Genomic DNA, 111,589 nt, shown 5'->3' with positions numbered 1-111,589 from the left:
CCACACCGGCGGCGGTGTGGGTGTGCAGCACGCAGTTCACGTCGTGACGCACTTCATGCACGGCGCTGTGGATGGTGTAGCCAGCCGGATTGATCTCGAACGGGCTGTCCATCTGCTTGGTGCCGGCCAGGTCGACCTTGATCAGGCTGGAAGCGGTGATTTCATGAAACATCAGGCCGTAAGGGTTGATCAGGAAGTCATCAGTGCCCGGCACCTTGGCGGAAATATGGGTGAAGATCAGATCATCCCAGCCATGCAGGGCGATCAGCCGATAACAGGCGGCCAGGTCGACACGGGCCTGCCATTCGGCGGCGCTGACTTGGGTTTTGACGCTGACAGTGGCGGCTGGAGCATTCATGCGGATCACCTCGCGGGTTGTGGGAGCCTGCAAGCAGGACGTGCAAGGAGTCTAGCGAGAGAATCTGCCGCAGCTAGTCGCCTTGGCAGCCAGCGGACTGACCCAGCGAGTCACACCAACTCGGGGTACTGGCCGGCGAGCAACGGCCAGTCGCGCAGCACCTGAGGCTCATCCGCCAGCAAGGCAAAGCCGGCAAACTCGAAGCCCGGCGCCAGGCTACAACCCACCAGGCTGAAATTGCCCTGGGACCGCGCGGCCTGCCAGGCCTGGGCGCGCACCAGCCGTTGCGGCAGCACCTGCGCCGCCACCGGGCCAAGCAGTTGCGGCTCGATAGCCGCCGGGCTGTCGGCAATCAGCAGTTCCAGCGGCGCACCTTCATAGAAATGCCAGAGCTCGTCGGCATCCACCCGGTGCCAGCGGCTAACCTGCCCGGCCGGTAACAGAAAGACGATCGCCGACGCCAGCAAGCGCCCACTCGGCAGGCACTCGCTCGACTCGTACAGGCGACGGTAATAGCCGCCCTCGGGGTGGGCCTGCAGTTGCAGCAGGTCGATCAGCTCGACGGCGCGCGGGTGCATCAGCCCTGCAGCGCCTGAATCAGCTCGGCCAGCCAAGGCTCGGCATCAGCTTCCGGGCTGGCGGTTTCGCTGGCATCCAGGCGCAGCATCGGCAGCACCTCGCGAATACCCAGCTCGGCGTACAACTCACGAACCATTTCACCGCCGCCGCAAAAGGTGTCGCCATAGCTGGAGTCACCCAGGGCCAGCACCGCACCCGGCAAACCATGCCAGGCCGGCAGATGATCGCGGATGGCGTAATACAGCGGCTGCAGGTTGTCGGGCAACTCACCCATGCCAGTGGTCGAGGTCACCACCAGAAACGCCTCGGGGGCAAAGGCCTGCACGTCGGCCAGCTGCGCCCGCGGCTGGTGCCAAGCCTCAAGACCTGCCGCCACCAACAATTGCTGGGCGTGGTGGGCCACTTCTTCGGCGGTGCCGTAGACCGACCCGGAAAGAATCGCAACTTTCATCAATGCTCCTGAAACATACGGAAATCCTCGGGTATTATGCCGCAAGTAGACAGCCCCTCCCGATGTTTTAGAATGCCTCCAACCTGCATTGCGGATACTTCCATGATCAACGCCAAACTGCTGCAAATGGTGATCAACGCCTCGAATGACGGCATCGTTGTGGCCGAGCAAGAAGGTGAGGACAACATCCTCATCTATGCCAACCCGGCATTCGAGCGCCTGACCGGCTACCAGGCGCAAGACATCCTCTATCAGGATTGCCGCTTCCTGCAGGCCGGCGACCGCCAGCAAGAGGGCCTCGATGCCATTCGCGACGCAGTGATCCACAACCGTCCGTGCAGGCAGATCATCCGCAACTACCGCAAGGACGGCAGCCTGTTCTGGAACGAGCTGTCGATCACCCCGGTCTTCAACGAAGCCGACCAGCTGACCTATTACATTGGCATCCAGAAAGATGCCACCGCCCAGGTCGAAGCGAACCAGCGCGTCAGTGAACTGGAACAGGAAGTCGCCAGCCTGCGTGCCGAGCTGGCCAGCCTGAAAGGCTGAACCTAAGGCCCGGTGATAGGTCTGATAGTTGCATATCACTCTTTAATGCAACGTGTGCCAGGCCCCTGCAATGTCGAAGAAACCCCTGCTCAGCCGTGATGAACTGGACTATATCCAGCAAATTCTTGGCTATTCACTAACCAGCAACATCCTCCCGGTGCAAACGTTTCGGGTAGATGGCGGCTCAGCGGCCAATGGCATCCTGGCCGGGCTTGGCCGCAATGCCGAACTGCACCTGGAAGCCCAGTTTGGCGACCAGTGCCTGCGCTTTCCCCTGCAACTGGTCGAAGACGACTTCCATGCGCTGCACCTGGAACTCGGCGCGCCAGGCATTTATCAGCAGGGTGAAGTACAACGTCCCTGGCGCCTGACCTTGGCGCAACCCATGCCCTTGCTGCACGCAAATGGCCAGGCCAGCGACCTGCGCATTCACGAAATATCGCCGGCCGGTGTGTTGGTTGAGTCCAGCGAAACGTCCGCACCAGCAGACTTCGACTTGTGGTTACCGTTGCCCGAACAGGAACCAATCGCCCTGCATGGCAGCCGAGTACGTCGCACCGCCAATCAGTTGACTGCCTTCCGCTTGGACATGCTGCCCAGCAAGCAAAGCGAACGCCTGCGCCACTTCATCTTCCAGCAGCACCGCCTGCAACATCCGCAACTGCAGCAACAGCGCGCGTGAAACAGGCAAAAAAAATCCGCTAGCCAAAGGTGTGGAAGCTAGCGGATTGCGCAGCAGTTAAGAGGGTTTATCAGGCCGCGAATTCATCGTCGCTGAAGGCCATCAGGCTGGCCTTGCCGGCCAACACTTCCGCCAGCAGACCATCGGTTTCAGTCAGCACACGGGCGACATAGAAGTCCGCCGATTTCAACTTGGCGCCATAGAAAGCGGTTTCGCTGCTACCCGCCGCCAGTTGTTCGGTAGCCACCTGAGCCATCCGCGACCAGAACCAGGCCAGGCTGGTCAGGGCGAACAGGCGCAGATACGGCGTGGCAGCTGCACCGGCTTGCTCGGCGTCCTTCATGCCTTCGCTGGCAATCCACAGCGTGGCTTTCTGCAGTTGCTGCAGCGCTTTACCCACAGCGGCCGCATGGGGCGCCTGGGGATTGGCCTGCAACCAGCCATTGAGCAGGGCGAAGTAACTGCGCACCGCACGGCCACCACCCAGGGCCAGCTTGCGCCCCACCAGATCCAGCCCTTGAATACCGTTGGTGCCTTCATAAATCCGCGTAATGCGCGCATCGCGCACCAGTTGCTCGATGCCCCAGTCCTGGGTGTAACCAGAGCCACCGAGCACCTGCAAACCATCGTTGGCGCAGTTGAAGCCTTCATCGGTCAGGAACGACTTGACCACCGGGGTGAGCAATTGCACCAAGTCATCGGCCTGCTCACGCACTTGAGCATCCGGGTGGCTGTGCGCCACATCTAGGTGCAGACCAGTGAAGTAGGCCAGCGCACGGCAGCCTTCGATCATCACTTTTTGGCGCAACAGGTTGCGCCGCACATCGGGGTGTACAAGGATCGAGTCGGCGGGTTTTTCCGGCGACTTCGGGCCCAGCAGGGAGCGGCTTTGCAGGCGCTCCTTAGCAAACCCCAGGCTGATCTGGTAAGCGCTCTCAGCAATCCCCAAGCCCTGCATACCGACCATCAGGCGCGCCGAGTTCATCATGGTGAACATGCACTTCAGGCCCTTGTTGGCCTCACCGATCAACCAGCCCTGGGCGCCTTCAAAGTTCATCACACAGGTGGCAGACCCCTTGATGCCCATCTTGTGTTCCAGCCCACCGCAGAACGCCGGGTTGCGGCTGCCATCGGCCAGGAATTTGGGCACCAGAAACAGGGAGATACCCTTCACGCTATCGGGCGCATCGGGCAGTTTGGCCAGCACCAGATGGAGGATGTTATCGACCATGTCGTGCTCGCCGCCGGTGATCCAGATCTTGGTACCGGTCACGGCATAGCTGCCGTCAGCCTGAGGCACGGCGCGGGTGCGAATCAGACCCAGGTCGGTGCCGCACTGGGGCTCGGTCAGGCACATGGTGCCGGTCCACTCGCCGCTGATCAGCTTCGCCAGGTACTGGTCCTGCAACTCGCGGCTGCCGTGCTCGGTCAATGCATTGATGGCGCCATGGGTGAGGCCCGGATACATGCCCAAGGACAGGTTGGCCGAGCAGATCATCTCCTCAACCAGCATGTTCAGCACATGGGGCAAGCCCTGACCGCCGAACTCGGGGCTGCAGGCCAACGCCGTCCAGCCGCCTTCGGCAAACTGCTTGTACGCCTGCTTGAAGCCCTGAGGCACGGTTACCGCCTTGGTCTGCGGGTCGTACTGACAGCCTTGCTGGTCGCCTGGGCCATTCAGCGGAGCGAGAACGTTTTCGGCCAGCTTGGCTGCTTCTTCCAGGATTGCGTCAGCCAGATCACTGCTGAACTCGCCCTGATCCGGCAAGCCTTGCAGCACGTTGGAGGCATCAAGCACCTCATCAAAGACAAAGCGCATGTCACGTAGGGGAGCACGGTATGCAGGCATGGGAAACTCCTGAAGCTGTACAGAAAATTTATTTGTACAGATTTTGTATAGGTAAAAAACCCTGTTGGCAAGTTTTTATTCCTGCCACGAACAGCACAACCTACCCACCAATGCCGTAAATCAAAGGCCAAACAAAACCCAGGCGTACGCCTGCCGGACTCGGCAAACGAGCAGACAGAAGAAAATGAGGTAAAAGCAGAAATGCAGGCGAGGCGCCAAACGGCGCCGCTGGACTCAGGTGTCCATGTGCCCATTGAGCAGTTGCAGCAGGCGCCGCGACAGGCTGCGAGCATCATTGCCCAGGCAGGCGATAGGCGAGCCGGCCAGTTGCTCGCTGGCCAGATCGGCGGCTTCGCCGGCCAAGGCCAGAGGACAGTCGACGGTGAGGGCCAGGCGCTCCAGTTGACGGGCGAAATCAGCGGCCGGCGGATGATTGGAGAACAGCACCAGCAACTGCGGCTGGATTTTTTCGCAGACCAGCGTCAGCTCCTCCAGCGGCTGGCCGAGCGGCAACACCGTAAGCGTCACCTCGGCATGACTCAGGACAACGCCAGCCACCAGTAACTCAAGCTCGTGGCACTGCCCCGGCAACGCAGCCAGCAGCACGCGCTCGCTGCTGCCCGAACGCGCCAACTGCAGGCGCTGCAAGGCACGACCACGCAGGAAGCTATCAAGGAACAACCATTCACTGGTCTGGCCAAACTCACGCTGACGCTGCAGCAATTGCTGCCACAGCGGCATCAGGATGTCTTGAAACACCACAGGCAATGAATAGCTAGAGAAGATCTGACCGAACACCTGCTCCAGGCGTCCCTCATCGAAGTTGCGCAGCGCCCCCTGAACCTGCTGCTGCCACTCGCCCCACTCACCCAGCAGCGCATCTGCCGGCGCCGGCTCAGCCACCGCACGCTGAGTCTCGCTGCGCTGGAGGATCTTGCTGACCTTGCTGACCGCCACTCCACGCTCAAGCCAGGACAGAATGCTGCGCACCGCATCGATGTTGGCCTGCGAATACAAGCGATGACCGCTGTCGGTACGGGTCGGCTGAATCAGCCCATAACGCCGTTCCCACGCCCGCAGCGTGACTGGATTGACCCCGGTCAGGCGTGACACTTCACGGATAGGGAACAGCTCTTCCTGAGTCAGGGCCGCTGTGGCAAGGGCTGAAGCAGCAGCAAGTTCGGTCATGGTGGACATCGCTCAGGGGTCGTGGCCGGCATTGTACAACTTGGGAGCAAGCGCATACATTGTACAAGACCTATACAAAAAGGACAGCGCCATCATGCAACCCCACTGGCCATTAACGCTTTACCACGATGGCGACTGCCCGTTGTGCGCTCGGGAGATTGCCTGGCTTAAACGCAACGCCGACCCCACCAGGCTGCAACTGACCGACATCAGTAGCGCCGACTTTGACCCTGCCGCCCTCGGCTGCAGCCTGACGCAGCTACAAAACCTGCTGCACGGACGCTTTGCCGACGGCCACTGGGTCACCGGACTGGATGCCACCTACTGGAGCTGGACTGCCGCCGGCCACTCCTGGCTGGCCAGGCCTGTGGGCTGGCGCTGGTTGCGCCCCACGCTGGACGGCATGTACCGGCTGTTCTGCCGGCTGCGTCCAGGCCTGACCTGGCTGCCCCACCCAGAAGGCGCCCGCCGCTGCCAGGACGGCGCATGCAAGGCCGATAAAAAGCAGACATAAGCTATACAAAAACAGATTGATCGTACAATAAAGCACCACCTTCAAAAGCAGCAAAAGCCTTACAAGCCCAGTATTTACGCCACAACTGGCGGCCTGACAGGCTTGCCCACACAGCATGCATGGTTGTACAAAATCAAGCTTTGGTATAGGTTTATCCGTAACCGGACATAAGACATCCGACCAATTCAAGTCGCACCACAGGACCACCATGGGCCAGTCATCCGCACCGATTCTGCTTACTGGAGCCAGCCAACGCATAGGCCTGCACTGTGCATTGCGCCTGCTCGATGATGGCCATCCGGTGATTGTCAGTTACCGCAGCGAGCGACCAGGCCTGGACCAACTGCGTGAGCGCGGTGCAGTTACATTGCATGCCGATTTCGCCAGCGAAGCCGGGATCATGGCGTTTATCGAGACTTTGCATGTGCACACCGACAGCCTGCGCGCCATCGTCCACAACGCCTCGCAATGGTTGAGCGAAACGCCGGGGCAGGAAGCGGCGGTGTTTCAGCAACTGTTCAACGTGCACATGCTCGCGCCCTACCTGATCAATCTGCACTGCGCAGAACGGCTACAGCGCTCGACGCCAGCCGACATCATTCATATCAGCGACGACGTGACCCGCAAGGGCAGCAGCCAACACCTGGCCTACAGCGCCAGCAAGGCCGGCCTGGATAACCTGACCCTGTCGTTTGCCGCCCGTTTCGCCCCGCACATCAAGGTCAATGGCATTGCCCCGGCCCTGGTGTTGTTCAACCCCGATGATCAACCGCAGTACCGCGCCAAAGCCCTGGCCAAATCGGCCCTGGGTATCGAGCCCGGCGCCGAGGTGATCTACCAGAGCCTGCGCTATCTGCTCGACAACCCATACGTAACCGGCACCACCCTGACCGTTAATGGCGGTCGACACCTCAAGTAAGGTGCGCGCCGAGGAGAACCTGATGAACCCACTACTGATGCCCAACCATTACCGCGAAATCCTCCTTGGCCTGGGCGAAAACCCTGAGCGCGAAGGCTTGCTGGACACGCCAAAACGCGCCGCCAAAGCCATGCAGTACCTCTGCCACGGCTATCAGCAAAACCTCGATGAAATCGTCAACGGCGCCCTGTTCGCCTCTGACAATGACGAGATGGTGATCGTCAAGAACATTGAGCTGTACTCGCTGTGCGAACACCACTTGCTGCCGTTTATCGGCAAGGCCCACGTGGCGTACATCCCGACCGGCAAGGTGCTGGGTTTATCCAAGGTGGCGCGCATCGTCGACATGTATGCACGGCGCCTACAGATCCAGGAAAACCTCACCCGGCAGATTGCCGAGGCCATTCAGCAGGTCACCGATGCCGCCGGCGTGGCCGTGGTCATCGAGGCTCAGCACATGTGCATGATGATGCGCGGGGTAGAGAAGCAGAACTCGTCGATGAACACTTCGGTGATGCTCGGCGCCTTCCGCGAATCCTGTAATACTCGGATGGAATTTCTGCAACTGATCGGACGGAGCAACTGAACATGCCAAGACTGGAGCCAGGCATGGCGCGTATCCGGGTCAAAGACCTGAGCGTACGCACCTTTATCGGCATCAAGGAGGACGAGATCCTCAACAAGCAGGACGTGCTGATCAACCTGACCATTCTCTACCCGGCCAACGATGCAGTGGAGGGCAATGATATCGACCATGCCCTTAACTACCGCACCATCACCAAAGCCATCATCCAGCACGTCGAGGGCAATCGCTTTGCCCTGCTGGAGCGCTTGACTCAAGAGTTGCTGGACTTGGTCATGGCCCACCCGGCAGTGCGCTACGCCGAAGTGGAAGTCGACAAGCCCCACGCCCTGCGCTTTGCTCAATCGGTGTCCATCACCCTCGCCGGCCACCGCTAACAGGCCGATTGCCGGCGGCGCGCGAGACTTCTATCATCCGCGCCTGCCGACCACTGCCAATCAAGAGCCCCGCCATGACCGAGCAAGAACGCCTGGAACTCGACGCCGCCGCCTTTCGCCAACTGGTGCAACATCTGCGTTCGCGCCCGGATGTGCAGAATATCGAATTGATGAACCTGGCCGGTTTCTGCCGCAACTGCCTGTCCAAATGGTTCAAGGCCGCGGCTGACGATCTCAGCATCGACGTGTCTGTTGAACAGGCTCGCGAAGAGATTTACGGCATGCCCTACAGCGAGTGGAAGAACAAATACCAGAAGGAAGCCAGCGCCGAGCAGCAGGCCACCTTTGCCAAGGTGCACAAGCCATGAGCGCCCTGAGCACCTTCCGCCAGCAACTGCGCAGCGGCCAGCACCTGTTCAGCCAGACCCTGGCGTTTATCGCCGAGCACTACCAATACAGCCCGAGCAGCTTCACGAACGGCAGCGTCGAAAATGCCGCCGGACAGAATGAAGGCTCCTGCAAAACCCTCAGCCTGGCCCTGCTGGAAGGCTTCAGCGTTGAAGAGGCCTTGCTGGCCTTCGGCGAACATTACCGCGACGTGCTGGCCACCCCGGACGGCAGCGATCACGGCAATATCCGCGCCCTGCAGACCCAAGGTCTGGCCGGCGTACGCTTCAGCCAAGCCGCGTTGCAGCGCAACGCCTGAATCTGGCATCCATGGCCAATAACTGCGCAACTGTCGGCAAAGGCTGACAGACGCGCCTTTGGAAACTCCCTATCCTGAGCCCTGAAACGCCCTGGTTATCGCCTGGCAAAGAGCTCACCGCGCAGGACAAGGAGTCGCACGGATGCAACACAACCTGGTTTGGAAACCCTGGCACACCCCCGGCGTCGAAAGCCTGCGCCTGGATCGCGACAACAATGGCATCAATGCCAGCAGTCACCTGATCCAGAACCTCAAAGGCCATAGCATCGCCGCCACCTACGTACTCACCTGCGATCCACGCTGGCGCTTCCGCCGCCTGTGGCTGAAGGTCGATAACCACGGTCCGCAAAGCCTCACCTTGCAGCGCGACATCCGCGGCCGCTGGTTCCTTGACGGCCAACTACGCCCTGACCTGGGTGAATGCCAGCACGTGATGTTCTCCTCCTCGCCCTTCACCCACACCCCTGCCCTGCAACGCTGTGCGCTGGAAATCGGGCAAAGCGAGCAACTGCAGGTGGCGCACATCGACCTGCTGAGTTTGCGAGTCGAAGCCCGCAGCCAGCGCTACCAGTGCTTGCGTCAGTCCGCCAATCAGTCCACCTACCGCTGCGAAGCTGAAGGCAAGCCCAGCCACGAGTTGACTGTCGACCGCGACGCCCTGCTGATGAAGGCCAGCGAACAGTTCATCCGTCTGAGCGCTCACAATCTGTCGCTGAATACCTGGGTATAAGCCTGCAACACCTTATGCCGGCGGTGGCACAGTTGAGTCTTGCTATAATGGCCTGACCCACGCCCCCAACGAAGCCGACGGCATGACCTTACGCAAACGCTTGTTCTGGTTATTCGTACCGCTCCTGCTGCTGACCCTGCTCAGCGCCTTCTGGCTATCCGAACGCATCCTCCTAAGCCGCTTTGACCATCAGGACCGCGCCTTACTGCTCAATGACGCCGAGCGGCTTCGCAGCGCCCTGAACTATATGCTGAAAAACAATCTCGACCTGGTCAGCACCTATTCCAGCTGGGATGACAGCTACGAATTCATGCTGGGAAACCGGCCTGACTTTGCCCGCAGCAATCTCGATGAACAGTCCCTGGCACTGCTCAACTTCGACTTCATGGTGTTCCTAGACAACCAACAACAGGTGGTTACCGAGCAATGGCTGCCGCCGGACCTGAGTGAAATGCTCAGCAGCAACGAGCAGCGTCCAACCAACTACGACAGCCTGCGCCAAGCCGTCCTGAAACTGGGCCGCCGCCTGATCCAGCTAGACCAAGCCAGCCCCGGGGTATCAGGCCGCGGGCAACTGTTGCTGGTGCAAGGCACCCCTCTGCTCCTGGTGGTAAGCCCGATCAGTAATAACCAGAGCACCGCCCCCCCGGCTGGCAACATCGTGGCCGGACACTTTCTCGACCGCCAGCGTTTCAAGAGTTTGCAACAACTGGTAGACGGCGACCTACGGTTGGCCGATAGCCCACTCAATACCTCGCAATGGCTGCCACTGCCGATCCAGCCAGACAGTCTCAGCAGGCTGTCCATCAGCCCCCGCGACCTGCAGGAGAATCGCCAGCAAGTTGAGCTGCTTCTGGCCAACGACCTCAAGGAACCCTCCTTAACCCTGCACATCGACAAAGACCGCCGCCTCTTTCAGGAAGGCCGACAAGCCATCTGGTTTTTTCTGATGCAAGCCGTGGCCGTTGGCGCAGGGGCCACTGTGATGATTTACCTGTGCCTGGAGTTCTGGATCCTGCGCCGCTTGCAATATATCCACCGTGAAGTGGCCAAAGTAGGCCCGGAAAACCCACTACCGCGCCTGGAAGACAGCCGCAACGATGAGTTGGGGCAACTGGCCAATGCCCTCAATTTGATGTTCGAACGCTTTATGCAAAGCGAGTCCCGTGATCAGCTGATTCTCGACTCGATCAACGACGGCTTCTTCGAGCTGGACCTCCACGGCAAGATCACCACCCTCAACCGAGCCCTGGAGCAGATGCTCGGCTACAGCCGCGCCGAAATGCTTGGCCGCTCGTACAAAGAAGCCCTGGCCGAAGAGGACATCCCTCGCGCCCGCTCGCTGGTCGAGCGCGTGCTGCAAAACAGCTCAGACAACCAGTTTGCCGCGCCCTTCAAGCGTCGCGACGGCAGTGTTGGTCACTTCGAAACCCGCCTGACCCTGTTCCATGACCGCCAGGGTCAGATTGCCGGCTGCCGCGGCATCCTGCGCGACACCAGTGAGCAGATGGCCTACCAGAACAAACTGATCGACATGGCCTATCGCGACCCACTCACGGGCCTGGGCAACCGCAAAGCCTTCAGCGAAGAGTTGCAACGCAGCCTCGACCTGATGCTGCGTCAAGAGCGCTCTCTGGCACTGCTGTACATCGACCTCGACCGCTTCAAGCAGGTCAACGACCAATACGGCCACGACATTGGCGACGCCCTGCTGATCTCCATCGCCCAACGCCTGCAAAGCAGCTTGCGCCAACCCGACCACGTCTATCGCCTGGGCGGCGACGAGTTCACCGTGCTGCTCACTGACGCCGACCCCGAGTCCGCCATGAAACTCGCCGAGCGCTTGCTCAGAAGCCTGGGACAGCCCTTTATTGATGACCGCCTGGTGATTGATTTTGTTACGCCAAGTATCGGCATCGCCCTGTTCCCGCAGCATGCCAAACAAGCCGAAAGCCTGATCAAGGCCGCCGATATCGCCATGTATGAAGCCAAACAGCAACGCAATCGCGCCTGCCTGTACACCCCGCCCGAGCTTTCCACTCCGACGTAAAGCCGTTAAGGTCGCCCGCATCACAACCTCGGAAAGCCTCCCATGTCCGTTCCCGCACTCTCTGGCTCGCAGTACCTCAGCGCTGGGCTGAAGCTGGTACTTAGCCCCGGCCTGCGCCTCTTCGTGCTACTGCCCCTGACCATCAACCTGATCCTCTTCGTCGCCTTGATCGGTTTCGCTGTGCGCCAGTTCAGCGGCTGGCTCGACAGCCTCATGGGCAGCCTGCCAGGCTGGCTGAGCTTTCTCGACTTCCTGCTCTGGCCGCTGTTCGTCGTGCTGCTCCTGCTGATGGTGTTCTTCACCTTCACCCTGCTGGCCAACATCATTGCCGCGCCCTTCAACGGCTTTCTCGCGGAAAAGGTCGAGGTGGTGGTACGCGGTGAGGACACCTTCCCGCCGTTCAGCTGGAACGAGCTATTGGCCATGGTGCCGCGCACCCTCAAGCGTGAACTGCGCAAGCTCAGCTACTTCCTACCGCGCGCCATCGGCCTGTTGATCCTCTCGCTGATTCCCGGCCTGAACCTGATCGCCACACCGCTGTGGCTGCTGTTCGGCGTATGGATGATGGCCGTGCAATATATCGACTACCCCTGCGACAACAACAAGGTCAGCTGGGACGACATGCTCGCCTGGCTACGGGCCAAGCGCTGGCAGAGCCTGGGGTTTGGCGGCATCACCTATGTGGCGCTGCTGATTCCCTTCGTCAACATCCTGATGATGCCCGCCGCCGTGGCCGGTGCCACACTGTTCTGGGTGCGTGAAGACGGCGCCTCAAGCCTGGTGAAAACCTAGCGAGCAGCGTCTCTGGCAAACACCGTCACGGTTTCGCCACGCCAGTGTCACAGTTGCTACATGGTGACAGTCGAGACTGTCACCATGAACACAGCCCCCCTATTAATCGCCCTGATCAGCGAAACTGTCCTTCCCGTCGTCAACGACCTGCCCCAGAGCCTGGCCCACCTGTGCGCCGGCCTGAATGCCCGCGGTCACCACTTGCAACTGGTACGCCCACGCCAGGCAGACGATCAAGGTCGCCACAGTGATGAGCGCCTGCTGCTAACCCGCGGCTGGCCGCTGCCCGGCTTACCAGGCTGGCAATGGGGCGTGTCCATGCAGGCCAAATTGTTGCGCCACTGGCAACGCCGGCGCCCTGACGTGCTGTACATCGCCAGCCCCGGCCCACTCGGTCTTGCGGCCTTGCGCGTGGGCACACGGCTGAACATTCCCGTTGTCAGCAGCCTGACCAGCCCCACGGACAGCTTCCCCCCCAGTCACTTGCTGGCGCCCTTCAACCGCCTGCTTCAGCACTACTTGCGCTGGTTTCACAACCGCGCCCAGCTCACGCTAGTGCCCACCAGTAACCAGCTGCATGCGTTGCAACGTAACGGCTTTGCCCACTTGCAATTGCTAACCGACGGCGTCGACAGCCTGCTGTTCCACCCGCGTCAACGCAGGCAGGCATTACGCAGTGACTGGGGCCTGGGCGAGGCCGATGTTGCCGTGCTCTGTCGCGCACCGAACAACGACCAGCAGCTCAAACTGCTGCAGCGCAGCTGGCAGGCACTCAACACTCGTTACCCACGGCGCCGCATGCGCCTGGTCGTCCTCAACGCCAACGCCGCCATGGCCGCACAGCTGCCCGACGCCTACTTGAGTGAGGCCGCCCACGGGGTAAACCTGGCCAGCCATTACGCCTCAGGGGATGTGTTTTTGCTGGTCGATGATGACGACCGCTTACTGCTGGAAACCCTGGCGTCCGGCCTGGGCGTGGTCGCCTTTGACCAGGGCGCCGCCGCCCAACACCTGCGTCATGGCCATAACGGTGTTTTGGCCATGAGCGAAGACCCTGACAGTTTCAGCGCGGCGGCGGTGTGGCTGCTGGAAGAACCCGAAACCCTGCGCAGAATCCGCCTCAATGCCCGCCAGCACGCCAGCCGGCAAAGCTGGGCGAGCATCAGTCAACGCCTCGAAACCCACCTGTGCAATGCCTGCCAACGCCAACCATAAACCCGCTTAGGCAAATGCCTTGGGCGCAGCCGCGTAGGCCAGGCTGAGGGCTCCGCGACCTATGTTGATCGCCCCGGTAGCACTCAGCATTGCCAGGTGCAAAGCCACCCCGCGCGCCTGACACACCTGCTCCAATTCGGCAAAGCCAGGCAAGTCTCGCACTACCGACAAGTCGCCGGCATAACTCAGGCACAGGTGTGGCGCCAACAATTCAGCGGCCTCCACCCGCCCGACAGCATGCGCAAACAACTTTTGCGCCGCCTTGTCGAAACTCGGTGCCAGCGCCACCGGTTTATCGTCGCCGCTTTGGATGCTGAGCACCGGTTTCACATCGAGCAACGAACCCAAGCCCAACGCCGCACCTCGCACTTTATCGAGCAAGCCGCTGCGATCGCCCTTCTGAAACCCCCGCTGGCGCAGATGAGCAAGGTCGTCAGCGACAATAAAGGTGCACGTCTGCAGGGCCAATTGTTCCAGGCGCACACGCACGGCATTCGGGTGCGCACCGTCGGCAATCAGACGCATGCCCTCGGCCGCCAGCACTGCCACGCCGGCGAAGACACTTTTGCTGTCGATCACCCGCATGGCGAACGGCCCACTCAAGCCAGCCTCGGCGCGGCGCGCCCGGTAATGCTGCAACAGGCCAAAGGAGGCCTGGGTAGCATGCTCGAAGATCTGGCTGCGCTGGCTGGCCACCGTCAGGCACAGCAGATAGTCGAACTCATTCACCAGCTCATCCAGCAACCATTGCTGCAGCTCTGCCACCGGCAACGACTCGCTGTGATCAAGGGCACCTACACTCGACAATTGCTGCTGATAGAACACCTGAGTGGCCTGCGCCTCGCGCTGATCAATCAGCCGCTGCTCCCCCACTCGCAGCACGATGGGCAACACCCGCACACCGTGCGCGCGCAGCCACTCCTCAGGTAAATCGCAGGTTGCATCGACTACCAGACCTACACGCATAACCCGCTCCCCGGCCGCTGTGACGGCGCTTTTTGTGATGCGCAGCACTGTGCCTGCTGCACTGGGGCACGTCAGCCCAACCGATTACGGGTTTATCCAGGCAATAAAAAGCCCGCCAAATGGCGGGCTCCTGTACAGCGCAGCCACTTACTGCTGCGGCTGGCCCGGCAAAGGTCGCAAGTTGACCTCGACGCGGCGGTTCTGCGCGCGGCCATCGGCGGTGGCATTGCTGGCAATCGGCTGATCCGGGCCGGCGCCACGGGTCGACAGACGTGTGCCATCCACACCCTGGGCGGTCAGATACGTAGCCACGCTCTGCGCCCGGCGCTGCGACAGGTCCATGTTGTACTGGCGACTGCCGGTGCTGTCGGTAAAGCCGACGATTTCAATGCTGTTCTGATTGAACTGCTTGAACGAACTGGCGAGGTTGTTCAGCGGCGCATAGAAGTTGCTGACAATTTCAGACGAGTCAGTGGCGAACGTGATGTTGCCCGGCATGATCAGTTTGATCTGGTCGCCCTGGCGCTGCACTTCCACACCCGTGCCTTGCATGCTCTGGCGTAGCTCGGCTTCCTGCTTGTCCGCGTAATAGCCATAGCCGGCGCCACTGGCACCACCGATGGCTGCGCCAATCAACGCCCCCTTGCCGCGATTGTCATGACTGATCAAGGCGCCAGCCGCCGCACCTGCCAACGCCCCAAGGCCACCGTATTTGGCGGTCTTGTTACTGCTCGGCGGCTGATTGTCATAGGGATTCTGCGACGCGCAACCCGCCAGCAAAACGGCGGTGCTGGCAGCAATCAACAGGCGACTGGGCTTAAACATCAATGCAACTCCTCAACGTAGGGGTCAGCCATCATCGGCCGTGCGAATTAGAGCACAAGCGCCCGGGAAAATTCCGCGTTCAGGCACGCACATACGGATTGCTGCGCATCTCGTCGCCTAGGCGGGTATCCGGGCCGTGGCCAGTGACCACCGTGGCGTCTTCATCCAGGGTGTACAGGCGCTGTTTGATCGAGCGCTCAATGGTCGAGTAATCGCCGCCCCACAAATCGGTACGACCAATACCGCCACGGAACAAGGTATCGCCGGCGATCAGCAACTTGGCCTCGGGAAACCAGAAGCTCATTGAACCTGGCGTATGCCCCGGCGTGTGCAACGCCACGCCACAGCCGCAATCCAGCGCCTGATCATCGCTCAGCCACTGATCCGGCGCCGGCACCGGCGTGTAGGGCACGCCGAACATACCGCACTGCATCTCCAGGTTGTCCCAGAGGAACTGATCATCCTTATGCAGGTGCAGGGTCGCCCCCGTGCGCTCCTTCATCTGCCCGGAGGCGAGGAAGTGATCCAGGTGAGCATGGGTGTGAATGATGCTCACCACCTTGAGGCCATGGGCATCCAGGCGCGCCATGATCAACTCGGGGTTACCACCTGGATCGACCACGATGGCCTTCTTGGTAACAGGGTCGCCAATGATGGTGCAGTTGCACTGCAAAGGTCCAACGGGGAAGGTTTCGCGGATTAGAGCGGGTTTGGCGGCGTCCATGGGGGTTCCTGCAAGGTAAGTGACACGGATCGGGCGCACCAAGCGGAGTCCGATCACGCCTTCGACAAGCCGCTTGGGCCTGCACACAGGCGACTAACCTTAAAGCGTGAGGCCAGCGCCCGCACTTTTCAACCACAAGCGCCCGTCCGGCGGCGCTCACTGCCCCGACCGCCTGAGCGATGGCAAAGCCTAGCAATACAATACCTGTACAATCTATTTGCGACTGTACAACAATATGCCTATCATCTACCCAAGGCCGCAATGCAGATTCCTGCGTTCGACATCCTGCTTAGAGGTGTGCCATGACTGCTACCAAACCAGCAACCGAGACCCTCAAACTGGGCATCAGCGCCTGTCTGTTGGGCAACGAAGTGCGCTACAACGGCGGTCACAAGCAGTCGAACCTGTGCAGTCGGGTACTTAGCGAACACTTTGAGTTCATTCCGGTGTGCCCGGAGGTGGCCATCGGCCTGGGTACGCCGCGCGAACCGATTCGCCTGATTGGCGACCCGGCAGCTCCCCGTGCGGTCGGTACCATTCACCGCGAGATTGACGTAACCGACGCGCTGGCCGCCTACGGCGAACGCATGGCTGGCGAATTGCAGGGCATCTGCGGCTACATCTTTATGCAGCAATCGCCGTCTTGCGGGATGGAACGGGTCAAGCTTTACCAGGCCAACGGTGCGCCTACCCCAGGCGGCAGCCACGGGATTTTTGCTAAGGCATTTTGTGCCCGCCACCCGGACTTGCCGGTAGAGGAAGACGGCCGCCTCAACGACCCAGTACTGCGTGAGAACTTCCTTACCCGCGTGTATGCCTACGCGCGCTGGCAGGAGCTGCTGCGCAGCGGCCTGACCCGGCAGAGCCTGCTCGACTTCCACTCGCGCTATAAATACCAGCTGCTGGCCACCAACCCGCTTCAGTACAAAGCCCTCGGCCAACTGCTGGGCAACCTTAGCCAGTACGACCTCGGTGAGCTGGCGCCGCGCTACTTCAGCGCACTGATGGCGGCCTTGAAGAAGTGCGCCACCCGCGGCACCCACAGCAATGTCCTGCAGCACATTAGCGGCTACCTTAAACAGGCCCTGAGCCGCGAAGACAAAGCCGAGATGAACCAACTAATCAGCCAGTACCGCAACGGTATCGTGCCGCTGGTGGTGCCGTTGACCTTGCTCAAGCACCACTTCCGCCGTCATCCAGACCACTACATCGAGCGCCAGGTTTACCTGCAACCACACCCGGAAGTGCTGAGCCTGCGTAACGCCATATGAACCATTACACCCTGACCCTGGAGCCTGCATGCGCCAACTGATGTGGTTTCGCACCGACCTGCGCGTGCACGACAACAGCGCCCTCGCCGCCGCCATGGCGGCGGGCCCGACGGTGGCGCTGTTTCTGCTCAGCCCCGGCGAATGGCAAGCCCACAATGATGCGCCAGCTAAGGTGGATTTCTGGCTGCGCAACCTGGCGCATCTGCAACAGCAACTACAGCAACTAAATGTGCCACTGCTGATCGCCAAAGCCGATACCTGGAGCGAAGCCCCCCAGGTGCTGGCACATCTCTGCCAGGCACATGACATTGCCGCAGTGCAGGTCAACGACGAATACGGCGTGCATGAAAGCCGCCGCGACGAAGCCTGCGCCAGCCTGCTGGCGCAACAGGGTGTGGCGTTCAAGGGTCACCTGGACCAGCTGTTTTTCCAGCCCGGCAGCCTGCTGACTCAGTCGGGCACCTACTTCCAGGTGTACAGCCAGTTTCGCAAGGTCTGTTACCGCCGCCTGCAAATCGCCCTGCCGCGCTGCCTGCCACTGCCGGCGGCGCAAGCACCGCTGCCCATTGTCAGCGACGAACTACCGACCCAGGTCGACGGCTTTCCCACGCCCAGTGCCAGCCTGCAACACTACTGGCCCGCAGGAGAAGCCGAGGCGCAACGGCGGCTGCAGGCCTTCGCCGCCGAGCAGATGGAGTGGTACGACCAGCGCCGCGACTTCCCGGCGGTGCCCGGTACCAGCCAGTTGTCGAGTTACCTCGCCGCTGGGGTGATTTCACCGCGCCAATGCCTGCATGCCGCGCTTGAGATCAACCGCGGCGAATTCGACAGTGGCAATCCGGGCGTGGTCTGCTGGATCAACGAACTGCTATGGCGCGAGTTCTACAAACATATTCTGGTGGGCTACCCACGCGTATCGATGGGTCGCGCTTTCCGCCTTGAAACCGATGCGGTGGCTTGGCGCCATGCACCGGCCGATCTCGCTGCCTGGCAAGAGGGCCGCACTGGCCTGCCGATCATTGATGCGGCGATGCGCCAACTGGTCGCCACCGGCTGGATGCACAACCGCCTGCGCATGGTGGTGGCGATGTTCCTAACCAAGAACCTGCTGATCGACTGGCGCGAAGGTGAACGCTTCTTTATGCAGCACCTAGTGGATGGCGACCTGGCCGCCAACAACGGCGGCTGGCAGTGGAGCTCCTCCACCGGCACTGATTCGGCACCGTACTTCCGCATCTTCAACCCGCTGAGCCAATCGGCCAAATTCGACACAGACGGACGTTTTATCCGTCACTGGCTGCCTGAGCTGGTAGGCCTGAACAAAAAAGACATCCACAACCCGCACACCACGGCGCACTTGGGTGGCGGTTTGTTCGGCGGCATTGATTACCCACGGCCAATTGTCGACCTCGGCAAGAGCCGCACCCGTGCCCTAGCCGCCTTCAAGTGCCTGCCGCACCTGAGCACACTCGAGGCTGATGGCCCATGAGCGCCTTCCTGCATGACTTCGCCCAGGCCTTCGCCGGGCTGAACAAGAACAACCTTGAGCGCCTGGAGCAGCTCTACAGCCGCGATGCGCTGTTCTGCGATCCACTGCATGAAGTGCGCGGGCTGGCCAACCTGCAGCGCTACTTTGCCCAGATGTACGCCAATGTCAGCGAGCTGCGCTTCGACTTCTACGGCTTTGATCAAGTCAGCGAAGGTGAAGGTTACCTGCGCTGGACCATGAGCTACCGCCATCCACGCCTGGCCGCCGGCCAACTGATCCGCGTCGAAGGCTGCTCGCACCTGCTGTGGAGCGACGGCAAAGTGCATCGCCACCGCGACTACTTCGACGCGGGCGCCCTGCTGTATGAACACCTGCCGGTGCTGGGCTCACTGATTCGTTGGCTAAAACGGCGGCTGGCATGAACGGCCCATCGCGGCGCATCTGGCTGACCGGCGCCAGCAGCGGCATCGGCGCGGCCCTGGCCGAACAGCTGCTGCAAGCCGGACATCGCCTGGCCGTTAGCGCCCGCACTGTGGAGCCGCTGCAGGCCTTGGCCGCGCGCTACCCGGAGCAGGTGCTGGTGGTGCCCGGCGACTTGGGCGACAGCCAGCAGGTGCGCGCCATCGGCCAGCGCATCGCTCTGCACTGGGGCGCCCTGGACACGCTGATCCTCAATGCCGGCACCTGCGAGTACGTCGAGGTGGTCGACTTTCAGGCCGCCATGGTCGAGCGCGTGCTGCGCGCCAACCTGCTGTCCGCCAGTTACTGCATCGAAGTCGCCCTGCCGCTGTTACGCGCCGGTCATCAGCCGCACCTGGTCGGCATTGGCAGCTCGGTCACCTATCTGCCGCTGCCGCGGGCCGAAGCTTATGGCGCCTCGAAAGCCGGTCTGCGCTATCTGCTCGAAGCCCTGCGCATCGACCTGACCGCCGAGGGCATCGACGTCACCCTGGTCAGTCCGGGCTTTGTCGACACGCCGCTGACGCAGAAAAACGACTTCCCCATGCCGCTGCGCTGGTCGGCCGACAAGGCCGCGCGGAACATCGCTGCACGCCTGCACAAACGACCTTACGAAATCGCCTTCCCCGGTCCTTTTATCGCCATCTTGTGGTTGCTTGCCCACCTGCCCAAACGCCTGCAAGTGGCGATTGGTACACGCATGGCGCGCCCAAACGCCAAGGACTCAGTATGAAAATCGCCATCATCGGCAGTGGCATCAGCGGCCTCACCACGGCCTACCTGCTTAACCGCCAGCACGACATCAGCGTGTTCGAGGCCAGTGATTGGGTCGGCGGCCACACCCACACGGTGGACGTGCAGGTGGACGGCCGCCACTACGCCATCGACACCGGTTTTATCGTATTCAACGACTGGACCTACCCGAACTTCATCGAACTGCTCAACCAGCTCGGCGTCACCTACCAGCCCACCGAAATGAGCTTCTCGGTATGTGACCCGGCCAGTGGCGTGGAATACAACGGCAACACCCTCAACAGCCTCTTCGCCCAACGCCGCAACCTACTCTCGCCACCGTTCTGGGGCATGCTGCGCGACATCCTGCGCTTCAATCGCGAGGCCGTGGATGACTTACAGCAGCAGCGCATCGCCAGCGACCTGAGCCTGGGCAGCTACCTGCAGCAGCGCGGTTATGGCGAGCGTTTTATCCAGCACTACATCGTGCCGATGGGCGCGGCGATCTGGTCGATGTCGCTGGCCGACATGCTGAATTTCCCCCTGCAGTTCTTCCTGCGTTTCTTCAAGAACCACGGCCTGCTGTCCGTCACCGACCGTCCGCAGTGGCAGGTGATCAAGGGTGGCTCCAGCAGTTACGTGACACCGCTAAGCGCCTCGTTTGCCGAACGCATCCGCCTGCAATGCCCGGTACAGCGGGTCGAGCGTGACGCCACTGGTGTCACCCTTTACAGCGCCGCGGGCAGCGAACGTTTCGACAAGGTGGTGTTCGCCTGCCACAGCGACCAGGCGCTGCAACTGCTGGCCGAACCGAGCGCAACCGAACAGCAAATACTCGGCACCCTGCCCTATGCCGACAACGACGTGGTGCTGCACACCGACACTCGCCTGTTGCCCAAACGGCCCCTGGCCTGGGCCAGCTGGAACTACCGCCTGGGCGGGCCGACCAGCCAACCAGCGGCGCTGACCTACAACATGAACATCCTCCAGGGGCTGCAGAGCGACACCACCTTCTGCGTCAGCCTCAACCAAACCGCGGCGATTGATCCGAGCAAAATTCTCGCCCGCTACACCTACGCCCATCCGCAATACAGCCTGGCCGGGGTTGCTGCACAGGCGCGCTGGGAAGAACTGCTCGGTGCCAATCACAGTTACTTCTGCGGTGCTTACTGGGCCAACGGTTTTCACGAAGACGGCGTGGTCAGCGGCCTGCGCGTGGCCCGTGCGTTTGGCGAGGCGCTGGCATGAACAGCGCCTTGTACAGCGGCTGGGTCGGCCATCGGCGCTTTGCGCCGCGGGCCCACGACTTCCGCTACCGCATGGGCTTGCTCTACCTCGACCTGGACGAACAGGACGCCGTACTCGGCCTGTCGCCCCTGGCCGGACGCAGCCGCTGGGCGCCTTTCGGTTTCCGCGAAAGCGACTACTTGCCAGCGTTCACTGGCGCTGGCATGCGCCTGATTGATGCCGTGCGCCAGCAAGTCGCAGCAGCCCTCGGCCAGCCCCCCAGCGGCGCCGTACGCCTGCTGACCCAACCACGCAGTTGGGGCCTGGCATTCAATCCGGCGAGCTTCTTTTATTGCTTTGATGCCGACGAGCGCCTCGTGGCCATTCTCTGCGAAGTCAGCAACACGCCCTGGCACGAGCGTTACCACTATGTGCTGCCGGCCAGCGGTACAGGACAACAACACGTCGCCGTGGCCAAGGCCTTTCATGTCTCACCATTCCTGCCCCGCGACCTTGAATACCACATGAGCTTCAGCCAACCCGGCGAACGCCTGGGTGTACACATGGCCGACTGGCAGGGCGCGGAAAAGCTGTTCGACGCCAGCCTTAGCCTGCAGCGCCAGCCACTCAACCGCAGCAGCCTGCACCGGCACCTGCTGAGTTTTCCCTGGATGACCGGCAAGACCGTGCTGGCCATCTATTGGCAGGCCCTGCGCCTGTTGCTGAAACGCATACCCATTTACTCCCACCTACCAGCCGAAGGCGCCTGGCGCGTCGCCCACCCGACAGAGAAGGATGTCGCAGATGAAAAGCTCTAGCCTCAGTGCAGCCAAAACCTGGGTCCGCAGCGGCAACGGCATCGGTGCCAGCCTGCTGCGCCGCGCCGTGCTGCGCCAGCTCGGGCGGTTGCGCCATGGCCAACTGGTGGTCCGCGACGGTGATGAACGCCTGGTGTTTGGCCAGGCCGGCGCTCTGCTGCACGCCGAGATCGACGTACTGGATAGCGCCTTCTGGAGCCTGGTGGCCGGCAACGGTTCGATAGGCGCCGGCGAAGCCTATATCCACGGCTACTGGCAGACCCCGGACCTGACTGCGGTGATTCGCCTGTTCGTCAGCAACCTTGAGGTGCTGGACGCCATGGAGCGTGGGCTGGCACAACTCGGTCGGCCGCTGATCCAGGGGCTGCACTGGCTCAATCGCAACACCCGGCAAGGCTCGCGCAAGAACATTGCCGCCCACTACGACCTCGGCAACCAGATGTTCGAGCACCTACTCGACCCAACCATGATGTACTCCGCCGCCCAGTTCCTGCGCGCCGAGGACAGCCTGGAGCAAGCGCAGCTGAACAAGCTCGAACGCATCTGCCAGAAGCTCGACCTGCAACCTGGTGATCACCTGCTGGAAATCGGCACCGGCTGGGGCAGCATGGCCATCTACGCCGCCAGCCACTATGGCTGCCGCGTGACCACCGCGACCCTGTCGCAGGAACAGTTTGCCTACACGCAAAAGCGCATCGAGGCCCAGGGCCTGCAAGAGCGCATCACGCTGCTGCTGGAGGACTACCGCGACCTCGACGGTCAGTACGACAAGCTGGTGTCGATCGAGATGATCGAGGCGGTGGGCCACCGTTTCCTGCCCACCTACTTCAAGCACTGCGCCAAGCTGCTCAAGCCCCACGGGCTGATGCTGCTGCAGGCCATCACCATCCGCGACCAGCGTTACGAGCAGGCAAAAAACAGTGTCGATTTTATCCAGCGCTACATCTTCCCCGGCGGCGCCCTGCCGTCGGTGAGCAAGATGCTGGAAATCGTCAGCCGCGACACCGACATGACCCTGCACCACATGGAAGACTTCGGCCAGCACTACGCCCGCACCCTGCGCCACTGGCACGACAACCTCAGCGCCGCGCGACACAAGCTCGAAGACTTGGGCTACGACGAATACTTCTACCGGCTGTGGGAGTTCTACCTGTGCTACTGCGAAGGCGGCTTTATCGAGCGCAGCATCGGCACCGCGCAACTGCTGCTAACCAAACCCGCGGCCCATGGCACACCGCTGCTCGGCCGCTTCGATGCCTAAAGGGCGGGCCGCGACGTTACTGGCGAATGCCGCGCTGTTTCAGCTCGGCTGGTTCGCCTGCGTATTCAGCCCAGAGCACCCCTGGTTATTGCTGGTGCCCTTGCTGGTGCTCGGCCTACACATCGGCTGGCTGAGCAGCTGGGCCGCCGAAGGCAAGCTGCTGCTCGGCAGTCTGCTGATCGGCGTCACCCTCGACAGCGCTCTGCTGCACCTCGGTGTGTTCGACTTCGGCCAACCGCGCCTGTTGGTGCCGCTGTGGCTGGCCTTGCTCTGGCCCTTGTTGGCCAGCACCCTGTGCCACTCCCTGGCCTGGACCGCCCAACCCTGGTGGCGCGCCAGCCTACTGGGGGCGACCAGCGCACCGCTGTCCTACTACGCCGGCGCACAACTGGCCGGCGTCGCCCTGCCCTACGGCACCGCCACAACGCTGCTAACACTGGCGCTGATCTGGGCTGCTGTATTGCCCCTGTTGCATCGGCTGGCGCACAGCAACCACCTGCGCCCCTGACTCGACCGACTTTAAGCACTGCTGTATATATCGGCACAAAGGCCGGCTGCCCAGACGCAGCGCGGCCATCCGCACAGCAAGCACAATCAGGAGTTACGGGCGCCATGAAGGTTGCAGTCACCGGAGCCAATGGCTTTATCGGCCGCCATGTCCTGGCCGAACTGGCCAAGTACCCTGTTGAGGTGCTAGCGATCAGCCGCAGCATCGACACCGAGAGGGAGCTGCCGGCAAACGCCACCGCCGTGCAACTCGATATGCAGGATGTATCCCCGGCGACCTTCGCCCAACTCGGCGCACCCGATGCACTGATTCACCTGGCCTGGGGCGGTTTGCCCAACTACAAGTCACTGACTCATTTCGAGCGGGAACTGCCGCTGCAGTACCACTTCCTGCAAACCCTGATTCGCTCTGGTCTCAGCAGCCTGGTGGCAACCGGCACCTGCTTTGAATACGGCATGCAATCGGGCCCCTTGAGCGAGCAGCTACCCGCAGCGCCAAACAATCCCTATGGCTTCGCCAAGGACAGCCTGCGCCAACAACTTGAGTACCTGCGCAACATCCAACCCTTTGCGCTGACCTGGGCGCGTCTGTTCTACATGTATGGCCCCGGCCAGGCCGCCAACTCGCTTTTCCCGCAACTGCAACAGGCAGTGCAACGCGGCGACCCGGTGTTCAACATGTCCGGCGGCGAACAGCTGCGTGACTACCTGCCGGTGACCCAAGTGGCCAGGCACCTGGTGGCCATAGCCCTGGCCAAAAAAGATCTCGGCGTGGTCAACGTCTGTTCGGGAAAAGCCATTTCCGTGCGCCAGCAAGTGGAAAACTGGTTGGCCGAGAATGCATGGTCCATCGCTCTTAACCTCGGCTACTATCCCTACCCAGACTACGAACCGCTGGCCTTTTGGGGCACCTGCAGCAAACTGCAAAACTATCTGGAGTGACGATGAGCCATCTGCGCGAACTTTACCGAGCCGAACAATTGCCGGTGTTCCAGAACCGTATGTTTGCCACTGCAGAAGAAGCCCGCACCTGCACCAAGGGCGACATTTTCCTGGTTCAGGACATGCGTACCGGGCTGATTTTCAACCAGGCCTTCGAGCCTGAGCTGATGCAGTACGACGAGCACTACCAGAACGAGCAGGCGGTCAGTTCAATTTTCAGAGCCCACCTGCAAAACGTGGCGCAAATCATCGAACAGCATTTCGCGGCCCACAGCCTGATTGAGGTTGGCTGCGGTAAAGGCTATTTCCTCGAACACCTGCAAGCGCAGGGCTTTGACATCTCCGGCCTCGATCCGACGTACGAAGGCGACAACCCGAATATCATCCGCCAGTACTTCACCCCCGAATTGGGGCTGCATGCCGAAGGCCTGATCCTTCGCCACGTTCTGGAACATGTACAAGACCCACTGGCCTTTATTGAGCATCTGCGCCAATCCAATGGTGGTAGCGGCAAGATCTATATCGAGGTGCCCTGTTTCGACTGGATCTGCGAACAGCGTGCATGGTTCGATATTTTCTACGAGCACGTGAACTACTTTCGCCTGAGCGACTTCCTACGCATCTTCGGCCACGTCTATGAGTCTGGGCACACCTTTTCCGGCCAATATTTGTATGTGGTGGCCGACTTGGCCAGCCTTCGGCACCCAAACTTCGACCCTGACGATGCGTTCGATTTCCCCGCCGACTTTCTCGCCAGCGTCGACCACTACCGCCAGCAACTGAGCACCCAACGCTCGGCACAACGCCGCTCAGCGATCTGGGGTGGCGCGTCCAAAGGGGTGATATTTGCTCTATTTATGCAACGCGCGGGGGCGGCCATTGAGTTTGTCATCGACATAAACCCAGCCAAGCAAGGCAAGTACCTGGCCGCGACCGGCCTTCAGGTGCGGGCACCCGAAGAGGTGCTCCGCGAGCTAGAGCCCGGAGCCGATATATTTGTCATGAACAGTAACTATCTGGCCGAAATCCAGAGCATGACGGCTAACGCCTGCACCCTGCTGACGGTCGATCATCAGGCCAGCTAATTCGAGGCAGCAGCAGACGGCCTGCCGAACCAATTGCTCGGCGGCCGTACCCCCAAGCGCAGCACCTGACTTACACTGCGCCCATGAGCAAAGATCAGTTAATTCCCGTTACCCCTGTCGAGACGCAAGCGGCGGTTACCTGCGCCAACTGCGCAGCCTGTTGCTGCCAGTTGGAGGTGATTCTGCTGAGTGATACCGGCGTGCCCAAGCGCTACATCGACATCGATGACTGGGGCGGCGAAGTGATGCTGCGTCTCGACGACGGCTGGTGTGTGGCCTTGGATCGCGACAGCATGCTTTGCACCATCTACGAGAACCGCCCGTGGGTCTGCCGCGAGTTCGAGATGGCCTCTCCCGAGTGCATCGAAGAGCGTCAGGGGCTGGCGACCATCTATCGCTGAGGAGCCTGCATGGCCGCTGCGAATCCACCCGGCTTCAGCCTGCAGCGTCTGATCTATGCACTGGCGTTACTGGTCATGCTCTGACTCGGCTGGACCCTCAGCCAGCCCGCACCGTCACCGCCGTTACGCGGCAGCGACGGCAGCGTGCACATGGATGGCTACCGCATCACACCCCTGCAACCGTTCAGCATTGAAGCCCGCGTGCTGGGCCGCGAGGATTATCACTTCGACGCAGTCGCCGCCGTGTCACCCACCGACCTTGCGCTCGGTTGGGGGCCCATGGCCGACCCACAGGTGTTGGCCAGCATCAGCATCCGCCAGAGCAACCGCTGGTATCACTGGCAAGTGGAGAGTTTTCCCATCCCGCGTCGGGAGATCGAAATCCACAGCGCCAATATGCATATGATCCCGGCCAATGCCGCCCGTGGCGGATGCACTGAGCGACATCCGCACGGGCCAGCGTATCCGCCTGAGCGGGCAACTGGTCAGGGTGGATGGCGAGAATGGCTTTACCTGGAGCAGCTCCCTGAGCCGCGAAGACACCGGCAACGGCGCCTGCGAATTGATCTGGATTGAGCAGCTCAGCCACCTGGACTGAGCGCACGACCAAGAACCTTTTGTAGCCCGGATAAAATCCGGGAAGCTTGTTGCCCTACACGTACGCCCCCGGATTTCATCCGGGCTACTTCTGATCTGGATCGAGCAGCTAAGCCGCCTCGACTGAGACTGCTCCTCACATAATCTCAGACATAAAAAAGCCGGACACAGGGTCCGGCTCGGGGCCTGCCGCTGACGCATCAGAACGTCATGGCGTAATGCAGGCTGTAGTTTTCCACGCCATCGTTATTGCTGCTCAGGCCGGCGTTTGAGTAATGCAGGGCACGCACGCCGATTTCCTGACCGTTGAAGCGCACACCAAAGCCCAGGCGATCTTCAAACTGGAAGGACGAGCCGAGGTTGTTGTCTTCCAGCTCGGTATCGGAAAAAAACGCCACGCCGATGCCCGCCTCAACATACGGTTTGAGCGTCTCGCCGGCGAACTCATAAACGAACACCGGCGCCAAGGACAGACTGTTGTTGCTCGCCGTCTTATCGCCCTGCCAGTAGGTGTAGGCCGTATCCCAATAACCGGTGAAACGGCCCGTGGCACTCTCAGTGAAGTTGCGCTGGAAATCGCACTGCAGGCCCAAACGATAGGCCAGGGTGGACTCGCCAGTAGAGCCGACGGCAAAAGCCACTTCAGCGGCCTGCGCGGCCGTCATCGAGACCAAAGACAACGCGGCGGCGGCACAAAGGGAAGAAAGTGAACGCATGGACATATCCTTATTTATTCGCTGAACAACTGCTGAGCAACACTGTAATCACTATAGAAAACATTCTCCGGGTGCAAAGTACGGCCGACTAAATTCAGCCGGGCAACGCCTGCACCTCGGCGGCCGCGCCCCAGAGCACCGGCAACACCTGCTGCAAGGCCTGCGGCTGGGCGCTGGACCAGAACTGCGCGGGCTGCGCGGGGCCGCTGGCGAGCAACTCGCGCTCGACCAGCACCCGACGCAACTGGCGCGCGACCGCCGCGCCGGTGTCGATCAGGCTGACGTTGGCCGGCAGCAGTTCGCGCAGTAACGGCTTGATAAAGGGGTAATGGGTACATCCAAGTATCAGCGTGTCGCAGCCTTCGGCCAGCAACGGCTGAACCCAGCCCCAGAGCAATTCACGGGTCGCGGTGGCCGTCAGCGCACCCGCCTCGATCTGCTCGACCAGGCCCGGACACGGCTGGGTAATCACCCGCACGTCGCTGGCGAAACGGTCGAGCAAGGCTGCGAACTTGGCGCTTTTCAGGGTGCCGGTGGTGGCCAGCACGCCGACCACCCCGGTCTGGGTCGCCGCAGCGGCCGGTTTGACTGCCGGCTCCATGCCGATGATCGGCAACTGCGGATAGGTGCTGCGCAACTCGCTGATGGCCGCCGCGGTGGCGGTGTTGCAGGCCAGCACCAGCGCCTTGGCGCCCTGACCCAGGAGAAACTCGGCGATGGTCAGGCTGCGCGCGCAGATAAACTCGGCGCTCTTGTCGCCATAGGGCACGTGACCGCTGTCGGCGACATACAACAGGGACTCATGGGGCAACAGGGCGCGAATTTCACCGAGCACCGACAGGCCGCCGACACCGGAGTCGAACACACCGACCGGAGCGTTACTCACCGCGAGCCACGCCACAGACGCTACAGGCTGGGTCGCGCTTGACCCGCAGCTCACGGAAGTGACAACCCAGGCCGTCGATCAGCAACAGCCTGCCCACCAGCGACTGGCCAAAACCAGCCAGCAACTTGAGCGCCTCCAGCGCCTGCAAACTGCCCACCAGGCCCACCAGCGGCCCCAGCACACCGGCCTCACTACAGGTCAGCTCGGCTTCGCTGCCATGGCCGTACAGGCAGTGATAACAGGGACTGTCGGCCTGGCGCGGATCGAACACCGCCAACTGGCCTTCGAGGCGAATCGCCGCACCGCTGACCAGGGGTTTGCCGGCGGCCACACAGGCGGCGTTGACCGCCTCGCGGGTACCGAAGTTGTCCGAACAATCCAGCACCAGATCGACGAGCGCCACCGCCGCACCCAGCGAATCGGCATCCAGCCCGGCCGGGTACAGTTGCAGCTGGATGGCCGGGTTAATGGCGCGCAGACGACTGGCGGCCGACTCAACCTTGGGCTGACCGAGGCTGTCGGTGTCGTGGGCGATCTGCCGTTGCAGGTTGCTCAGATCGACCGTATCGAAGTCGGCCAGGTGCAATTCGCCCACTCCGGCCGCAGCCAGGTACAACGCCACCGGCGAGCCGAGGCCACCGAGGCCGATGATCAGCACCCGGCTGTTTTTCAGTTTCAGTTGGCCGTCGATATCCACCTGCGCCAGCAGAATCTGCCGGCTGTAGCGCAACAGTTCTTCATCGCTGAGATGCTGATTCATAGCGGCCACTGCCCCAAAGAAATACGTTGATGGCCGCCCAGATCACGACGGCTGTCCACGGCCACAAAGCCGCGCTGGGCAAGCAGCTCGCGCACGGCCGCGGCCTGGTCGAAACCGTGCTCCAGCAACAGCCAGCCTCCGGCCAGCAAATGTTCTGGCGCCTGCTCGATGATCAGGCGGATATCGTCCAGGCCATCGATGCCCGCCACCAGCGCGCTACTGGGTTCGAAACGCACATCGCCCTGGCTCAGATGCGGGTCGGCGGCGGCGATATAGGGCGGGTTGCTGACGATCAATTGAAAGCGCTGCCCGGCCAGCGCCGAAAACCAGCAACTCTCGGCGAAACGGGCGTTGGTCAATTGCAGACGCGCGCCATTGCCCTGCGCCAGCGCCACGGCCTCAGCCACCCGGTCAACGCCGGTCACTTGCCAGGCCGGTCGCTCGCAGGCCAACGCCAGGGCAATGGCGCCGGTGCCAGTGCCGAGGTCGAGCACCTGCAGCGGCGTGGCCGGCAACAGGGCCAGGGCGGTTTCCACCAGCAATTCGGTGTCCGGGCGCGGGATCAGGGTATGCCTGGCCACGTCCAGGTCCAGGCTCCAAAAGCCCTGACGGCCGAGGATATAGGCCACCGGCTCGCCGGCCCGACGGCGCAGCAGCATCGCCTGATACTGCTGCCGTTGCGCCAGCGCAGGCTCATGCTCGGGCCAGGTGTGCAGGTAGCTGCGCGACTTACCCAGGGCCTGGGCGAGCAACAGCTCGGCATCCAGGCGCGGGGTGGGTGAATCGGGCAGCTCGACGTTGCTGAGCAAAGATTCGATGGTGACCATGGCATTCATTCCGTAGCCCGGATGCCATCCGGGACAGGCTTCAACGGTCGCGCCCGGATGGCATCCGGGCTACAAAAAACGCAAATCAGTCGCCCAGGGCCGCCAACTGGTCAGCCTGATACTCGGTCAGCAGCGGTTCGATGATCGCCTCGACGCCGCCAACCATCACTTCATTGAGTGAATACAGGGTCAGGTTGATACGGTGATCGGTCACCCGGCCCTGGGGGAAGTTGTAGGTGCGGATGCGTTCGGAGCGGTCACCGGAGCCGACCAGCAGCTTGCGCGTGTCGGAGATTTCCTTGTGCGCCGCCGCTTCCTGCTGGTCCTTCAACTTGGCCGCCAGCCAGGCCATAGCCCGTGCGCGGTTCTTGTGTTGGGAGCGCTCTTCCTGACACTCGACCACCGTGCCGGTGGGAATGTGGGTGATGCGGATCGCCGAGTCGGTGGTGTTGACGTGCTGACCACCGGCGCCCGAGGAGCGGTAGGTATCGACGCGCAAATCAGCCGGGTTGATGTCGATCTCGGCCTGTTCGTCCGGCTCGGGCAACACCGCCACGGTGCACGCCGAGGTGTGAATACGGCCCTGGGATTCGGTTTCCGGCACGCGCTGCACGCGGTGCGCGCCGGACTCGAACTTGAGCTTGCCGTAGACGTTGTCGCCCTCGACACGGGCGATGACCTCCTTGTAGCCGCCATGCTCGCCTTCGTTGGCCGACAGCACCTCGACCCGCCAGCCGCGCCGCTCGGCATAGCGCGAGTACATGCGAAACAGGTCGCCGGAAAAGATGGCCGCCTCGTCGCCGCCGGTGCCGGCGCGGATTTCCAGGAACACGTTGCGGCCGTCGCTGGGGTCCTTGGGCAACAGCATGCGTTGCAGGTTGGCTTCCAGTTCGACCAGTTGGGTCTTGGCCTCGGCGACTTCTTCCTCGGCCATTTCGCGCAGGTCCGGGTCGCTGTCCTTGAGCAGCGCCTGGGCGCCCTCCAGGTCATCCTGCACCTTGCGCAATTGGCGGAAGGCCGCGACCACCGGCTCGACTTCGGCATATTCCTTGGAATAGGCGCGGAACTGGGTCTGGTTACTGATCACTTCGGCATCGCCAAGCAAGGCGGTGAGTTCTTCGAAACGGTCCTGGAGCGCGTCCAGTTTATTCAGCAGTGACGCTTTCATTGCGAGTTCTTATCCGCGCCCTCGTTGAGGGCAAAAAGTTCCTGGGCCATGGCCAGCGCATCCAGGCGGCCGGCAGCGGACATTTTCTTCAGTTGCACGCTGGGCGCATGCAGCAATTTATTGGTCAACCCGCGCGCCAGTTGCAGCAGCACCTCGTCCGCCGCCGAGCCATTGGCCAGCAGGCGCTGGGCCTTGGCCAGCTCGTCGTCGCGCAGGCGCTCGGCCTGCTGGCGGTAGGACTTGAGTACGTCCACCGCGGCCAGCTCACGCAGGCGCAGCATGAATTCTTCGGCACCGACCAGCACCAGGTCTTCGGCCAGCTGCGCGGCGCCCTGGCGACTCTTGAGGTTTTCTTCGATGACTTCATGCAGGTCATCGACGCTGTACAGGTAGATGTCGTCCAGTTCGCCGACTTCCGGCTCGATATCCCGCGGCACAGCGATGTCGACCATAAAGATCGGCTTGTGCTTACGCAGTTTCAGTGCCCGCTCCACCGCGCCCTTGCCGAGAATCGGCAGTTGGCTGGCGGTGGAACTGATAACGATGTCGCTGTTGACCAGCTCGTTGGGGATTTCCGAGAGCAGCACCGCATGGGCACCGAACTGTTCAGCCAGTTGGCTGGCGCGCTCCAAGGTACGGTTGGCGACCACGATGCGTTTGACGCCCTGATCGTGCAGATGGCGCGCCACCAGGCTGATGGTCTCGCCGGCGCCGATCAACAGCGCCTGACTGCGGTGCAGGTCACTGAAAATCTGCTTGGCCAGGCTGACGGCGGCAAAGGCCACAGACACCGGATTTTCGCCAATGGCCGTATCAGTGCGCACCTGTTTGGCCGTGCTGAAGGTGGCCTGAAACAGGCGCCCCAGCAGCGGACCAATGGTGCCCGCCTCACGCGCCACGGCGTAGGCCGACTTCAACTGACCGAAGATCTGCGGCTCGCCGAGTACCATGGAATCGAGGCCGGAGGCCACGCGCATCATGTGCCGCACGGCGCTGTCATCCTGATGCACATAGGCACAGGCGCGCAGCTCGTCGAGACTCAGTTGGTGATAGTCGGCCAGCCAGCGCAACACCTGCTCGACCTCGAGCGCCTCCTGCTCGATATACAGCTCGCTGCGGTTGCAGGTTGAGAGAATCGCCGCTTCACGGCTACTGGTCAGCGCGCACAGCTGTTGCAGTGCCTCAACCAATTGTTCCGGGGTAAAAGCCACGCGCTCGCGCACGGCCACCGACGCGGTTTTATGATTGATACCAAGAGCAAGAAAGGCCATGCAAAGTCGCTGACAGTGTCGGAAAACGGCCGATTGTCCTACTTCACCCGAGCGAGAACAACCACTGCGCTGTTTTGTCAGCCGCCAGAGCACACCCGACGATAGACAGAGCCAGGCCCCATGGGCTTGCCGAAAGGCTTGTGGCATGATGCCGGAACCGCAAGCAAGTCGTATTTCCCGCCCATGAATAGATCTTTTGCATTGCTGGCCGCTCTGACATTACTGGGCGGCTGCCAAACCTTGGACTCCACCTCGCCAGCGCCGACGCCTGCGGTTGTCGACGTGCCGGCCGCGCCGAGCAAGCCCAAGGTGTACCGCTCGTTTAGCGAAGACAGCCTGTTCGCCCTGCTCAGTGCCGAGCTGGCCGGCCAGCGCAACCGCTACGACCTGGCCCTGAGCAACTATGTAGAGCAAGCGAACACCACCCAGGATGCCGGCGTTGCCGAGCGTGCCTTTCGTATTGCCGAATACCTGGGCGCCGAACAGGCAGCACTGGAGACGGCGCAAATCTGGGCCAAGAACGCCCCGGACAACCTTGATGCCCAGCGCGCCACGGCCATTCAGCTGGCCCGCGCAGGTCAATACGAACGCGCCATGCAAATCATGGAAACAGTCCTGCAAGCCCAGGGCGACACGCACTTCGACTTCCTCGCTCTGTCTGCGGCAGAAACCGACCCCGACACCCGCAACGGCCTGCTGCACAGCTTTGACCGCCTGCTGCTGAAACACCCGGAAAACGGCCAACTGCTGTTTGGCAAAGCGCTGTTACTGCAACAGGACGGTAAACCCGAAGCGGCCCTGCAACTGCTGGAAGCACACAGCGCCAGCAGCCAGGAGGTCACGCCACTGCTGCTGCGCGTGCGCCTGCTGCAAACCCTGCAGCGGGCGGACGAAGCCGTACCCCTGCTGGAGGACGGCATTCGCCTGCATCCCGACGAGAAACGCCTGCGCCTGACTTACGCCCGCCTGCTGGTCGATCAGGAGCGCATGGACGACGCCCGCGCCGAGTTCGCCAGCCTGGTGCAACAATTCCCCGAGGACGACGACCTGCGCCTTTCCCTCGCCCTCGTCTGCATGGAAAACCAGGACTGGCTGGCCGCGTCGGCCTATTTCGAAGAACTGATCGGCCGCAATGCCCACGTGGACGCCGCCCACTTCAACCTTGGGCGCGCCTATGAAGAACGCAACGAACCCGACAACGCCCTGAATGAGTACGCTCAGGTCGGCCCCGGCACCGACTATCTCCCCGCCCAGATGCGCCAGACCGAACTCCTGCTCAGCGCCAAACGCGTCGAGCAAGCCAGCAATCGCCTGAGCAAAGCCCGCGACGAGCAGCCCGACTACGCCATCCAGCTGTACCTGATCGAAACCGAGGCGCTGGCCAAGCATCAGCACATCGACCGGGCCTGGGGCATCGTCGAACAAGCGCTGCTGCAATACCCAGATGACCTCAACCTGCTCTACACCCGCGCCATGCTGGCGGAAAAACGCGACGACCTGAGCCAACTGGAAGCGGATCTGCGCAGCATCCTCGCCCGCGAACCAGAAAACGCCATGGCCCTTAACGCCCTCGGCTACACCCTGGCAGACCGCACCACGCGCTATGCCGAAGCCCGCGCCTTGATTGAACAGGCCTACCAGCTCAACCCCCAGGACCCGGCGGTGCTCGACAGTCTCGGCTGGGTGAACTTCCGCCAAGGCCAGCTGGATGTTGCCGAGGGCTTGCTGCGCCAAGCCCTGGAGAACTTCCCAGACGCCGAGGTGGCCGCCCACCTGGGTGAAGTGCTGTGGGCCAACGGCAAGCAACGCGAAGCGCGCAAGGTCTGGGCTGCGGCCCTGGCCAACGACCCTGAGAGCCCGATCCTGCGCAGCACCCTGTTACGCCTGACCGGCGCCGAGACTCTTTAACATGCACCTACGCCACCTGATTGCCATTGGCTGCCTGGCGCTGCTCAGCGGCTGCGCCGGCCTGACATCCCACGAAACCCTCAGCGGCCAGGGCGACCCAGCCCAGTGGCAAGCCCACAAAGCCCAGGCCGGTCAGCTCAATGGCTGGCAAATCAGTGGCAAGGTGGGCATTCGCTCACCGCGCGAGTCCGGCAGCGCCACCCTGTTCTGGCTGCAGCGCCAAGACTATTTCGACATCCGCCTGGCCGGCCCCATGGGCCGAGGCGCTGCACGCCTGACCGGCCGCCCAGGCGCCGTCAGCCTCGACGCAGCCAATCAAGGGCAGTTTCAAGCTGAGTCCGCCGAAGCCTTGCTGCAACAACAACTGGGCTGGAGCCTGCCAGTCGCCCACCTGTTCTGGTGGATTCGCGGCTTACCAGCCGAAGACAGCAAGAGCCGCCTGACCCTCGACAGCGAAAGCCGCCTGGCCAAGCTGGAACAGGACGACTGGCAGGTTGAATACCTCAGCTACGTGCAACAAAACGGCTACTGGCTGCCCGAACGCATGAAGCTGCATGGCGCCAACCTCGACATCACCTTGGTGATCAAGGACTGGCAACCGCGCCAGCTGGGTCAGTGAGATGCCTGCCCGCCTGACCCTGCCAGCCCCGGCCAAGCTCAACCTGATGCTGCACATCCTCGGTCGCCGCGCCGATGGCTACCACGAACTGCAAACCCTGTTTCAGTTTCTCGAGCATGGCGATGAACTTAGCTTTGCCCTGCGCAGTGACGGTCAGATCTGTCTGCACGACGAACTGAGCGACGTCCCCCACGACAGCAACCTGATTGTTAAAGCCGCCCGTCAGCTGCAACACGCCAGTGGCTGCCCGTTGGGCGCCGACATCTGGCTGGACAAGCGCCTGCCCATGGGTGGCGGTCTCGGCGGCGGCAGCTCGGATGCCGCCACCACCCTGCTCGGCCTCAATCACCTCTGGCAACTGGACTGGGATGAAGATCGCCTGGCGGCACTAGGCCTGGGCCTGGGCGCCGACGTGCCGGTGTTCGTTCGCGGCCACGCTGCATTTGCCGAAGGTGTCGGGGAAAAACTCACCGCCGTTGAGCTTGAGGAGCCCTGGTTTCTCGTGGCAATTCCGCAAGTGCTTGTCAGCACAGCAGAAGTTTTCTCCGACCCCGAGTTGACACGGGATACGCCGGCCAATAAACTTCGCAGCCTTCTTGAGGGGGGCGGTCGTAATGACTGTCAGCCGGTGGTTCAGAAGCGTTATGCAGAAGTCGATAACGCTTTGATCTTGTTGAACAAATTTGTTCCTGCAAGATTGACCGGCACTGGAGCTTGTGTGTTTGGGAGCTTCCCAAACCAGGACGATGCTGATAAAGTCGCCCGCCAACTTCCAGCCACTTTGCCGTGCTTCGTAGCCCAGGGTCGCAACGTTTCGATGTTGCATCGCAAGCTAAGAGAACTGGCAGGGAAGTAGATGTGGTTCGAGAGTTAAACGGATAGGGGCGTCGCCAAGCGGTAAGGCAGCAGGTTTTGATCCTGCCATGCGTTGGTTCGAATCCAGCCGCCCCTGCCATCTCCGCCCTGGAGCGGATACCTAACCTCGTTCAATAACATCTAGTCACACCGGATACAGGGGCGTCGCCAAGCGGTAAGGCAGCAGGTTTTGATCCTGCCATGCGTTGGTTCGAATCCAGCCGCCCCTGCCATATTCTTTACTCATCCAGGTTACCCTCAGCCGACAGGTACTGCGCGTGTCCAAGATGATGGTCTTTACGGGGAACGCTAACCCCGATCTGGCTCGGCGTGTTGTACGTCAGCTGCATATCCCCCTCGGTGACGCCTCTGTAGGCAAGTTCTCCGATGGCGAGATCAGCGCCGAAATCAACGAAAACGTTCGTGGTAAGGACGTATTCCTGATTCAACCGACGTGCGCGCCAACCAACGATAACCTGATGGAACTGGTGGTAATGGCAGACGCCTTCCGCCGCTCCTCGGCATCCCGCATCACTGCGGTAATCCCCTACTTCGGTTACGCCCGCCAGGATCGCCGTCCGCGTTCTGCTCGGGTAGCCATCAGCGCCAAAGTGGTGGCTGACATGCTGACTGTTGTGGGCATCGACCGGGTTCTTACCGTCGATCTGCATGCCGACCAAATTCAGGGTTTCTTCGATATTCCGGTAGATAACATCTACGGCTCCCCGGTTCTGGTGGATGACATCGTCGATCAACGCTTCGAAAACCTGATGATTGTCTCCCCCGACATTGGCGGCGTAGTGCGCGCCCGTGCCGTGGCCAAGACCCTCGGTGTTGACCTGGCGATCATCGACAAGCGTCGCCCTAAGGCTAACCAGTCGGAAGTGATGCATATCATCGGCGACGTTGAAGGCCGTACCTGCGTACTGGTCGACGACATGGTCGATACCGCCGGCACCCTCGGCCACGCTGCCAAGGCCCTCAAGGACCACGGCGCTGCCAAGGTCATTGCCTACTGCACCCACCCGGTGCTGTCGGGTCGCGCGATTGAGAACATTGAAAAATCCGTGCTGGACGAGCTGGTGGTGACCAACACCATTCCACTGTCTGCCGCGGCACAAGCTTGTGGTCGTATCCGCCAACTGGATATCGCCCCGATAGTCGCTGAAGCGGTCCGCCGCATCAGCAATGAAGAATCGATCAGCGCCATGTTCCGCTAAGACCTCGCGTCTTCAGCCTGCACCGCCGAACGAAAAGCGCCCCGCCTAGTGCGGGGCTTTTTGCCCAACCGCCCGAGCGCCGGTCGCAAGCGCTACGGGCGTTGTTGTTATCTGGAGAAACACCATGACTGTTGAATTCACTCTGAATGCTGAAGCGCGTTCCGACCTGGGGAAAGGTGCGAGCCGCCGCCTGCGTCGTCTCGCCAGCCAAGTTCCTGCCGTAATCTACGGCGGCGACAAGGCCCCTGTTTCCATCAGCCTGCTGGCTAAAGAAGTCGCCAAGCTGCTGGAAAACGAAGCTGCCTACAGCCACGTTATCGCCCTGACTGTTGATGGCGCGGTAGAAACCGTTGTGATCAAAGCCCTGCAGCGCCACCCGGCCAAAGGCCACGTGCTGCACGCTGACTTCGTTCGCGTCGTAGCCGGCCAGAAGCTGACCGCTCACGTACCCCTGCACTTCCTCAACCAAGAAACTTCGGTTGGCGTGAAGCAGCAAGGCGGCGAAGTGTCCCACAGCGCTGTAGAAGTTGAAGTTTCCTGCCTGCCGAAAGACCTGCCGGAATTCATCAACGTCGACATGGCTAACGTAGAAGTCGGCCAGATTCTGCACATGTCTGACCTGGTTCTGCCAGCTGGCGTTGAACTGGTTGCACTGGCTCACGGCAAAGACCTGCCGATCGCCAACATCCACGCTTCGCGCGTAGCAAAAGACGCCGAGTAATTTACTCGTCGGCCTAAAGAAGGGCTCCCGTCGTGACTGCCGTCCAACTGATCGTCGGCCTAGCTAATCCAGGCACTGAATACGAACAGACGCGGCATAACGCGGGAGCCCTTTTTGTTGAGCGCCTGGCCAGCAGCCAGGGCGTCAACCTCAGCGCTGAGCGCAAATATTTCGGCCGTGTGGGCAAATTCAGCCACCAGGGCCACGATGTTCGTCTGCTGATCCCGACCACTTTTATGAATCGCAGCGGCCAGGCAGTTGCCGCGCTGGCGAACTTCTTCCGGATTGCCCCGGAAGCCATATTGGTGGCTCACGACGAACTCGACATGCTACCGGGCGTCGCCAAGCTCAAACAGGGCGGCGGGCACGGTGGGCATAACGGGCTGCGTGACATCATTGCGCAACTCGGCAATCAGAATAATTTCTACCGCCTGCGTTTGGGCATTGGCCACCCAGGGCACAGCAGCATGGTTTCCGGGTACGTTCTCGGCCGCGCTCCGCGCAGCGAACAGGACCTCCTGGACACCAGCATCGACTTTGCCCTTGGCGTACTGCCGGAGATTCTCGCCGGCGACTGGAGCAAGGCCATGCACAAACTGCACAGCCAGAAAGCCACCTCTTAATTCTTTCTACCGCCTTCCGCGAGGGACACATCATGGGATTCAACTGCGGCATCGTCGGCCTGCCCAACGTCGGCAAGTCCACCCTGTTCAACGCCCTCACCAAATCCGGGATCGCGGCCGAGAACTTCCCGTTCTGCACCATCGAACCCAACAGCGGCATCGTGCCCATGCCCGACCCGCGCCTGGATGCATTGGCTGAAATCGTCAAGCCGGAGCGCGTGCTGCCGACCACCATGGAGTTCGTCGATATCGCCGGCTTGGTAGAGGGCGCGTCGAAGGGCGAAGGCCTGGGCAACAAGTTCCTCGCCAACATCCGCGAAACCGACGCCATCGCCCATGTGGTGCGCTGCTTCAAGGATGACAACGTCATTCACGTTGCCAACAGTGTCGACCCTAAGCGCGACATCGAGATCATTGACCTCGAACTGATCTTCGCCGACCTCGACAGCTGCGAAAAACAACTGCAGAAAGTCACCCGCAACGCCAAAGGCGGCGACAAAGATGCCGTGGCCCAAAAGGCCCTGCTGGAACTGCTGATCCCGCATTTCAGCGAAGGCAAGCCGGCGCGCACCCTGCTCAAGACCCTGGGCGACGATGAGAAGCAACTGATTCGCGGCTTCCACCTGCTCACCAGCAAGCCGGTCATGTATATCGCCAACGTCGCCGAAGATGGTTTCGAGAACAACCCACTGCTCGACGTGGTGCAAGCCATCGCCGACGCTGAGGGCGCGCCAGTAGTGCCTGTCTGCAACAAGATCGAAGCCGAAATCGCCGAACTGGATGATGGCGAAGAGAAAGACATGTTCCTCGAAGCCTTAGGGCTAGAAGAACCCGGCCTCAACCGCGTGATTCGCGCCGGCTATGAATTGCTCAATCTGCAGACTTACTTCACCGCCGGGGTTAAAGAAGTTCGCGCCTGGACCATCAAGGTTGGTGCTACTGCCCCGCAGTCGGCCGCTGTGATCCACACCGACTTCGAAAAAGGCTTTATCCGTGCTGAAGTCATCGCCTACGACGACTTCATTCAATACAAGGGCGAAGCCGGCGCCAAAGAAGCAGGCAAATGGCGCCTGGAAGGCAAGGAATACATCGTTAAAGACGGCGACGTGATGCACTTCCGCTTCAACGTTTAAGTCATACGCGCGACAGGCAAAGCCCCTTTTCCAGGGGCTTTTCTCTTTATTGCATGTAACTGCAAGACGACAATTACCTGCTGGCGCCAATACACCAGCAGCGAATAACACTTACACCGGTATATTTATCTCCCAAACGCAAGCAAGACAGCCACATAACGTGAGCAATTGCGTAAACAGCGCTATTCTTTCTTGCAGGACGGACTTTACAATAACCACCGCAACAGACTTAACCCGCAGTGACCGTAGCAGCAAGGCAGCAAGCCTTGCGTTGTCATCTGCCTATCATCAGCAACGGAAAACCACGTGACGAAAGACGAACTGCGCGCAGAACTTGAGCGCCAGGCGCAACGTTACAAGGACGTATACGGCGGGGAAGTTGTTACCTACGCCGCTCAACCGGATCCCGAGCGTAAGCCTTGGCGTAAGAAGGCCAGCCTACTTGATCAGGCTTTTCAGCAAGAGCTGGAAAAAATTGAAAAAGCACGACTGTCTGAATAACTGATCAGGCCCGAGCTTTATCAGTTATATCGCCAGCAAATACTGATGCATGAAGACGCTGCAACAATGCTGCGAGCATGCGTGCGCCTGGCCAGATAGCGGCTGCGTTATATAAACGCAACCGGCAAACACCTTCGCCAATGACTAAAGCCCGCGCGGGCATGCAGAACACTGCACGCCCATAGCAATTATCCGCGAGCCCGCCAGAATTTAATCGCGGAAGTTGTTGAACTGCAGCGGCATACCAAAATCGCGTGCGCGCAGGGCAGCAATGGCTTCCTGCAGATCGTCACGCTTCTTGCCGGTAATACGCACCTGCTCGCCCTGGATGGCAGCCTGCACTTTTAACTTGGCCTCTTTGACATGGGCGACGATTTTCTTCGCCAGCTCCTTGTCGATACCTTCGCGCAACGTCGCTTCCTGCTTCATCACTTTGCCGGAAGCATAAGCGTCTTTGTACTCCAGGCACTGCACATCGATTTTACGTTTGACCAGTGACTGCTCGAGGATCGGCTTCATCTGTTCGAGAATGAAATCGGCATCACCGGTCATGTTCACGGTCAGGTCTTTGACTTCAAAACTGCCTTTGCCACGCAGGTCGAAACGACGTTCCAGTTCCTTGCTGGCGTTTTCGAGGGCATTGGTGACTTCGTGTTTGTCCAGCTCGGACACCACGTCGAACGAGGGCATGGGATTTCTCCAGATAAAAGGACCAGATAAAAGGCGCAAGCAACAGCACGGAAGGAAGGCGCCTTGGCAGCAAAAATGCGGCATTATTATAACCATTCAGCAACAGACCGCCTGGCTATGTACCGGCACTTATCGTCCTTCTTATGAGCCTGCCCAAATGCCCAACCCCCATCTCAGCATCCTGGTGGTGGACGACACCAAGTTTTCCAGCGCCATTATTGGCCGCGCCCTGACCTTAGCGGGCTACCTCGACGTGCGCTTCGCCAGCAGCGCCCTGGACGGCCTCAAGCTGCTCGAAGAACGACCTGCCAGCGTGCTGCTGGCCGACTGGATGATGCCAGAGATCGACGGACTGGAATTGACCAGCCGGGTGCGCCAGTTGGATGAGACAACCCACCACTACACTTACATCATGCTGCTCACAGGGCGCGAGGGTGAAAACGTCCTTGGCGAGGCATTCGAGCGCGGCGTCGATGACTTCATCAACAAGGCCGCCATGCACGAACAACTGGTGCCACGGGTGTACGCCGCCGACCGCCTGTGCAACACGCTGCAGCGCCTGCTGCAGGAAAATCATCTGCTGACCCAGAACATCAACAGCCTGGAAGAGCGCAACCTGGTCGACCCGCTGACGGGCCTGGGCAATAGCCGTTACCTGCACCAGAAGATGCTCGACAGCCTGCGTCAGCTGGAGTCGCGCGGCGGCGCGCTGTGCTACCTGTTAATCGGTTTGGACGACGTGCAGCCACTCCGCGAGCAACATGGCGACGCGTTTTACAATGAACTGCTGCGCAGCGTCGCCCGCCGCCTGCAGCAGCACGTACGCCCACTGGATGTGCTGACCCGCCTGGATGACAGACACTTCGGCCTGCTGACCCTGCTCACCGACCTGCAGGAGTGCTCGCCCACCAGCTTCCGCCGCCTGCATGAAGGCCTCAACCTCAAGGCATTCAAAACCAGCGAAGGTTTTATCTCCCTCAAGGCCGGCATTAGTCTGGTCGGGCTCGATGCCCAATCGCTGCCGACCACTCCGCAAACGCTGCTGGAGCGCGCCAGCCTCCTGCTGCCCGACGCCTGCAGCAGCGGCCGCATCAACGCCGTGCGCTTGCCCAAGGTCCAATAAGGTCGTGACCTGGCATGTGCTCGGCGCCGGCAGCCTCGGCAGCCTGTGGGCCACACGTCTGGCCCGAGCGGGGCTACCGGTTCGCCTGATCCTGCGCAACCCAGCCCGCCTCGCCGCCTACCATCAGGCCGGCGGCCTGACCCTGGTGGAGGCGCAGCAGAGCAGCCTCTATCCACTGAGCGCAGAAAACCTCGACGCACGCGCGCCCATCCAGCGCCTGCTGGTGGCCTGCAAAGCCTATGACGCCGAAGAAGCCGTCGCCCGCCTGGCGCCGCGCCTGAACCCTGGTGCCGAGCTGATCCTGCTGCAAAACGGCCTGGGCAGCCAGGGAGCAGTGGCTGCACGCGTTCCTCGAGCACGCTGCATTCTCGCCTCCAGCACCGAAGGCGCCTATCGCAGCGATGACTTCAGCGTCACCTTCGCCGGCCAAGGCAGCACCTGGCTAGGCGATCCATTGCAGGCCAGCCCGCCACTGTGGCTGGAACAACTCATGGCTGCGGGCATTCCCCATCAGTGGACCGATGACATCAGCGCCAAACTGTGGCGCAAGCTGGCCCTCAACTGCGCGATCAACCCGCTGACCGTGCTGCACAACTGCCGCAACGGCGACCTTAGCCAACAGGCGGATGAAGTTTCTGCGCTCTGCACCGAGCTCAGTGCGTTACTGCGCAGCTGCGGCCAACCCAGCGCCACCATCGATCTGCACACTGAGGTGCAACGGGTGATTGAAGCCACCGCCGCCAACTACTCTTCCATGTACCAGGACGTAGCGGCCGGTCGGCGTACCGAGATTTCTTACCTGCTGGACTACGCCTGCAACGCGGCACAGCGCCAGCAGCAGCCCATACCTCACCTACTGGCTGTGCAACGGCGTCTGCGCGCTTACCTGAGTGCACGCGGTTTGCCCACCACCTAGCCAGCGCGCTACCCTGCCCAGCTAACACTTCCTGCCGACAGACTTGCCATGTCCCTGCGCCAGCGCCTCGAAAACCTCACGGTCAGCCAGAAACTGCTGGCCGCCCTGCTGGTACTGCTGGCCACCGTGCTACTGGTGGCCAACCTGGCATTCATCAGCGCGGCCTACTGGATCTCCCGAGAAAACACCGCACCCCAGGCCCTGCACAGCCTCGGCCGCTTGATCGCCACCCCGGCCCTGAGTCGCGAAGCCCTGACCTCCCCCGGCAAAGCCGCTGCCCTGCTGGACACGCTTGAGAGCTTCAGCACCGTCCGCGCGGCCGCCCTCTACGGCAGCGATGGCCAACGCCTGGCGCAATTACCCCGCGGTGAAAAACTGCAGCTACCAGAGCGCGCCGAACACCTGAATGAATGGCGTCACGACGACTTTCGCGCCTCGAAACTGATCGCCCTGCCGCAACCGGACCAAGCCCCCGGCCACTTGCTGCTGGTTGCCTCCAGTCAGCTGTCGGAGGGCTTCTACCAAGGCATTTTGACCGCCAGCGTGGTGATTCTGGGCTTCAGCCTTCTGCTGTGGATGGTGGTGGCACGCCAGATCAAGCGCCTGGTCACGCGGCCAATCCGCCGCCTGGAAGAACTGTCGCGCCAGGTAACCCGTGAAGAGAACTACGCCCTGCGCGCCCGTCGCGGCAACAACGATGAGCTCGGCAGCCTGGCCGAAGCCTTTAACACCATGCTCAGCCGCATGGAAGCCCGCGAACAGGAACTCAAGCGCGCCCGCGACGAGGCCCAGGTTGCCAGCGAGCAAGCCCGCCAGCTGACCAAGGAAACCCGCCACTCCAACCGCAAACTGGAGATGGAGGTACAGGTCCGCAACAAGATCGAGAAAAAGCTCACCGGCTTCCAGAACTACCTCAACAGCATCATCGACTCCATGCCCTCGGCCCTGATCGCCCTGGATGAGCAGCTCTATGTCACCCAGTGGAACCAGGAGGCCAGCCTGCTCTCCGGCACACGCCTGCATGAAGCCCTGAACCAACCCGTGTTTCTCGCCTTCCCGCCGCTCAAGCCGTTTCTCGGCCTGTTGCGCCGCACCGCCGAGCGCCATACGGTCGAGAAGATTGAACGGGTCACCTGGATCAAGGAAGAATCACCCCGCCATTACGCCCTGACGTTCTACCCCTTGGTGGGCGTCAGTGGCCGCGGCGTGGTGATCCGCATCGACGACATCAGCCAGCGCCTGGCCATGGAAGAGCTGATGGTGCAGTCGGAAAAAATGCTCTCGGTCGGCGGCCTCGCGGCCGGCATGGCCCACGAGATCAACAATCCCCTCGGCGCCATCCTGCATAACGTGCAGAACATCCGCCGGCGTCTGTCGCCGGAGCTGGCAAAAAACCTCGAGCAGGCCCAGACCGCTCAGGTGGAGTTGGCAGCCGTGCAGCATTATCTGGAGTTGCGCGAGATCCCGCAGTTGCTCGACGGCATTCAACAAGCCGGCACCCGCGCCGCCAAGATCGTCAGCCATATGCTCAGCTTCAGTCGCCTCAGCAGTCGCACCCTGATGCCCTGCGAGCTGACCGGCCTGATCGACCAGGCGGTGGAAATCGCCGGCAACGACTTCGACCTCACCGAAAGCTTCGACTTCAAAGGCCTGACTATCGTTCGCGAGTTCGACCCGCAGCTCGGCCCCGTGCCGGTTACCGCCAACGAACTGGAGCAGGTGCTGCTCAACTTGTTGAAGAATGCTGCCCAGGCCATCCACCTGCGCGACCGTGACGACGAGCCAGGGCGCATCACCCTGCGCACCCGCCTCAATCCGCCCTGGGCTGAAATTCAGGTCGAGGACAACGGCATCGGCATGCCAGAACAGGTGTGCAAGCGCATCTTCGAACCCTTCTTTACCACCAAGGAAATCGGCCAAGGCACCGGCCTGGGTCTATCGGTGGCTTACTTCATCATCACCAACAATCACAAAGGTCAGATGGAAGCGCAGTCCTCGCCTGGCGCAGGCACCTGCTTCACCCTGCGCTTGCCCCTGCAGCAGACCATTGCCGAACAAGGAACCTGAGTCATGGGCTACCGCCTTTCGAAGATCTACACCCGTACTGGCGACAACGGCGAAACCGGCCTGGCCGATGGCCGCCGGGTGACCAAGGACCACCCGCGGGTGGAGGCCATGGGCGAGGTCGACAGCCTCAACAGTCAGCTTGGTTTGCTGCTCGCCGACCTGACTGAGCAGGCCACCACCCACCCAGGCCTAGGTGAAGTGATTGACGCCCTCAGCCCCTGCCAGCACCGCCTGTTTGACCTTGGCGGCGAATTGGCGATGCCGGAATATCAAGCCCTCGACCAAGCCGAAATCGAGCGTTTGGAAGCGGCTATTGATCGCTGGAATGAGGAGCTGGGCCCGCTGCAAAATTTCATCTTGCCCGGCGGTTCGCGCCTGGTGGCCCAGGCCCATCTGTGCCGCAGCCTGGCGCGCAGCGCCGAACGCCGCTGCCAACATCTGAATGCCGTGGAGCCTTTGGGCGGCAGCAGTCTGGCCTACCTCAACCGCCTCTCTGACCTGCTGTTTGTGGCGGCGCGCCTGATTGGCCTGCGCACTCAGATCAAGGAGATACTCTGGCAAGCGGCGCCGAAACCCTAGGATGGGTTGAACCTAGCGATACCCATCAAATGCGCCGCAATGGATCGATGGGTATCGACGCTGCGCGCCTCAACCACTCCTACCTCGGCCAAAACGCGCGAATACCGGCCACGCCCTGGGCACCCAGTTGCCAAGCGCGCTCGGTATCGCCGACGCCCACGCCGCCAAGCAGATAGACCGGCAGGTTGAGCCCGTCGATCAACTGCGCCGCCGCGTCCCAACCCAACGGCACGGCCTCGGGATGGCTTTGGGTCGGCTGCACAGGCGACAGGGTGACAAAGTCCACCCCCATCTGCCGGGCCAGAGCCAGCTCTTCGGCGTTATGGCAGGAGGCCGCCAGCCAGCGATGCGCCGGAAACGGGCGGCCCTTGTCGGCATATTTACGCAGCTGCTCAGCTGTCAGATGCCAGCCGGCCGCAGGGAAATCCCCCAGCCACTCCAGCGGGCCTTTGAGCATCACTTGCGCCTTGCCAGCACACAGCCCCACCACGTCCACCGCCAGGTCGCGATACTCCGGGCTGTACATGTTCGGCGCGCGCAACTGGATCAGACGCACACCGTTGGCAACGGAGCTCTGAATGCCCTGCAGCAACTCCTTGCGCTCCAGTTCGTCCGGGGTGATCAGGTACTGCGCCGGCAGGCGTGCGGCGCGCACAATCGGCTGATTGGCCGCTGGGAAGTCGTAGTCCGGCAATTGCCGCGGGCTGACCCAGGCCAGCGGCTGGCCTTCGGCGCCGTGGGGCTCGCCGGTAAAACCGCTGACGTCCCAGACATCCAGCAACACCTGTTTGTCCGGGTAGCCGTGCTGCACCTTGATCAGCGGCCGCGCGGCGGTAACGGCAATGCCCAACTCCTCCTGCAGCTCGCGGTGCAGGGCCGTGGACACGCTTTCACCCGCCTCCACCTTGCCGCCGGGGAACTCCCACAATCCACCCTGATGCTGCTGATCGGCACGCTTGGCCAGCAGGATGTGGCCATCGGCACGACGAATCACTGCCGCCGCTACATGTACTCGCTTCACCACGAAGGCTCCTCAAGGGCCGCCTGCAACCATCGCTGGAAGGCCGGCCACTGGTAAATGGTTGCAACATAGTCTGCCGCCAGCGGCGGCAACTCCACGCGATAGCTGCGCAAACGCGCCGCCACCGGGGCAAAAAAGGCATCGGCGATGCTGGCATGGCCGAACAAAAAAGCGCCGTCGGCGCCGAAACGCGTGCGGCACTGGCTCCATAACGCGACGATCCGCTCAATATCGGCCAAAGCGTCGGCAGGTGTATCCGTAAGCGCCTGGTCATGGGCCAGGTCCATCGGCAGGTGGGTGCGCAAGGCGACAAAACCACTGTGCATCTCGGCACAGGCGCTGCGCGCCACAGCGCGGGCATATTCACCACGCGGCCACAGATGAGCTTCCGGATAGGTTTCGGCGAGGTACTCGGCAATCGCCAGGGAATCCCATACCGGACCTTCCTCGGTGATCAGCAGCGGCACCTTGCCCGTCGCTGAGTAGGCCAGAATTCGCGCGTGGGTATCGGCCTCACGCAGACGGATCAACACCTCGGCATAAGGCTCCTCGGTCAGTTCCAGCGCCAGTGCCGCACGCAGGGACCAGGAGGAATAACGCTTGTTACCGATAACGAGGGTCAGAGACATGCACAGGCTCCAGAGCTAACCAACAAGACCATGGGCTACGAAGCTAAAAGACGCAGCGCAAAAAAGCCAATTCCCGTTAAGCATGCAGGCATGCCTAACGGGAATGCGTGATTATCTCAGCCGGGCAAGGGTGAACTCAGGAGCGGTACTCGGCGTTGATCCGCACATACTCGTGGGACAGGTCGGTGGTCCAGATGGTTTCGCTGCAATCGCCACGCCCCAGCTCGATGCGGATAGTGATTTCCGCTTCGGCCATTACCGCCGCGCCTTGTTCCTCGGTATAGCTGGCGGCACGCCCGCCTTTGCTGGCGATGCACACCTCACCGAGGAACACATCAATCTTGCTCACATCCAGATCAGCCACACCGGCATAGCCGACTGCGGCCAGGATGCGCCCCCAGTTGGGGTCGGAGGCAAACAGCGCAGTCTTGATCAGCGGCGAGTGGGCCACGGCATAGCCGACATCCAGACACTCCTGATGCTTGCCGCCGCCGTTAACCTGCACGGTGACGAACTTGGTCGCGCCCTCGCCATCACGGACGATGGCCTGGGCCACATCCATGCACACCTCAAACACCGCCTGCTTGAGCTTGGCAAACAACTCGCCACGGCTCTCGGTGATTTCCGCCAAAGGCGCCTGGCCGGTAGCGATCAGCAGGCAGCAGTCGTTGGTTGAGGTATCGCCGTCGATGGTGATGCGGTTGAACGACTTGTTCGCTGCATCACGCACCAGGTCCTGCAGTACCTCGGCCGCCACCTTGGCGTCGGTGGCGATGTAGCCGAGCATGGTCGCCATGTTCGGCCGGATCATGCCGGCGCCCTTGCTGATGCCCGTCACGGTGATGGTCACACCCTCGTGCTCAAACTGGCGGCTGGCGCCCTTAGGCAAAGTATCGGTGGTCATGATGCCGATGGCGGCTTCAGCCCAGTGATTCTCGTGCAGGTCGTCGAGCGCGGCTTGCAGGGCGCCTTCGATTTTTTCCACAGGCAGTGGCTCACCGATCACCCCGGTGGAGAACGGCAGCACGGCCTCAGGGGCAACACCCGTCAATTGCGCGAGCGTGGCGCACGCACGCTTGGCATTGACCAGGCCCTCGGCGCCGGTGCCGGCGTTGGCATTGCCGGTATTGGTCAGCAGGTAACGCACAGCGCCCTGCAGACGCTCACGCGTAACAATCACCGGTGCCGCACAAAACGCATTGGTGGTGGTCACACCCGCCACGCGGGAGCCTTCGGCGCAGCGCATCACCACCACATCTTTGCGCCCTGGGCGCTTGATGCCAGCAGAGGCAATGCCCAGTTCAAAACCGGGAACCGGATGCAGGGTAGGCAGAGGACCAAGACCAACAGCCATGTAGTGAGCTCCTTATCGAAAAATTAACGGAAAAACGCCGCGAGCGGCTAAGCCGGTCGCGGCGCAGAACACAGCCTAGCCAGACTTAGCTGATTTGCCCGTGGCAGTGCTTGTATTTTTTACCCGAGCCGCACGGACAGGCTTCATTGCGGCCCACTTTCGGCTCATTGCGCACCGGCTCAGCGGCGCTAACCACGTCGCCCTCCTCGGCCTGCTCGGCTTCAGGGGCAACCATGCTCGGCGCCTCGGCGTGCTGGAACTGCATACGCTTGCCCAGCTCTTCGGCCTCGTGACGCAGACGCGCTTCTTCCTCGGCCGGGTCTTCACGACGCACTTGGACATGGGACAGGACGCGAATAGTGTCGCGCTTGATCGACGCCAACAGCTCTTGGAACAGGGTGAACGACTCGCGCTTGTATTCCTGCTTCGGGTTCTTCTGCGCATAACCGCGCAGGTGAATGCCGTGACGCAGATGGTCCATGGTCTGCAGATGGTCTTTCCACAGATCATCGAGCACACGCAGCAGAATCTGCTTCTCGAAGGTGCGCAGCGCTTCGGCACTGGCCTCTTCTTCTTTCTCGCGGTAGGCGGCCAGTAACTGCTCGGTGATTCTCACCCGTACGCCGTCTTCGTGCAGATTGTCGTCTTCGTCGAGCCATTGCTTGATCGGCAGACGCAGGCCGAAATCGCTGTACAGCGCCTGCTCCAGACCCGGCAGATCCCACTGCTCTGGCAGCGACTGCGGCGGGATGTGCTGATTGATGGTCAGCTCCAGCACTTCCTCGCGGAACTCGGCAATGGTTTCGCCAATGTTGTCCGCCGCCAGCAAGCTGTTACGCATGTGATAGATCACTTTGCGCTGCTCGTTGGCCACGTCGTCGAACTCCAGCAACTGCTTACGCATGTCGAAGTTGCGACCCTCAACCTTACGCTGGGCTTTTTCGATGGCGTTGGTGACCATGCGATGCTCGATGGCTTCACCGGCCTGCATGCCCAGGGCCTTCATGAAATTCTTCACCCGGTCAGAGGCAAAGATGCGCATCAGGCTGTCTTCCAGCGACAGGTAGAAACGGCTCGAACCCGGGTCGCCCTGACGACCGGCGCGACCGCGCAACTGGTTGTCGATACGGCGCGATTCGTGGCGCTCGGAAGCAATCACATGCAGGCCACCGGAGGCGATAACCTGCTGGTGACGCTTCTGCCAGTCGCTCTTGATTTGCGCGATCTGCTCAGGCGTCGGATTCTCCAGGGCCGCGACTTCAACTTCCCAGTTACCGCCCAGCAGGATGTCGGTACCACGACCGGCCATGTTGGTGGCGATGGTCAGCGCACCCGGACGACCAGCCTGGGCAATGATCTCGGCTTCTTTTTCGTGGAACTTGGCGTTGAGCACCTTGTGCTCGATACCGGCCTTGTTCAGCAGCTGCGAAACATACTCGGAGCTATCGATGGTGGCCGTACCGACCAGTACCGGACGGCCCTGCTCCAGCGACTCTTGAATATCGGTAATGATCGCCGCGTACTTCTCTTCCTGGGTCAGATAGACCAGGTCGTTGAAGTCTTTACGCGCCAACTCTTTGTTGGTCGGGATCACCACGACGGACAGGCCGTAGATCTGTTGGAACTCGAACGCTTCGGTGTCCGCTGTACCTGTCATGCCAGAGAGCTTTTTGTACAGGCGGAAGTAGTTCTGGAAGGTGGTCGAGGCCAGGGTTTGGCTCTCGGCCTGAATCGGCAGACCTTCTTTTGCTTCGATAGCTTGGTGCAAGCCTTCGGACAAGCGACGACCGGGCATGGTGCGGCCGGTGTGCTCATCGACCAGCAGAACCTGATCCTTCTGCACGATGTATTCGACGTTGCGATGGAACAGCTTGTGCGCGCGCAGGCCGGAGTATACGTGGGTCAGCAGACCCAGGTTATGCGCCGAATACAGGCTCTCGCCCTCGGCCAGCAAGCCGGCTTCGGTGAGCAACTCTTCGATGTATTGATGACCCTGCTCGTTCAGTTCAACCTGGCGAGTCTTCTCGTCGAGGGTGTAATGACCTTCCTGGGTAACGACACCTTCCTCTTCTTCAACATGCAGTTTCAGCTTTGGAATCAGCAGATTGATCTGGGTGTAGAGCTTGGAGCTGTCTTCGGCCTGACCGGAGATGATCAGCGGAGTACGCGCTTCGTCGATCAGGATGGAGTCAACTTCGTCGATCACGGCGAAGTTCATCTCGCGCTGGAATTTCTCTTCCAGGCTGAACGCCATGTTGTCGCGCAGGTAGTCGAAACCGAATTCGTTGTTGGTGCCGTAGGTGATGTCGGCGGCGTAAGCCAGACGCTTCTCCTGCGGGTCCATAAACGGGGTGACAACACCCACTGTCAGACCAAGGAATTCATACAGCGGACGCATCCAGTTGGCGTCACGACGGGCCAGGTAGTCGTTGACCGTGACCACGTGCACGCCCTTGCCTTCGAGAGCATTCAGGTACACGGCCAGAGTTGCCACCAGGGTTTTACCCTCACCGGTGCGCATCTCGGCAATACGGCCTTCGTGCAGGGTCATGCCGCCCACCAGCTGCACATCGAAGTGACGCATGCCCATCACCCGCTTGCCAGCCTCACGGGCGACGGCAAACGCTTCCGGCAGGAGCTGGTCGAGTGTCTCGCCCTTGGCCAGGCGCGCTTGGAACTCAGCGGTCTTGGCCCGCAATTGCTCATCGGACAGAGCAAGCATTTGCTCTTCAAAAGCGTTAACGGCCTGGACCGTTTTGAGCATGCGTTTAACTTCACGCTCGTTCTTGCTTCCGAAGAGTTTCTTTAACAAAGGCGCAAACATATCGACAGATTCTTCCACGCGTATGGATGAAGGGTGGCAATTAGAGTCACCCGCGCGGCCCTCATGGCCGCTTGCGAAGGCAGCATTCTACCCGGAAACGTCGGCGAGGAAAGCCGCGTTACTTACAGTCCATGACCCAGGTCAGACCCTAGCCCGCCCAGAGCCCTTACCAGGAGCACTCTGCTACCATGGCGCCTCACTCAACCGAGCTCTTGCCATGGCCTTTCGCCCCCTCTCAGCACGCGCGCCGTCGGCACTCCTGCGCGAAGCCAAACCGCTGAAAGCGCTGTTCAGTGCCGCCCAGCGCCTGGACCGCTTGCAGCATCTGCTGGAGAGCCAGTTGCAACCGGCCGCACGGGAACATTGCCACCTGGCCTCCTGGCGCGAAGGCTGCCTGCTATTAATAGTCACTGACGGCCACTGGGCGACACGCCTGCGCTACCAGCAACGTCGCCTACAACGGCAACTGCAGTTGATCGAGGAGTTCGCCGGTCTGCAGCGCATCCTGTTCAAGGTCCAGCCCGCCTACCATCCACAGCAGCCCGCCAATCAAAGCATGGTGCTTTCCAGCGCCGCCGCCGAAAGCATCCAGACCACGGCTGACGGTATCAGCGACCCCAAATTGCGCGCAGCCCTGGAGCGCTTGGCCAGCCACGTGAAAAAGCCCGACAGCGCCAGCTAATAACAGGTAAACAACGCGCATAAAAAAAGCCACCCGTAGATGGCTTTAATAAGGGAGGGTAAAACAGGTACTGCTTACACCGCCGCAACCGGGCGCATGTAGGAGATGGGCGCCGTACTGGCGTCATCAAAGGTCACGACTTCCCAAGCATCTGTCTGCGCAATCAGCGCGCGCAGCAGTTGATTGTTCAGCGCATGGCCGGACTTGAAGCCACGGAATTCGCCAATCAGGCTGTTGCCGAGCAAGTACAGATCGCCAATGGCATCGAGAATCTTGTGCTTCACGAATTCGTCCTCATAACGCAGGCCGTCTTCGTTCAGTACGCGAAACTCATCAACCACAATGGCGTTATCCACACTGCCGCCAAGCGCCAGGTTCTGCGTCCGCAGAAACTCGATATCGCGCATAAAGCCGAAAGTCCGCGCACGGCTGACTTCCTTGACGAACGAGGTGCTGGAGAAATCCACGCAGGCCGACTGGGTGCGGTTGTGGAACACTGGGTGATCGAAGTCGATTTCGAAGCTCACTTTGAAGCCATCGAACGGCAGGAAGGTGGCACGCTTGCCAGCCTCCTCGACGGTGACTTCACGCTTGATGCGAATGAACTTCTTCGGCGCGTCCTGTTCTTCCAGGCCTGCCGATTGAATCAGAAACACAAAGGGACCGGCGCTGCCGTCCATGATCGGTACTTCTGACGCGGAGAGCTCGACGTAGGCGTTATCGATGCCCAGGCCAGCCATGGCCGAAAGCAGGTGCTCTACCGTGTCCACCTTGACCTCACCATTGACCAGGGTCGTCGACATGGTGGTTTCGCCAACATTCTCGGCACGGGCGGCGATTTCCACCACCGGATCGAGATCGGTACGACGGAACACGATACCCGTGTCCACCGGAGCCGGTTTCAGGGTCAGGTATACCTTCTCCCCCGAGTGCAAACCGACGCCGGTGGCGCGGATGATGTTCTTCAAGGTGCGTTGTTTAATCATGGCTTTGGCCGTATGCGCGCAAGTTGCGAATTGTTTTCAATAAAGGTCGGCGATGATAGCAGAACCGACCTTTGCTGAACACCAATCACCCCAATGCTCCTGATACATTTCATCAATCAGCCTGGCGACGCAGGAAGGCTGGAATATCCAGGTAATCCAGATCGTCATGCGGGTTGAGCTTGGCCGCCGTAGCCGCGCTGGCGTGGGCCTGGTTGCGCATCACGGTCGGACGATCCAGGTCACGGTAGTTCACCGCTGCGGAGTCCTGACGAGCGGCCGGAGCCGACACCGAATTGTTCACCACCGAGTGCACGGTATTGTCGATAACCTTGACCGGCTTCTCGATTTTCGCGCCCAGACCGGTAGCAACCACGGTCACATGCAGCTCATCACGCATATCCGGATCGATCACTGCGCCGACCTTGACGGTGGCGTGCTCGGAAGCAAAGGCTTCGATGATCTCGCCCACCGCGGCGTACTCGCCCAGGGACAGATCCAGACCGGCAGTAATGTTGACCAGGATGCCACGCGCGCCCTGCAGATTGACGTCTTCCAGCAACGGATTGCGGATCGCCGCCTCGGTGGCTTCGCGAGCACGGTTCGGGCCGCTGGCACAGCCAGTCCCCATCATCGCCATGCCCATTTCGCTCATCACGGTCTTCACGTCGGCAAAGTCGACGTTCATCAGGCCTTCACGCAGCATGATGTCGGAGATACCGCGCACAGCGCCGGTCAGCACGTCGTCCGCCTTGGCGAACGCAGAGAGCAGGCTGGCGTCCTTACCGAGGATGGTCAGCAGCTTCTCGTTGGGAATGGTGATCAGCGAGTCAACGCACTCCGACAGCGCACGAATGCCCTCGTCGGCCACTTGCATACGCTTCTTGCCTTCGAACGGGAACGGACGGGTTACGACTGCAACCGTTAGGATGCCCATCTCTTTGGCGATCTGCGCAATGATCGGCGCCGCACCGGTACCGGTACCGCCGCCCATGCCCGTGGTGATGAACACCATGTCGGCGCCCTGTAGCACTTCAGTGATGCGCTCACGGTCTTCCATCGCCGCCTGGCGACCGATTTCCGGGTTGGTGCCAGCACCCAGGCCCTTGGTGATAGCGGTGCCTAGTTGCAGGATGGTGCGTGCACCGACCTTGCCCAGCGCTTGGGCATCGGTGTTGGCACAAATAAACTCAACACCTTCAATATTGTTTTTAACCATGTGATTGACGGCGTTACCACCACCGCCACCCACACCAATAACTTTGATAACGGCGCTTTGCGGGACGTTGTCTACGAGTTCGAACATTTTCCCCTCTCCTTTTTTACTTTCTAGTTGTATCGCCTACTGCAACCGCGGTGAAACTTTTAAAAATTACCCTGAATCCAGCGTTTTACTCGCTCAAGTACCGGTGTTTTGGCTTCATCGCTGAAACTGTTGCCGCCGGACATCGAAATACCGTCGGTCTGTTTCTGCAAGCCATACAACAACAAGCCAACACTGGTTGAGTAAATCGGGTTACGCACAACGTCGGCCAATCCTTTGACGCTGTGTGGCACCCCCAAACGCACCGGCATGTGAAAGATCTCTTCGGCTAATTCGACTGCGCCTTCCATCTTCGCAGTCCCGCCGGTAAGAACAATCCCTGCCGGAATCAAATCTTCATAACCACTACGGCGCAATTCCGCTTGAACCAAAGTAAAAAGTTCGTCGTAGCGTGGTTCTACCACTTCAGCCAAGGCTTGGCGGGACAGCTCCCGCGGCGGCCGATCACCCACACTGGGAACCTTGATGGTTTCCCCAGCACCGGCCAATTTAGCCAATGCACAAGCATACCGAATCTTTATCTCTTCGGCATACTGAGTTGGGGTCCTTAATGCCATGGCAATATCGTTAGTTACCTGGTCGCCGGCAATTGGAATGACCGCAGTGTGACGTATTGCACCTTCTGTGAATATCGCAATATCGCTAGTTCCACCGCCAATATCGACCAGGCACACACCTAATTCTTTCTCGTCGTCGGTTAATACCGAATACGCCGAAGCCAGTTGCTCCAAAATAATGTCGTCAACTTCCAGACCACAACGACGAACACACTTTTCAATATTCTGTGCCGCATTCACTGCACAGGTCACCACATGCACTTTGGCCTCAAGACGCACACCTGACATGCCCAGGGGTTCACGCACACCTTCCTGGTTGTCGATCACATAATCCTGAGCCAGGGTATGCAGCACGCGCTGATCCGCCGGAATGGCCACGGCCTGAGCCGCATCCAGCACACGCTCAAGGTCGGCGGGACTGACTTCGCGGTCACGAATCGCAACGATGCCGTGGGAGTTGAGGCTGCGGATATGGCTACCGGCCACACCAACAAAAGCCGAGTGAATACGGCAACCGGCCATCAACTGGGCCTCTTCGACGGCGCGCTGGATCGATTGCACGGTGGATTCGATATTCACCACCACGCCCTTCTTCAGGCCGCGCGACGGATGGGTACCAATGCCGACGATTTCCAGCTGGCCATCGCTGGTCACTTCACCAACCAGGGCCACTACTTTCGAAGTGCCGATATCCAGGCCAACGATCATCTTGCCGCTCTGCACGTTTGCCATGCTCCTTGCTCCTGATTTCACTGTACGGCGGCGGGGTTAGCCGCCGTGGCCGGTACCGGGGTGCGCCAGCCGACGGCCAGGCCGTTGGCGTAACGCAGGTCGATACGGGCGATATTGGCGATTTGCGGCTTCAGCGTTTTCTCGTAAATGGCGACAAAACGACGCATTTTTTCCAGCACATGATCACGGCCCAACAACAGCTCAATGCTCTGCCCGGTGCTGTTCACGCCGGTAGTCAGGAACCAACTGCCGCGCTCACGCAATTCCAGACTGGCCACCGAAAACCCCAGCGGACGCAGCAACTGACTGAGCATCTGGTACTGCTGCATCACCGCCGGCTGGGCGCGCTGCGGGCCGTACAGTTGCGGCAAATTCTCGTAATGGGCCAGCTCGCGCGGGGTGAATGCCTGGCCCTGATTGTTCAGCAAGGCCTCATTGCCCCAACGGGCGACGGGCAGTTGCTCATCCAGCTGAATCACCACCTGGTCCGGCCAGATGCGCCGCACTTCGGCATGGGCGATCCACGGCATTTGCTCAAGCTCATTGCGCATGGCCGTCAGGTCGACGGTGAAAAAGCTCGCTTCGATAAACGGTGCGATGCGCTGCTGCACGGCTTCCCGGCTGATATAGCTGAGCTCACCCTGAACGCTGACCTGGCTGATCGGCCGGTCGGCGTAAGGCAAGGCCCGTTCAGCCAAGGTGTAGGCACCCAAGCCCAGCGCCAGCAACAGCAGAGGCCAGAACAAACGCTTGAGGCCGCTGAAGTCCGCTTTCGGCCGGGCCGCCAGCGGCTCCTTGGCCACCATACGGCTGGCACCGCGCGCCACCGGCTTACGCGACGGTGTGCGCTCGGCGGTGATGGGCGAGTAACGCAGGGTGGCGCTCATGGGCTTAACCTCGCGCCTCAACACTGTCGGCCAGAATCGCCAGCACCAACTGCTGGAAATCCAGGCCGGCGGCGCGGGCAGCCATCGGCACCAGGCTGTGATCGGTCATGCCCGGCACGGTATTGACTTCCAGCAGCCAGAATTTGCCGGCGGCATCCTGCATCACATCCGCCCGCGCCCAACCCTGGGTGCCGACTGCTTCACAGGCACGCGCCGTCAGGTGTTTGAGCTCGTCTTCCTTGGCTGCATCGAGACCGCAAGGGATGCGGTACTGGGTGTCATTGGCCAGGTACTTGGCGTCGTAATCGTAAAAGCTGTGGCTGGTGCCCAGCGCAATAGGCGGCAGCACCTGACCACGCAGCATGGCGATGGTGAATTCGGGACCGCTGATCCACTGCTCCACCAATACCTGGCTGTCGTAACGGCTGGCGTCCTGCCAGGCAGCCACCAGCGCGGCCAGATCATCGACCTTGGCCATACCGATGCTCGAGCCTTCGTGGGCCGGTTTAACAATGAGTGGGAAGCCCAGTTCAGCGGCCGCTTCAGCACAATCCTCGGCGCTGCCCAGCACCGCATGGCGCGGGGTCGGCAAGCCCAGGCTTTGCCACACCTGCTTGGTGCGCAATTTGTCCATGGCCAGGGCCGAGGCCAGCACGCCGCTGCCGGTGTAGGGAATTTCCAGGCATTCGAGCAGGCCCTGCATGCTACCGTCTTCACCGCCACGGCCGTGCAACACAATAAAGGCGCGGTCGATTTTCTCGCGACTCAGGCGCTGCAACAGATCGGCGCCCACATCGATACCAAAGGCATCCACGCCAGCGGCCTGCAAGGCTTCCAGCACAGCGGCGCCGGACTTCAGCGACACCGGACGCTCAGCGCTCTTGCCACCGAACAACACGGCCACGCGGCCAAAGGCTTTAGGGTCGAGATTGGACTTCAACACGGCACTCATTTCGACTCACCTTGTTTGGACTCAGGCGCAGCAGCAAACAACGGGTGCTTGAGCAACTGCGGGGCCAGACCGCCGATATCGCCGGCGCCCTGACAGAGGAGGATGTCGCCAGCGCGCAGCAGCGGTTTGACCAGCGGCGCCAGCTCGATGCCGCGCTCGATGTAGATCGGGTCCAACTGGCCACGCTGACGAATACTGCGGCACAGATTACGGCTGTCAGCCCCTGGAATCGGCGCTTCGCCGGCCGGGTAGACCTCCATCAGCAGCAGCACGTTGGCGTCGCTCAGGACCTGAACGAAATCGTCATACAAATCGCTGGTGCGGCTGTAGCGGTGCGGTTGGTAAACCATTACCAGGCGGCGCTCCGGCCAGCCGGTACGTACAGCCTTGATCACAGCGGCGACTTCACGCGGGTGGTGACCGTAGTCGTCCACCAGCATCACGCTGCCATTTTCCACCGGCAGCTCGCCGTACACCTGAAAGCGCCGACCCACGCCCTGAAAGCCCGACAGCCCGGCCACGATGGCGGCATCGTCGACGCCCTCGTCGGTGGCAATGGCGATGGTCGCCAGGGAGTTCAGCACGTTGTGGTTGCCCGGCATTTTCACCGACACATCCAGCGGCTCACGGCCGGGACGCAGCACGGTGAAATACGTCTGCATACCGGCATGGCGAATATTGATCGCGCGCACGTCGGCGTCGTCACTAAGGCCATAAGTAATGGTCGGACGGGCAATCAGCGGCAGAATTTCGCGCACATGGGGGTCATCCACGCAGACCACGGCAAGGCCGTAGAACGGCAGGTTGTGCAGGAACTCGACGAAGGTCTTCTTCAACTTGTTGAAGTCGCCGCCGTAGGTGCTCATATGGTCGGCGTCGATATTGGTGACCACGGCCACCAGCGGCTGCAGGTGCAGGAAGCTGGCGTCACTTTCGTCGGCTTCAGCCACCAGGTACCGGCTGGCGCCCAGCTGGGCATTGGTGCCCGCGGCGTTCAAACGGCCGCCGATGACGAAGGTCGGATCAAGCCCGCCGGCAGCGAATACCGAGGCGATCAAACTGGTGGTGGTGGTTTTGCCGTGGGTGCCGGCCACCGCGATACCGTGGCGGTAGCGCATCAGTTCGGCGAGCATTTCGGCCCGTGGCACCACCGGAATACGCCGCTCGATGGCAGTCGCCACTTCCGGGTTGGAGGTATTCACTGCGCTGGACACCACCAGCACGTCGGCCGTGGCGGCGTTCTCGGCGCGGTGACCGATAAATATCTGCGCACCGAAGGAGGCCAGCCGATCGGTAACCGGCGAGGCTTTCAAGTCAGAACCAGACACCTGATAACCAAGGTTAAGCAACACCTCGGCAATCCCACACATGCCCACGCCGCCGATGCCGACGAAGTGGATGCGGCGGATACGGCGCATTTCCGGTTGCGGGAACGCTTTATGGCTCTCAACCACGGGCCACCTCCAGGCAAATGTCGACCACGTTGCAGGTGGCGTCCGGCTTGGCCAGACGACGAGCTGTCGCGGCCATGGTTTTCAGTCGATCGGTGTGCATCAGAACCTCTGTCAGGCGCGCGGCCAAGTCGGCGGCGCCAGTCGTTGCTTGCGGCAGGAGGAAGGCTGCGCCCTCGTCCGCCAGGTAATGGGCATTGCGGGTTTGGTGATCGTCGATGGCGTGCGGCAACGGCACCAACAGAGCCGGCAGGCCGGCGGCGGCCAACTCACTGACAGTCAGGGCACCGGCACGGCAGACCACCAGGTCGGCCCAGCCATAGGCGCGCGCCATGTCTTTGATAAAAGGTGCCACTTCGGCGCTTACGCCCTGGGCCTGATAGCGCTCGCCGGTCACCTCGGCATGCTGCTTGCCGGCCTGGTGAAACACCTGCGGACGCAGCTCGGCGGCCAGCAGACCAATAGCCTCGGGCAGCAACTTATTCAAGGGTTCGGCCCCCAGGCTGCCGCCCAGCACCAACAGGCGCGGCTGACGGTTGCGCAGGGATTGGCGCGGGGTTTCCAGAAACAGCTCTTCGCGCACCGGGTTGCCGGTGGTGCGGCGCTTGCTGCTGACACTGAAGGTGTCCGGGAAGGCCTCGCACACCCGGCTGGCGATGGGCGCCAGACTACGGTTGGCGGTGCCGGCCACAGCGTTTTGTTCATGAATGATCAGCGGCACACCCGCCAACCGCGCCGCCAGACCGCCGGGGCCGGTGACATAGCCACCCATGCCCAGCACGCAGACCGGCTGCAGCTCGCGAACAATCTTGCGTGCTTGCCACAATGCCTTGAGCAATTGGAACGGCGCCTTGAGCAGGGCCAACTTGCCCTTGCCGCGCAGGCCGCTGACGTTGATCAGGTGCAGCGGCAAACCGGCGGCCGGCACCAGCTCATTCTCGATGCCACGCGGCGTGCCAAGCCAGTGCACGACATAGCCGCGCGCTTTGAATTCGCGGGCACAGGCCAACGCCGGGAACACGTGACCGCCGGTACCGCCGGCCATGATCAGCACATTAGCGGCCATGGGTGAGCTCCTCATCGGCGAAATCCGACTCGTCGAATTCAACTTCGGCGCTACCCAGGTGCGTGCGCCGCTCCCACTCGATACGCAGGAGCAAACCGAGAGTGATGCAGCAGATCACCAGAGAGCTGCCGCCGTAGCTGAGGAACGGCAGGGTCAAGCCCTTGGTCGGCAGCAGGCCAACGTTCACACCGATATTGATCAGTATCTGGCCGATCCACATGATGGCCAGACCATAGGCTACATAGGCGGCGAAGAACTGCTTGGCCTTCTCCGCCCACAGGCCGATGTACAGGGCGCGCACGCTGACGAACACAAACAGTGCGACGGTCAGCAGGGAACCGAGCAGCCCCAGCTCTTCGGCCAGCACGCTGAACACGAAGTCGGTGTGCGCTTCCGGCAGGTAGAACTGCTTCTGGATGCTGTTGCCCAGGCCCACGCCCAGCCACTCGCCGCGACCGAAGGCGATCAGCGCCTGGCTCAGCTGGTAGCCGGCGCCGTACTGGTCGGCCCAGGGGTCGATAAAGTTGGTCAAGCGCTGCATGCGGTAGGACTGCCCGGTCATCACCACCACGCCAGCCGCCAGCACCGCGAGCACCAGCGGGATAAAGCGCAGCAGGTTGATGCCACCGAGGAACAACATGGCAATTGCCGCGCCCATCAGCACCACGGTGGCGCCGAAGTCCGGCTCGGCCAGCAGCAAGGCGGCGATCGGCGCCAGCACGGCCATGGGCTTGATAAAGCCCATCAGGTTCTCGCGCACATCGGTCTGCCGACGGACCAGGTAGCCGGCCAGGAAGATCACTGTAAACAGCTTGGCCAGCTCCGACGGCTGCACGTTGAAGATGCCGAAACCGATCCAGCGCGAGGCGCCGTTCACTTCGCGGCCGATGCCGGGGATCAGCACCAGAATCAACAAGACAAAGGCCGCCATCAGCAGGCGCCCGCCGTAGCGCTGCCACTGTGCCAGAGGCACCAGCAAGGTCAGCAGGCCAGCGCCCAGGCCGATGGCCAGATAAATCAGGTGACGGATCATGTGGTACAGCGGGTTGCCGGACTGCACCGCCGCCACTTCCGAGGACGCCGAGGTGATCATCACCAGGCCCAGGCCGAGCAGCCCCAAACAACCCGCCAACAGCGGGAAGTCGAGGTCGATGCCGCGTGCACTGCGCAGCGGCGATGGCGCGGCCAGCAACTGGGCGAGCATCAGAGCAGCCCCCCGACGGCAGCGGCGAACAGCTGACCGCGCTGTTCGAAGTTCTTGAACATATCCAGGCTGGCGCAGGCCGGCGACAGCAATACGGCGTCACCGGCCTGCGCCAGCTCAGCAGCGCGCTGCACAGCTTCATCCAAGGTCGCCACGCGAATCAGCGGCACGCCGCTATCGGCCAGGGTATTGGCCAGCAACTCAGCATCGCGACCGAGCAGCAGCACGGCGCGGCAGTGCGCCGCCACGGGTCCGCGCAGGGCGGAGAAATCCGCGCCCTTGCCGTCGCCACCGGCGATCAACAGCAACTTGCCGTCGATATCCGCACCCAGGCCTTCAATGGCCGCCAGCGCGGCGCCCACGTTGGTGGCCTTGGAGTCATCGTAATAGGTCACGCCACGCAGCTCACGCAGCCACTGGCAGCGATGCGCCAGGCCAGTGAACTCGCGCAGAGCAGCCAGCATCGGCGCCATCGGCAGTCCGGCGGCATGGCCCAAGGCCAGGGCCGCCAGGGCGTTGGCCTGGTTATGGGCGCCACGCATTTTCAGCTCGCGCACATTCAGCAGTTTGTCGAACTGGAAAGCCAGGTACTTCTCGCCGCCCTCCTCGATCAGGCCGAAGGCTTTGAAGTCCGGTTTGTTCAGGCCAAAGCTCCAGCATGGCTGACCTTCCGCCAACAGCGGCCGCGACAGGGCGTCCTGGCGATTGATCACCACTTGGCGAGCGCCACGGAAAATCCTGTGCTTGGCCAGGTGATAGGCCGGCATGCCGCTGTAGCGATCCATGTGGTCTTCGCTGACATTCAGGCAGGTGGCCACTTCGGCATTCAGCTGGTCAGTGCATTCCAGCTGGAAGCTGGACAGCTCCAACACATACAGCTCGACCTCATCGTTGAGCAGGTCCAGCGCCGGGGTACCGAGGTTGCCACCGACCGCCACGCGCTTGCCAGCCGCTGCCGCCATCTCGCCAACCAGGGTGGTGACCGTGCTTTTCGCATTGGAGCCCGTGATGGCGATGATTGGTGCCTTGGCGTTGCGGGCAAACAACTCGATATCGCCAGACATTTTCACGCCGCGCGCGGCCGCCTGCTGCAACGCTGGGGTGGCCAGGGCCAAACCAGGGCTGACCAGCAGCTCGTTGGCGCGGCAGAGAAACGCCACGTCCAGCTCGCCACAACGCACCTCCACCTGCGGAAACTCGGCACGCAAGGTGGCCAGTTCCGGTGGGTTGGCACGGCTGTCGGCCACGGCAAAGGGCAAGCCCTGGCGTGCGAGGAAACGCACCAGGGACATGCCGCTCTTGCCGAGGCCGACAACGATGCGGAAGTGGTCAGACGCGATCAGGCTCATACAATCCTCAGCGCAGTTTCAGGGTGGCAAGGCCGATCAGCACCAGAATCACGGTGATGATCCAGAAGCGCACAATCACGCGCGGCTCCGGCCAGCCTTTCAGTTCAAAGTGGTGATGGATCGGCGCCATGCGGAACACGCGCTTGCCGGTCAACTTGAAGGAGGCAACCTGAATCACCACCGACAGGGTCTCCATGACGAACACGCCGCCCATGATGAACAGGACGATTTCCTGGCGGACGATCACAGCGATGGTGCCCAGCGCGGCGCCCAGCGCCAGGGCGCCGACGTCACCCATAAAGACTTGTGCCGGGTAGGTGTTGAACCACAGGAAGCCCAGACCGGCTCCGACCAGAGCGGCGCAGAACACGATCAGCTCGCCCGCGCCCGGCACATAGGGAATCAACAGGTATTCGGCGAATTTCACGTTGCCCGACAGGTAGCAGAAGATGCCCAGCGCGCCGCCAACCATCACCGTCGGCATGATTGCCAAGCCGTCGAGACCGTCAGTCAGGTTCACTGCGTTGCTCGAACCAACAATTACCAAGTAGCTCAGCACCACGAAGCCAATACCCAGGCCGGCACCTAGGGGAATGCTGATGTCCTTGAACATCGGCACGATCAGGGTGGTTTCGACCGGGCTCTGGGCGCTGACAAACAAAAACACCGCAGCGCCCAAGCCGAATACCGACTGCCAGAAATACTTCCAGCGGCTCGGCAGGCCCTTGGAGTTTTTCTCGATCACTTTGCGGTAATCGTCGACCCAGCCGATGCCGCCGAACAGCAAGGTAACGACCAGCACCGTCCACACATAACGGTTGGACAGGTCAGCCCACAGCAGGGTGCTGATGGCGATGGCCGAGAGGATCAGGGCGCCGCCCATGGTCGGCGTACCCGACTTGGACAGGTGCGACTGCGGGCCATCGTTCCGTACCGACTGGCCGATCTGGCGCATCTGCAGGGTGCGAATCATCCACGGCCCCAGCCACAGCGACAGGGTCAGCGCAGTGAGCACGCCAAGAATGCCGCGCAGGGTCAGGTACTGAAAGACTGCAAAGCCTTTGTAGAACTGTTGCAGATACTCGGCGAGCAGCAGCAGCATTTAGTGGATCTCCCCATGGTCTTTGCCACACAGGGCCGCGACGACGTTTTCCATCGCGGCACTGCGTGAACCTTTAATCAAAATGCTGCTGCCAGCCGATTCGTGAAGAACGGCTGCGATCAGGCTGGCTTGGTCAGCGAAATGGTGTCCCTGCGGGCCAAAGGCCGCGACGGCATGCGCCATCAGCGGTCCCACGGCATAGAGCGTGTCGACCTTGCCGGCGGCATAGGCACCGACGTCGCGGTGGCCCTGCTCGGCCCACTCGCCCAACTCGCCCATATCTCCCAGCACCAGGACGGTGCGGCCGGAGAAGCCGGCGAGTATATCAACCGCGGCACACATCGAAATCGGATTGGCGTTGTAGGTGTCGTCGATCACCCGTGCACCGCTGGTCGCCAACTGAGCAACGGCGCGGCCTTTGACCGGCTGCAGGCTTTCCAGCCCAGCCTGGATCCCGACCAGCGGCACGTTCAGGGCATGGGCCGCAGCAGCGGCGGCCAGGGCATTGGCGACATTGTGCTCACCCAGCAGGTTGAGCTGGATACGCCCACTGCCGGCCGGTGATTGCAGGGTAAAGGCCACGCAGCCGCGCGCATCGCGGGCCAGCTCGCTGGTGTAGAAATCCGCCGCACTGTTGCGCAGTGCAAAGCTCAGCACGCTGCGGCTGCCGTTACGTTGCTGCCAGACGGCGAAGGCTTTGTCGTCAAGATTGAGGATCGCCGTACCGCTGGCCGGCAAGCCCTCAAGGATCTCGCCCTTGGCTTCGATGATCTTGTCCGGGCCACCGAACTCGCCAACGTGAGCGCTTCCGGCGTTGGTGATGATGGCTACCTGGGGCTGAGTCAGGCCAACGGTGTAGGCGATCTCGCCGACATGGTTGGCGCCCAACTCGATCACCGCAGCAACGTGTTGCGGCGCCAGCTCGAGCAGGGTCAGGGGCGCGCCGAGGTCGTTGTTCAGGTTGCCGCGGGTGGCCAGCACCGGGCCGCCGAGGCCGGCACGCAGGATGCTGGCGAGCATTTCTTTGACTGTGGTCTTGCCACTGGAACCGGTGACTGCGGCCAGCGGGCCTTGATAGGCCTGGCGGTTCAGCGCGCCAAGCTGGCCGAGGGCCGCCCGCGCATCCGCCACCAGCAACTGAGGCAGCTCGACCCCGCTGACTTCGCGCTCGACCAGCGCCGCCACAGCACCTTTGGCCGCGACGGCCGCCAAGTAGTCGTGGCCGTCGAAGTTCGGTCCGGTCAGGGCAATAAACAGCTGGCCCGGCTCGATCTTGCGGCTATCCGTGGAAACCGCCGTGAACGCGGCATCCGCGCCCACCAAGCGGGCATCCAACACAGCCAACAATTCACTCAAGCGCAGCGCTTTAAGCATGCTCGGCACTCCAGGCAGCCAAGGCCTGCTCGGCCTCACGCAGATCGGAGAACGGCTGACGCACGCCGTGAATTTCCTGGTAATCCTCGTGGCCTTTGCCGGCCAGCAGAATCACGTCCTGCGCCGTGGCGCTGGCGATCAACTGGGCAATAGCCTGGCCACGGCCGTGCTGCAGGCTGATCTTGCTCAGGTCGGCAAAACCACTGCGAATATCGGCAAAAATCTGCTCTGGGTCTTCGCTACGCGGGTTGTCGTCGGTGACCAGCACCTGGTCCGCCAGACGCTCGGCCGCCGCTGCCATCAATGCACGCTTGCCGCGGTCACGATCACCACCGCAGCCGAACAGACACAGCAGGCGACCCTGAACGTGTGGACGCAAGGCTTGCAACACCTGCTCCAAGGCATCCGGGGTATGGGCGTAATCGACCACCACCAGCGGCTGCTTGATCCCACCCAGACGCTGCATGCGCCCGGCCGGGCCTTGCAGTTTTGGCATCACCGCGAGGATTTCGTCCAGCGGGTAATCCAGTGCCAGCAGCGCACCGACCACCGCCAGCAGGTTGCTCAGGTTAAAGCGCCCCAGCAGGCTGCTGCACAGGCGGCCTTCGCCTTGCGGGGTGATGATATCGGCGCGCACGCCGCTGTCATCGAAGTCCGCCGAGCGGCAATACAGGTAGGCCGCGGCATCGTCCAGGCTGTAGCTGATCAGCCGCGAAGGTGCGCTGACGGCGGCCAGCTCACGGCCCAGGTCGTCATCCAGGTTAAGCACCCGGCAACGCAGTTCCGGCCAGCTGAACAGCGCGCTTTTCGCGGCGGCGTAGGCGGCCATGCTGCCGTGGTAATCGAGGTGATCACGGGACAGGTTGGTGAACACTGCCACGTCAAAATTCAACGCTGCCACCCGGCCCTGGTCCAGACCATGGGACGACACTTCCATCGCCACGGCTTTGGCGCCCGCGCTTTTCAATTCCGCCAGCAGTGCCTGCACACCGATGGGATCAGGGGTGGTGTGACGACCCTGCACCAGCTCGTTATGAAAGCCACTGCCGAGGGTGCCGACGATGCCACAACGCTCGCCCAGCAACTCCAATGCTTGAGCCAGCAACTGGCTGACGCTGGTCTTGCCATTGGTGCCGGTCACGCCAACCAGGCGCAAGGCGCGGCTCGGCTCGCCATAAAAACGCCCGGCAATCGCCGACAACTGCGCGGCCAAGCCGTGCATCGGCAGCAAGGCCGCCGCGCTGTCGTGCATCTGCGGTGCGCCGGCGGCTTCATAGGCCACGGCGGCGGCGCCGCGGGCGATGGCGTCGGCAATATGGTCGCGGCCATCCTGGGCGGTGCCCGGTACAGCCAGAAACAGATCACCCGGACGCACCTTGCGGCTGTCCAGGGTCAGTTCACGAATCAGGATCGAGCTGCCGGCTTCCGGCAACAATTGATTGAGCGGCATGGGCATCAGGTTCGCCCTCCTTTGCCTGGGGTCTGCGCCACAGCCTGCGGCGCCACGGGCGCCACGACTGGGGGCAGATTGTCGGGAGCAATGTTCATTAGACGCAGGGCACCGGCCATCACCTTGCCGAACACCGGCGCGGAAATCAGACCGCCGTAATAGGCGCCGGTGCTGGGTTCATCAATGACCACCACCATGGCGATACGCGGGTTGTTGACCGGGGCAAAACCGGCAAACAACGAGCGGTAAGCATTTTGCGTGTAGCCCTTGCTGCCCACGGTGGCCTTGCGCGCGGTACCGCTCTTGCCCGCCACGTGGTAGGCCGGCACCTTGGCGCGGAACACGCCACCGGGCGCCTCGACCACTTGCTGCAACATGCCTTGCACGGTAATAGCTACGTCTTCAGGGATGGCCTGAGCACCCGCGCCGCCGCGGCTGTCTGCACGGGTCATGGTCAGCGGCAGGCTGCGGCCGTCATTGGCCAGGGTGGCGTAGGCGTGGGCCAACTGGATGGCGGTCACCGACAGGCCGTAGCCGTAGGCCAGGGTCGCGGTCTCAGCCTTCGGCCAGATGCGGTGATTGGGCAGGTTGCCGACGCGCTCACCAGGGAAGCCCAGGCCGGTGTCCTGACCGAGGCCGACTTGCTGCATCAGGCTGTAGACCGACTCGGCGCCGATATCAAAGGCGATCTTGCTGACCCCGACGTTACTGGACTTGATCAGGATGCCGGTAAGGTCGAGCACGCCCTCATTCTTGGAGACGTCGCGAATGGTGTACTTGCCGATCTGCAGGGTGCCTGGATATACGTCGACCTTATCGGTCGGCTTCCAGCGCCCAGTTTGCAGGGCGGCACTGATGGTGAACGGCTTGACCGTCGAGCCCGGCTCAAACACGTCGATCATGGCGCGGTTACGCATCATCGCCGGTTGCAGGTTGCGCCTGTTATTGGGGTTGTAAGTGGGATGGTTGACCATGGCCAGCACTTCGCCGGTCTGCACGTCGAGCATCACCAGGCTGCCGGCCTTGGCGCCGAATTCGGTGAGGGCATTGCGCAGTTCGCGGTGCGCCAGGTATTGCAGACGCAGGTCGATCGACAACGCCAGGGCCTTACCGGCCTTGGCGTTCTGCGCTACCTGTACGTCCTTGATCAGCCGACCACGGCGATCCTTGAGCACCTGACGCTTGCCCGGCACACCGCCGAGCCAGTCATCAAACGCCAGTTCCACGCCCTCACGGCCGTGGTCGTCGATATCGGTAAAGCCAACCACGTGGGCAGTGACTTCGCCCGCCGGGTAGAAACGGCGAAACTCTTCGATGGCGTAGACACCCGGCACCTTGAGGTCGAGCACGGCCTGGCCCTGCTCCGGGGTCAGACCACGCACCAGGTACATAAACTCACGCTTGGCATTTTGTTCCAGGCGCTGGGCAAAGGTTTTCGACTCCTGCCCCAGGGCAGCGGCCAGCGCCGGCCACTGGCTGCGCCCGGCCTGCAATTCTTTGCCATTGGCCCACAACGTGGTGACCGGGGTGCTGACCGCCAGCGGCTCGCCATTACGGTCGGTAATCAGGCCGCGGTGCGCGGGAATCGGGATATGTCGCACGCTGCGGGCATCGCCCTGGCCCTGCAGGAAGTCGTGATCAATCACCTGCAAGTCGACAATGCGCCAGACAATCGCCCCCGCCATCAGCGCCAGCAACACCAGCACCAGACGGAAACGCCAGGGATAGAGCGCGCCTTCCAGTTTCATCATGGCGCCACCATCTGCACTTCGGCGGCATCCGGGATGCGCATCTGCAGGCGCTCGGTGGCCATGGTTTCGATGCGGTTGTGGGCAGTCCAAGTGCTTTGCTCAAGGATCAGACGCCCCCACTCGGCCTGCGCCTTGTCGCGCACGCTGAGTTCGGCATACAAGCTATTGAGCAACTGGCGGTTCCAGTGGGCGCTGTAAGACACGCCGATGGCCGACAATAAGACGGCCAGAAACAACAGCAGCAGCAACACGCTGCCGGCTGGCATGGGTTTGGCGTACAGGCGGCTCAACGCAACTTCTCGGCGACACGCAGCACGGCGCTGCGCGAACGAGGGTTGGCCTTGAGCTCGGCGTCGCCGGCGTATTGCGGCTTACCGATCAGCTTCAGGCGCGGCACAAACGGCGCCAGACGTACTGGCAAGTCGCGGGGCAAGTTATCCGCCTCGCCCTTCACATGTCGGCGCATGAACTGTTTGACGATGCGATCTTCCAGCGAGTGGAAGCTGATGACCGACAGACGACCGCCGATTTCCAGGGCGTCCATGGCCGCTTCCAGACCGCGTTCCAGATCACCCAGCTCGTTGTTGATCTGGATGCGCAAGCCCTGAAATGCACGGGTCGCCGGATTCTTGCCCTTTTCCCAGGCCGGGTTGGCCACGGTCAGCACCTGGGCCAGGTCAGCGGTACGGGTAAACGGCTGCTCGGCACGGCGCAGCACCACGGCGCGCGCCATGCGCTTGGCGAAGCGCTCTTCGCCATATTCTTTAAAGGCGCGGGCGATGTCTTCTTCGCTGGCGCTGGCGATCCACTCGGCCGCACTCACACCGCGACTCGGGTCCATGCGCATGTCCAGCGGACCGTCATGCATAAAGCTGAAACCGCGCTCCGGGTCATCCAGTTGCGGCGACGACACGCCCAGGTCCAGCAGCACGCCGCTGACCTTGCCGGCGAGGCCACGCACCTGCAACTCATCGCCCAATTCGGCAAAACTGCGCTGCACAATGACAAAGCGGCCGTCTTCGGCCGCCAGTGCTTGCCCTGTGGCTATCGCCAGTGGGTCTTTATCGAAGCCAAGCAGATGCCCATCGGCACCCAGCTGTTCAAGGATCAGCCGGCTATGGCCGCCGCGTCCGAAGGTGCCGTCCAGATAGCAGCCGTCAGCGCGCACGGCGAGAGCCTCAACGGCTTCATCGAGCAGTACGGTGATATGGCGAAAGCTATTGGTCATGGTCACAGGATCAAGTCACGCAATTCATCCGGCAGAGCGCCAGGTTGTTTAATGGCCGCCAGGTCTGCGTCAGCAACCGCATTCCAGGCGTCTTCGTCCCACAGCTGGAACTTGTTCAGTTGCCCTACCAACATGGCGCGCTTATCCAGCCCGGCGTACTCGCGCAGGCGTGGCGGCACGAGGAAACGGCCACTGCCGTCCAGCTCCAGATCGACAGCATTGCCAATCAGCAGACGTTGCAAGCGGCGGTTTTCTTCACGCAGGGAGGGCAGTTCACGCAATTTGGCTTCGATCAGCTCCCACTCGGGCAGCGGATACACACACAGGCAGGAGTCAACAGCATCAATGGTGACGATGAGCTGGCCAGCGCAACGCGAAATCAGCTCGTCACGATACCGACTCGGCATCGCGAGGCGCCCTTTGGCGTCGAGACTGATGGCGTTAGCTCCGCGAAACAAGGTTGCGCTCCCCCATTATTATTGGCTTTCCATGCCCAAAAAACCCACTTCATGCCACTTCTTACCACTCGGGCACACTATAGGAATGCACGCACCCCACCGTCAAGGCGCACGAACAGGGAAAAATCCTTATGGGACGGAGATTTAGCGCAAAAAAGCGGGGGTAAAACGGGGTATTGAACAGGCACTTTCAAGACAAAAACGAACCCATACAGAAGGCTGCCCTTCGAACTTAAAGTGCTTTATCAAGAGTAAGATTTTTTTGATCTTAGAAAGGAGGGTTTGCAGCAGTTGCGCGGGAGAAAAAAGGTGGAGAGTCGATCTGTAAGCCGGGTTCTGTCGAGGACAGTCATTCCTCTACGACGTACATCACTGCACGCCTTTAGCAACCTACCCGGTTCCAGCGCGGGCCACGCCAATGGAACCCTATTTGGTCTTGCTCCGAGTGGGGTTTGCCTAGCCACGAACTGTTACCAGTCGCGCGGTGCGCTCTTACCGCACCTTTTCACCCTTACCGGCGCTTGCGCGCTTAGGCGGTTATTTTCTGTGGCACTTTCCGTAGGCTCGCGCCTCCCAGGCGTTACCTGGCACTCTGCCCTATGGAGCCCGGACTTTCCTCCCCCCCGCACTGTAAACAGCACGAGGCAGCGACTGTCCAATCGACTCTCCACCGCCAAGGGTAACGGCAGGCGCCACTAAGAACAAGCTCAAGCGTCTTTCTGGCGCTCTAACGCAGCCTGGTACAGGAGATTCTTGCGCACTCCGGTGATCTCGGCAGCCAAGGCCGCCGCACGCTTGAGAGGCATCTCTTTGAGCAGCAAATCCAACACCCGCAGCGCCTCGACACTCAAAGCATCCTCGCCCTCCGGCGCCTGCCAGCCCGCCACCAGCACCACACATTCACCGCGTTGCTGATTGCTGTCAGCCGCCACCCAGGCCGCCAACTCGGCCAGCGGCAAGCCCTTGAGGGTTTCAAAGGTTTTGGTCAGCTCCCGCGCCAGCAAGGCCGGGCGCTCATCACCGAACACGGCCTGCATGTCTTCCAGGCATTCGAGAATGCGATGCGGCGCCTCGTAGAAGATCAGCGTGCGAGGTTCTTCCTTGACCGCCTCCAGCCGCGCACGCCGCCCAGCAGTCTTGGCCGGTAGAAAACCCTCGAAAATGAAGCGGTCCGACGGCAAGCCGGCAGCTGACAGCGCCGCGATCAAGGCACTCGGCCCCGGCACCGGCACCACCTTGATCCCGGCGGCGCGCGCATTGCGCACCAGGTGATAACCCGGATCGGAAATCAGCGGCGTGCCCGCATCGGAAATCAAGGCCACATCGCCACCCGCCTGCAAGCGGGCGATAAAGTGACTGCCTTGCTCGCGCTCGTTGTGTTCGTGGCAAGCCGCCAGCGGCGTATTAATGCCGAAATGCTGCATCAGCCGCGCCGAGTGGCGGGTATCTTCCGCGGCAATCAGCGCCACCTCACGCAGGATGCGCAGAGCCCTGGCACTGATGTCATCCAGATTACCGATCGGCGTGGCGACCACATAAAGCGTACCCATAGCCGGGCTCAGAACACTGGAAAGGGTCACCGCACACACCTCTGGAAACAGCTAAAACGCGCATTGTAGCCCGATTCGCGCCAGCAACATCGCGCCGCAGCCGGGGCTTGGGTACAATTCGCTCTCTTTAGTATCCAGTACCAGGAACGTTTAGATGATCGCCTGCTTGCGTACGCTTCCCCTGCTTGCCCTGACCGCCCTGCTGGCCGCCTGCACAAGCACCCCTACCGCTACCCTGGGTGAGCTGCCGCGCACGCCGCAAGCCAGCATCGAGGAACTGCTGCAACAGGCCAGCAGCAGCCAGCCGCAAGAGGCCGCAAGCCTGCGCCTAGCGGCCGCCGACCAGGCCTACACGTTGAATGACAACGGCCAAGCCGCACGCATTTTGGAGCAAATCCAGCTCGACTCCCTGCTACCCGCCCAACAGATCTTCGCCAGCACCCTGCAAGCGGAACTGGCCCTGGCTCGCAACAAGCCCAAGACCGCCCTCAAGGCCCTTAGCCATCCTAGCCTGGAGCGTCTCGCCGAGCTGCCGGTCGAGCAGCAAGTCCGTACCCAACTGGCCCGCGCCAACGCCCTGGCAGCTAGCGGCCAGACCCTGCCTGCAGCACGCGAGCGCGTATTCATCGCCCCCCTGCTCAGCGGCGCCACCGCCAACGCGAACCACCAGGCCATATGGGCCCTGCTCGCCAGCCTGCCAATCAGCCAACTGCAAGGTGGCGGTGACCCGGACATGGTGGGCTGGCTGGAACTCGCCCGCGCCGCAAAAAGCAACGGCACCCCAGAACAGCAGCAGGCTGCAATTGATGCCTGGCGCGAGAAAAATCCGCAGCATCCAGCCGCACAAACGCCACCCGAGCAACTAAACCAGCTCAAACAACTGGCCAATCAGCCCATCAGCAAAATCGCCTTGCTGCTGCCTCAGGATGGCCCGCTCGCGGCTGTAGCTCAGGCCCTGCGCGACGGTTTCATGGCCAACTACTACCAGGCTCAGCAAAGCGGCCAGAACGCACCGACGATCGAGCTTTATGACAGCAACAAAATCACGTCCCTGGATGACTTCTACCGCCAGGCACAGGCCGCAGGGGTGCAGTTAGTCGTTGGCCCACTGGAGAAACCATTGGTCAAACAGCTGAATGAGCGCAGCCAGCTGCCCATCACCACCCTGGCACTGAACTACAGCGAAGGCAGCAAGCCCGGCCCCGCCCAACTGTTCCAATTCGGCCTGGCAGCCGAGGACGAAGCCCGCTCAGTGGCCCGCCGCGCCTGGGACGACGGCATGCGCCGCGCCGTTGCGCTGGTGCCCCGCGGTGAATGGGGCGACCGCGTACTCGCAGCCTTCCGCCAAAGCTGGGAAGCCGACGGCGGCACCCTGATCGCCGCCGAGCACGTCGATCAACCCGTACAACTGGCCCAGCAAATTGCCGATCTGTTCCAGCTGCGCCAAAGCGAGGCCCGCGCCAAACGTCTGCGTAACACCCTGGGCACTGACGTTGCCGCGCTGCCGGCACGCCGCCAAGATGTGGATTTCATCTTCCTGGCTGCCACACCGCAGCAAGCCCAGCAGATCAAACCGACCTTGGCCTTCCAGTACGCAGGCGATGTACCGGTGTACTCCACCTCACACCTATTCTCTGGCAACAATGGCCAGCCCCAGCCTGCCGATCTCAACGGCATCCGCTTCTGCGAAACCCCATGGCTGCTGGACAGCAGCGATGCCCTGCACCAGCAGGTGGTTGCCCAATGGCCGCAAGCTGCTGGCAGCCTCGGCCGCCTGTACGCCATGGGCATGGACGCCTACACCCTGGCGCCGCGCCTCAGCCAGTTGAAAGCACTGCCAGACACCCGCGTCGACGGCCTTACCGGCCAACTGAGCATCAACCCAAGCCAGCGCGTGCAGCGCCAACTGCCCTGGGCCGAGTTCCGCGATGGACAAGTACAGCGCCTGCCCTGATGACCGACCGCCGCCATGCCAGCGGCCGGGCCGCCGAACAGAACGCGCGCAGCCACCTGGAACAGCAAGGTCTACGACTGCTGTTCCAGAACTGGAGCTGCCGCTGCGGCGAGCTTGATCTGGTCATGCTGGACGGCGATACAATAGTATTTGTTGAGGTTCGTTATCGACAACACGCCACTTGGGGTGGCGCCCTGGAAAGCGTGGACAGCCGCAAGCGGGCCAAGATTACCGCCGCGGCCCACTACTTCCTCCAGCAGCACTCACGCTGGGCCAGCTCACCTTGCCGCTTTGATGTAGTTGCCATGAGCACCATTGACTCGTCGGGCCACGGCCTGAACTGGATTCAGAACGCTTTCGACACCTGATCAGCCACCACTGAAGGTTTTCCCCGATGGACATGCAATCCCGTATTCGCCAGCTCTTCCAGGCCAGCATCGACACCAAACAGCACGCAATGGACGTGCTGGTGCCCTTCATCGAGCAAGCCAGCCAAGTAATGGTTCAGGCCCTACTGAGCGAAGGCAAGATTCTCTCCTGCGGCAACGGTGGTTCTGCAGGCGATGCACAGCACTTCTCATCCGAATTGCTCAACCGCTTCGAGCGCGAGCGCCCGAGCCTGCCCGCCCTAGCCCTGACCACGGACAGCTCGACCATCACCTCGATCGCCAACGATTACAGCTACAACGAAGTGTTCTCCAAGCAGATCCGCGCCCTTGGCCAGCCTGGCGACGTGTTATTGGCCATCTCCACCAGCGGCAACTCCGCCAACGTCATCCAGGCCATCCAGGCCGCCCATGACCGCGAGATGATCGTGGTCGCCCTTACCGGCCGTGATGGCGGCGGCATGGCCTCGCTGCTGCTGCCCGAAGACGTGGAAATCCGCGTGCCATCACAGGTCACCGCACGCGTTCAGGAAGTGCACCTGTTGTGCATCCACTGCCTGTGCGACCAGATCGACAACCAACTGTTCGGGAGTGAAGAATGACTCGCCACACCACCGCACTGCTGAGCCTCGCGCTCTGCCTTTTGGTCAGCGGCTGCAGCTCGGTACTGACTGCCACCCGCGAAAATCCCATCGAAGATGATCGTGGCACACGCACCATCGGCAGCACCCTGGACGACTCACTGATCGAAACCAAAGTAGCGGTCAACGTGGCCAAGGCTGATACCGGCCTGGACCGTGACTCCCACGTGGTTGTGGTTAGCTATAACGGCATCGTCTTGCTTGCCGGACAAACCCCCAACCCTGCGCTCAAGGCCAAGGCAGGGGCGGCCGCGCAAGCCACTCAGCGCGTCAAGAAGGTCCATAACGAGCTGCAGATCCTGGCACCTTCGTCGCTGCTGGCGCGCAACAACGACACCTGGCTGACCACCAAGATCAAGACCCAGATGCTTGCCGACGCCGCTGTGCCTGGTTCACGCATCAAGGTTGTCACCGAAAACGGCATCGTCTACATGCTCGGCCTGGTTACTCGCCGCGAAGCCAATGTCACCACCAGCCTGGTGCAGGGCGTGGATGGCGTGCAGAAGATCGTTAAGCTGTTCGAATACATCGACTGATAGGGCACCGCACCACAGACACAAAAAAGGCGATCCGAAGATCGCCTTTTTTGTGTCTACTTGACCACCTTCAAGCTGGGTCGACCACTGGGCCGTGGCGGCTCACTGGTCGGCGGACCTTGATCATCGTCGCCAGCATCGGCAGCGGCATCCGCGTCGTCATCCACGCTGGACGGCTCCAGATCAAACACCATGCCCTGGCCATTTTCCCGCGCGTACACGGCAAGCACCGCGGCAGCGGGGATAAACAAGCTTTGCGGCACACCACCAAAGCGCCCCTCGAAGCTCACCGCGTCGTTATCCATGTGCAGGTGACGTACCGCACTGGGTGACACGTTCAGCACCACCTGACCATCTTTGGCATAGCCTGGCGGCACACGGGCACCCGGATAATCCGCATCGACCAGCAAATGCGGGGTGCAATCGTTTTCCACAATCCACTCATACAACGCACGAATCAGATAAGGACGACTGGAGTTCATCACTCGCTCCTCTGTATCTCAGCGCATATCGCGCTCGGCTTCAGACAAGCTAGCCTGAAATGCCGGGCGGGCAAACTGACGATCCATATAATCCAGCAACGGCTTGGCCGGTTTTGGCAACTCGATACCCAACACTGGCAAACGCCAGAGAATAGGCAGCAGACAGCAATCCACCAAGCTCAGTTCATCACTGAGAAAGTAAGCCTTGTCGACAAACAACGGCGACACACCCGTCAGGCTCTCACGCAATTCCTTACGCGCCTGCACACGTGCTGGCTCCTTGCTGCGCGGATCCTGAATCAGATCCACGTGACGGCACCAGTCGCGCTGAATGCGGTGCATCAACAGGCGACTATTGGCCCGCGCCACCGGGTACACCGGCAACAGCGGCGGATGCGGATAGCGCTCGTCGAGGTATTCCATCACCACCGTCGACTCGTACAAAGCCAGATCGCGATCAACCAGTGTCGGAAGGCTGCCATACGGATTCACCTCCGTCAGCTTGGGCGGATAACGGCCCGGCTCAACATCAATGATCTCGGCGCTGACACCCTTCTCGGCGAGCACGATACGTACGCGGTGGGAATAGTGATCGGCGGGGTCAGAGTAACAGGCCAACCTATTGGCTACGGCCATGACGTCTCTCCTCGCGGGGAATAATTAACAGAAGCAGAAAAACAAGCGCGCCCATTTGGGCGCGCTTGTTCACAACGAGACAGCAGTTTATCAGTGAACGTCCTTCCAGTATTCGCGCTTGAGCAGATAAGCGAATACGAAGAAGAAGGCCAGGTACAACAGTACGTAAGTACCGATGCGCTGACTTTCCAGTTTCACCGGGTTGGCCGAGTAGGCCAGGAAGCTCACCAGGTTCTTGATCTTCTCGTCGAACTGCTCAGTGGTCAGCTTGCCGGTTTTTGGTACGACGGTCAGCTGATGGCAATCTTCGTGAGTGATCGGCGTGCCGGTCAGCGGATCGAATTGCTTCTTGCCACCGTCAACGACCTGCACCTGCTTGCAACCAATCACCTGGCGACCCTGCAGGTCAGCCAACACGTTTGGCATGCCGACAGCCGGGAACACCTTGTTGTTAACACCCCAAGGACGAGTCGGATCTTCATAGAAGGTCCGCAGGTAGGTGTACAGCCAGTCAGTACCGCGCACACGAGCCACCAGAGTCAGGTCAGGTGGCGCAGCGCCGAACCAGACCTTGGCATCTTGCGGCTGCATGCCGATCTTCATGTGCTCGCCAATCTTGGCGCCGGTGAACACCAAGTTATCCATCATCAACTTGGCTGGAATACCCAGGTCAGTCGCCACGCGCTCATAGCGCTGGAACTTGGTGCTGTGGCAACCCATGCAGTAGTTGGCGAAGGTCTTGGCGCCATCCTGCAACGCAGCCTTGTCCTTCAGATCGATAACAACATGATCGTTAGGATACTCAAGTGCCGCGTTTGCGAAGGCGAATGCCGGCAGTGCTGCGAGAATCAGTGCGAAAATTTGCTTTTTCATCAGCCAGTCACCCTTTCCGGAACCGGTTTGGTCTTCTCCATCCGGGTGTAAAACGGCATCAGGAGGAAGAAAGCGAAATACAGAATGGTGCAGGTACGCGACATGAAAGTACCGATATCCGAAGGCGCTTGAGCACCGTAGAAACCGAGGATCACGAAGGACACCGCAAACACCACCAGCCAGATCTTGCTCAACCAGCCTTTGTGGCGGATCGACTTGACCGGGCTACGATCCAGCCACGGCAGCACGAACAACACTGCAATAGCGGCACCCATGGCAGCCACACCCAAAAGCTTGTCCGGCACCGCACGCAGGATCGCGTAGAACGGAGTGAAGTACCAAACCGGAGCAATGTGCGCTGGAGTTTTGAAGGCGTTAGCCACTTCGAAGTTCGGCTTCTCGAGGAAATATCCGCCCATTTCCGGGAAGAAGAAAATCACCGCACAGAACACGAACAGGAAGACCACTACGCCAACAATATCTTTAACGGTGTAGTAAGGGTGGAACGGAATACCGTCCAGAGGAATGCCGTTGGCATCCTTCTTCTTCTTGATATCCACGCCTTCCGGGTTGTTCGAACCCACTTCGTGGAGAGCCAGAATGTGCAGCACCACCAGCCCCAGCAGCACGATTGGCAAGGCAATCACGTGCAAGGCAAAGAAGCGGTTCAGGGTAATACCCGAAATCAGGTAGTCACCACGAATCCACTGAGTCAGATCATCGCCGATCACCGGAATGGCACCGAACAGCGAGATGATCACCTGAGCCCCCCAGTACGACATCTGGCCCCACGGCAGCAGATAGCCCATGAAGGCCTCAGCCATCAGGCACAGGTAGATCAGCATACCGAACAGCCAGACCAGCTCACGCGGCTTCTGGTAAGAACCGTAGAGCAAGCCACGGAACATGTGCAGATACACCACCACGAAGAACGCCGAAGCGCCGGTGGAGTGCATGTAGCGGATGATCCAGCCGTAATCCACGTCACGCATGATGTATTCGACCGAGGCAAATGCCTCTTCGGCCGACGGGGTGTAGCTCATGGTCAGCCAGACACCGGTAAGGATCTGGTTAACCAGCACCAGCAGAGCCAGCGAGCCGAAGAAATAGAAGAAGTTGAAGTTCTTCGGGGCGTAGTACTTGGACAGATGCTCTTCCCACATTTTCGTGGCAGGAAAGCGGGCATCCACCCATTCCATGAATTTGCTCATCAGGCTTTCTCCTGGTCCACGCCGAGCACGATTACATCAGCCGACTCGTAAGAGTGCGGTGGCACCGGCAGGTTCAAGGGAGCAGGCTGCGACTTGTATACGCGACCCGCGAGGTCATAACGGGAGCCGTGGCAAGGGCAGAAATAGCCACCCAACCACTGCGCACCCAGATCGGCTGGCGCCACTTCCGGACGGAAGGATGGCGAGCAACCCAAGTGCGTGCACAGACCAACCAGAACCAGAATCTCAGGCTTGATCGAGCGCGCTTCCGGATTTACATACTCCGGCTGCACCGAGGCCTGCGAACTTGGGTCCGCCAGCTCTGCATTAAGTTTCGGCAGGGCCTGTAGCATTTCCTCTGTCCGATTCAGGATAAATACCGGCTGACCACGCCATTCAGCAACAATCTGCTGACCTGGCTCGATCTTGCTGATATTCACCTTCACCGGTGCACCTGCGGCCTTAGCCTTGGCACTCGGGAACCATGACCCCACGAACGGGACCGCAGCACCCACCGCTCCTGCAGCGCCTACCACCGAAGTGGCCGCTACCAGGAAGCGACGCCGGCCTGCATTCACGCCGTCATTGCTCATTCAGTCGTCTCCCATCAGCTTTGTGGCCTGTTGTTCAGGCCTCTACTAAGTAAATTTCGAGCCACGCAAAAAATTTGCCAGATGGTAAAGAAAAGCCCCATACATGACAAGGCAATAGCGGGATACAAAGTTGTCGAACACCTTACGCGCCGCGGCATACGGGCCTGCGGCAAGTTGCCGCAGCGCAAGTAAGCAGCCATAAAAAACGCCCAGTTCCGCAAGGAAACTGGGCGTCTTTTGGAGCGTAGCAGCGAATTAACGCTTCGAGTACTGCGGACGCTTACGCGCTTTACGCAGACCGACTTTCTTACGCTCAACTTCACGGGCGTCGCGAGTTACGAAGCCGGCCTTGCGCAGTGCAGGGCGCAGAGACTCATCGTAATCCATCAGCGCGCGGGTGATGCCGTGGCGGATTGCGCCAGCTTGACCGCTCACACCACCGCCAAGCACGGTGACGTAGATATCGAACTTCTCGACAGTCTCAGTCAGCTCAAGCGGCTGACGAACAACCATGCGAGCAGTTTCGCGACCGAAGAAGGTATCCAGGGTGCGGTTGTTGATGGAGATCTTGCCAGTACCCGGACGCAGGAAAACGCGTGCGGTTGCAGTCTTGCGACGGCCTGTGCCGTAATTTTGAGTCGCCGACATAATGAACTATTCCGTTAAATCTTCAGTTCTTGGGGCTGCTGAGCAGTGTGCGGGTGAACAGCGCCTGCATACACTTTCAGCTTACGGTACATGTCGCGACCCAGCGGGTTCTTCGGCAGCATGCCCTTAACCGCGGTCTCGATCACACGCTCAGGCGCCTTGGCGATCAACTTGTCGAAGCTGATCGATTTGATGCCACCCGGAAAACCGGAGTGAGAGTAGTACATCTTGTCAGTGGTCTTAGCGCCAGTAACACGAATCTGCTCAGCATTGATCACAACGATGTAGTCGCCGGTATCAACGTGCGGAGTGTACTCAGGCTTGTGCTTGCCGCGCAGACGGCTGGCAATTTCGGTGGCCAGACGACCCAGGGTCTGACCAGCAGCGTCGACGACGAACCAGTCGCGCTTTACTGTTTCCGGTTTAGCAGTAAAAGTTTTCATTCTTTATAGCCTCAGGGGCCGCCCTGATAAATAAGACGGCGGATCTTACTGAATAGTGCGTACTTTGACAAGTCAAAGGCAGCCGAAAACAGGCGCTATCGGGGGCTCGGGTCAGCGCGACCGTCATACGGCAAGATTCTTCGGCAAGCGGCGCATCACTTCCACTGCAGAAAGAGGTGCGCAATTATGCAGATTATCGAAAGAATTTCAACACGATTTTGCCGACAGGCACGGCCAGCACGGCAAAGACCTGCGCTAGCCTCACGAGCTTAATAGCAGCGCACCCCAAACAGAGACCCGTTTCGCCCGACACGAGCTGCACCGGGCGAATCAGCTGCAGTCACATCTCGGCCACTACAGCGAGCGGGCAATGATTTCCTTCATGATCTCGTTAGTACCGGCATAGATGCGCTGCACCCGCGCATCGGCCCAGGCACGGGCCACGGGGTACTCCCACATGTAACCGTAGCCACCATGCAGCTGCACGCACTCATCCAACACCTTGCACTGCAGGTCTGTGCCCCAGTACTTGAGCATCGCTGCGGTCGGCACATCGAGCTTGCCCTGCAAATGCAGCTCCAGGCATTTATCCAGAAATACCCGACCGATTTGTACCTCCGTAGCGATTTCCGCCAGCTTGAAGCGGGTGTTCTGGAAGTCCGCCACCGCCTTGCCGAATGCCTTGCGCTCACGGGTGTATTCCAGGGTCCACGCCAATGCCGCTTCAGCCGAAGCCAGAGCACCGATACCTACGGTCAAGCGCTCCTGAGGCAGCTCCTGCATCAGATAGGCGAAGCCCATACCGGCCTGCCCCAACAAGTTTTCCTTGGGCACGCGCACATCCTGGAAGAACAGCTCGGACGTATCCTGCGCCTTCATGCCGACCTTCTCCAGACGCTTGCCCTTGGCAAAGCCTGGCGTGCCCGCCTCCACTAGAAACAGACTGGTGCCCTTGGCGCCAGCTTTCGGATCGGTCTTGGCCACCACAATCACCAGATCAGCCAGATAGCCGTTGGTGATAAAGGTCTTGGAGCCGTTGATCACATACTCGTCACCGTCCAGCACGGCAGTGGTTTTCACCCCTTGCAGATCAGAGCCTGCGCCCGGCTCGGTCATGGCGATGGCGGTAACCATCTCGCCAGACACCAGTTTGGGCAGGTATTTGTGCTTCAGCGCTTCGGAGCCGTAATGCAGGATGTACGGCGCGACGATGTCGGAATGCAGGGAGAAACCAATACCGGTCAAGCCAAGGCGGCCGATTTCTTCAATCACCACCGTACTGTAGAGAAAATCCGCAGCCATACCGCCGTACTCTTCAGGAATGTGCGAGCACAGCATCCCCGCCTCACCAGCTTTATTCCAAAGCCGGCGATCGACATGGCCGTCCTTTTCCCATTGTGCGTGGAACGGCACGGCTTCCTGCTCAAGAAACTTGCGCACACTGTCCCGAAAGAGTTCGTGATCGGAGCTGAATATTGTTCTTGGAATCATGACGGCACCTAAAAAAACGCAACGGAAGACAAAATTTGCCAAGGCATGACTGTAGGACAGTCCGACCGACAACCACACTGGACACATCCGCCAAAAAATAAGACGATCCAGCCGTATATTGACCGTTTACCCCTAAATAATTAAAACAAGAACACTCCATGACCCCGCTAACCGCCACGCCCCTGAAGCGCGTCAGCATCCTGGCCACCGAAGGCGTCTTCGCCTCCACCCTGCTGCAGGCCAAGGATTTCTTCCACATGGCCAGCCTGCGCTATGGCAAACAACTCGGCCTGGGCCTAACCCCCTCGTTCGAAATTCATCTGGTCAGCCCAGACGGCCAGCCGGTACGCAGCTTCAGCGACGTGATCATTCCGGTTGATGGCCGCCTGGACAGCGCCGACGTGATCATCCTGCCCGCCTTCTGGGATGACTTCGACGCACTCTGCGCGCGTCACCCACATGTGCTGAGCTGGCTGCGCGAACGTCATGCGGCTGGTGCAGCGATATGCGGAGAGGCCACGGGCGTGTTCTGGATGGCCCAGTCCGGCCTACTGGACGGCAAGGAGGCCACGACCTACTGGCGCTTCTTCAATGAGTTTTCCGAACGTTTCCCCAAGGTGCTGCTGAACCAGGAAAAGCACCTATCGGACGCCGACAACCTGTATTGCGCCGGTGGCGTCACCTCGGCCTGCGACCTCTACATTTACCTGATCGAGCGCTTCTGCGGGGCCAGCGTGGCCCAGGGCGTGTCCCGCGATATCCTTTACGAAGTGCAGCGCAGTTATGCCCCTGGCCGCATTGGCTTCGGTGGGCAGAAACTGCACCAAGACGTGACCATCCTGCAGATTCAGCACTGGCTGGAAGAACATTTCGCCGACAAGTTTCGCTTCGAAGATGTAGCTCGCGCCCACGGCATGAGCATTCGCAACTTCATGCGCCGATTCCAGACCGCCACGGGCGACAAGCCCCTGCACTACCTACAGCGCCTGCGCATCGAAACCGCGAAGGGCCTGCTCTCGGCCACGCGCAAAAGCATCAAGACCATCAGCTACGAAGTTGGCTATGACGATGCCAGCTTCTTTGCCCGCCTGTTTCGCCAACACACCGAGCTGTCGCCCAATCAATATCGCCGGCAGTTCCAGCACAAAGGCGAGTAACCGCTCGCCATTCGTAGGATGGGTTCACCGGCCCAGTAGACGCCCTATGATCGGCCGAGCCCCGCGGGGCGCCCCCCCTACAACAAGAACAGGTCCAAGCCATGCGCCATGCCCTTTTTGCCCTGCTCAGCCTCTGCAGCCTCGGCGCTGTTGCGGATGACAACTGGAAACCCTTCCCCCACGACCAAAGCGCCTACGACTACTCTGGCGACAAGCTACGCCAGGCCTGGCCACAGCTGACCCGTGGTTTTGGCACAAACTACCCGTACCCAGATGCCGAATGGGTCGTCAACATGGCTACACAAAACCCCAAAGCCCTGGAAATGACGGTTGCCGCCGGCACCGGTTTCACCGGCAAGCCCGAGGAAGCCGAGATCTATGCGGCCAAGCTGCAGGATGTGTGGCGCAGCATGTTCCGTGGCGACTTTGCCAAAGCCAAGGCTGATGGTCTCAAGCTCGGTGTTGGTGGCCAGGTGCCAGCGATGTTTGCCCAGGTCATCTATGCCCTGTTTATGGCACCTGACCAAGCCAGCAAACACAAACTGCTGGAAGAAGTGATCAGCTACACCGACCAGGCCGGCGATCTGGTCAACGCCGACCCGATGGCCATGTTCGGTCGCGTCTACGCCAAGGCGCGCCTCGGTGAGGAGCTGCCGATTGCCGTGGTACTCAAGCGCGGCTACACCAGCCAAATCCCCAAAGAGCTCGACGCCCTGCTGGCCAAACAACCGCGCCAGCCGTTCGCCCTGGCACTGTACGGTGGCTACGAAGCCGGGGTGATCCGCAAGGTCGGCTCGCTGGTGGGTGGCATGACCTACGGCGTCAGCTCGGACAAGATGGAGCAGTACTTCGAGCGATCGTTCAAGCAAGCCAACAACCTGCCGATCGGCCACTACGAATACGCCAACGCCCTCACCTACGTGTACGGCGACGACGAGCACGACAAGGCCCTGAAGCACCTGAAACTGGCGACCCAGATCAAACCGATCAACGCCATGGAAGCCCTGGAAGTGGCCCACGCCAAGAAGCTGCTGGCCAGCTTCGAACAGAGCACCGCCCAGCGTTAAATCCGTGCCAAAACAAAAAAGGGGTTGCCAGTGGCAACCCCTTTTTATTTCTACCGCCGTTACGGCTTATGCGGTCGCGAGAGGAACTCGTGGGACTGCATTTCCAGCAAGCGACTGAGGGTGCGCTGGAATTCAAACTCCAGGCGGCCACCGGTGTAAAGGTCCTTCAACTCAACCTCAGCCGAGATGATCAGCTTGACGTTGCGGTCGTAAAACTCATCCACCAGGTTGATAAAGCGCCGCGCCATGTCGTCCTTGCTCACGCCCATTTGCTCGACGTTGGAAATCAGCACCGCGTGGAAGATCTTACCCAGCTCGATGTAGTCGTTCTGACTGCGCGGACCATCGCACAGCTCGCGGAACTCGAACCAGGCCACGTCGTCACCGACCTTGCGCGCCTGAATGGCCCGATTCTCGATCATCAGGTCTTCATCAAGCTCGACCTGGCAATGCTCCGGCAACAGACTGCTGAAGCTCTTGCTCAGGCTGTCTTCCGCTGCCGCATCCAGCGGCCAGTGATACAGCTCGGCCTGCTCCAGTGCGCGCAGGCGGTAATCGACGCCGCTGTCGACGTTGACCACTTCAGTGTGCAGCTTGACCAGGGCAATCGCCGGCAGGAAACGCGCACGCTGCAGGCCATCTTTATACAGGCCATCGGGAACGATGTTGGAGGTCGCCACCAGTGTCACGCCGTTCTTGAACAGCTCTTCCAGCAAGCCGGCCAGAATCATCGCATCGGTAATATCAGAGACGAAAAATTCGTCAAAACAGATCACCCGAGTTTCGGCGGCAAAACGCTTGGCCACCAACGGCAGCGGGTTTTTCTCACCTTTTAGGGTGCGCAACTCTTCGTGAACACGCTTCATAAAGCGGTGGAAGTGAGTGCGGGTCTTCTCTTTGAACGGCAGCGCATCAAAGAAGGTATCGACCAGGTAGGTCTTGCCGCGACCCACGCCGCCCCAGAAATACAGGCCTTTGACCGGGTCCTGGGTCTTCTTGCTGAACAGCGAACCCAGCAGGCCAGGCTTATGCTTGTGCGCCGCCACCAGATCGTCATACAGGCGTTGCAGATGGCGCACCGCAGTTTCCTGGGCGGCGTCATGGAAGAAGTCGGGCCGTTTCAGGTCCTCTTGGTATCGCGCTAGGGGAGTCATAGTCGGCAACTGGGCTGGGCAAGAAAAACGGGGCGCCACTGTAACGGCGCACCCACGGATTGGCAATTGACCACAGGTAGAGTGGCCCGCGGATTACTCCGCCGGCGCCAGGGCTTCGCGCAGGCGCTGGATGGCAGCCTGGCAGGCCGCCGCATCAGAAAATGCCGGGCTCTCGGCGATGCACTCAGCGTCCAGCCACAGAGCAAAGCCATCGCCCTGTTCACGCAGGTCTAGCTCATCGCCACTCTGCAGACGCTTGCTGACCTGACCGGCGGACTTGCCGTCGGCAAAGCACTTGGACAGCAGCAACTGCTCGCCAGCGGCATCCAGCAGGCGGAAACGGAAGCTGCCATCATCCTCACGGAAGCTGACAAAGCGCGCGCTTTTCGCCGCCTTCTTCTTACCTGCATCACCTGCCTGCACCTGGGTACGGAACGAGCGCAGGCCCACCGCCTCGCGCAACTCACCGAGGAACGGCGTAGCGACCTTGCGCGCCTTGGCAGCACCGGCCAAAAGAATATCCTCCAGCTCCGCCGGCTTCTCGATCAAGGCGTGATAACGCTCGCGCGCCTCACCCAGCTCGCTGTCCAGCAGCTGGAACAGACGCTGCTTGGCATCGCCCCAGCCCAGGCCGGCAACCAGCTCGGCACGGAACTCGGCTTGCTGGGCGGCGCTGGCAAAGGCCTGATAGAGGGTGAACAGGTGCGAATTGTCCGGATCCTTGGCCTCGCCGGGCAACTTGGAGTCGGTGACGATGCGGGCAATGGCGTCTTTCAGTTGTTTGGCGCTGCCGAACAACGGAATGGTGTTGTCGTAGCTCTTGCTCATCTTGCGCCCGTCGAGGCCCGGCAAGGTGGCCACGCCCTCTTCGATCACCGCTTCCGGCAAGGTGAACAGCTCCTTGCCCTGACCGAACAAGTGATTGAAGCGCTGGCCGATGTCGCGGGCCATTTCCACGTGCTGGATCTGATCGCGACCGACCGGCACCTTATGCGCGTTGAACATCAGAATGTCCGCGGCCATCAGCACCGGGTAGCTGAACAGGCCCATGGTCACGCCGGCGTCTGGGTCTTCACCCAGCTCGACATTCTTGTCCACCGAGGCCTTGTAGGCATGGGCACGGTTGAGCAGGCCCTTGCCAGCAACGCAGGTCAGCAGCCAGGTCAGCTCGGGAATTTCCGGAATATCGGACTGGCGATAGAAGGTCGCACGCTCGACATCCAGGCCACACGCCAGCCAGGTAGCGGCGATTTCCAAGCGCGAGCGCTGGATGCGCAGCGGGTCATCGCACTTGATCAGCGCATGGTAGTCAGCCAGGAAATAAAACGAATCGGCATCGGCGGCGCGGCTGGCGACAATCGCCGGGCGAATGGCGCCGGCGTAGTTGCCCAGGTGCGGAGTGCCAGTGGTGGTGATGCCGGTCAGAATACGAGTGGTCATGGTCTGTCGCTTATCGGTTGGGCCTGCGGCGGCTAGTGATCACGCCAGACGAGGTAACACCGCGTCTTTTAGATCGGTCAGCTTGCCGTGAAAAAAGTGCCCGCATTCTGCCACTTTCAGCAGCTCATGGGGGCGCGGCAATGCCTGTGACCAGGCAAACACCACGGCCGGGTCGATCACTTCATCCTGTTCCGGCTGGATCACCGTCAACACGGCGTGCTCAGGCAGCCGTTCCGGTGCCTGCAGGCGCTGCACAGCCGGGGCGACCATAAACAGCCGCTCGACCACCTGACCTTGCGCCTCCAGACGCCCAGCCAGGGCAGCGGCGACAAAGCCGCCGTAAGAAAAACCGAGCATGCTCAGCGGCAGTTGCGGCTTCTGGCCACGTAGCCACAGGGCGATTGCCTCAGCATCGTCGACCTCGCCACCAGCCATGTCGTGGCTACCGGCACTTTGGCCGACGCCGCGGTAGTTGAAGCGCAACGTGCTGTAGCCGGCGTCGCGCGCCGTGCGCTGCAAGGTGGAAACCACCTTGTTGAGCATGGTGCCACCCTGCACGGGATTGGGATGACAGAGCAGCGCCAGGCCACGAGCATTCGGCAGATCAAGGTACAGGGCTTCGAGGGGGCCACAGGGGCCCTCGAGCAAAAGCGGTATTTCACGGGTGGACAACGGGTAACTCCGTGACCCCAGGTAGGGTCGACTCGTCTAGCTGACAGCCTGCGCCATGCACACTAGGTGCATTAAGCATGCACACTAGCTGCATAACCTATGCACACACCGGCATTGCATTGCGCTATACAGCGCAGGTTCGAGCCGTTAACGTAAAGCAAAGCCGCTTATAGAGGAAGGATTCGTGGAACAGTCGCTCACCGCCTGGTTACTGCCAGCCCTCGCATTGCTGACCGGCATTGCCATCGGTTTTTTGATCGCCCGCCTGTTGCCCAACGCCGCCCCCGGCCGTACGCAGCGTCAGCTGGATGATCTTCAAGGTCGCTTCAACAGCTACCAAAGTGAAGTGGTCACCCACTTCAACACCACCGCCAGCCTGGTCAAGCGCCTGACCCAGAGTTACCAGGACGTGCAGGAGCACCTGTCCGAGGGCGCCGACCGCCTGGCATTGGACGAAATCACCCGGCAGCGCCTGCTTGCTGCCCTGCACAGTGACGACAACCACAACGGTCCGCGCGAGCGCCTGACCCCACCAGCCAACAATGAGATGCCCAAGGACTACGCGCCAAAACCCGCGGACGCCACCGGCACGCTGGATGAAAGCTTTGGCCTGAAGAGCAAGAAGTCCTGAAGCGCTGAACCGCAGCCATAAAAAAACCGCCTTCCGGCGGTTTTTTTTATCGGCGGGCGATTAGATCGCGCCGCGACTGCGCAGCAGCTCCAGCACGGCCTTGACGCCCTCTTCCACCGAGGTGGACTGGGTATCAACCACCAGATCGGCATCCAGCGGGATGTCGTAGGCGAAGGACTCACCAGGGATGTTGTCGCCACCTGCGGCGTACAGCCCCTGCGGATCGCGCTCACGGCACGCGAGCGGCGAAGCCTGCACATAAACGGTGAGCAAGCGCTCAGCACCAATGATGGCCTTGGCCTGTTCGCGACCTTCGGCATCCGGCGCAACAAAGGCTGCCAGCGTCAGCATGCCAGCTTCGTTGAACTGCTTGGCCACCTGCGCCGCACGGCGCCAGTTCTCACTGCGACCGGCACGGTCCTGGGGCAAGCCCTTGTTCAGGTCACGGCGCAGGTTCTGCCCATCCAACACGTAGACCGCACGGCCCATATCGAACAGCTTGCGCTCCACGGCGTAGGCCAGGGTGCTCTTGCCGGCGCCCGACAGGCCGCTGAACAACACGCTGGCCGATTGCTGGCCGAAGCGCGCAGCACGCTCCTCGGTGGACACATGGGCCAACTGGCCGTGGTGACCACTGCCCGCCTGACCGCCCACTGGCGCGGCGATGATCATGCCGGCGCCGACGGTACCGTTGGTCAAACGATCGATAACGATAAAGGCACCGGTGGTGCGGTTACTGGCGTAACCGTCGAGGGCAATCGGTGCATCCAGAGCGACTTTGACCTTACCGATCTCGTTCAACTGCAGGCTGCTGGCCGGGCCTTCTTCCAGGGTGTTCACGTCAACACGGTTGTGGATGCTGGCAATCGAGCCCGGCACATAACTGGTGGCGCGTTTGATGTCGTACTTCTTGCCCGGCAGCATCGGCTCTTCAGCCATCCACACCAGCATGGCGTCGAAACTGTCGGTCACCTGCGGCTGGTTGTCGGCATGCACCAACAGGTCGCCACGGGACACGTCGATTTCGTCTTCCAGGGTCAGGGTCACGGCCTGGCCTGGACCCGCCTGCTCCAACTCACCGTCGAAGGTGACGATCGACTTGATCTTGCTGCCCTTGCCCGACGGCAGGACTATGACTTCGTCACCCTTGCGCACGATGCCGCTGGCCAAGGTGCCGGCGAAACCGCGGAAGTTCAGGTTCGGACGGTTAACGTACTGCACCGGGAAACGCAGATCGGTGAAGTTGCGATCACCGGCCACTTCCACGGTTTCGAGAATTTCCATCAGCGACTGACCGCTGTACCACGGCGAACGCTCGGATTTGTTGACCACGTTGTCGCCCTTCAGCGCCGACATCGGCACGAAGTGCAGCGAGCTTGGCTTGAGCGCGATGCCCTCGGCAAATTCCAGGTAATCGGCCTTAATCTGCTCGAACACCGCCTCATCGAAGCCTTTGAGGTCCATCTTGTTGATGGCGACGACGATGTGTTTGATGCCCAGCAGGGAGGCGATAAAGCTGTGACGTTTGGTCTGGGTCTGCACACCGTAGCGGGCGTCGATCAGGATGATCGCCAGGTCGCAGGTGGAGGCTCCCGTGGCCATGTTGCGGGTGTACTGCTCATGGCCGGGGGTGTCGGCGATGATGAACTTGCGTTTGGCGGTGCTGAAATAGCGGTACGCCACGTCGATGGTGATGCCCTGCTCGCGCTCAGCCTGCAGACCATCCACCAGCAGCGCCAGGTCGATGTCTTCACCAGTGGTGCCGACCTTCTTCGAGTCTTTGGTGATGGCTTCCAGATGGTCTTCGTAGATCATCTTCGAGTCATGCAACAGGCGCCCAATCAGGGTGCTCTTGCCGTCGTCAACGTTGCCGCAGGTGAGGAAGCGCAGCAGCTCTTTGCGCTCATGTTGTGCCAGGTAGGCCTGGATGTCTTCGCTGATCAAATCGTCTTGGTGCGACATATAAAAACCCTACTTAGAAATAGCCCTGGCGTTTTTTGTCTTCCATCGAACCGGCACCGTCATGGTCGATCACGCGACCCTGACGCTCGGAGGTTCGAGCCAAGAGCATTTCCTGAATGATATCGGTGAGGCTGGTGGCCTCGGACTCCACCGCGCCGGTCAGCGGGTAGCAGCCGAGGGTACGGAAACGCACCTTCTTCTTGACGATACGGGCCTTGTCCTCATCGCTGAGGTGCTCAAGGATGCGCTCGTCGTCGATCATGATCAGGGTGCCGTTCTTCTCGATCACGTCGCGTTCGGCGGCGAAGTACAGCGGCACGATCGGGATGCCTTCCAGATAGATGTATTGCCAGATGTCCAACTCGGTCCAGTTCGACAGCGGGAACACGCGGATCGACTCGCCCTTGTTGACCTTGCCGTTGTACACATTCCACAGCTCAGGGCGCTGGTTCTTTGGGTCCCAGCGGTGCTTGCTGTCGCGGAACGAGTACACACGCTCCTTGGCGCGGGATTTCTCTTCGTCGCGGCGCGCGCCACCGAAGGCAGCATCAAAGCCGTACTTGTCCAGGGCCTGCTTCAAGCCCTCGGTTTTCATGATGTCGGTGTGCTTGGCGCTGCCGTGGGTGAACGGGTTAATGTTCTGCGCCACGCCATCGGGGTTGATGTGAGTAATCAACTCCAGGCCATATTCCTTGACCATTTTCTCGCGGAACGAATACATCTCCTGGAACTTCCAGCGAGTATCCACATGCATCACCGGGAACGGCAGCTTGCCGGGGAAGAACGCCTTGCGGGCCAGGTGCAGCATTACGGCGGAATCTTTACCGATGGAATAGAGCATCACCGGATTATCAAACTCGGCGGCGACCTCGCGGATGATGTGGATGCTTTCCGCCTCCAGCTGTTTCAGATGCGTCATTTTGTCGAGCATGGCTACTCACATTGGCAATAGGACGGCCGGCGGGCCGTGGACGAGGCGCGAACTTTAGCACAGCACCTGCTTCTAATCAGGCGCCTAGTTAGATCTAAAGGTTCTAGCCATATTCCCCTTAAACGGGGTTTGGGCAGTCGATAAACAGGTGTTCGAGGGCAAAGCGCCGGGCCAGATAATCGCCCAGGGCCTGCACCCCATAGCGCTCGGTGGCGTGATGGCCGGCGGCAATAAAGCTGATGCCGTTTTCCCGCGCGCTGTGCACGGTCTGCTCTGAGGCCTCGCCGGTCAGGTACAGATCGACACCGGCGGCAATCGCCTGGTCGATGTAGCCCTGACCACCACCGGTGCACCAACCAACCCGGTGAATCAGGCCGTCACCCTCAATCAGCAACGGCTCACGCCCCAGCACGTCATGGACCTTGCGGGCAAAGTCGCGGCCGCTCATGGGCTCGGCCAGCGCGCCGACCAAACCGACACTGCGCGGGTTATCGGCCTCCAGCGGGCCTTCAACAATGAGGTCGAGCTGGCGCGCCAGCTGTACGTTGTTGCCCACCTCGGGATGCACATCCAGGGGCAGGTGATAGGCCAGCAGGCTGATGTCGTGGCTCAGCAATGTCTTCAAACGGCGCTGCTTGATCCCGGTAATGCAAGGATTCTCGCCCTTCCAGAAGTAGCCGTGATGCACCAGCACCACATCGGCATCGGCTTCCACGGCCGCATCCAGCAGCGCCTGACTGGCAGTCACGCCGCTGACGATACGCCGCACCTGCGGCCGCCCCTCCACTTGCAGACCATTGGGGCAGTAATCGCTGATGCGCGCGGCATTCAGGTAACGCTCGGCTTCTTCCACCAGGGTGGTCAGGGCAATGGCCATGGCAAAGGTTCTCCAAAACTGTCGACAAAGCCGGCAAACAGGCTATTTGCCTAAGCACCGGGCTCTCTATAATGGCGCCACCTTAAGGGCCGCCTCCGGCCCTCGCAACCCTCAGGATTCATTCCATGCCCAAGGCCCTGCGATTTTTTGGCTGGCCGTTACTGGTCGGCGTGCTCGCCGCCCTGCTGATCATCCAGCGCTACCCCGAGTGGGTCGGCCTGCCGCGCCAGGACGTGCACCTGCAGCAAGCGCCGAGCTATGGCCTGCTGCAGCAAGGCCCGGTGTCCTATGCCGAGGCCGTGGGCAACGCCGCGCCGGCGGTGGCCAACCTGTACACCACCAAAGTGGTGAGCAAGCCGGCCTCGCCGCTGGCCAATGATCCGCAGTACCAGCACTTTTATGGCGACAACCTGCCCAAACAGCGGCGCATGGAGTCAAGCCTGGGTTCGGCGGTGATCATGAGCCCGGAAGGCTATCTGTTGACCAACAACCACGTGGTCAGCGGTGCCGACCAGATTATCGTGGCCCTCAAGGATGGCCGCGAAACCCTGGCCAAAGTCATCGGCAGCGACCCGGAAACCGACCTGGCGGTGCTCAAGATTGACCTCCCCGACCTGCCCGCCATCACCCTCGGCCACTCCAACAAGATCCAGATCGGCGACGTGGCGCTGGCCATCGGCAACCCCTTCGGTGTTGGCCAGACCGTGACCATGGGCATTATCAGCGCCACCGGGCGTAACCAGCTGGGCTTGAACACCTACGAGGATTTTATCCAGACCGACGCCGCGATTAACCCCGGCAACTCCGGTGGTGCCTTGGTGGATGCACTGGGCAATCTGATCGGCATCAATACCGCGATTTTCTCCAAATCCGGCGGCTCGCAAGGCATCGGCTTTGCCATTCCGAGCAAACTGGCCCTGGAAGTGATGAACGCCATCATCGAACACGGTCGGGTGATTCGTGGCTGGCTGGGTATCGAAGTGCAACCGCTGACCCCAGAGCTGGCCGAATCTTTCGGCCTGGAAGGCCGTCCCGGCATCGTGGTGGCGGCGATCTACCGCAACAGCCCAGCCGAGCGGGCCAACCTGCAGCCCGGCGATATCATCCTCAGCATCGATGGCCAGCCCGCCAGCGACGGGCGCAAGAGCATGAACCTGGTGGCCCAAGCCAAGCCCGGCGAAGAGGTGAGCATCGCCATCGTGCGCAATGGCCAGGCACTGGAGCTGCGCACCGAAATTGGCTTGCGCCCGCCGGTCAGCAGTAACGAGAACAAATAAGTCTCGGCACCATAAAAAACGGCGCCCGAGGGCGCCGTTTTTTATGGTGCCGTTACTCAGGCCAGGCACACAGCTAAGGCATCCAACAGCGCCTGATTCTGCTCCGGCGTGCCGATGCTGATGCGCAGGAACTGGGCGATACGCGCCTGTTTGAAGTGCCGCACGATCACCCCGTGCTCGCGCAGACCCGCCGCCAGCGCGGCAGCATCCTGCTGCGGATGACGAGCGAAGACGAAGTTGGCCGCCGACGGCAGCACCTCGAAGCCCTGCCCGGTCAAGGCTTGGACCAGCGCCTCACGGCTGTCGATCACCAACTGGCAGGTGTGGGCGAAGTAAGCCTGATCTTCGAATGCCGCTGCCGCACCGGCAATCGCCATGCGATCCAACGGGTAGGAGTTGAAGCTATTCTTGATCCGCTCCAGTGCCTCGATCAGATCCGGATGGCCCACTGCTAAGCCGACACGCAGCCCCGCCAGCGAGCGCGACTTCGACAACGTCTGGGTCACCAGCAGGTTCGGGTACTGATTGACCAGGCTAATGGCGCTGACGCCACCGAAGTCGATATAGGCCTCGTCAACCAGCACCACGGTATCCGGGTTGGCCTTGAGCAGGCGCTCGATGGCCTCTAGGGCCAGCAGACAACCAGTGGGGGCATTCGGGTTGGGGAACACGATGCCGCCGTTAGGCCGCGCGTAATCCTCAACGCGAATCTGCAGCTGCTCGTCCAGGGCCACCGCCTCGAACGGAATGCCATACAGACCGCAGTAGACCGGATAGAAGCTGTAGCTGATATCCGGAAACAACAACGGCTGGCCGTGTTGGAACAGGCCATGGAACGCATGGGCCAGCACTTCATCGGAACCATTGCCGACAAACACCTGGGCAGTCTCTACCCCGTAGTAATCGGCCACCGCCTGCTTGAGGCGATCGCTGTTGGGATCGGGATACAGGCGCAGGTCGTCATTCAATTCCGCCTGCATGGCTGCCAGCGCCTTGGGCGATGGGCCATAAGGATTTTCGTTGGTGTTGAGCTTGACCAGCTTGGCCAGCTTGGGCTGCTCACCGGGCACGTAGGGCACCAGATCCTTGACGAAGGGACTCCAGAATTTGCTCATGCTTATTTCCCCTCAGCGTCAGGCGCAATACGGTATTCGGCGCTGCGGGCGTGGGCAGTCAGCGACTCACCACGGGCGAGTACCGAGGCCACCTTGCCCAGCTCGGAGGCACCGGCAGCCGAGCAATAGATGATCGACGAACGCTTCTGGAAGTCATACACCCCCAGCGGCGAGGAGAAGCGCGCGGTGCCCGAGGTCGGCAACACGTGGTTCGGCCCGGCGCAGTAATCACCCAGGGCCTCGGCGGTATAACGGCCCATAAAGATCGCCCCGGCGTGACGGATCTGCGGCAAGTACTGCTCAGGGTTGGCGACCGACAACTCCAAGTGCTCGGGCGCAATGCGATTGGCCACCTCGATGGCCTGAGCCATGTCCGCCACCTGAATCAGCGCACCACGGGCAACGATCGAGGCATTGATAATCTCGGCACGCTCCATGGTCGGCAGCAGCTTGGCAATGCTGGCAGCGACTTGATCGAGAAAGGCCGCGTCCGGGCTGACCAGAATCGCCTGAGCGTCTTCGTCGTGCTCAGCTTGGGAGAAAAGGTCCATGGCGATCCAGTCCGGATCGGTCTGACCATCGCAAACCACCAGAATCTCCGACGGTCCGGCGATCATGTCGATGCCGACCTTACCGAACACGTGCCGTTTGGCGGTGGCCACGTAGATGTTGCCGGGGCCGACGATCTTGTCCACCGGCGGCACGCTCTCGGTGCCATAGGCCAATGCCGCCACGGCCTGGGCGCCACCAATGGTGAACACCCGATCGACACCCGCGATGCAGGCGGCGGCCAGGACCATTTCATTGATTTCGCCGCGGGGAGTCGGCACCACCATGACCACCTCGGCGACACCGGCGACCTTGGCGGGAATGGCGTTCATCAGCACCGAGGACGGATAGGTGGCCTTGCCGCCCGGCACATACAGGCCGGCGCGATCCAGTGGCGTGACCTGCTGGCCAAGCACCGTGCCGTCGGCCTCGGTGTAAGTCCAGGAGTTCTGCTTCTGCCGCTCGTGGTAGAGGCGCACGCGCTCGGCGGCTTTTTCCAGGGCTTCGCGCTGGGCCGCGGTAATGCGCGTCAGGGCCAGCTCCAGGCGCTCGCGCGGCAGGATCAGGTCGGCCATGCTGGCCACTTCCAAACCATCAAAGCGCTGGGTCAGTTCAACCAGCGCAGCATCGCCACGCTCGCGCACGGCACGAATGATCTCCAGCACCCGCTGGTTGACCGCGTCGTCGGACACGCTTTCCCAGCTCAGCAGATGGTCCAGATGCTGGGCGAAATCGGCATCGGCAGCGTTGAGTCGGCGAATAGCGATAGGAGCGGTCATAGCGGGCCTCATAAATTGGCAAATGCTCGGGCGTCGCTAAGCTACCAAGCCCACCGCATGGACGCCCGAGAAAATTGGCTATGACACGGATAGGCAAACGCGGCGAATTGCCGCGCCAGGGGTATTAGCGGGGGTGTCGGGACTCGACCGCGTCGCGCAAGGTGTCGATCAGCGCCTGGATGCGGGCGTGCTGCATCTTCATCGACGCCTTGTTGACGATCAGTCGCGAGCTGACGTGGGCAATCAACTCCTGGGCTTCCAGACCGTTGGCACGCAAGGTGTTGCCGGTATCGACCACGTCGATGATCTTGTCAGCCAGGCCAACCAGCGGTGCCAGCTCCATGGAGCCGTACAGCTTGATCACCTCGACCTGACGGCCTTGGGCCGCGTAGTACGCCTTGGCCACATTGACGAACTTGGTCGCCACGCGCAGCCGGCCTTTGGGCTCGGGCACGCCAACGGCACCGGCGGTCATCAGCTTGCACTTGGCAATCTGCAGATCCAGGGGCTCGTACAAACCCTGGCCGCCGTACTCCATCAACACGTCCTTGCCGGCCACGCCGAGATCGGCGGCGCCGTGCTCAACATAGGTCGGCACATCGGTGGCACGCACGATCAGCAGGCGCACATCCTCCAGGGTGGTGGGGATGATCAGCTTGCGACTTTTATCCGGGTTTTCGGTCGGCGCAATACCAGCCGCCGCCAGCAGCGGCAGGGTATCGTCGAGGATCCGACCTTTGGACAGGGCGATGGTCAGCATGAAACAGGAATCCTTTGGCGCGTGGTTCTGGTTAGCGCATGGCCGGCCCGCAGACCGGCTTTTCACTCAATGAGCTGTTAGCCCGGCACGCGGCGGATTTTGGCACCCAGCAACTGCAGCTTTTCCTCGATGCACTCGTAACCACGGTCGATGTGGTAGATTCGGTCGATCAGGGTATCGCCTTCGGCTACCAGGGCACTGATCACCAGGCTGGCCGAAGCCCGCAGGTCGGTGGCCATCACTGGGGCGCCTTTGAGCTTCTCGACACCAGTAACGATGGCGGTGTTGCCCTCGACCAGAATCTGCGCGCCCATACGGTTCATTTCATAGACGTGCATGAAACGGTTTTCGAATACCGTCTCGATCACTGCGCCAGTACCTTCGGCAATCGCATTCAGGGAGATGAACTGCGCCTGCATGTCGGTCGGGAACGCAGGATACGGTGCGGTACGCAGGTTCACAGCTTTCGGCCGCTTGCCATGCATGTTCAGCTCGATCCAGTTGCTGCCGGTGGTGACTTCAGCACCTGCTTCTTCCAGCTTGTGCAACACAGCTTCGAGGATGGTCGGATCAGTATCCTTGACCTTGACTCGGCCACCGGTAACGGCAGCGGCCACCAGGTAGGTGCCGGTTTCGATCCGGTCAGGCATCACGCTGTAAGTAGCCCCGTGCAGACGCTCAACGCCATCAATGGTGATGGTGTCGGTGCCAGCACCGGAGATCTTGCCACCCATGGCATTGATGAAGTTGGCCAGGTCGACCACCTCAGGTTCGCGAGCGGCGTTTTCCAGCACCGAACGGCCCTTGGCCAGCGCAGCGGCCATCATGATGTTTTCGGTACCTGTCACGCTGACGATATCGAAGAAGAAGTGCGCACCGCGCAAGCCACCTTCCGGCGCCTTGGCCTTGATATAGCCGCCTTCCACGTCGATCTTCGCGCCCATGGCTTCAAGACCACGGATGTGCAGGTCGACCGGACGCGAACCAATGGCGCAACCGCCAGGCAGTGCCACTTCAGCCTCACCGAAGCGCGCAACCAGAGGGCCGAGCACGAGGATCGAGGCGCGCATGGTTTTCACCAGCTCGTAGGGTGCGATCAGGGTCTTGATGCTGCGCGGGTCGATTTCGACGCTGAGCTTCTCGTCGATCACCGGCTCAATGCCCATGCGACCGAACAGCTCGATCATGGTGGTGATGTCGTGCAGGTGCGGCAGGTTGCACACGGTCACCGGGCCATCGGCCAGCAAGGTGGCAGCCAGAATCGGCAGGGCGGCGTTTTTCGCCCCGGAGATGCGGATTTCGCCATCAAGACGAATGCCGCCAGTAATAATCAATTTATCCATAGGAGTCTCATCGCCCGCAGGCTCAGGTGCGCTCCGCCCAAGCGGCGCGGCTGAAGAATTTCATGGTCACGGCGTGGATACTGCCATCGGCGATCCAGGCGTTCAGGTGGGCATAAACCTGTTGCTGACGCTTGACTGGGCTCAGACTGGCCAGGGCGTCGCTGATCAGATTCAACTGGAAGCTACAGCCTTCCCCTTCTACCTCTACCTGGGTATCCGGCAGTTTTGCCTCCAGGAGGCTTTTCACTTCTACGGCCTGCATGCTCAACCTCTATCGGCGCCCTACGCGCGCGGGGTCGGCCATCATACAAAAAAGCCCCCGGCCTGCGAACCCCGTTACGAGGGTCTGTTGCCGTTTCATCGCAAACCGCGTTGCTGCGAGAAATGGTCCCCGGTTAGGCGCAGGACGCAAGTAATGGTTATTCCCTTAGCAAGTCCTGCAACAACAGCGGTGGCCATTTCTCGCGCAACCCGAAGGGCCGGGCCTGTTTTTGCGCGAGGCGGCGTTACTCGTCGCTTATTTGGAACAACCAAATCGCGCTCCTCGCGCCTTACCTCGCGCAAAAACAGACTCCGGCGCGGCTGCGAATGAAACGGCAACAGACCCTAGGTTCACTGACCGGTGGGCCAGACAATTCTTGCTTATGCCTGCAGCGGCAACACCTCAGTCAACTCGCAGACCTGGGCGATTTCGCGCATATCCGCCGGCACCTGACAGACCACCAGGGATTTACCTGCAGCCTGCGCATCGCGCATAAACGCCAGCACCAGGGCCAAGCCGACGCTGCTGGATTTCTCCACCGCCGCGCAATTGAGGCTCAACGCTGCGGCTGGGTGCGTGGCGATCAGCTTGCCGCCCGCCTCGCGCAAGGCTGGGCCGCTGCGATAATCCAGCACACCGGCAAGCAGCAACTCACCAGAGGGCGCGAGGCTGATGCTGGCCGCACTCATGTGCCGCTGGCCTGTGCGGCTTCGCTTTGCTTGGCCTTGGCGACCACTTCAGCCCAGCCGTCGATGGTCTTGTCGAGATTGTTGCCATTGCGCTGCATGGCATCGGCGAACTGGTCACGGAACAGCTTGCCGACGTTGATGCCGTTGATAATCACGTTACGCAGCATCCACTGGCCATTGAGGCTGACCATGGTGTAGGAAACCGGGTAGATGGTGCCCTTGCTGTCCTTGACTTCCATGCCTACGCTGGCGCGTTCAGGGTCTTCCATGCGCGCCGGCAACACGCGAATTTCCTGGTTGTCGTACTCCAGCAAGGCATTGCCGTAGAACTGCATCAGGCTGCGCTTGAAGTTATCCTGAAAGCGCTGCAACTGCTCAGGCGACGCGCCACGTGAATACTTGACGGTCATGATGCTGCGGGAAATACCGTCGGCATCCACCACCGGGCCGATGATGCGATTGAGCGCATCATAAAAGGCGTTGGGGTTGCCCTGGTAAACCTGACGATTAGTCTTCAAATCGGCCAGCAGCTGCTCGGTGGTCTGTTGCACCACCTGATGCGCCGTCTGGGCACTGGCAAACAACGGCAGGGCAGCCAGCAACACCAGCAGGCCACGACAAAGGAACGAACGCATGTTGAGCACTCCCATTATTTGCTGTCCTTGTTCACGGTATTGAGCAGGAACTTGCCGATCAGGTCTTCCAGCACCAGCGCCGATTGGGTGTCGCGAATGGTGCCCTCATTTTTAAGCAGCGCCTCTTCCCCCCCTACACTGATGCCGATGTACTTCTCACCGAGCAGGCCGGCCGTAAGGATCGACGCGGTGGAGTCGGTAGGCAGGTTATCCACGCGCTTCTGCACTTCCATGGTCACCCGACCGGTATAGCTGTCGCGGTCGAGATCGATAGCAGTGACTTTACCGATAGTGACGCCGGCCATGGTGACCTTGGCGCGCACGGTCAGGCCGGCAATATTGTCGAAGTGCGCATACAGCTTGTAGGTGTCAGCACTGTCGGCTACCGACAAGCCGCTGACGCGCAGGGCCAGTAACAACAAAGCCAGCAATCCAGCCAGGAGAAACAGGCCAACACCGATTTCCAGGGTGCGGGTTTGCATCAGAAGTCTCCAAACATTAAGGCAGTCAAAATAAAGTCCAGGCCCAGTACCGCCAAAGAGGCGTAGACCACGGTTTTGGTTGTCGCACGACTGATGCCTTCCGAGGTCGGCTCACAGTCATAGCCTTGGAACACGGCAATCCAGGTGATCACAAAGGCAAAGACAATGCTCTTGATCACGCCGTTGAGCACGTCTTCATGGAAGTTCACGCTGTTCTGCATATTGCCCCAGAACGAGCCTTCATAAACGCCCAGCCAGTCAACCGCGACCATGGCGCCACCCCAGATACCAACCACGCTGAAGATCAGCGCCAGTAACGGCATGGAGATGAAGCCGGCCCACAGGCGCGGAGCAATGATGTACTTGAGCGGGTCTACACCGATCATTTCCAGACTGGACAACTGCTCGGTGGACTTCATGTTGCCAATTTCGGCGGTCAACGCCGAGCCCGCACGCCCAGCAAACAGCAAGCCGGTGACCACCGGACCCAGCTCACGCAGCAAGGTCAGGGCCACCATCTGCCCTACCGCCTGTTCGGAACCGTAATCCACCAGAATGTTGTAGCCCTGCAGCGCCAGCACCATGCCGATAAAAACCCCGGACACAATGATGATCGGCAGCGACAACACACCTACCGAATACAGTTGCTTAACCAGCAATTGAAAGCCACTGCCCAGGCCATTTCGGCCCAGCAACGCGTGTAGCAAAAATAGTGTGGAGCGGCCTAGGGCCTCGACCACCTCAATGCCGGCGCGCCCGAACAGACGAATCCGCTCAAGTGTTGGCAAACTGCGCATCAGCGCCCCCCCAAAAGATCGTCGCGGTAATTGGGTGCCGGATAATGAAACGGCACCGGGCCATCTGGCGTGCCCTGCATAAACTGACGAATACGCGGATTGTCCGAGTTCATCAACTCGTCCGGCGTGCCCTGACCGAGCACCTGACCATCACCCACCACATACAGGTAGTCGGCGATGCTGGCGGTTTCCGCCAGGTCATGGGAGACCACGATACTGGTGATCCCCAGGGCATCATTGAGTAGGCGGATCAGGCGCACCAGCACGCCCATGGCGATCGGGTCTTGACCGACAAACGGCTCGTCGTACATCAGAATCTGCGGATCCAGAGCAATAGCCCGCGCCAATGCCACACGGCGCTTCATGCCGCCGGACAGTTCATCCGGCGTCAGCTCGATGGCCCCGCGCAAGCCTACAGCCTGCAACTTCATCAGCACGATGTCGCGGATCATCTCTTCAGGCAGTTTGGTGTGCACGCGCAGCGGAAACGCCACGTTCTCGAACACATCCAGATCGGTAAACAGGGCGCCGCTCTGAAACAGCACACCCATCTGCTTGCGCATGTCGAACAGTTCAGCCCGCGACAGGGTCGGCAGGTTCTTGCCGTCGACCCATACTTCGCCTTGGGACGGTTTGAGTTGGGCGGCAATCAGGCGCAGCAGGGTCGTCTTGCCGCAACCGGAAGGCCCCATGATGCCGGTGACCTTGCCGCGCGGGATAAAGATATCGACGTTATTGAAAATCTTGCGTGCGCCACGCTGAAAGGTCACACCCTTCAGTTCGACCGCATTGGCATTCTCGGCACTCATCTGGACTCCTTATGCTGCCGTCATTACTGACGTCGTGCCCGCCTTGCAGGACACTCGCCCATCGTCGGGGCCAGCCTGCCTCCATAAACAAGCCGCGCACTATACCATCGACCCACAGACCACCCAAGGCACAAACCGCTGCCCAAGCCGGCATTTACCCCCTACGACAAACAAGGGTGAGCCCAAGCGCCTTTGCCGCTATAATCGCCGGCTTTTAATCGCCCGGTACTCCGACCCCATGAGCCAGTCCAGCGACTTGATCCAGTCCGCCCAACGCACCATTCGCCTCGAAATCGAAGCGGTGGAGGGTTTGCTTGCGCGCATTGACGCGAATTTTGTCCGCGCCTGCGAGCTGATCCTGGCGAGCAAAGGCCGGGTCGTGGTGGTCGGCATGGGCAAATCCGGGCATATCGGCAACAAGATCGCCGCCACCCTGGCCAGCACCGGCACCACTGCATTCTTTGTGCACCCGGCCGAAGCCAGCCACGGCGACATGGGCATGATCACCCGCGACGACGTGGTCCTGGCCCTGTCCAACTCAGGTTCCACGGCCGAGATCGTCACCCTGCTGCCACTGATCAAGCGCCTCGGCATTACCCTGATCAGCATGACCGGCAACCCTGAATCACCTTTGGCCAAAGCGGCCGAAGTCAACTTGGATGCACGCATCAGCCAGGAAGCCTGCCCCCTGAACCTGGCACCCACCTCCTCGACCACCGCCTCGCTGGTACTGGGCGACGCCCTGGCCATCGCCCTACTGGAAGCCCGCGGCTTTACCGCCGAAGACTTCGCGTTTTCCCATCCGGGTGGCGCCCTGGGCCGTCGCCTGCTGCTGAAAGTCGAGCACGTGATGCACAGCGGCGACAGTCTGCCACGTGTGCTTCGCGGTACCTCACTGCGCGATGCACTGCTGGAAATGACCCAGAAAGGCCTGGGCATGACCGTGGTCCTGCAGGCCGACGGCAACCTGGCCGGTGTGTTTACCGACGGCGATCTGCGGCGCACCCTGGATCGCGGCGTCGACGTGCTCAAGGCCAGCATTGATGATGTCATGACCGTCCACGGCAAAACCGCCCGACCAGACATGCTCGCCGCTGAAGCCCTGAAAATCATGGAAGATCACAAGATCAACTCGCTGGTAGTGGTCGACGACCAGGACCGCCCGGTAGGCGCCCTGAACATGCACGACCTGCTACGCGCCGGAGTGATGTAATGAACCAAGACCTGCAGCAACGTGCCAAGGCAATCAAACTAGCGATCTTTGACGTCGACGGCGTCCTCACCGACGGCCGCCTGTATTTTCTGACCGACGGCAGTGAGTTCAAAACCTTCAACACCCTCGACGGCCAAGGCATAAAGATGCTGATCAACTCCGGGGTGCGCACCGCCATCATCAGCGGCCGCAGCACACCCGTAGTGGAAAAGCGCGCCAACAACCTGGGTATCCAGCATCTGTATCAGGGCCGCGAAGATAAATTGGTGGTGCTGGACGAACTGCTCGGCGAACTCGGCCTGAACTACGCTCAAGTGGCTTATCTGGGCGACGACTTGCCTGACCTGCCCGTCATCCGCCGCGTCGGCCTGGGCATGGCCGTGGCCAATGCCGCCGGCTTTGTCCGCCAGCATGCCCATGGTGTGACCGAAGCCCGAGGTGGTGAAGGCGCCGCACGCGAATTCTGCGAACTGATCATGCGCGCCCAAGGTAGCCTCGACGCTGCCCTCGACGCCTACCTGTAGAGCTGACCATGCTGAGCAAACTGCGCCGCCCGCTGATCTTTACCCTCATTGCCGCCCTGTTGGCGGCGGTGGGCTACTGGAACATTCGCCCGGAAAGCTTCAACCGCAACCCGCCGAGCGCCAGCGACGCTAACGCGATCGACTTCTACGTCATCAACGCCAAAAGCACCCAGTTTCAGGCCGACGGCTCGCTCGACCATGTGATGACCAGCGACAAACTGGAGCACATCAAAGCCAGCGATCTCACCCTGCTGACTAATCCCGACTTATTGCTTTACCGCGGCAACGTACAACCCTGGCACGTGCAAAGCAGTCGCGGCGAAGTTGCCCCCGGCGGCAAAGAAGTTGAACTGATTGATAACGTGCGCGTGGCACGCACCGACGCCAAAGGCCGACCGACGATCCTGACCAGCAGCCGTCTGACCGTATTCCCGGACAAAGAATATGCGCAGACCCAGCAAGCCGTTAGAATCGAGGCCGCCAATGGAGTGACCACGGCACAAGGAATGAAAGCGTACTTGAATGACGGCAGGATGCTCCTGCTGTCCAACGTAAGAGGCCAACATGAGGTTCGTTAAAACCTTCTCCCTGCTGCTCAGCCTGAGCGCCGCCTTCACCAGCGCCGGCACCTGGGCCTTGCCCACTGATCGCGAGCAACCGATTCGCGTGCAGGCCGACAGTGCCGAACTCGACGATAAACAAGGCGTGGCCGTCTATCGCGGCGGCGTAGTGATTACTCAAGGCAGCCTGAAGATCACCGGCGACACCGTGACCATCACCCAAACCCCGCAAGGCGATATCGACGTGTTCACCGCCGTCGGCAAGCCCGCCTATTACGAACAAAAACCTGCCGTCGACAAGCAGTTGGTGCAAGCCTATGGCCTGACCATCCAGTACTACGCCAGCAATGAGCGTATCGTACTGATCGACCAGGCCAAGGTGATTCAGGAAGGCAACACCTTCGAAGGCGAGAAAATCGTCTATGACACCAAACGCCAGATCGTCAACGCCGGGCGCGCCAACGGCAGTGCCATCACCTCGCCGCGCCCACGCATCGACATGGTGATCCAGCCGAAGAGCAAACCCGCCGAACAGCAGGCGCAGTAATGGCCACTCTTAAAGCCCAACACCTGGCCAAAAGCTATAAAGGCCGCCAAGTCGTGCGCGACGTCAGCCTGTCCATCGAGAGCGGGCAGATCGTCGGCCTACTGGGCCCCAATGGCGCCGGCAAAACCACCTGTTTCTATATGATTGTCGGCCTCGTCGCCGCCGATCAGGGCCGCGTGCTGATCGACCAGCAAGATGTGACCTTCCTGCCCATGCATGGCCGCGCCCTAGCTGGCATCGGCTATCTGCCCCAGGAAGCCTCGATCTTTCGCAAGCTGACGGTGGCCGACAACATCATGGCCATCCTCGAAACGCGCAAAGACCTTGATCGCAGCGGCCGACGCCAGAGCCTGGAAAGCCTCCTGCAGGAATTCCACATCACCCATATCCGCGACAACCTGGGCATGAGCCTGTCCGGTGGCGAGCGACGCCGGGTTGAGATCGCGCGCGCCCTGGCCAGCGATCCCAAGTTTATTTTGCTGGATGAACCCTTTGCCGGTGTCGACCCGATTTCCGTCGGCGATATCAAGCAGATCATTCACCAGCTAAAGGCCAAAGGCATCGGTGTTTTGATCACCGATCACAACGTGCGTGAAACCCTGGACATCTGCGAAACCGCTTACATCGTTAACGACGGTCAGCTGATTGCCGAAGGCGATGCCGAAACCATCCTGGCCAACCAACTGGTGAAAGACGTCTACCTGGGCCATGAGTTCCGCCTGTAACGACCCGACCTTCAGCCATGGATCGGTTGCGCTAGACAGGGAAATCCTTCAAGGTCAGGCATATAATTTGCTTATTGCGGGCGCCTGATGCGCCCTCGTAGTCAATGCGCCTTTGCGCCGGCGAATAAGGTTCTTAGCCTGCCATGAAACCATCGCTAGTCCTCAAGATGGGCCAGCAGCTGACGATGACACCGCAGCTGCAACAGGCCATCCGCTTGCTCCAACTGTCTACCCTGGATCTGCAGCAAGAGATCCAGGAGGCCCTGGAGTCCAATCCGATGCTCGAACGCCAGGAAGAAGGTGAAGATTTCGACAACGCCGACCCCATGGCCGATAACGTCGAGCATGTACAAGCCGCCAGCGCACCCGAGCAGCCCGACCACCAGGAAACCGCACCGACAGTCGACAGCCTCGATGAAGGCGACTGGGGCGAGCGCATTCCCAACGAACTGCCCGTCGACACATCCTGGGAAGACATCTACCAAACCAGCGCCAGCAGCTTGCCAAGCAACAGCGACGATGATGAGTGGGACTTCACCACCCGCACCTCCGCCGGTGAGAGCCTGCAGGCACACCTGCTCTGGCAGCTGAATCTGGCGCCGATGTCCGATACCGATCGCCTGATTGCGGTCACCCTGATCGACTGCATCAACAACCAGGGCTACCTCGAAGAAAGCCTCGAAGAAGTGCTCGAAGCCTTCGACCCCGAACTGGATATCGAACTGGACGAAGTCGAGGCGGTGCTGCATCGCATCCAGCAATTCGAACCCGCCGGCGTCGGTGCCCGCGACCTGCGCGAATGCCTGCTCCTGCAACTGCGCCAACTGGATGCCGATACGCCCTGGCTTACCGAAGCCAAGCGCCTCACCGGCGACTACCTCGACCTGCTCGGCAGTCGCGACTACAGCCAGTTGATGCGCCGTTTGAAGCTCAAGGAAGACGACCTGCGCCAGGTCATCGAACTGATCCAGAGCCTCAACCCGCGTCCATGCTCGCAGATCTCGGCGAACGAACCGGAATATGTGGTCCCCGACGTGCTCGTGCGCAAGCACAACGAGCGCTGGCTGGTAGAACTCAACCAGGAGGCCGTGCCGCGCCTGCGGGTCAACCCGCAATACGCAGGCTTCGTCCGTCGCGCGGACTCCAGTACCGACAACACCTTTATGCGCAACCAATTGCAGGAAGCGCGCTGGTTCATCAAGAGCCTGCAAAGCCGCAACGAAACCCTGATGAAGGTTGCGACCCAGATCGTCGAGCACCAGCGCGGCTTTCTCGAGTATGGCGACGAGGCCATGAAACCTCTGGTTCTGCACGACATTGCTGAAGCCGTGGGTATGCACGAGTCGACTATTTCGCGGGTGACCACGCAGAAATTCATGCACACCCCACGCGGTATTTACGAGCTGAAATACTTCTTTTCCAGCCACGTCAGCACCTCGGAAGGCGGCGAATGCTCGTCCACCGCGATCCGCGCCATCATCAAAAAACTGGTGGCCGCGGAAAATCAGAAAAAGCCGTTGAGTGACAGCAAGATCGCTGGTTTACTGGAAGCACAAGGCATTCAAGTCGCCCGTCGAACCGTAGCCAAGTACCGTGAATCCCTCGGGATAGCGCCTTCCAGCGAACGTAAACGACTTATCTGAGACGACTTGAGCAACGCCACAGTGTTTCCGGTGACAGGCCTGCTAGCCTGTTACTTACACACGGCAACAAGGAGAATGCGGTATGCAAGTCAACATCAGTGGACACCAACTGGATGTGACCGACGCCCTGCGTGACTACATCGACGAAAAGTTCGCCCGATTGTCACGTCACTTCGACCGAATCACCAATGTTCAGGTGACCATGGCGGTCGAAAAACTCAAGCAGAAAATTGAAGCCACCCTGCACGTCGCTGGCGCCGAAGTCGTCGCCAACGCCGAGCACGAAGACATGTATGCAGCGATCGACCTGCTCGCTGACAAACTCGACCGTCAACTGATCAAGCACAAGGAAAAACAGCTAGAACGTCTGCAGGGCGCTACTGTCCGCTGACACTCCCCCCTTCCTATGATCCGACTTGAAAATATCCTGACCCCCGGCCGCTCCTTGGTGAGCGTGCCGGGCGGCAGCAAAAAACGCGTCCTTGAACAGATTGCCAGCCTGGTAGCCACCGAGCTGCCCGAACTGGATGAACAGGACATCTTCGAAAGCCTGATAGCCCGGGAAAAGCTCGGCTCGACCGGTTTTGGCAATGGTATTGCCATTCCGCACTGCCGCCTGCCTGGCTGTCATGCACCACTGAGTGCCGTGTTGCATCTGGACAGTGCTGTCGATTTTGACGCCATTGACGGTGCGCCGGTGGACCTGCTGTTTGTCTTGCTGGTTCCAGAGGCAGCAACTGATGAACACCTGGAGCTGCTGCGCCAGATCGCCAGCATGCTCGACCGTAGTGAGGTTCGTGAGCGCCTACGCCAGGCCCAGAGCAGTGAGGCTCTGTACCAGGTCGTAGTGGACGCGCAGAACGGTCACTGAACATGCGCCTGATCATCGTCAGCGGACGTTCCGGCTCGGGCAAGAGCACCGCCCTTGATGTTCTCGAGGACAACGGCTTTTACTGCATCGACAACCTGCCGGCTGGCCTGCTTCCCGAGCTGGCTGAGCGCGCCTTGCTGCACACCGAAGTGCTGCAACCGCAGGTGGCTGTGTCTATCGACGCGCGCAACCTGCCGACACACTTGCAGCGTTTTCCTGAACTGCTGGCCGAAGTCCGGGCCCGGCATATCCAGTGCGACGTGCTCTACCTGGATGCCGACGAAGAGACCCTGCTCAAGCGCTTCTCCGAGACGCGTCGGCGCCACCCACTGACCGACGAAAGCCGCTCGCTGGCCGAAGCCATCCGCGATGAGTCCCTGTTATTGGAGCCCATCAGCGACCTGGCCGACCTGAAGATCGACACCACCCACCTCAACCTTTATCAACTGCGCGACAGCCTCAAGCTACGCCTGTTGAACAAGCCAGAGCCGGGTACTGCCTTTCTGATCGAATCCTTCGGCTTCAAGCGCGGCATGCCTGTGGACGCCGACTTGGTGTTCGATGTGCGCTGCCTGCCCAACCCCTATTGGAAGCCCGAGCTGCGCGCCCATTCCGGGCTGGATCAGCCGGTAATCGACTACCTGGCGGCCCAGGCTGACGTGGATGAGATGTACACCGATATCCACGCATACCTGTACAAGTGGCTACCGCGCTTTGCCGCCAGCAACCGAGCCTATGTGACCATCGCCATCGGCTGTACCGGCGGCCATCACCGCTCGGTCTACCTGGCGGAGCGCCTGGGGAAGACCCTAAAGCCGCAACTGAAAAACCTTCAGGTTCGCCACCGCGACCTCAGCTAAAAGGAAGCAACGCGTCATGCCCGCCTGCGAAATCACTATCATCAACAAACTTGGCCTGCACGCCCGCGCTGCAGCAAAGTTCGTTGGCGTCGCCGGGCGCTTCCCCTGCCAGGTACGCCTGGGCCGCACGCCAGAAAGCCTGGTGGACGGTAAAAGCATCATGGCCGTGATGATGCTGGCTGCCGGTAAAGGCACGAGCATTCACCTGTCCACCAGCGGTGAACAGGAAGATGAAGCCCTCACCGCCGTGATCGAACTGATCAACAACTACTTCGACGAAGGCGAGTAAACCTTACTCGCCTTCGTCAGCCCGCCTTAACTGCCCGCCACCGTCATTTTCTCGATCAGCACCGAACCCGTACGGATGTTGCTGCGCAGTTCCAGATCACTGCCCACCGCAACTATCTGCTTGAACATATCGCGCAGGTTGCCGGCAATCGTGACCTCCTGGACCGGGAACTGGATTTCCCCGTTTTCCACCCAGTAGCCACCCGCACCGCGCGAATAGTCGCCAGTAACCATGTTCAAGCCCTGCCCCATCAACTCGGTCACCAGCAGGCCGCGGCCCATGCGTTTAAGCAGCGCTGCCTGGTCGTCCGTACCATGGCTGACAAACAGGTTGTGCACGCCGCCGGAGTTGGCCGTGCTCGGCAAGCCCAGCTTACGCCCGGCATAAGTGCCAAGGATGTAAGACTGCAGGATGCCGCCGTCGACAAACGCCTTGGCGTACGTAGCCAGGCCATCACCATCGAAAGTGGCGCTGCCCAGAGCCCTCGGGATATGCGGACGCTCATCCAGGCGCAACCAGTCGGGAAACAATTGCTGACCCAACGTGCCCTCCAGAAAGGAGGATTTGCGATACAGATTGCCGCCAGAAATCGCCGCGAGAAAGTGACTGAACAAGCCCGTGGCCACTTCTGCAGCAAACAGCACCGGCACCTCGCAGGTCGGCACAGGTCGCGCGCCAAGACGGCTGACCGCACGCAACGCCGCGCGCTGGCCAATACCCGCGGCGTCCGCCAGCAACTCGCCCTGGCGATTGACGTCGTACCAGTAGTCGCGCTGCATCAGGCCGTCAGCTTCGGCAATCATCACGCAGCTCAAACTATGCCGGGTGCTGGCGTAACCGCCGATAAAGCCATGACTATTGCCATACACCCGGCAGCCCTGATGGGTGTTGAGCGTGGTGCCATCGGCATTCTTGATCCGCTGATCGGCGGCAAACGCCGCCGCCTCGCAGCGCAGCGCCTGCTCAATCGCCTGTTCCGGCGTAATCGACCAGGGGTGATAAAGGTCCAACTCCGGCAACTCACGGGCCATCAGCGCCGCGTCAGCCAGGCCGGCACAGTCATCAGCGGAGGCATGCTGGGCAATCGCCAGGGCCGCGGCCACGGTTTCGCGAATAGCCGCCTCACCACTGGCCGAGGTGCTGGCCGAGCCTTTGCGCTGCCCCAGGTAGAGGGTAATGCCAAAGCCCTGATCGCGATTGAACTCCACCGTTTCCACTTCGCCCTGGCGCACCGTGGTCGACAGCCCCTGCTCCAGGGACACCGCCACCTCGCAGGCGCTAGCACCTTGGCGGGCGGCCTCGGCGATAATCTGCTCAACCTGCTGCTGCAGCTCCGGCAGGGCCTGCGGGCCAACGGTTGCCGATGCGTTCATATTTCTCTCCAGTTCATTCTTCACTACATTCAGCCAAGACCGCCGGCCTTTGTCTGGTTATCATGGCAGCGTTTCCCATTGGATCAGCCCCATGTCTGACTATCTCGACGACTTCTCCGAAGAGAAGAGTAAAACCCAGGTCAAGCGCGAACTGCATGCGCTGGTGGATCTAGGCGAACGCCTGACCACCCTCAAACCCGACCTGCTTAACCGCCTGCCCCTCACCGACGGCCTGCGCCGAGCACTGGCCGATGCACCCAAGCACACGGCCAATATCGCCCGTAAGCGGCACATCCTGTTCATCGGCAAGCTGATGCGTGATCAGGACATCGACGCCATCCTGACCCTGATCGACCAGTTGGACGCCTCCACGCGCCAGTACAACGAACGCTTTCACGGCCTGGAACGCTGGCGCGACCGCCTCCTGGGTGGCGATGACGCCGTACTGGACAGCTTCGTTGGCGATTACCCCGATGCGGACCGCCAGCACCTGCGCCAGTTGATTCGCCAGGCGCAGCATGAAGCCGCACAAAGCAAACCACCTGCCGCCAGCCGCAAAATCTTCAAGTACATCCGCGAACTGGATGAAGCCAAACGCGGCTTGCGTTAAGCCTCACAGCCATCGCGTTCTGGCCGGGTAGCGCTGTGCGTCACCTGGCCTACGAATTCACGCCCCTGTGCCGCCGACGGTGATCACATCGATCTTCAGGGTCGGCTGGCCGACGCCGACTGGAACCGACTGACCATCCTTACCGCACGTACCCACGCCGCTGTCCAAGGCCAGGTCGTTGCCGACCATCGACACCCGGCCCATGGCCTCAGGCCCGTTACCAATCAGAGTGGCGCCTTTCACCGGTGCGGTGATCTTGCCGTTCTCGATCAGGTAAGCCTCGCTGGTCGAGAACACAAACTTGCCGCTGGTGATATCCACCTGACCACCGCCCAGATTGGCGCAATAGATGCCTTTCTTCACGGAAGCGATGATTTCTTCGGGGTCGCTTTCCCCCGCCAGCATGTAGGTATTGGTCATGCGCGGCATCGGCAGGTGCGCGTATGACTCACGTCGGCCGTTGCCGGTGGCGGCCACGCCCATCAGGCGGGCATTCAGCTTGTCCTGCATATAGCCCTTGAGCACGCCATTTTCGATCAGCGTGGTGCACTGGGTCGGCGTGCCTTCGTCATCGACGCTAAGGGAGCCACGGCGCTCGAACAGGGTGCCGTCATCGACGATGGTGCACAGGCTGGAGGCCACTTTCTCGCCCATACGGCCGCTGTAGGCCGAACTGCCTTTGCGATTGAAGTCGCCTTCCAGGCCATGCCCGACTGCTTCGTGCAGCAGCACGCCGGACCAGCCAGCCCCCATCACCACGGGCATGCTGCCAGCCGGCGCGGGAATCGCTTCGAGATTGACCAGGGCCTGACGCAGCGCCTCGCGGGCATAGCCCATGGCCCGGTCTTCATTGAGAAAGTAGCGATAGTCGGTGCGGCCGCCGCCGCCATGGCCACCGCGCTCGCGGCGGCCGTTCTGCTCAACGATCACGCTGACGTTAAAACGCACCAGCGGTCGCACATCGGCGGCCAGGCTGCCATCGGTGGCCGCTACAAGAATACGTTCCCAGACACCGGCCAGGCTCACCGTAACCTGCTGAATACGCGGATCAAGGGCACGGGTGGCGACGTCCACACGCTTGAGCAGCTCAACTTTTTCCGCCCGGCTGAGCACATCCAGCGGGTTGTCCTGTGCGTACAAGGCACTGACCTGAGGGCTGGCAAACACCTGCACACGCCCTTCCTGGCCTGCTCGAGAAATCGAACGGGCTGCACGCGCTGCCTGGCTCAGTGCCTCAGCAGTGATGGCGTTGCTGTAGGCAAAACCGGTTTTCTCGCCGGACTGCGCGCGCACGCCCACGCCCTGATCGAGGTTGAAGCTGCCTTCCTTGACGATGCCGTCTTCCAGCACCCAGGTTTCCGACACCTGACCATGGAAGTACAAATCGGCGGCATCGATACCCGGCCCTGCCAGCTCGCCCAGCACCGCAGGCAAACGCTCGATCGTCAGGCCGCCAGGGCCCAGCAGGTGCTCACTTACCGATAACAAAAGGTTGCTCATACTAACTCCACAGAAAATCGACAATGGCTCTGCACCGGCATGCGCTGGCGAATGGCGGCTTGCTCTGTCGCATCACGACGGGCCAGCAACAACGCCTCGCCTTGCGCCTGCTCGGCCAGCAGCCGGCCCCAGGGATCGATGATCGCCGAATGGCCATAGGTTGCTCGCCCGCCTGGATGGATGCCACCCTGATTGGCGGCCAACAGGTAACACTGGGTTTCAATTGCCCGAGCAC

119 protein-coding genes, 2 tRNA genes and 1 other RNA gene (2 of these 122 cut by a window edge) are annotated in these 111,589 nt (G+C 61.0%); 58 read left to right on the top strand and 64 right to left on the bottom strand.

Annotation, left to right across the window (positions count from 1 at the left end):
* The 3 genes from AC56DI_RS18890 to AC56DI_RS18880 form a co-directional block, all read right to left on the bottom strand.
* Nucleotides 1-358, bottom strand: partial view of a class II aldolase/adducin family protein gene (locus AC56DI_RS18890; RefSeq protein WP_324521055.1) — the 5' portion only. Its footprint begins 419 nt before the window's first position; the window shows 358 of its 777 coding nt (coding positions 1-358); the start codon lies at nt 356-358; the stop codon falls past the left edge of the window.
* A 110-nt stretch (nt 359-468) separates the two neighbouring features.
* On the bottom strand, nt 469-936 hold the full coding sequence (locus AC56DI_RS18885) for a cupin domain-containing protein (RefSeq protein WP_496347497.1): 468 nt from the start codon (nt 934-936) through the stop codon (nt 469-471).
* Complete coding sequence (locus AC56DI_RS18880) at nt 936-1,388, bottom strand: flavodoxin (RefSeq protein ID WP_496347496.1); 453 nt, start codon at nt 1,386-1,388, stop codon at nt 936-938. The genes AC56DI_RS18885 and AC56DI_RS18880 overlap by 1 nt, the downstream gene beginning before the upstream one ends.
* A gap of 102 nt (nt 1,389-1,490) precedes the next feature.
* Here AC56DI_RS18880 and AC56DI_RS18875 point away from each other — a divergent pair, with 102 nt between their 5' ends.
* Nucleotides 1,491-1,937 carry a PAS domain-containing protein gene (locus AC56DI_RS18875; protein ID WP_496347495.1) on the top strand — a complete coding sequence of 149 codons (447 nt, stop codon included), beginning with the start codon at nt 1,491-1,493 and terminating at the stop codon, nt 1,935-1,937.
* A 70-nt stretch (nt 1,938-2,007) separates the two neighbouring features.
* Nucleotides 2,008-2,619: a hypothetical protein gene (locus tag AC56DI_RS18870; protein WP_496347494.1), complete on the top strand. Its 612-nt coding sequence runs from the start codon at nt 2,008-2,010 to the stop codon at nt 2,617-2,619.
* Between the two features lie 70 nt (nt 2,620-2,689).
* Here AC56DI_RS18870 and AC56DI_RS18865 read toward each other — a convergent pair whose 3' ends face one another.
* A complete protein-coding gene (locus AC56DI_RS18865) occupies nt 2,690-4,468 on the bottom strand; it encodes an acyl-CoA dehydrogenase C-terminal domain-containing protein (RefSeq protein ID WP_422587317.1) in 1,779 nt (592 codons plus the stop codon).
* A 234-nt stretch (nt 4,469-4,702) separates the two neighbouring features.
* Nucleotides 4,703-5,656 (bottom strand): MerR family transcriptional regulator, encoded by a 954-nt coding sequence (locus tag AC56DI_RS18860; protein ID WP_496347493.1) that lies wholly within the window; start codon nt 5,654-5,656, stop codon nt 4,703-4,705.
* Nucleotides 5,657-5,750: 94 nt separating this feature from the next.
* On the opposite strand from AC56DI_RS18860, the gene AC56DI_RS18855 reads away from it, so the two are divergent.
* From AC56DI_RS18855 to AC56DI_RS18810, 10 genes are all read left to right on the top strand, one after another.
* Entirely contained in the window at nt 5,751-6,170 is a 420-nt protein-coding gene (locus AC56DI_RS18855) for a thiol-disulfide oxidoreductase DCC family protein (protein ID WP_496347492.1), read from the top strand.
* 208 nt (nt 6,171-6,378) lie between these two features.
* Nucleotides 6,379-7,089, top strand: a complete 711-nt coding sequence (folM, locus tag AC56DI_RS18850; RefSeq protein WP_496347491.1) for a dihydromonapterin reductase — start codon at nt 6,379-6,381, stop codon at nt 7,087-7,089.
* Between the two features lie 22 nt (nt 7,090-7,111).
* Nucleotides 7,112-7,675, top strand: coding sequence for a GTP cyclohydrolase I FolE (gene folE, locus AC56DI_RS18845; RefSeq protein ID WP_496347490.1), 564 nt, complete (start codon nt 7,112-7,114; stop codon nt 7,673-7,675).
* A gap of 2 nt (nt 7,676-7,677) precedes the next feature.
* Nucleotides 7,678-8,049 (top strand): dihydroneopterin triphosphate 2'-epimerase, encoded by a 372-nt coding sequence (gene folX, locus AC56DI_RS18840; protein WP_496347489.1) that lies wholly within the window; start codon nt 7,678-7,680, stop codon nt 8,047-8,049.
* Nucleotides 8,050-8,123: 74 nt separating this feature from the next.
* Nucleotides 8,124-8,417: a DUF1244 domain-containing protein gene (locus tag AC56DI_RS18835; protein WP_496347488.1), complete on the top strand. Its 294-nt coding sequence runs from the start codon at nt 8,124-8,126 to the stop codon at nt 8,415-8,417.
* The gene (locus tag AC56DI_RS18830; protein ID WP_496347487.1) at nt 8,414-8,755 is read left to right on the top strand and encodes a HopJ type III effector protein; all 342 of its coding nucleotides are present in this window, start codon (nt 8,414-8,416) and stop codon (nt 8,753-8,755) included. Before AC56DI_RS18835 ends, AC56DI_RS18830 begins: the two co-directional genes overlap by 4 nt.
* Before the next feature lie 142 nt (nt 8,756-8,897).
* Nucleotides 8,898-9,485 carry a putative glycolipid-binding domain-containing protein gene (locus AC56DI_RS18825; RefSeq protein WP_496347486.1) on the top strand — a complete coding sequence of 196 codons (588 nt, stop codon included), beginning with the start codon at nt 8,898-8,900 and terminating at the stop codon, nt 9,483-9,485.
* An 82-nt stretch (nt 9,486-9,567) separates the two neighbouring features.
* Nucleotides 9,568-11,535, top strand: a complete 1,968-nt coding sequence (locus tag AC56DI_RS18820) for a sensor domain-containing diguanylate cyclase (RefSeq protein ID WP_496347485.1) — start codon at nt 9,568-9,570, stop codon at nt 11,533-11,535.
* A 42-nt stretch (nt 11,536-11,577) separates the two neighbouring features.
* A complete protein-coding gene (gene cysZ / locus AC56DI_RS18815) occupies nt 11,578-12,327 on the top strand; it encodes a sulfate transporter CysZ (RefSeq protein WP_496347484.1) in 750 nt (249 codons plus the stop codon).
* A gap of 60 nt (nt 12,328-12,387) precedes the next feature.
* Nucleotides 12,388-13,542, top strand: a complete 1,155-nt coding sequence (locus AC56DI_RS18810) for a glycosyltransferase (protein ID WP_496347483.1) — start codon at nt 12,388-12,390, stop codon at nt 13,540-13,542.
* Nucleotides 13,543-13,548: 6 nt separating this feature from the next.
* On the opposite strand, the gene AC56DI_RS18805 is transcribed toward AC56DI_RS18810, so the two are convergent.
* From AC56DI_RS18805 to AC56DI_RS18795, 3 genes are all read right to left on the bottom strand, one after another.
* On the bottom strand, nt 13,549-14,508 hold the full coding sequence (locus AC56DI_RS18805; protein ID WP_496347482.1) for a DegV family protein: 960 nt from the start codon (nt 14,506-14,508) through the stop codon (nt 13,549-13,551).
* A 147-nt stretch (nt 14,509-14,655) separates the two neighbouring features.
* Entirely contained in the window at nt 14,656-15,333 is a 678-nt protein-coding gene (locus AC56DI_RS18800) for a YiaD family glycine zipper/OmpA-like lipoprotein (RefSeq protein ID WP_496347481.1), read from the bottom strand.
* Nucleotides 15,334-15,412: 79 nt separating this feature from the next.
* Nucleotides 15,413-16,057, bottom strand: a complete 645-nt coding sequence (locus tag AC56DI_RS18795; protein WP_496347480.1) for an MBL fold metallo-hydrolase — start codon at nt 16,055-16,057, stop codon at nt 15,413-15,415.
* A 302-nt stretch (nt 16,058-16,359) separates the two neighbouring features.
* Here AC56DI_RS18795 and AC56DI_RS18790 point away from each other — a divergent pair, with 302 nt between their 5' ends.
* The 12 genes from AC56DI_RS18790 (at nt 16,360) to AC56DI_RS18735 (ending at nt 26,847) form a co-directional block, all read left to right on the top strand.
* A complete protein-coding gene (locus tag AC56DI_RS18790; RefSeq protein WP_496347479.1) occupies nt 16,360-17,328 on the top strand; it encodes a YbgA family protein in 969 nt (322 codons plus the stop codon).
* A gap of 28 nt (nt 17,329-17,356) precedes the next feature.
* Nucleotides 17,357-18,817: a deoxyribodipyrimidine photo-lyase gene (phrB, locus tag AC56DI_RS18785; protein WP_496347478.1), complete on the top strand. Its 1,461-nt coding sequence runs from the start codon at nt 17,357-17,359 to the stop codon at nt 18,815-18,817.
* A complete protein-coding gene (locus AC56DI_RS18780; RefSeq protein ID WP_496347477.1) occupies nt 18,814-19,239 on the top strand; it encodes a nuclear transport factor 2 family protein in 426 nt (141 codons plus the stop codon). Before phrB ends, AC56DI_RS18780 begins: the two co-directional genes overlap by 4 nt.
* On the top strand, nt 19,236-20,009 hold the full coding sequence (locus AC56DI_RS18775) for an SDR family NAD(P)-dependent oxidoreductase (RefSeq protein ID WP_496347476.1): 774 nt from the start codon (nt 19,236-19,238) through the stop codon (nt 20,007-20,009). Before AC56DI_RS18780 ends, AC56DI_RS18775 begins: the two co-directional genes overlap by 4 nt.
* Nucleotides 20,006-21,256, top strand: coding sequence for an NAD(P)/FAD-dependent oxidoreductase (locus AC56DI_RS18770; RefSeq protein WP_496347475.1), 1,251 nt, complete (start codon nt 20,006-20,008; stop codon nt 21,254-21,256). Before AC56DI_RS18775 ends, AC56DI_RS18770 begins: the two co-directional genes overlap by 4 nt.
* Nucleotides 21,253-22,053 carry a DUF1365 domain-containing protein gene (locus AC56DI_RS18765; RefSeq protein WP_496347474.1) on the top strand — a complete coding sequence of 267 codons (801 nt, stop codon included), beginning with the start codon at nt 21,253-21,255 and terminating at the stop codon, nt 22,051-22,053. The genes AC56DI_RS18770 and AC56DI_RS18765 overlap by 4 nt, the downstream gene beginning before the upstream one ends.
* Nucleotides 22,040-23,314 (top strand): class I SAM-dependent methyltransferase, encoded by a 1,275-nt coding sequence (locus tag AC56DI_RS18760; RefSeq protein ID WP_496347473.1) that lies wholly within the window; start codon nt 22,040-22,042, stop codon nt 23,312-23,314. Before AC56DI_RS18765 ends, AC56DI_RS18760 begins: the two co-directional genes overlap by 14 nt.
* Nucleotides 23,307-23,822, top strand: a complete 516-nt coding sequence (locus AC56DI_RS18755) for a DUF2878 domain-containing protein (RefSeq protein ID WP_496347472.1) — start codon at nt 23,307-23,309, stop codon at nt 23,820-23,822. Before AC56DI_RS18760 ends, AC56DI_RS18755 begins: the two co-directional genes overlap by 8 nt.
* A 104-nt stretch (nt 23,823-23,926) precedes the next feature.
* The gene (locus AC56DI_RS18750; protein WP_496347471.1) at nt 23,927-24,763 is read left to right on the top strand and encodes an NAD-dependent epimerase/dehydratase family protein; all 837 of its coding nucleotides are present in this window, start codon (nt 23,927-23,929) and stop codon (nt 24,761-24,763) included.
* A 2-nt stretch (nt 24,764-24,765) separates the two neighbouring features.
* Nucleotides 24,766-25,848, top strand: a complete 1,083-nt coding sequence (locus AC56DI_RS18745) for a class I SAM-dependent methyltransferase (RefSeq protein WP_496347470.1) — start codon at nt 24,766-24,768, stop codon at nt 25,846-25,848.
* A gap of 83 nt (nt 25,849-25,931) precedes the next feature.
* On the top strand, nt 25,932-26,249 hold the full coding sequence (locus AC56DI_RS18740) for a YkgJ family cysteine cluster protein (protein ID WP_496347469.1): 318 nt from the start codon (nt 25,932-25,934) through the stop codon (nt 26,247-26,249).
* Nucleotides 26,250-26,664: 415 nt separating this feature from the next.
* Nucleotides 26,665-26,847, top strand: coding sequence for a hypothetical protein (locus tag AC56DI_RS18735; protein ID WP_496347468.1), 183 nt, complete (start codon nt 26,665-26,667; stop codon nt 26,845-26,847).
* Between the two features lie 199 nt (nt 26,848-27,046).
* Here the strand turns inward: AC56DI_RS18735 and AC56DI_RS18730 are convergent, their stop codons facing one another.
* From AC56DI_RS18730 to hemA, 6 genes are all read right to left on the bottom strand, one after another.
* A complete protein-coding gene (locus AC56DI_RS18730) occupies nt 27,047-27,562 on the bottom strand; it encodes an acyloxyacyl hydrolase (protein ID WP_496347467.1) in 516 nt (171 codons plus the stop codon).
* Between the two features lie 94 nt (nt 27,563-27,656).
* On the bottom strand, nt 27,657-28,448 hold the full coding sequence (gene murI / locus AC56DI_RS18725; protein WP_496347466.1) for a glutamate racemase: 792 nt from the start codon (nt 28,446-28,448) through the stop codon (nt 27,657-27,659).
* Nucleotides 28,441-29,208 (bottom strand): molybdopterin-synthase adenylyltransferase MoeB, encoded by a 768-nt coding sequence (locus AC56DI_RS18720; protein WP_496347465.1) that lies wholly within the window; start codon nt 29,206-29,208, stop codon nt 28,441-28,443. The genes murI and AC56DI_RS18720 overlap by 8 nt, the downstream gene beginning before the upstream one ends.
* Nucleotides 29,205-30,035: a peptide chain release factor N(5)-glutamine methyltransferase gene (gene prmC, locus AC56DI_RS18715; RefSeq protein WP_496347464.1), complete on the bottom strand. Its 831-nt coding sequence runs from the start codon at nt 30,033-30,035 to the stop codon at nt 29,205-29,207. Before prmC ends, AC56DI_RS18720 begins: the two co-directional genes overlap by 4 nt.
* 85 nt (nt 30,036-30,120) lie before the next feature.
* Complete coding sequence (gene prfA / locus AC56DI_RS18710) at nt 30,121-31,203, bottom strand: peptide chain release factor 1 (RefSeq protein ID WP_496347463.1); 1,083 nt, start codon at nt 31,201-31,203, stop codon at nt 30,121-30,123.
* Complete coding sequence (gene hemA, locus AC56DI_RS18705; protein WP_496347462.1) at nt 31,200-32,474, bottom strand: glutamyl-tRNA reductase; 1,275 nt, start codon at nt 32,472-32,474, stop codon at nt 31,200-31,202. The genes prfA and hemA overlap by 4 nt, the downstream gene beginning before the upstream one ends.
* A 183-nt stretch (nt 32,475-32,657) precedes the next feature.
* Between hemA and AC56DI_RS18700 the strand changes: the two genes are divergently transcribed.
* The 10 genes from AC56DI_RS18700 (at nt 32,658) to AC56DI_RS18655 (ending at nt 40,054) form a co-directional block, all read left to right on the top strand.
* Nucleotides 32,658-34,382, top strand: coding sequence for a tetratricopeptide repeat protein (locus AC56DI_RS18700; protein WP_496347461.1), 1,725 nt, complete (start codon nt 32,658-32,660; stop codon nt 34,380-34,382).
* A gap of 1 nt (nt 34,383) precedes the next feature.
* Complete coding sequence (lolB, locus tag AC56DI_RS18695) at nt 34,384-35,001, top strand: lipoprotein insertase outer membrane protein LolB (protein WP_496347460.1); 618 nt, start codon at nt 34,384-34,386, stop codon at nt 34,999-35,001.
* A gap of 1 nt (nt 35,002) precedes the next feature.
* Nucleotides 35,003-35,857, top strand: coding sequence for a 4-(cytidine 5'-diphospho)-2-C-methyl-D-erythritol kinase (ispE, locus tag AC56DI_RS18690; protein WP_496347459.1), 855 nt, complete (start codon nt 35,003-35,005; stop codon nt 35,855-35,857).
* Nucleotides 35,858-35,881: 24 nt separating this feature from the next.
* A tRNA-Gln gene (locus AC56DI_RS18685) sits at nt 35,882-35,956 on the top strand.
* A gap of 58 nt (nt 35,957-36,014) precedes the next feature.
* Nucleotides 36,015-36,089 (top strand) — tRNA-Gln (locus AC56DI_RS18680).
* 45 nt (nt 36,090-36,134) lie between these two features.
* Nucleotides 36,135-37,076 (top strand): ribose-phosphate pyrophosphokinase, encoded by a 942-nt coding sequence (locus tag AC56DI_RS18675; RefSeq protein ID WP_324519526.1) that lies wholly within the window; start codon nt 36,135-36,137, stop codon nt 37,074-37,076.
* A gap of 124 nt (nt 37,077-37,200) precedes the next feature.
* The gene (locus tag AC56DI_RS18670; protein WP_324519525.1) at nt 37,201-37,797 is read left to right on the top strand and encodes a 50S ribosomal protein L25/general stress protein Ctc; all 597 of its coding nucleotides are present in this window, start codon (nt 37,201-37,203) and stop codon (nt 37,795-37,797) included.
* A 32-nt stretch (nt 37,798-37,829) separates the two neighbouring features.
* On the top strand, nt 37,830-38,420 hold the full coding sequence (gene pth / locus AC56DI_RS18665; RefSeq protein WP_496347458.1) for an aminoacyl-tRNA hydrolase: 591 nt from the start codon (nt 37,830-37,832) through the stop codon (nt 38,418-38,420).
* A gap of 32 nt (nt 38,421-38,452) precedes the next feature.
* The gene (gene ychF, locus AC56DI_RS18660) at nt 38,453-39,553 is read left to right on the top strand and encodes a redox-regulated ATPase YchF (RefSeq protein ID WP_324519523.1); all 1,101 of its coding nucleotides are present in this window, start codon (nt 38,453-38,455) and stop codon (nt 39,551-39,553) included.
* Nucleotides 39,554-39,859: 306 nt separating this feature from the next.
* Nucleotides 39,860-40,054 carry a hypothetical protein gene (locus AC56DI_RS18655; protein WP_496347457.1) on the top strand — a complete coding sequence of 65 codons (195 nt, stop codon included), beginning with the start codon at nt 39,860-39,862 and terminating at the stop codon, nt 40,052-40,054.
* Nucleotides 40,055-40,264: 210 nt separating this feature from the next.
* Here the strand turns inward: AC56DI_RS18655 and AC56DI_RS18650 are convergent, their stop codons facing one another.
* Entirely contained in the window at nt 40,265-40,744 is a 480-nt protein-coding gene (locus AC56DI_RS18650) for a YajQ family cyclic di-GMP-binding protein (protein WP_324519521.1), read from the bottom strand.
* 157 nt (nt 40,745-40,901) lie between these two features.
* On the opposite strand from AC56DI_RS18650, the gene AC56DI_RS18645 reads away from it, so the two are divergent.
* From AC56DI_RS18645 to AC56DI_RS18630, 4 genes are read left to right on the top strand one after another with little or no spacing between them, the layout of a single operon-like run.
* A complete protein-coding gene (locus AC56DI_RS18645) occupies nt 40,902-41,867 on the top strand; it encodes a response regulator (RefSeq protein WP_496347456.1) in 966 nt (321 codons plus the stop codon).
* A gap of 4 nt (nt 41,868-41,871) precedes the next feature.
* Complete coding sequence (locus AC56DI_RS18640) at nt 41,872-42,783, top strand: putative 2-dehydropantoate 2-reductase (protein ID WP_496347455.1); 912 nt, start codon at nt 41,872-41,874, stop codon at nt 42,781-42,783.
* Nucleotides 42,784-42,831: 48 nt separating this feature from the next.
* The gene (locus AC56DI_RS18635) at nt 42,832-44,850 is read left to right on the top strand and encodes a sensor histidine kinase (RefSeq protein WP_496347454.1); all 2,019 of its coding nucleotides are present in this window, start codon (nt 42,832-42,834) and stop codon (nt 44,848-44,850) included.
* Nucleotides 44,851-44,853: 3 nt separating this feature from the next.
* The gene (locus tag AC56DI_RS18630; RefSeq protein WP_496347453.1) at nt 44,854-45,429 is read left to right on the top strand and encodes a cob(I)yrinic acid a,c-diamide adenosyltransferase; all 576 of its coding nucleotides are present in this window, start codon (nt 44,854-44,856) and stop codon (nt 45,427-45,429) included.
* A gap of 79 nt (nt 45,430-45,508) precedes the next feature.
* On the opposite strand, the gene AC56DI_RS18625 is transcribed toward AC56DI_RS18630, so the two are convergent.
* From AC56DI_RS18625 to secA, 4 genes are all read right to left on the bottom strand, one after another.
* Nucleotides 45,509-46,450, bottom strand: a complete 942-nt coding sequence (locus AC56DI_RS18625) for a Nudix family hydrolase (RefSeq protein ID WP_496347452.1) — start codon at nt 46,448-46,450, stop codon at nt 45,509-45,511.
* A complete protein-coding gene (locus AC56DI_RS18620; protein WP_496347451.1) occupies nt 46,447-47,079 on the bottom strand; it encodes a glutathione S-transferase family protein in 633 nt (210 codons plus the stop codon). Before AC56DI_RS18620 ends, AC56DI_RS18625 begins: the two co-directional genes overlap by 4 nt.
* Before the next feature lie 136 nt (nt 47,080-47,215).
* Nucleotides 47,216-48,433 (bottom strand): bifunctional glutamate N-acetyltransferase/amino-acid acetyltransferase ArgJ, encoded by a 1,218-nt coding sequence (gene argJ / locus AC56DI_RS18615; RefSeq protein ID WP_496347450.1) that lies wholly within the window; start codon nt 48,431-48,433, stop codon nt 47,216-47,218.
* Between the two features lie 85 nt (nt 48,434-48,518).
* Nucleotides 48,519-51,257, bottom strand: coding sequence for a preprotein translocase subunit SecA (gene secA, locus AC56DI_RS18610; RefSeq protein ID WP_496347449.1), 2,739 nt, complete (start codon nt 51,255-51,257; stop codon nt 48,519-48,521).
* Nucleotides 51,258-51,474: 217 nt separating this feature from the next.
* On the opposite strand from secA, the gene AC56DI_RS18605 reads away from it, so the two are divergent.
* The gene (locus tag AC56DI_RS18605) at nt 51,475-51,939 is read left to right on the top strand and encodes a DciA family protein (RefSeq protein WP_324519512.1); all 465 of its coding nucleotides are present in this window, start codon (nt 51,475-51,477) and stop codon (nt 51,937-51,939) included.
* A gap of 74 nt (nt 51,940-52,013) precedes the next feature.
* Here AC56DI_RS18605 and lpxC read toward each other — a convergent pair whose 3' ends face one another.
* The 18 genes from lpxC to rsmI all read right to left on the bottom strand — a co-directional run bounded on the left by lpxC (nt 52,014) and on the right by rsmI (nt 71,357).
* Nucleotides 52,014-52,925 (bottom strand): UDP-3-O-acyl-N-acetylglucosamine deacetylase, encoded by a 912-nt coding sequence (gene lpxC / locus AC56DI_RS18600; protein ID WP_324519511.1) that lies wholly within the window; start codon nt 52,923-52,925, stop codon nt 52,014-52,016.
* A 112-nt stretch (nt 52,926-53,037) separates the two neighbouring features.
* Nucleotides 53,038-54,228 (bottom strand): cell division protein FtsZ, encoded by a 1,191-nt coding sequence (gene ftsZ, locus AC56DI_RS18595; protein ID WP_496347448.1) that lies wholly within the window; start codon nt 54,226-54,228, stop codon nt 53,038-53,040.
* A gap of 59 nt (nt 54,229-54,287) precedes the next feature.
* Complete coding sequence (gene ftsA, locus AC56DI_RS18590) at nt 54,288-55,535, bottom strand: cell division protein FtsA (protein ID WP_324519509.1); 1,248 nt, start codon at nt 55,533-55,535, stop codon at nt 54,288-54,290.
* Between the two features lie 17 nt (nt 55,536-55,552).
* On the bottom strand, nt 55,553-56,422 hold the full coding sequence (locus AC56DI_RS18585) for a cell division protein FtsQ/DivIB (protein WP_324519508.1): 870 nt from the start codon (nt 56,420-56,422) through the stop codon (nt 55,553-55,555).
* Between the two features lie 4 nt (nt 56,423-56,426).
* Nucleotides 56,427-57,374 (bottom strand): D-alanine--D-alanine ligase, encoded by a 948-nt coding sequence (locus AC56DI_RS18580; RefSeq protein WP_496347447.1) that lies wholly within the window; start codon nt 57,372-57,374, stop codon nt 56,427-56,429.
* On the bottom strand, nt 57,371-58,792 hold the full coding sequence (murC, locus tag AC56DI_RS18575; RefSeq protein WP_496347553.1) for a UDP-N-acetylmuramate--L-alanine ligase: 1,422 nt from the start codon (nt 58,790-58,792) through the stop codon (nt 57,371-57,373). Before murC ends, AC56DI_RS18580 begins: the two co-directional genes overlap by 4 nt.
* Before the next feature lie 28 nt (nt 58,793-58,820).
* Nucleotides 58,821-59,891, bottom strand: a complete 1,071-nt coding sequence (gene murG / locus AC56DI_RS18570; protein ID WP_496347446.1) for an undecaprenyldiphospho-muramoylpentapeptide beta-N-acetylglucosaminyltransferase — start codon at nt 59,889-59,891, stop codon at nt 58,821-58,823.
* Nucleotides 59,881-61,095, bottom strand: coding sequence for a putative lipid II flippase FtsW (gene ftsW, locus AC56DI_RS18565; RefSeq protein ID WP_422586992.1), 1,215 nt, complete (start codon nt 61,093-61,095; stop codon nt 59,881-59,883). Before ftsW ends, murG begins: the two co-directional genes overlap by 11 nt.
* On the bottom strand, nt 61,095-62,444 hold the full coding sequence (gene murD, locus AC56DI_RS18560; protein WP_496347445.1) for a UDP-N-acetylmuramoyl-L-alanine--D-glutamate ligase: 1,350 nt from the start codon (nt 62,442-62,444) through the stop codon (nt 61,095-61,097). The genes ftsW and murD overlap by 1 nt, the downstream gene beginning before the upstream one ends.
* A 7-nt stretch (nt 62,445-62,451) precedes the next feature.
* Nucleotides 62,452-63,546, bottom strand: coding sequence for a phospho-N-acetylmuramoyl-pentapeptide-transferase (gene mraY, locus AC56DI_RS18555; RefSeq protein ID WP_324519502.1), 1,095 nt, complete (start codon nt 63,544-63,546; stop codon nt 62,452-62,454).
* Nucleotides 63,547-64,920 carry a UDP-N-acetylmuramoyl-tripeptide--D-alanyl-D-alanine ligase gene (locus AC56DI_RS18550; protein WP_496347444.1) on the bottom strand — a complete coding sequence of 458 codons (1,374 nt, stop codon included), beginning with the start codon at nt 64,918-64,920 and terminating at the stop codon, nt 63,547-63,549.
* Nucleotides 64,913-66,376, bottom strand: a complete 1,464-nt coding sequence (locus tag AC56DI_RS18545) for a UDP-N-acetylmuramoyl-L-alanyl-D-glutamate--2,6-diaminopimelate ligase (RefSeq protein WP_496347443.1) — start codon at nt 66,374-66,376, stop codon at nt 64,913-64,915. Before AC56DI_RS18545 ends, AC56DI_RS18550 begins: the two co-directional genes overlap by 8 nt.
* Nucleotides 66,376-68,121, bottom strand: coding sequence for a peptidoglycan D,D-transpeptidase FtsI family protein (locus AC56DI_RS18540; RefSeq protein WP_496347442.1), 1,746 nt, complete (start codon nt 68,119-68,121; stop codon nt 66,376-66,378). The genes AC56DI_RS18545 and AC56DI_RS18540 overlap by 1 nt, the downstream gene beginning before the upstream one ends.
* Nucleotides 68,118-68,411 carry a cell division protein FtsL gene (gene ftsL, locus AC56DI_RS18535; RefSeq protein WP_496347441.1) on the bottom strand — a complete coding sequence of 98 codons (294 nt, stop codon included), beginning with the start codon at nt 68,409-68,411 and terminating at the stop codon, nt 68,118-68,120. The genes AC56DI_RS18540 and ftsL overlap by 4 nt, the downstream gene beginning before the upstream one ends.
* Nucleotides 68,408-69,349 carry a 16S rRNA (cytosine(1402)-N(4))-methyltransferase RsmH gene (gene rsmH, locus AC56DI_RS18530; RefSeq protein WP_496347440.1) on the bottom strand — a complete coding sequence of 314 codons (942 nt, stop codon included), beginning with the start codon at nt 69,347-69,349 and terminating at the stop codon, nt 68,408-68,410. The genes ftsL and rsmH overlap by 4 nt, the downstream gene beginning before the upstream one ends.
* A 2-nt stretch (nt 69,350-69,351) precedes the next feature.
* On the bottom strand, nt 69,352-69,807 hold the full coding sequence (gene mraZ / locus AC56DI_RS18525; protein WP_422586985.1) for a division/cell wall cluster transcriptional repressor MraZ: 456 nt from the start codon (nt 69,805-69,807) through the stop codon (nt 69,352-69,354).
* A 309-nt stretch (nt 69,808-70,116) separates the two neighbouring features.
* Nucleotides 70,117-70,474: RNase P RNA component class A (gene rnpB, locus AC56DI_RS18520), an RNA gene on the bottom strand.
* A gap of 40 nt (nt 70,475-70,514) precedes the next feature.
* Nucleotides 70,515-71,357, bottom strand: a complete 843-nt coding sequence (gene rsmI / locus AC56DI_RS18515; protein WP_496347552.1) for a 16S rRNA (cytidine(1402)-2'-O)-methyltransferase — start codon at nt 71,355-71,357, stop codon at nt 70,515-70,517.
* A 154-nt stretch (nt 71,358-71,511) separates the two neighbouring features.
* On the opposite strand from rsmI, the gene AC56DI_RS18510 reads away from it, so the two are divergent.
* The 4 genes from AC56DI_RS18510 to AC56DI_RS18495 are packed head-to-tail and all read left to right on the top strand — an operon-like array spanning nt 71,512 to nt 74,874.
* Nucleotides 71,512-73,311 carry a penicillin-binding protein activator gene (locus AC56DI_RS18510; protein WP_496347439.1) on the top strand — a complete coding sequence of 600 codons (1,800 nt, stop codon included), beginning with the start codon at nt 71,512-71,514 and terminating at the stop codon, nt 73,309-73,311.
* The gene (locus AC56DI_RS18505) at nt 73,311-73,679 is read left to right on the top strand and encodes a YraN family protein (protein WP_496347438.1); all 369 of its coding nucleotides are present in this window, start codon (nt 73,311-73,313) and stop codon (nt 73,677-73,679) included. The genes AC56DI_RS18510 and AC56DI_RS18505 overlap by 1 nt, the downstream gene beginning before the upstream one ends.
* Before the next feature lie 26 nt (nt 73,680-73,705).
* Nucleotides 73,706-74,299, top strand: a complete 594-nt coding sequence (locus AC56DI_RS18500) for a phosphoheptose isomerase (protein WP_422587442.1) — start codon at nt 73,706-73,708, stop codon at nt 74,297-74,299.
* On the top strand, nt 74,296-74,874 hold the full coding sequence (locus tag AC56DI_RS18495; RefSeq protein ID WP_496347437.1) for a BON domain-containing protein: 579 nt from the start codon (nt 74,296-74,298) through the stop codon (nt 74,872-74,874). Before AC56DI_RS18500 ends, AC56DI_RS18495 begins: the two co-directional genes overlap by 4 nt.
* A 56-nt stretch (nt 74,875-74,930) precedes the next feature.
* On the opposite strand, the gene AC56DI_RS18490 is transcribed toward AC56DI_RS18495, so the two are convergent.
* The 8 genes from AC56DI_RS18490 to AC56DI_RS18455 form a co-directional block, all read right to left on the bottom strand.
* Nucleotides 74,931-75,356 carry a ClpXP protease specificity-enhancing factor gene (locus tag AC56DI_RS18490; protein WP_496347436.1) on the bottom strand — a complete coding sequence of 142 codons (426 nt, stop codon included), beginning with the start codon at nt 75,354-75,356 and terminating at the stop codon, nt 74,931-74,933.
* An 18-nt stretch (nt 75,357-75,374) separates the two neighbouring features.
* Nucleotides 75,375-75,992, bottom strand: coding sequence for a glutathione S-transferase N-terminal domain-containing protein (locus AC56DI_RS18485; protein ID WP_324519488.1), 618 nt, complete (start codon nt 75,990-75,992; stop codon nt 75,375-75,377).
* Nucleotides 75,993-76,082: 90 nt separating this feature from the next.
* On the bottom strand, nt 76,083-76,865 hold the full coding sequence (locus tag AC56DI_RS18480; RefSeq protein ID WP_496347435.1) for a cytochrome c1: 783 nt from the start codon (nt 76,863-76,865) through the stop codon (nt 76,083-76,085).
* Nucleotides 76,865-78,076, bottom strand: a complete 1,212-nt coding sequence (locus tag AC56DI_RS18475; RefSeq protein WP_496347434.1) for a cytochrome b — start codon at nt 78,074-78,076, stop codon at nt 76,865-76,867. The genes AC56DI_RS18480 and AC56DI_RS18475 overlap by 1 nt, the downstream gene beginning before the upstream one ends.
* A complete protein-coding gene (petA, locus tag AC56DI_RS18470; protein WP_324519484.1) occupies nt 78,076-78,669 on the bottom strand; it encodes a ubiquinol-cytochrome c reductase iron-sulfur subunit in 594 nt (197 codons plus the stop codon). The genes AC56DI_RS18475 and petA overlap by 1 nt, the downstream gene beginning before the upstream one ends.
* Before the next feature lie 255 nt (nt 78,670-78,924).
* Complete coding sequence (gene rpsI / locus AC56DI_RS18465) at nt 78,925-79,317, bottom strand: 30S ribosomal protein S9 (protein ID WP_324519483.1); 393 nt, start codon at nt 79,315-79,317, stop codon at nt 78,925-78,927.
* Nucleotides 79,318-79,331: 14 nt separating this feature from the next.
* Complete coding sequence (gene rplM, locus AC56DI_RS18460; protein WP_496347433.1) at nt 79,332-79,760, bottom strand: 50S ribosomal protein L13; 429 nt, start codon at nt 79,758-79,760, stop codon at nt 79,332-79,334.
* Between the two features lie 354 nt (nt 79,761-80,114).
* Nucleotides 80,115-81,251 carry an acyl-CoA dehydrogenase family protein gene (locus AC56DI_RS18455; RefSeq protein WP_496347432.1) on the bottom strand — a complete coding sequence of 379 codons (1,137 nt, stop codon included), beginning with the start codon at nt 81,249-81,251 and terminating at the stop codon, nt 80,115-80,117.
* Nucleotides 81,252-81,508: 257 nt separating this feature from the next.
* Between AC56DI_RS18455 and AC56DI_RS18450 the strand changes: the two genes are divergently transcribed.
* Nucleotides 81,509-82,408 (top strand): GlxA family transcriptional regulator, encoded by a 900-nt coding sequence (locus AC56DI_RS18450; protein ID WP_496347551.1) that lies wholly within the window; start codon nt 81,509-81,511, stop codon nt 82,406-82,408.
* Between the two features lie 101 nt (nt 82,409-82,509).
* Nucleotides 82,510-83,475, top strand: coding sequence for a hypothetical protein (locus tag AC56DI_RS18445; protein WP_496347431.1), 966 nt, complete (start codon nt 82,510-82,512; stop codon nt 83,473-83,475).
* A 59-nt stretch (nt 83,476-83,534) separates the two neighbouring features.
* On the opposite strand, the gene zapE is transcribed toward AC56DI_RS18445, so the two are convergent.
* The 3 genes from zapE to AC56DI_RS18430 form a co-directional block, all read right to left on the bottom strand.
* Nucleotides 83,535-84,629: a cell division protein ZapE gene (zapE, locus tag AC56DI_RS18440; RefSeq protein WP_496347430.1), complete on the bottom strand. Its 1,095-nt coding sequence runs from the start codon at nt 84,627-84,629 to the stop codon at nt 83,535-83,537.
* 93 nt (nt 84,630-84,722) lie between these two features.
* Complete coding sequence (locus AC56DI_RS18435) at nt 84,723-86,069, bottom strand: tryptophan--tRNA ligase (protein ID WP_496347429.1); 1,347 nt, start codon at nt 86,067-86,069, stop codon at nt 84,723-84,725.
* Between the two features lie 39 nt (nt 86,070-86,108).
* Complete coding sequence (locus AC56DI_RS18430) at nt 86,109-86,741, bottom strand: alpha/beta hydrolase (RefSeq protein WP_496347428.1); 633 nt, start codon at nt 86,739-86,741, stop codon at nt 86,109-86,111.
* A 184-nt stretch (nt 86,742-86,925) separates the two neighbouring features.
* Here AC56DI_RS18430 and AC56DI_RS18425 point away from each other — a divergent pair, with 184 nt between their 5' ends.
* A complete protein-coding gene (locus tag AC56DI_RS18425) occupies nt 86,926-87,372 on the top strand; it encodes a Z-ring associated ZapG family protein (protein WP_496347427.1) in 447 nt (148 codons plus the stop codon).
* Between the two features lie 60 nt (nt 87,373-87,432).
* Here AC56DI_RS18425 and cysN read toward each other — a convergent pair whose 3' ends face one another.
* The 3 genes from cysN to AC56DI_RS18410 form a co-directional block, all read right to left on the bottom strand.
* Nucleotides 87,433-89,334, bottom strand: a complete 1,902-nt coding sequence (gene cysN, locus AC56DI_RS18420) for a sulfate adenylyltransferase subunit CysN (protein WP_496347426.1) — start codon at nt 89,332-89,334, stop codon at nt 87,433-87,435.
* A gap of 13 nt (nt 89,335-89,347) precedes the next feature.
* On the bottom strand, nt 89,348-90,265 hold the full coding sequence (gene cysD, locus AC56DI_RS18415; protein ID WP_422587879.1) for a sulfate adenylyltransferase subunit CysD: 918 nt from the start codon (nt 90,263-90,265) through the stop codon (nt 89,348-89,350).
* 118 nt (nt 90,266-90,383) lie between these two features.
* Nucleotides 90,384-91,142 (bottom strand): Nif3-like dinuclear metal center hexameric protein, encoded by a 759-nt coding sequence (locus tag AC56DI_RS18410; RefSeq protein WP_496347425.1) that lies wholly within the window; start codon nt 91,140-91,142, stop codon nt 90,384-90,386.
* Nucleotides 91,143-91,267: 125 nt separating this feature from the next.
* Here AC56DI_RS18410 and algW point away from each other — a divergent pair, with 125 nt between their 5' ends.
* Nucleotides 91,268-92,419: a Do family serine endopeptidase AlgW gene (algW, locus tag AC56DI_RS18405; protein WP_496347424.1), complete on the top strand. Its 1,152-nt coding sequence runs from the start codon at nt 91,268-91,270 to the stop codon at nt 92,417-92,419.
* A gap of 56 nt (nt 92,420-92,475) precedes the next feature.
* Here the strand turns inward: algW and hisC are convergent, their stop codons facing one another.
* The 10 genes from hisC to AC56DI_RS18355 form a co-directional block, all read right to left on the bottom strand.
* On the bottom strand, nt 92,476-93,534 hold the full coding sequence (gene hisC, locus AC56DI_RS18400; RefSeq protein WP_496347423.1) for a histidinol-phosphate transaminase: 1,059 nt from the start codon (nt 93,532-93,534) through the stop codon (nt 92,476-92,478).
* Between the two features lie 2 nt (nt 93,535-93,536).
* Nucleotides 93,537-94,862: a histidinol dehydrogenase gene (hisD, locus tag AC56DI_RS18395; RefSeq protein WP_496347422.1), complete on the bottom strand. Its 1,326-nt coding sequence runs from the start codon at nt 94,860-94,862 to the stop codon at nt 93,537-93,539.
* A 124-nt stretch (nt 94,863-94,986) separates the two neighbouring features.
* Nucleotides 94,987-95,622, bottom strand: a complete 636-nt coding sequence (gene hisG, locus AC56DI_RS18390; protein ID WP_496347421.1) for an ATP phosphoribosyltransferase — start codon at nt 95,620-95,622, stop codon at nt 94,987-94,989.
* A gap of 77 nt (nt 95,623-95,699) precedes the next feature.
* On the bottom strand, nt 95,700-96,965 hold the full coding sequence (gene murA / locus AC56DI_RS18385) for a UDP-N-acetylglucosamine 1-carboxyvinyltransferase (protein WP_496347420.1): 1,266 nt from the start codon (nt 96,963-96,965) through the stop codon (nt 95,700-95,702).
* 22 nt (nt 96,966-96,987) lie between these two features.
* Complete coding sequence (locus AC56DI_RS18380; RefSeq protein ID WP_422587886.1) at nt 96,988-97,227, bottom strand: BolA family protein; 240 nt, start codon at nt 97,225-97,227, stop codon at nt 96,988-96,990.
* Between the two features lie 380 nt (nt 97,228-97,607).
* Nucleotides 97,608-97,916: an STAS domain-containing protein gene (locus AC56DI_RS18375; RefSeq protein WP_496347419.1), complete on the bottom strand. Its 309-nt coding sequence runs from the start codon at nt 97,914-97,916 to the stop codon at nt 97,608-97,610.
* Entirely contained in the window at nt 97,913-98,551 is a 639-nt protein-coding gene (locus tag AC56DI_RS18370; protein WP_496347418.1) for an MlaC/ttg2D family ABC transporter substrate-binding protein, read from the bottom strand. The genes AC56DI_RS18375 and AC56DI_RS18370 overlap by 4 nt, the downstream gene beginning before the upstream one ends.
* 14 nt (nt 98,552-98,565) lie before the next feature.
* On the bottom strand, nt 98,566-99,033 hold the full coding sequence (gene mlaD, locus AC56DI_RS18365) for an outer membrane lipid asymmetry maintenance protein MlaD (protein ID WP_324519464.1): 468 nt from the start codon (nt 99,031-99,033) through the stop codon (nt 98,566-98,568).
* Nucleotides 99,033-99,830: a lipid asymmetry maintenance ABC transporter permease subunit MlaE gene (gene mlaE / locus AC56DI_RS18360; RefSeq protein ID WP_496347417.1), complete on the bottom strand. Its 798-nt coding sequence runs from the start codon at nt 99,828-99,830 to the stop codon at nt 99,033-99,035. Before mlaE ends, mlaD begins: the two co-directional genes overlap by 1 nt.
* Nucleotides 99,830-100,639 carry an ATP-binding cassette domain-containing protein gene (locus AC56DI_RS18355; RefSeq protein WP_496347416.1) on the bottom strand — a complete coding sequence of 270 codons (810 nt, stop codon included), beginning with the start codon at nt 100,637-100,639 and terminating at the stop codon, nt 99,830-99,832. Before AC56DI_RS18355 ends, mlaE begins: the two co-directional genes overlap by 1 nt.
* 238 nt (nt 100,640-100,877) lie before the next feature.
* On the opposite strand from AC56DI_RS18355, the gene AC56DI_RS18350 reads away from it, so the two are divergent.
* From AC56DI_RS18350 to AC56DI_RS18305, 10 genes are all read left to right on the top strand, one after another.
* A complete protein-coding gene (locus AC56DI_RS18350; RefSeq protein ID WP_496347415.1) occupies nt 100,878-101,852 on the top strand; it encodes a KpsF/GutQ family sugar-phosphate isomerase in 975 nt (324 codons plus the stop codon).
* Complete coding sequence (locus AC56DI_RS18345) at nt 101,852-102,376, top strand: KdsC family phosphatase (protein ID WP_496347414.1); 525 nt, start codon at nt 101,852-101,854, stop codon at nt 102,374-102,376. The genes AC56DI_RS18350 and AC56DI_RS18345 overlap by 1 nt, the downstream gene beginning before the upstream one ends.
* 8 nt (nt 102,377-102,384) lie before the next feature.
* On the top strand, nt 102,385-102,954 hold the full coding sequence (gene lptC, locus AC56DI_RS18340) for an LPS export ABC transporter periplasmic protein LptC (RefSeq protein WP_496347413.1): 570 nt from the start codon (nt 102,385-102,387) through the stop codon (nt 102,952-102,954).
* A complete protein-coding gene (lptA, locus tag AC56DI_RS18335) occupies nt 102,941-103,483 on the top strand; it encodes a lipopolysaccharide transport periplasmic protein LptA (RefSeq protein ID WP_496347412.1) in 543 nt (180 codons plus the stop codon). The genes lptC and lptA overlap by 14 nt, the downstream gene beginning before the upstream one ends.
* On the top strand, nt 103,483-104,208 hold the full coding sequence (gene lptB / locus AC56DI_RS18330) for an LPS export ABC transporter ATP-binding protein (protein ID WP_496347411.1): 726 nt from the start codon (nt 103,483-103,485) through the stop codon (nt 104,206-104,208). Before lptA ends, lptB begins: the two co-directional genes overlap by 1 nt.
* A 143-nt stretch (nt 104,209-104,351) precedes the next feature.
* Entirely contained in the window at nt 104,352-105,851 is a 1,500-nt protein-coding gene (locus AC56DI_RS18325) for an RNA polymerase factor sigma-54 (RefSeq protein WP_496347410.1), read from the top strand.
* Between the two features lie 82 nt (nt 105,852-105,933).
* On the top strand, nt 105,934-106,242 hold the full coding sequence (hpf, locus tag AC56DI_RS18320) for a ribosome hibernation-promoting factor, HPF/YfiA family (protein WP_324519455.1): 309 nt from the start codon (nt 105,934-105,936) through the stop codon (nt 106,240-106,242).
* Nucleotides 106,243-106,257: 15 nt separating this feature from the next.
* A complete protein-coding gene (gene ptsN / locus AC56DI_RS18315; protein WP_496347409.1) occupies nt 106,258-106,722 on the top strand; it encodes a PTS IIA-like nitrogen regulatory protein PtsN in 465 nt (154 codons plus the stop codon).
* Between the two features lie 2 nt (nt 106,723-106,724).
* Nucleotides 106,725-107,582, top strand: a complete 858-nt coding sequence (gene rapZ / locus AC56DI_RS18310) for an RNase adapter RapZ (protein ID WP_496347408.1) — start codon at nt 106,725-106,727, stop codon at nt 107,580-107,582.
* 16 nt (nt 107,583-107,598) lie between these two features.
* Nucleotides 107,599-107,871, top strand: coding sequence for an HPr family phosphocarrier protein (locus tag AC56DI_RS18305; RefSeq protein ID WP_324519452.1), 273 nt, complete (start codon nt 107,599-107,601; stop codon nt 107,869-107,871).
* A 26-nt stretch (nt 107,872-107,897) separates the two neighbouring features.
* Here AC56DI_RS18305 and pmbA read toward each other — a convergent pair whose 3' ends face one another.
* Nucleotides 107,898-109,244 carry a metalloprotease PmbA gene (pmbA, locus tag AC56DI_RS18300; RefSeq protein WP_496347407.1) on the bottom strand — a complete coding sequence of 449 codons (1,347 nt, stop codon included), beginning with the start codon at nt 109,242-109,244 and terminating at the stop codon, nt 107,898-107,900.
* Nucleotides 109,245-109,335: 91 nt separating this feature from the next.
* On the opposite strand from pmbA, the gene yjgA reads away from it, so the two are divergent.
* Nucleotides 109,336-109,854 (top strand): ribosome biogenesis factor YjgA, encoded by a 519-nt coding sequence (yjgA, locus tag AC56DI_RS18295; protein ID WP_496347406.1) that lies wholly within the window; start codon nt 109,336-109,338, stop codon nt 109,852-109,854.
* 57 nt (nt 109,855-109,911) lie between these two features.
* Here yjgA and tldD read toward each other — a convergent pair whose 3' ends face one another.
* Nucleotides 109,912-111,354: a metalloprotease TldD gene (gene tldD, locus AC56DI_RS18290; protein WP_496347405.1), complete on the bottom strand. Its 1,443-nt coding sequence runs from the start codon at nt 111,352-111,354 to the stop codon at nt 109,912-109,914.
* Nucleotides 111,351-111,589 carry the end of a carbon-nitrogen hydrolase family protein gene (locus AC56DI_RS18285; RefSeq protein ID WP_496347404.1) on the bottom strand. It continues 589 nt past the right edge of the window, so only the last 239 of its 828 coding nucleotides appear in the window; its start codon lies beyond the right edge, outside the window; the stop codon is at nt 111,351-111,353. The genes tldD and AC56DI_RS18285 overlap by 4 nt, the downstream gene beginning before the upstream one ends.

This window comes from Pseudomonas sp. BGA-UO-ETr-WB11 (genome assembly GCF_059567785.1).
This window is presented reverse-complemented; position numbering and strand designations above follow the sequence as displayed.

Coding starts and splice junctions, on each gene's coding strand:
- AC56DI_RS18885 (WP_496347497.1), bottom strand. CDS start 936: ATGCACCCGCGCGCCGTCGAGCTGATCGACCTGCTGCAACTGCAGGCC.
- AC56DI_RS18880 (WP_496347496.1), bottom strand. CDS start 1,388: ATGAAAGTTGCGATTCTTTCCGGGTCGGTCTACGGCACCGCCGAAGAA.
- AC56DI_RS18875 (WP_496347495.1), top strand. CDS start 1,491: ATGATCAACGCCAAACTGCTGCAAATGGTGATCAACGCCTCGAATGAC.
- AC56DI_RS18870 (WP_496347494.1), top strand. CDS start 2,008: ATGTCGAAGAAACCCCTGCTCAGCCGTGATGAACTGGACTATATCCAG.
- AC56DI_RS18865 (WP_422587317.1), bottom strand. CDS start 4,468: ATGCCTGCATACCGTGCTCCCCTACGTGACATGCGCTTTGTCTTTGAT.
- AC56DI_RS18860 (WP_496347493.1), bottom strand. CDS start 5,656: ATGACCGAACTTGCTGCTGCTTCAGCCCTTGCCACAGCGGCCCTGACT.
- AC56DI_RS18855 (WP_496347492.1), top strand. CDS start 5,751: ATGCAACCCCACTGGCCATTAACGCTTTACCACGATGGCGACTGCCCG.
- folM (WP_496347491.1), top strand. CDS start 6,379: ATGGGCCAGTCATCCGCACCGATTCTGCTTACTGGAGCCAGCCAACGC.
- folE (WP_496347490.1), top strand. CDS start 7,112: ATGAACCCACTACTGATGCCCAACCATTACCGCGAAATCCTCCTTGGC.
- folX (WP_496347489.1), top strand. CDS start 7,678: ATGCCAAGACTGGAGCCAGGCATGGCGCGTATCCGGGTCAAAGACCTG.
- AC56DI_RS18835 (WP_496347488.1), top strand. CDS start 8,124: ATGACCGAGCAAGAACGCCTGGAACTCGACGCCGCCGCCTTTCGCCAA.
- AC56DI_RS18830 (WP_496347487.1), top strand. CDS start 8,414: ATGAGCGCCCTGAGCACCTTCCGCCAGCAACTGCGCAGCGGCCAGCAC.
- AC56DI_RS18825 (WP_496347486.1), top strand. CDS start 8,898: ATGCAACACAACCTGGTTTGGAAACCCTGGCACACCCCCGGCGTCGAA.
- AC56DI_RS18820 (WP_496347485.1), top strand. CDS start 9,568: ATGACCTTACGCAAACGCTTGTTCTGGTTATTCGTACCGCTCCTGCTG.
- cysZ (WP_496347484.1), top strand. CDS start 11,578: ATGTCCGTTCCCGCACTCTCTGGCTCGCAGTACCTCAGCGCTGGGCTG.
- AC56DI_RS18810 (WP_496347483.1), top strand. CDS start 12,388: ATGGTGACAGTCGAGACTGTCACCATGAACACAGCCCCCCTATTAATC.
- AC56DI_RS18805 (WP_496347482.1), bottom strand. CDS start 14,508: ATGCGTGTAGGTCTGGTAGTCGATGCAACCTGCGATTTACCTGAGGAG.
- AC56DI_RS18800 (WP_496347481.1), bottom strand. CDS start 15,333: ATGTTTAAGCCCAGTCGCCTGTTGATTGCTGCCAGCACCGCCGTTTTG.
- AC56DI_RS18795 (WP_496347480.1), bottom strand. CDS start 16,057: ATGGACGCCGCCAAACCCGCTCTAATCCGCGAAACCTTCCCCGTTGGA.
- AC56DI_RS18790 (WP_496347479.1), top strand. CDS start 16,360: ATGACTGCTACCAAACCAGCAACCGAGACCCTCAAACTGGGCATCAGC.
- phrB (WP_496347478.1), top strand. CDS start 17,357: ATGCGCCAACTGATGTGGTTTCGCACCGACCTGCGCGTGCACGACAAC.
- AC56DI_RS18780 (WP_496347477.1), top strand. CDS start 18,814: ATGAGCGCCTTCCTGCATGACTTCGCCCAGGCCTTCGCCGGGCTGAAC.
- AC56DI_RS18775 (WP_496347476.1), top strand. CDS start 19,236: ATGAACGGCCCATCGCGGCGCATCTGGCTGACCGGCGCCAGCAGCGGC.
- AC56DI_RS18770 (WP_496347475.1), top strand. CDS start 20,006: ATGAAAATCGCCATCATCGGCAGTGGCATCAGCGGCCTCACCACGGCC.
- AC56DI_RS18765 (WP_496347474.1), top strand. CDS start 21,253: ATGAACAGCGCCTTGTACAGCGGCTGGGTCGGCCATCGGCGCTTTGCG.
- AC56DI_RS18760 (WP_496347473.1), top strand. CDS start 22,040: ATGAAAAGCTCTAGCCTCAGTGCAGCCAAAACCTGGGTCCGCAGCGGC.
- AC56DI_RS18755 (WP_496347472.1), top strand. CDS start 23,307: ATGCCTAAAGGGCGGGCCGCGACGTTACTGGCGAATGCCGCGCTGTTT.
- AC56DI_RS18750 (WP_496347471.1), top strand. CDS start 23,927: ATGAAGGTTGCAGTCACCGGAGCCAATGGCTTTATCGGCCGCCATGTC.
- AC56DI_RS18745 (WP_496347470.1), top strand. CDS start 24,766: ATGAGCCATCTGCGCGAACTTTACCGAGCCGAACAATTGCCGGTGTTC.
- AC56DI_RS18740 (WP_496347469.1), top strand. CDS start 25,932: ATGAGCAAAGATCAGTTAATTCCCGTTACCCCTGTCGAGACGCAAGCG.
- AC56DI_RS18735 (WP_496347468.1), top strand. CDS start 26,665: ATGCCGCCCGTGGCGGATGCACTGAGCGACATCCGCACGGGCCAGCGT.
- AC56DI_RS18730 (WP_496347467.1), bottom strand. CDS start 27,562: ATGCGTTCACTTTCTTCCCTTTGTGCCGCCGCCGCGTTGTCTTTGGTC.
- AC56DI_RS18720 (WP_496347465.1), bottom strand. CDS start 29,208: ATGAATCAGCATCTCAGCGATGAAGAACTGTTGCGCTACAGCCGGCAG.
- prmC (WP_496347464.1), bottom strand. CDS start 30,035: ATGGTCACCATCGAATCTTTGCTCAGCAACGTCGAGCTGCCCGATTCA.
- prfA (WP_496347463.1), bottom strand. CDS start 31,203: ATGAAAGCGTCACTGCTGAATAAACTGGACGCGCTCCAGGACCGTTTC.
- hemA (WP_496347462.1), bottom strand. CDS start 32,474: ATGGCCTTTCTTGCTCTTGGTATCAATCATAAAACCGCGTCGGTGGCC.
- AC56DI_RS18700 (WP_496347461.1), top strand. CDS start 32,658: ATGAATAGATCTTTTGCATTGCTGGCCGCTCTGACATTACTGGGCGGC.
- lolB (WP_496347460.1), top strand. CDS start 34,384: ATGCACCTACGCCACCTGATTGCCATTGGCTGCCTGGCGCTGCTCAGC.
- ispE (WP_496347459.1), top strand. CDS start 35,003: ATGCCTGCCCGCCTGACCCTGCCAGCCCCGGCCAAGCTCAACCTGATG.
- AC56DI_RS18670 (WP_324519525.1), top strand. CDS start 37,201: ATGACTGTTGAATTCACTCTGAATGCTGAAGCGCGTTCCGACCTGGGG.
- ychF (WP_324519523.1), top strand. CDS start 38,453: ATGGGATTCAACTGCGGCATCGTCGGCCTGCCCAACGTCGGCAAGTCC.
- AC56DI_RS18650 (WP_324519521.1), bottom strand. CDS start 40,744: ATGCCCTCGTTCGACGTGGTGTCCGAGCTGGACAAACACGAAGTCACC.
- AC56DI_RS18645 (WP_496347456.1), top strand. CDS start 40,902: ATGCCCAACCCCCATCTCAGCATCCTGGTGGTGGACGACACCAAGTTT.
- AC56DI_RS18635 (WP_496347454.1), top strand. CDS start 42,832: ATGTCCCTGCGCCAGCGCCTCGAAAACCTCACGGTCAGCCAGAAACTG.
- AC56DI_RS18630 (WP_496347453.1), top strand. CDS start 44,854: ATGGGCTACCGCCTTTCGAAGATCTACACCCGTACTGGCGACAACGGC.
- AC56DI_RS18620 (WP_496347451.1), bottom strand. CDS start 47,079: ATGTCTCTGACCCTCGTTATCGGTAACAAGCGTTATTCCTCCTGGTCC.
- argJ (WP_496347450.1), bottom strand. CDS start 48,433: ATGGCTGTTGGTCTTGGTCCTCTGCCTACCCTGCATCCGGTTCCCGGT.
- secA (WP_496347449.1), bottom strand. CDS start 51,257: ATGTTTGCGCCTTTGTTAAAGAAACTCTTCGGAAGCAAGAACGAGCGT.
- AC56DI_RS18605 (WP_324519512.1), top strand. CDS start 51,475: ATGGCCTTTCGCCCCCTCTCAGCACGCGCGCCGTCGGCACTCCTGCGC.
- lpxC (WP_324519511.1), bottom strand. CDS start 52,925: ATGATTAAACAACGCACCTTGAAGAACATCATCCGCGCCACCGGCGTC.
- ftsZ (WP_496347448.1), bottom strand. CDS start 54,228: ATGTTCGAACTCGTAGACAACGTCCCGCAAAGCGCCGTTATCAAAGTT.
- ftsA (WP_324519509.1), bottom strand. CDS start 55,535: ATGGCAAACGTGCAGAGCGGCAAGATGATCGTTGGCCTGGATATCGGC.
- AC56DI_RS18585 (WP_324519508.1), bottom strand. CDS start 56,422: ATGAGCGCCACCCTGCGTTACTCGCCCATCACCGCCGAGCGCACACCG.
- AC56DI_RS18580 (WP_496347447.1), bottom strand. CDS start 57,374: ATGAGTGCCGTGTTGAAGTCCAATCTCGACCCTAAAGCCTTTGGCCGC.
- murC (WP_496347553.1), bottom strand. CDS start 58,792: ATGCGCCGTATCCGCCGCATCCACTTCGTCGGCATCGGCGGCGTGGGC.
- murG (WP_496347446.1), bottom strand. CDS start 59,891: ATGGCCGCTAATGTGCTGATCATGGCCGGCGGTACCGGCGGTCACGTG.
- ftsW (WP_422586992.1), bottom strand. CDS start 61,095: ATGCTCGCCCAGTTGCTGGCCGCGCCATCGCCGCTGCGCAGTGCACGC.
- murD (WP_496347445.1), bottom strand. CDS start 62,444: ATGAGCCTGATCGCGTCTGACCACTTCCGCATCGTTGTCGGCCTCGGC.
- mraY (WP_324519502.1), bottom strand. CDS start 63,546: ATGCTGCTGCTGCTCGCCGAGTATCTGCAACAGTTCTACAAAGGCTTT.
- AC56DI_RS18550 (WP_496347444.1), bottom strand. CDS start 64,920: ATGCTTAAAGCGCTGCGCTTGAGTGAATTGTTGGCTGTGTTGGATGCC.
- AC56DI_RS18545 (WP_496347443.1), bottom strand. CDS start 66,376: ATGCCCATGCCGCTCAATCAATTGTTGCCGGAAGCCGGCAGCTCGATC.
- AC56DI_RS18540 (WP_496347442.1), bottom strand. CDS start 68,121: ATGATGAAACTGGAAGGCGCGCTCTATCCCTGGCGTTTCCGTCTGGTG.
- rsmH (WP_496347440.1), bottom strand. CDS start 69,349: ATGACCAATAGCTTTCGCCATATCACCGTACTGCTCGATGAAGCCGTT.
- rsmI (WP_496347552.1), bottom strand. CDS start 71,357: ATGGGTACGCTTTATGTGGTCGCCACGCCGATCGGTAATCTGGATGAC.
- AC56DI_RS18510 (WP_496347439.1), top strand. CDS start 71,512: ATGATCGCCTGCTTGCGTACGCTTCCCCTGCTTGCCCTGACCGCCCTG.
- AC56DI_RS18505 (WP_496347438.1), top strand. CDS start 73,311: ATGACCGACCGCCGCCATGCCAGCGGCCGGGCCGCCGAACAGAACGCG.
- AC56DI_RS18500 (WP_422587442.1), top strand. CDS start 73,706: ATGGACATGCAATCCCGTATTCGCCAGCTCTTCCAGGCCAGCATCGAC.
- AC56DI_RS18495 (WP_496347437.1), top strand. CDS start 74,296: ATGACTCGCCACACCACCGCACTGCTGAGCCTCGCGCTCTGCCTTTTG.
- AC56DI_RS18490 (WP_496347436.1), bottom strand. CDS start 75,356: ATGAACTCCAGTCGTCCTTATCTGATTCGTGCGTTGTATGAGTGGATT.
- AC56DI_RS18485 (WP_324519488.1), bottom strand. CDS start 75,992: ATGGCCGTAGCCAATAGGTTGGCCTGTTACTCTGACCCCGCCGATCAC.
- AC56DI_RS18480 (WP_496347435.1), bottom strand. CDS start 76,865: ATGAAAAAGCAAATTTTCGCACTGATTCTCGCAGCACTGCCGGCATTC.
- AC56DI_RS18475 (WP_496347434.1), bottom strand. CDS start 78,076: ATGAGCAAATTCATGGAATGGGTGGATGCCCGCTTTCCTGCCACGAAA.
- petA (WP_324519484.1), bottom strand. CDS start 78,669: ATGAGCAATGACGGCGTGAATGCAGGCCGGCGTCGCTTCCTGGTAGCG.
- rpsI (WP_324519483.1), bottom strand. CDS start 79,317: ATGTCGGCGACTCAAAATTACGGCACAGGCCGTCGCAAGACTGCAACC.
- rplM (WP_496347433.1), bottom strand. CDS start 79,760: ATGAAAACTTTTACTGCTAAACCGGAAACAGTAAAGCGCGACTGGTTC.
- AC56DI_RS18455 (WP_496347432.1), bottom strand. CDS start 81,251: ATGATTCCAAGAACAATATTCAGCTCCGATCACGAACTCTTTCGGGAC.
- AC56DI_RS18450 (WP_496347551.1), top strand. CDS start 81,509: ATGGCCAGCCTGCGCTATGGCAAACAACTCGGCCTGGGCCTAACCCCC.
- AC56DI_RS18445 (WP_496347431.1), top strand. CDS start 82,510: ATGCGCCATGCCCTTTTTGCCCTGCTCAGCCTCTGCAGCCTCGGCGCT.
- zapE (WP_496347430.1), bottom strand. CDS start 84,629: ATGACTCCCCTAGCGCGATACCAAGAGGACCTGAAACGGCCCGACTTC.
- AC56DI_RS18435 (WP_496347429.1), bottom strand. CDS start 86,069: ATGACCACTCGTATTCTGACCGGCATCACCACCACTGGCACTCCGCAC.
- cysN (WP_496347426.1), bottom strand. CDS start 89,334: ATGTCGCACCAAGACGATTTGATCAGCGAAGACATCCAGGCCTACCTG.
- cysD (WP_422587879.1), bottom strand. CDS start 90,265: ATGCTCGACAAAATGACGCATCTGAAACAGCTGGAGGCGGAAAGCATC.
- AC56DI_RS18410 (WP_496347425.1), bottom strand. CDS start 91,142: ATGGCCATTGCCCTGACCACCCTGGTGGAAGAAGCCGAGCGTTACCTG.
- algW (WP_496347424.1), top strand. CDS start 91,268: ATGCCCAAGGCCCTGCGATTTTTTGGCTGGCCGTTACTGGTCGGCGTG.
- hisC (WP_496347423.1), bottom strand. CDS start 93,534: ATGAGCAAATTCTGGAGTCCCTTCGTCAAGGATCTGGTGCCCTACGTG.
- hisD (WP_496347422.1), bottom strand. CDS start 94,862: ATGACCGCTCCTATCGCTATTCGCCGACTCAACGCTGCCGATGCCGAT.
- hisG (WP_496347421.1), bottom strand. CDS start 95,622: ATGCTGACCATCGCCCTGTCCAAAGGTCGGATCCTCGACGATACCCTG.
- murA (WP_496347420.1), bottom strand. CDS start 96,965: ATGGATAAATTGATTATTACTGGCGGCATTCGTCTTGATGGCGAAATC.
- AC56DI_RS18380 (WP_422587886.1), bottom strand. CDS start 97,227: ATGCAGGCCGTAGAAGTGAAAAGCCTCCTGGAGGCAAAACTGCCGGAT.
- AC56DI_RS18375 (WP_496347419.1), bottom strand. CDS start 97,916: ATGAGTGCGGCCAGCATCAGCCTCGCGCCCTCTGGTGAGTTGCTGCTT.
- AC56DI_RS18370 (WP_496347418.1), bottom strand. CDS start 98,551: ATGCGTTCGTTCCTTTGTCGTGGCCTGCTGGTGTTGCTGGCTGCCCTG.
- mlaD (WP_324519464.1), bottom strand. CDS start 99,033: ATGCAAACCCGCACCCTGGAAATCGGTGTTGGCCTGTTTCTCCTGGCT.
- mlaE (WP_496347417.1), bottom strand. CDS start 99,830: ATGCGCAGTTTGCCAACACTTGAGCGGATTCGTCTGTTCGGGCGCGCC.
- AC56DI_RS18355 (WP_496347416.1), bottom strand. CDS start 100,639: ATGAGTGCCGAGAATGCCAATGCGGTCGAACTGAAGGGTGTGACCTTT.
- AC56DI_RS18350 (WP_496347415.1), top strand. CDS start 100,878: ATGAGCCAGTCCAGCGACTTGATCCAGTCCGCCCAACGCACCATTCGC.
- AC56DI_RS18345 (WP_496347414.1), top strand. CDS start 101,852: ATGAACCAAGACCTGCAGCAACGTGCCAAGGCAATCAAACTAGCGATC.
- lptC (WP_496347413.1), top strand. CDS start 102,385: ATGCTGAGCAAACTGCGCCGCCCGCTGATCTTTACCCTCATTGCCGCC.
- lptA (WP_496347412.1), top strand. CDS start 102,941: ATGAGGTTCGTTAAAACCTTCTCCCTGCTGCTCAGCCTGAGCGCCGCC.
- lptB (WP_496347411.1), top strand. CDS start 103,483: ATGGCCACTCTTAAAGCCCAACACCTGGCCAAAAGCTATAAAGGCCGC.
- AC56DI_RS18325 (WP_496347410.1), top strand. CDS start 104,352: ATGAAACCATCGCTAGTCCTCAAGATGGGCCAGCAGCTGACGATGACA.
- hpf (WP_324519455.1), top strand. CDS start 105,934: ATGCAAGTCAACATCAGTGGACACCAACTGGATGTGACCGACGCCCTG.
- ptsN (WP_496347409.1), top strand. CDS start 106,258: ATGATCCGACTTGAAAATATCCTGACCCCCGGCCGCTCCTTGGTGAGC.
- rapZ (WP_496347408.1), top strand. CDS start 106,725: ATGCGCCTGATCATCGTCAGCGGACGTTCCGGCTCGGGCAAGAGCACC.
- AC56DI_RS18305 (WP_324519452.1), top strand. CDS start 107,599: ATGCCCGCCTGCGAAATCACTATCATCAACAAACTTGGCCTGCACGCC.
- pmbA (WP_496347407.1), bottom strand. CDS start 109,244: ATGAACGCATCGGCAACCGTTGGCCCGCAGGCCCTGCCGGAGCTGCAG.
- yjgA (WP_496347406.1), top strand. CDS start 109,336: ATGTCTGACTATCTCGACGACTTCTCCGAAGAGAAGAGTAAAACCCAG.
- tldD (WP_496347405.1), bottom strand. CDS start 111,354: ATGAGCAACCTTTTGTTATCGGTAAGTGAGCACCTGCTGGGCCCTGGC.